87 protein-coding genes, 1 tRNA gene and 1 pseudogene (1 of these 89 running past the window's edge) are annotated in these 115,343 nt (G+C 67.8%); 60 read left to right on the top strand and 29 right to left on the bottom strand.

Features of this window, described 5'->3' with window-relative positions; genetic code table 11:
* Together V6B97_RS00445 and V6B97_RS00440 are read left to right on the top strand one after the other, a co-directional pair.
* On the top strand, positions 1-29 hold the 3' portion of the coding sequence (locus V6B97_RS00445; protein WP_333504524.1) for a tRNA1(Val) (adenine(37)-N6)-methyltransferase. 952 nt of this gene lie to the left of the window's left edge; only the last 29 of its 981 coding nucleotides appear in the window; the start codon falls outside the window, past its left edge; the stop codon is at positions 27-29.
* A gap of 93 nt (positions 30-122) precedes the next feature.
* Complete coding sequence (locus V6B97_RS00440; protein WP_333504523.1) at positions 123-3,785, top strand: DEAD/DEAH box helicase; 3,663 nt, start codon at positions 123-125, stop codon at positions 3,783-3,785.
* An 11-nt stretch (positions 3,786-3,796) separates the two neighbouring features.
* Here V6B97_RS00440 and V6B97_RS00435 read toward each other — a convergent pair whose 3' ends face one another.
* Both V6B97_RS00435 and V6B97_RS00430 read right to left on the bottom strand, forming a co-directional pair.
* Positions 3,797-5,614, bottom strand: coding sequence for a chloride channel protein (locus tag V6B97_RS00435; protein WP_333504521.1), 1,818 nt, complete (start codon positions 5,612-5,614; stop codon positions 3,797-3,799).
* Positions 5,615-5,750: 136 nt separating this feature from the next.
* On the bottom strand, positions 5,751-6,695 hold the full coding sequence (locus tag V6B97_RS00430) for a bifunctional riboflavin kinase/FAD synthetase (RefSeq protein ID WP_333504520.1): 945 nt from the start codon (positions 6,693-6,695) through the stop codon (positions 5,751-5,753).
* A 293-nt stretch (positions 6,696-6,988) separates the two neighbouring features.
* On the opposite strand from V6B97_RS00430, the gene V6B97_RS00425 reads away from it, so the two are divergent.
* Positions 6,989-7,075 (top strand) — tRNA-Leu (locus tag V6B97_RS00425).
* A 74-nt stretch (positions 7,076-7,149) separates the two neighbouring features.
* On the opposite strand, the gene V6B97_RS00420 is transcribed toward V6B97_RS00425, so the two are convergent.
* Positions 7,150-8,319: a sigma-54 interaction domain-containing protein gene (locus V6B97_RS00420; RefSeq protein WP_333504519.1), complete on the bottom strand. Its 1,170-nt coding sequence runs from the start codon at positions 8,317-8,319 to the stop codon at positions 7,150-7,152.
* A 249-nt stretch (positions 8,320-8,568) separates the two neighbouring features.
* Here V6B97_RS00420 and V6B97_RS00415 point away from each other — a divergent pair, with 249 nt between their 5' ends.
* The 10 genes from V6B97_RS00415 (at position 8,569) to V6B97_RS00370 (ending at position 17,358) form a co-directional block, all read left to right on the top strand.
* The gene (locus V6B97_RS00415) at positions 8,569-9,546 is read left to right on the top strand and encodes a sulfite exporter TauE/SafE family protein (RefSeq protein ID WP_333504518.1); all 978 of its coding nucleotides are present in this window, start codon (positions 8,569-8,571) and stop codon (positions 9,544-9,546) included.
* A 25-nt stretch (positions 9,547-9,571) separates the two neighbouring features.
* Positions 9,572-9,991 carry a DUF1634 domain-containing protein gene (locus V6B97_RS00410; RefSeq protein WP_333504516.1) on the top strand — a complete coding sequence of 140 codons (420 nt, stop codon included), beginning with the start codon at positions 9,572-9,574 and terminating at the stop codon, positions 9,989-9,991.
* A 174-nt stretch (positions 9,992-10,165) separates the two neighbouring features.
* Positions 10,166-11,752, top strand: a complete 1,587-nt coding sequence (locus V6B97_RS00405; protein WP_333504515.1) for a sigma-54 interaction domain-containing protein — start codon at positions 10,166-10,168, stop codon at positions 11,750-11,752.
* 1 nt (position 11,753) lies between these two features.
* Entirely contained in the window at positions 11,754-12,101 is a 348-nt protein-coding gene (locus V6B97_RS00400) for a NifB/NifX family molybdenum-iron cluster-binding protein (protein ID WP_333504514.1), read from the top strand.
* Complete coding sequence (locus V6B97_RS00395; protein WP_333504513.1) at positions 12,098-13,828, top strand: sensor histidine kinase; 1,731 nt, start codon at positions 12,098-12,100, stop codon at positions 13,826-13,828. Before V6B97_RS00400 ends, V6B97_RS00395 begins: the two co-directional genes overlap by 4 nt.
* A gap of 2 nt (positions 13,829-13,830) precedes the next feature.
* Positions 13,831-14,238: a response regulator gene (locus tag V6B97_RS00390; protein ID WP_333504512.1), complete on the top strand. Its 408-nt coding sequence runs from the start codon at positions 13,831-13,833 to the stop codon at positions 14,236-14,238.
* Positions 14,239-14,292: 54 nt separating this feature from the next.
* Positions 14,293-15,087, top strand: coding sequence for a sensor histidine kinase (locus V6B97_RS00385; RefSeq protein WP_333504511.1), 795 nt, complete (start codon positions 14,293-14,295; stop codon positions 15,085-15,087).
* A gap of 125 nt (positions 15,088-15,212) precedes the next feature.
* Positions 15,213-15,503, top strand: coding sequence for a hypothetical protein (locus tag V6B97_RS00380; protein WP_333504510.1), 291 nt, complete (start codon positions 15,213-15,215; stop codon positions 15,501-15,503).
* 89 nt (positions 15,504-15,592) lie between these two features.
* Positions 15,593-16,048: a response regulator gene (locus V6B97_RS00375; protein WP_333504509.1), complete on the top strand. Its 456-nt coding sequence runs from the start codon at positions 15,593-15,595 to the stop codon at positions 16,046-16,048.
* Between the two features lie 74 nt (positions 16,049-16,122).
* The gene (locus tag V6B97_RS00370) at positions 16,123-17,358 is read left to right on the top strand and encodes a sensor histidine kinase (RefSeq protein ID WP_333504508.1); all 1,236 of its coding nucleotides are present in this window, start codon (positions 16,123-16,125) and stop codon (positions 17,356-17,358) included.
* Between the two features lie 107 nt (positions 17,359-17,465).
* Here V6B97_RS00370 and V6B97_RS00365 read toward each other — a convergent pair whose 3' ends face one another.
* Positions 17,466-18,197, bottom strand: coding sequence for a DUF3313 domain-containing protein (locus V6B97_RS00365; RefSeq protein WP_333504507.1), 732 nt, complete (start codon positions 18,195-18,197; stop codon positions 17,466-17,468).
* A gap of 496 nt (positions 18,198-18,693) precedes the next feature.
* Between V6B97_RS00365 and V6B97_RS00360 the strand changes: the two genes are divergently transcribed.
* Positions 18,694-20,358, top strand: coding sequence for a hypothetical protein (locus tag V6B97_RS00360; protein WP_333504506.1), 1,665 nt, complete (start codon positions 18,694-18,696; stop codon positions 20,356-20,358).
* 531 nt (positions 20,359-20,889) lie between these two features.
* On the opposite strand, the gene acs is transcribed toward V6B97_RS00360, so the two are convergent.
* Positions 20,890-22,893 carry an acetate--CoA ligase gene (acs, locus tag V6B97_RS00355; protein ID WP_333504505.1) on the bottom strand — a complete coding sequence of 668 codons (2,004 nt, stop codon included), beginning with the start codon at positions 22,891-22,893 and terminating at the stop codon, positions 20,890-20,892.
* A gap of 474 nt (positions 22,894-23,367) precedes the next feature.
* Between acs and V6B97_RS00350 the strand changes: the two genes are divergently transcribed.
* Both V6B97_RS00350 and V6B97_RS00345 read left to right on the top strand, forming a co-directional pair.
* Positions 23,368-26,067 (top strand): bifunctional acetate--CoA ligase family protein/GNAT family N-acetyltransferase, encoded by a 2,700-nt coding sequence (locus tag V6B97_RS00350; protein ID WP_442935449.1) that lies wholly within the window; start codon positions 23,368-23,370, stop codon positions 26,065-26,067.
* Positions 26,068-26,099: 32 nt separating this feature from the next.
* Positions 26,100-27,026, top strand: coding sequence for a hypothetical protein (locus V6B97_RS00345; RefSeq protein ID WP_333504504.1), 927 nt, complete (start codon positions 26,100-26,102; stop codon positions 27,024-27,026).
* 495 nt (positions 27,027-27,521) lie between these two features.
* Here the strand turns inward: V6B97_RS00345 and V6B97_RS00340 are convergent, their stop codons facing one another.
* The 5 genes from V6B97_RS00340 to V6B97_RS00320 form a co-directional block, all read right to left on the bottom strand.
* The gene (locus V6B97_RS00340; protein ID WP_333504503.1) at positions 27,522-29,186 is read right to left on the bottom strand and encodes an NADP-dependent glyceraldehyde-3-phosphate dehydrogenase; all 1,665 of its coding nucleotides are present in this window, start codon (positions 29,184-29,186) and stop codon (positions 27,522-27,524) included.
* A gap of 235 nt (positions 29,187-29,421) precedes the next feature.
* Positions 29,422-30,285 carry a glycosyltransferase gene (locus tag V6B97_RS00335; RefSeq protein WP_333504502.1) on the bottom strand — a complete coding sequence of 288 codons (864 nt, stop codon included), beginning with the start codon at positions 30,283-30,285 and terminating at the stop codon, positions 29,422-29,424.
* A gap of 150 nt (positions 30,286-30,435) precedes the next feature.
* Positions 30,436-31,200 (bottom strand): chemotaxis protein CheD, encoded by a 765-nt coding sequence (locus tag V6B97_RS00330; RefSeq protein WP_333504501.1) that lies wholly within the window; start codon positions 31,198-31,200, stop codon positions 30,436-30,438.
* A 178-nt stretch (positions 31,201-31,378) separates the two neighbouring features.
* Positions 31,379-31,654, bottom strand: coding sequence for an HU family DNA-binding protein (locus tag V6B97_RS00325; protein WP_333504500.1), 276 nt, complete (start codon positions 31,652-31,654; stop codon positions 31,379-31,381).
* A 311-nt stretch (positions 31,655-31,965) separates the two neighbouring features.
* Entirely contained in the window at positions 31,966-33,048 is a 1,083-nt protein-coding gene (locus tag V6B97_RS00320) for a metal-dependent hydrolase (protein ID WP_333504499.1), read from the bottom strand.
* 429 nt (positions 33,049-33,477) lie between these two features.
* Between V6B97_RS00320 and V6B97_RS00315 the strand changes: the two genes are divergently transcribed.
* The 13 genes from V6B97_RS00315 (at position 33,478) to V6B97_RS00255 (ending at position 47,035) form a co-directional block, all read left to right on the top strand.
* Positions 33,478-34,134 (top strand): HAD family hydrolase, encoded by a 657-nt coding sequence (locus V6B97_RS00315; RefSeq protein ID WP_333504498.1) that lies wholly within the window; start codon positions 33,478-33,480, stop codon positions 34,132-34,134.
* A gap of 132 nt (positions 34,135-34,266) precedes the next feature.
* The gene (locus V6B97_RS00310; RefSeq protein WP_333504497.1) at positions 34,267-35,091 is read left to right on the top strand and encodes a TVP38/TMEM64 family protein; all 825 of its coding nucleotides are present in this window, start codon (positions 34,267-34,269) and stop codon (positions 35,089-35,091) included.
* A 206-nt stretch (positions 35,092-35,297) separates the two neighbouring features.
* Positions 35,298-35,942 carry a phosphatidylserine decarboxylase family protein gene (locus V6B97_RS00305; protein WP_333504496.1) on the top strand — a complete coding sequence of 215 codons (645 nt, stop codon included), beginning with the start codon at positions 35,298-35,300 and terminating at the stop codon, positions 35,940-35,942.
* Positions 35,943-36,000: 58 nt separating this feature from the next.
* Positions 36,001-36,750, top strand: coding sequence for a CDP-diacylglycerol--serine O-phosphatidyltransferase (pssA, locus tag V6B97_RS00300; protein WP_333504495.1), 750 nt, complete (start codon positions 36,001-36,003; stop codon positions 36,748-36,750).
* A gap of 229 nt (positions 36,751-36,979) precedes the next feature.
* Positions 36,980-38,524, top strand: a complete 1,545-nt coding sequence (locus V6B97_RS00295; RefSeq protein WP_333504494.1) for a 2-isopropylmalate synthase — start codon at positions 36,980-36,982, stop codon at positions 38,522-38,524.
* A complete protein-coding gene (gene leuC / locus V6B97_RS00290) occupies positions 38,525-39,781 on the top strand; it encodes a 3-isopropylmalate dehydratase large subunit (protein ID WP_333504493.1) in 1,257 nt (418 codons plus the stop codon).
* 43 nt (positions 39,782-39,824) lie between these two features.
* Entirely contained in the window at positions 39,825-40,316 is a 492-nt protein-coding gene (locus tag V6B97_RS00285) for a 3-isopropylmalate dehydratase small subunit (protein WP_333504492.1), read from the top strand.
* A gap of 76 nt (positions 40,317-40,392) precedes the next feature.
* Positions 40,393-41,469, top strand: coding sequence for a 3-isopropylmalate dehydrogenase (gene leuB / locus V6B97_RS00280; RefSeq protein WP_333504491.1), 1,077 nt, complete (start codon positions 40,393-40,395; stop codon positions 41,467-41,469).
* 475 nt (positions 41,470-41,944) lie between these two features.
* Positions 41,945-42,073, top strand: coding sequence for a hypothetical protein (locus V6B97_RS00275; protein WP_333504490.1), 129 nt, complete (start codon positions 41,945-41,947; stop codon positions 42,071-42,073).
* Between the two features lie 82 nt (positions 42,074-42,155).
* Complete coding sequence (locus tag V6B97_RS00270) at positions 42,156-44,615, top strand: LuxR C-terminal-related transcriptional regulator (RefSeq protein ID WP_333504489.1); 2,460 nt, start codon at positions 42,156-42,158, stop codon at positions 44,613-44,615.
* A 250-nt stretch (positions 44,616-44,865) separates the two neighbouring features.
* On the top strand, positions 44,866-45,372 hold the full coding sequence (locus V6B97_RS00265; RefSeq protein ID WP_333504488.1) for a hypothetical protein: 507 nt from the start codon (positions 44,866-44,868) through the stop codon (positions 45,370-45,372).
* A gap of 10 nt (positions 45,373-45,382) precedes the next feature.
* Positions 45,383-46,171: an acetoacetate decarboxylase family protein gene (locus tag V6B97_RS00260; RefSeq protein WP_333504487.1), complete on the top strand. Its 789-nt coding sequence runs from the start codon at positions 45,383-45,385 to the stop codon at positions 46,169-46,171.
* A 66-nt stretch (positions 46,172-46,237) separates the two neighbouring features.
* Positions 46,238-47,035: an SDR family NAD(P)-dependent oxidoreductase gene (locus V6B97_RS00255; protein WP_333504486.1), complete on the top strand. Its 798-nt coding sequence runs from the start codon at positions 46,238-46,240 to the stop codon at positions 47,033-47,035.
* 107 nt (positions 47,036-47,142) lie between these two features.
* Here the strand turns inward: V6B97_RS00255 and V6B97_RS00250 are convergent, their stop codons facing one another.
* Both V6B97_RS00250 and pspF read right to left on the bottom strand, forming a co-directional pair.
* Positions 47,143-49,110, bottom strand: a complete 1,968-nt coding sequence (locus V6B97_RS00250) for a molybdopterin biosynthesis protein (RefSeq protein ID WP_333504485.1) — start codon at positions 49,108-49,110, stop codon at positions 47,143-47,145.
* Between the two features lie 53 nt (positions 49,111-49,163).
* Positions 49,164-50,306 (bottom strand): phage shock protein operon transcriptional activator, encoded by a 1,143-nt coding sequence (gene pspF, locus V6B97_RS00245; RefSeq protein ID WP_333504484.1) that lies wholly within the window; start codon positions 50,304-50,306, stop codon positions 49,164-49,166.
* Positions 50,307-50,494: 188 nt separating this feature from the next.
* On the opposite strand from pspF, the gene pspA reads away from it, so the two are divergent.
* The 3 genes from pspA to pspC all read left to right on the top strand — a co-directional run bounded on the left by pspA (position 50,495) and on the right by pspC (position 52,342).
* On the top strand, positions 50,495-51,220 hold the full coding sequence (gene pspA / locus V6B97_RS00240; protein ID WP_333504483.1) for a phage shock protein PspA: 726 nt from the start codon (positions 50,495-50,497) through the stop codon (positions 51,218-51,220).
* A gap of 154 nt (positions 51,221-51,374) precedes the next feature.
* Positions 51,375-51,749 carry an envelope stress response membrane protein PspB gene (pspB, locus tag V6B97_RS00235; protein ID WP_333504482.1) on the top strand — a complete coding sequence of 125 codons (375 nt, stop codon included), beginning with the start codon at positions 51,375-51,377 and terminating at the stop codon, positions 51,747-51,749.
* Positions 51,750-51,751: 2 nt separating this feature from the next.
* Positions 51,752-52,342 carry an envelope stress response membrane protein PspC gene (pspC, locus tag V6B97_RS00230; RefSeq protein ID WP_333504481.1) on the top strand — a complete coding sequence of 197 codons (591 nt, stop codon included), beginning with the start codon at positions 51,752-51,754 and terminating at the stop codon, positions 52,340-52,342.
* 158 nt (positions 52,343-52,500) lie between these two features.
* On the opposite strand, the gene V6B97_RS00225 is transcribed toward pspC, so the two are convergent.
* The gene (locus V6B97_RS00225) at positions 52,501-53,514 is read right to left on the bottom strand and encodes a DMT family transporter (RefSeq protein ID WP_333504480.1); all 1,014 of its coding nucleotides are present in this window, start codon (positions 53,512-53,514) and stop codon (positions 52,501-52,503) included.
* A gap of 185 nt (positions 53,515-53,699) precedes the next feature.
* On the opposite strand from V6B97_RS00225, the gene V6B97_RS00220 reads away from it, so the two are divergent.
* The 5 genes from V6B97_RS00220 to V6B97_RS00200 all read left to right on the top strand — a co-directional run bounded on the left by V6B97_RS00220 (position 53,700) and on the right by V6B97_RS00200 (position 57,976).
* Positions 53,700-54,395, top strand: coding sequence for a TlpA disulfide reductase family protein (locus V6B97_RS00220; protein WP_333504479.1), 696 nt, complete (start codon positions 53,700-53,702; stop codon positions 54,393-54,395).
* An 85-nt stretch (positions 54,396-54,480) separates the two neighbouring features.
* Complete coding sequence (locus tag V6B97_RS00215; RefSeq protein ID WP_333504478.1) at positions 54,481-55,257, top strand: redoxin domain-containing protein; 777 nt, start codon at positions 54,481-54,483, stop codon at positions 55,255-55,257.
* Between the two features lie 28 nt (positions 55,258-55,285).
* Positions 55,286-55,900 (top strand): VOC family protein, encoded by a 615-nt coding sequence (locus tag V6B97_RS00210; protein WP_333504477.1) that lies wholly within the window; start codon positions 55,286-55,288, stop codon positions 55,898-55,900.
* Between the two features lie 408 nt (positions 55,901-56,308).
* Positions 56,309-56,710 (top strand): MucR family transcriptional regulator, encoded by a 402-nt coding sequence (locus tag V6B97_RS00205; RefSeq protein ID WP_333504476.1) that lies wholly within the window; start codon positions 56,309-56,311, stop codon positions 56,708-56,710.
* A 288-nt stretch (positions 56,711-56,998) separates the two neighbouring features.
* Positions 56,999-57,976, top strand: coding sequence for a DMT family transporter (locus tag V6B97_RS00200; protein WP_333504475.1), 978 nt, complete (start codon positions 56,999-57,001; stop codon positions 57,974-57,976).
* A gap of 80 nt (positions 57,977-58,056) precedes the next feature.
* On the opposite strand, the gene V6B97_RS00195 is transcribed toward V6B97_RS00200, so the two are convergent.
* The 4 genes from V6B97_RS00195 to V6B97_RS00180 form a co-directional block, all read right to left on the bottom strand.
* The gene (locus V6B97_RS00195) at positions 58,057-59,562 is read right to left on the bottom strand and encodes a flagellar hook protein FlgE (RefSeq protein ID WP_333504474.1); all 1,506 of its coding nucleotides are present in this window, start codon (positions 59,560-59,562) and stop codon (positions 58,057-58,059) included.
* A 358-nt stretch (positions 59,563-59,920) separates the two neighbouring features.
* A complete protein-coding gene (folD, locus tag V6B97_RS00190) occupies positions 59,921-60,787 on the bottom strand; it encodes a bifunctional methylenetetrahydrofolate dehydrogenase/methenyltetrahydrofolate cyclohydrolase FolD (protein WP_333504473.1) in 867 nt (288 codons plus the stop codon).
* Positions 60,788-61,104: 317 nt separating this feature from the next.
* Complete coding sequence (eno, locus tag V6B97_RS00185) at positions 61,105-62,409, bottom strand: phosphopyruvate hydratase (protein ID WP_333504472.1); 1,305 nt, start codon at positions 62,407-62,409, stop codon at positions 61,105-61,107.
* A gap of 102 nt (positions 62,410-62,511) precedes the next feature.
* Positions 62,512-63,300, bottom strand: coding sequence for a type III pantothenate kinase (locus tag V6B97_RS00180; protein WP_333504471.1), 789 nt, complete (start codon positions 63,298-63,300; stop codon positions 62,512-62,514).
* A 317-nt stretch (positions 63,301-63,617) separates the two neighbouring features.
* On the opposite strand from V6B97_RS00180, the gene V6B97_RS00175 reads away from it, so the two are divergent.
* Positions 63,618-63,899, top strand: a complete 282-nt coding sequence (locus V6B97_RS00175) for a hypothetical protein (RefSeq protein WP_333504470.1) — start codon at positions 63,618-63,620, stop codon at positions 63,897-63,899.
* Between the two features lie 185 nt (positions 63,900-64,084).
* On the opposite strand, the gene V6B97_RS00170 is transcribed toward V6B97_RS00175, so the two are convergent.
* Complete coding sequence (locus V6B97_RS00170) at positions 64,085-64,717, bottom strand: hypothetical protein (protein ID WP_333504469.1); 633 nt, start codon at positions 64,715-64,717, stop codon at positions 64,085-64,087.
* A gap of 99 nt (positions 64,718-64,816) precedes the next feature.
* Here V6B97_RS00170 and V6B97_RS00165 point away from each other — a divergent pair, with 99 nt between their 5' ends.
* From V6B97_RS00165 to V6B97_RS00135, 7 genes are all read left to right on the top strand, one after another.
* On the top strand, positions 64,817-65,011 hold the full coding sequence (locus tag V6B97_RS00165) for a ferredoxin (protein WP_333504468.1): 195 nt from the start codon (positions 64,817-64,819) through the stop codon (positions 65,009-65,011).
* A 384-nt stretch (positions 65,012-65,395) separates the two neighbouring features.
* Positions 65,396-65,674 carry a DUF2325 domain-containing protein gene (locus V6B97_RS00160; protein ID WP_333504467.1) on the top strand — a complete coding sequence of 93 codons (279 nt, stop codon included), beginning with the start codon at positions 65,396-65,398 and terminating at the stop codon, positions 65,672-65,674.
* A gap of 258 nt (positions 65,675-65,932) precedes the next feature.
* Positions 65,933-66,259 (top strand): tetratricopeptide repeat protein, encoded by a 327-nt coding sequence (locus V6B97_RS00155; protein WP_333504466.1) that lies wholly within the window; start codon positions 65,933-65,935, stop codon positions 66,257-66,259.
* A gap of 332 nt (positions 66,260-66,591) precedes the next feature.
* Positions 66,592-67,056 (top strand): chemotaxis protein CheX, encoded by a 465-nt coding sequence (locus V6B97_RS00150; RefSeq protein ID WP_035067211.1) that lies wholly within the window; start codon positions 66,592-66,594, stop codon positions 67,054-67,056.
* A 597-nt stretch (positions 67,057-67,653) separates the two neighbouring features.
* Positions 67,654-68,370 carry an anaerobic ribonucleoside-triphosphate reductase activating protein gene (locus V6B97_RS00145; protein WP_333504465.1) on the top strand — a complete coding sequence of 239 codons (717 nt, stop codon included), beginning with the start codon at positions 67,654-67,656 and terminating at the stop codon, positions 68,368-68,370.
* Entirely contained in the window at positions 68,270-70,315 is a 2,046-nt protein-coding gene (locus V6B97_RS00140; RefSeq protein ID WP_333504464.1) for a ribonucleoside triphosphate reductase, read from the top strand. The genes V6B97_RS00145 and V6B97_RS00140 overlap by 101 nt, the downstream gene beginning before the upstream one ends.
* A 224-nt stretch (positions 70,316-70,539) precedes the next feature.
* Positions 70,540-71,757 (top strand): MalY/PatB family protein, encoded by a 1,218-nt coding sequence (locus V6B97_RS00135; RefSeq protein ID WP_333504463.1) that lies wholly within the window; start codon positions 70,540-70,542, stop codon positions 71,755-71,757.
* A gap of 116 nt (positions 71,758-71,873) precedes the next feature.
* Here V6B97_RS00135 and V6B97_RS00130 read toward each other — a convergent pair whose 3' ends face one another.
* The 8 genes from V6B97_RS00130 to V6B97_RS00095 form a co-directional block, all read right to left on the bottom strand.
* Positions 71,874-72,401 carry a hypothetical protein gene (locus tag V6B97_RS00130; RefSeq protein WP_333504462.1) on the bottom strand — a complete coding sequence of 176 codons (528 nt, stop codon included), beginning with the start codon at positions 72,399-72,401 and terminating at the stop codon, positions 71,874-71,876.
* Between the two features lie 12 nt (positions 72,402-72,413).
* On the bottom strand, positions 72,414-73,724 hold the full coding sequence (locus V6B97_RS00125) for an HD domain-containing protein (RefSeq protein WP_333504461.1): 1,311 nt from the start codon (positions 73,722-73,724) through the stop codon (positions 72,414-72,416).
* 70 nt (positions 73,725-73,794) lie between these two features.
* The gene (locus tag V6B97_RS00120; protein WP_333504460.1) at positions 73,795-74,814 is read right to left on the bottom strand and encodes an ABC transporter ATP-binding protein; all 1,020 of its coding nucleotides are present in this window, start codon (positions 74,812-74,814) and stop codon (positions 73,795-73,797) included.
* Positions 74,815-74,974: 160 nt separating this feature from the next.
* Positions 74,975-75,976 (bottom strand): ABC transporter ATP-binding protein, encoded by a 1,002-nt coding sequence (locus V6B97_RS00115; protein ID WP_333504459.1) that lies wholly within the window; start codon positions 75,974-75,976, stop codon positions 74,975-74,977.
* Between the two features lie 3 nt (positions 75,977-75,979).
* The gene (locus tag V6B97_RS00110) at positions 75,980-76,900 is read right to left on the bottom strand and encodes an ABC transporter permease (protein WP_333504458.1); all 921 of its coding nucleotides are present in this window, start codon (positions 76,898-76,900) and stop codon (positions 75,980-75,982) included.
* Between the two features lies 1 nt (position 76,901).
* Positions 76,902-77,879, bottom strand: a complete 978-nt coding sequence (locus V6B97_RS00105) for an ABC transporter permease (protein ID WP_333504457.1) — start codon at positions 77,877-77,879, stop codon at positions 76,902-76,904.
* Between the two features lie 551 nt (positions 77,880-78,430).
* Positions 78,431-79,993 carry an ABC transporter substrate-binding protein gene (locus tag V6B97_RS00100; RefSeq protein WP_333504456.1) on the bottom strand — a complete coding sequence of 521 codons (1,563 nt, stop codon included), beginning with the start codon at positions 79,991-79,993 and terminating at the stop codon, positions 78,431-78,433.
* 340 nt (positions 79,994-80,333) lie between these two features.
* A complete protein-coding gene (locus tag V6B97_RS00095) occupies positions 80,334-81,326 on the bottom strand; it encodes a hypothetical protein (RefSeq protein ID WP_333504455.1) in 993 nt (330 codons plus the stop codon).
* A gap of 354 nt (positions 81,327-81,680) precedes the next feature.
* Here V6B97_RS00095 and V6B97_RS00090 point away from each other — a divergent pair, with 354 nt between their 5' ends.
* The 11 genes from V6B97_RS00090 to galE all read left to right on the top strand — a co-directional run bounded on the left by V6B97_RS00090 (position 81,681) and on the right by galE (position 100,413).
* The gene (locus V6B97_RS00090) at positions 81,681-82,373 is read left to right on the top strand and encodes a winged helix-turn-helix transcriptional regulator (RefSeq protein ID WP_333504454.1); all 693 of its coding nucleotides are present in this window, start codon (positions 81,681-81,683) and stop codon (positions 82,371-82,373) included.
* Positions 82,370-83,515: an N-acetylneuraminate synthase family protein gene (locus V6B97_RS00085; RefSeq protein WP_333504453.1), complete on the top strand. Its 1,146-nt coding sequence runs from the start codon at positions 82,370-82,372 to the stop codon at positions 83,513-83,515. The genes V6B97_RS00090 and V6B97_RS00085 overlap by 4 nt, the downstream gene beginning before the upstream one ends.
* Complete coding sequence (locus V6B97_RS00080) at positions 83,515-84,786, top strand: glycosyltransferase (RefSeq protein ID WP_333504452.1); 1,272 nt, start codon at positions 83,515-83,517, stop codon at positions 84,784-84,786. Before V6B97_RS00085 ends, V6B97_RS00080 begins: the two co-directional genes overlap by 1 nt.
* Positions 84,783-86,831: a cytidylyltransferase domain-containing protein gene (locus tag V6B97_RS00075; RefSeq protein ID WP_333504451.1), complete on the top strand. Its 2,049-nt coding sequence runs from the start codon at positions 84,783-84,785 to the stop codon at positions 86,829-86,831. The genes V6B97_RS00080 and V6B97_RS00075 overlap by 4 nt, the downstream gene beginning before the upstream one ends.
* Positions 86,828-87,550, top strand: a complete 723-nt coding sequence (locus V6B97_RS00070) for a TylF/MycF/NovP-related O-methyltransferase (protein WP_333504450.1) — start codon at positions 86,828-86,830, stop codon at positions 87,548-87,550. Before V6B97_RS00075 ends, V6B97_RS00070 begins: the two co-directional genes overlap by 4 nt.
* A gap of 75 nt (positions 87,551-87,625) precedes the next feature.
* The gene (locus V6B97_RS00065) at positions 87,626-92,680 is read left to right on the top strand and encodes an FkbM family methyltransferase (RefSeq protein ID WP_333504449.1); all 5,055 of its coding nucleotides are present in this window, start codon (positions 87,626-87,628) and stop codon (positions 92,678-92,680) included.
* Entirely contained in the window at positions 92,677-93,762 is a 1,086-nt protein-coding gene (locus tag V6B97_RS00060; protein WP_333504448.1) for a glycosyltransferase family 2 protein, read from the top strand. The genes V6B97_RS00065 and V6B97_RS00060 overlap by 4 nt, the downstream gene beginning before the upstream one ends.
* On the top strand, positions 93,755-95,230 hold the full coding sequence (locus V6B97_RS00055; RefSeq protein ID WP_333504447.1) for a radical SAM protein: 1,476 nt from the start codon (positions 93,755-93,757) through the stop codon (positions 95,228-95,230). Before V6B97_RS00060 ends, V6B97_RS00055 begins: the two co-directional genes overlap by 8 nt.
* Positions 95,231-95,288: 58 nt before the next feature.
* Positions 95,289-96,395: a class I SAM-dependent methyltransferase gene (locus V6B97_RS00050; RefSeq protein ID WP_333504446.1), complete on the top strand. Its 1,107-nt coding sequence runs from the start codon at positions 95,289-95,291 to the stop codon at positions 96,393-96,395.
* 183 nt (positions 96,396-96,578) lie between these two features.
* Positions 96,579-99,347: a glycosyltransferase gene (locus V6B97_RS00045; protein ID WP_333504445.1), complete on the top strand. Its 2,769-nt coding sequence runs from the start codon at positions 96,579-96,581 to the stop codon at positions 99,345-99,347.
* A gap of 64 nt (positions 99,348-99,411) precedes the next feature.
* A complete protein-coding gene (gene galE / locus V6B97_RS00040) occupies positions 99,412-100,413 on the top strand; it encodes a UDP-glucose 4-epimerase GalE (RefSeq protein ID WP_333504444.1) in 1,002 nt (333 codons plus the stop codon).
* Positions 100,414-100,450: 37 nt separating this feature from the next.
* Here the strand turns inward: galE and V6B97_RS00035 are convergent, their stop codons facing one another.
* Positions 100,451-103,237, bottom strand: coding sequence for a glycosyltransferase family protein (locus V6B97_RS00035; protein ID WP_333504443.1), 2,787 nt, complete (start codon positions 103,235-103,237; stop codon positions 100,451-100,453).
* Between the two features lie 46 nt (positions 103,238-103,283).
* Positions 103,284-107,768 carry a TylF/MycF/NovP-related O-methyltransferase gene (locus tag V6B97_RS00030; RefSeq protein WP_333504442.1) on the bottom strand — a complete coding sequence of 1,495 codons (4,485 nt, stop codon included), beginning with the start codon at positions 107,766-107,768 and terminating at the stop codon, positions 103,284-103,286.
* Positions 107,769-107,795: 27 nt separating this feature from the next.
* On the opposite strand from V6B97_RS00030, the gene V6B97_RS00025 reads away from it, so the two are divergent.
* Positions 107,796-108,329 carry a hypothetical protein gene (locus V6B97_RS00025; RefSeq protein ID WP_333504441.1) on the top strand — a complete coding sequence of 178 codons (534 nt, stop codon included), beginning with the start codon at positions 107,796-107,798 and terminating at the stop codon, positions 108,327-108,329.
* Between the two features lie 780 nt (positions 108,330-109,109).
* Here the strand turns inward: V6B97_RS00025 and V6B97_RS00020 are convergent.
* Entirely contained in the window at positions 109,110-109,487 is a 378-nt protein-coding gene (locus V6B97_RS00020; protein WP_333504440.1) for a hypothetical protein, read from the bottom strand.
* 521 nt (positions 109,488-110,008) lie between these two features.
* Between V6B97_RS00020 and V6B97_RS00015 the strand changes: the two genes are divergently transcribed.
* The 3 genes and pseudogenes from V6B97_RS00015 to V6B97_RS00005 all read left to right on the top strand — a co-directional run.
* Positions 110,009-113,728: a hybrid sensor histidine kinase/response regulator gene (locus V6B97_RS00015; protein WP_333504439.1), complete on the top strand. Its 3,720-nt coding sequence runs from the start codon at positions 110,009-110,011 to the stop codon at positions 113,726-113,728.
* Positions 113,729-113,730: 2 nt separating this feature from the next.
* Positions 113,731-115,227, top strand: coding sequence for a sigma-54-dependent transcriptional regulator (locus V6B97_RS00010; protein WP_333504438.1), 1,497 nt, complete (start codon positions 113,731-113,733; stop codon positions 115,225-115,227).
* Positions 115,228-115,259: 32 nt separating this feature from the next.
* Positions 115,260-115,343 (top strand): annotated as a pseudogene (locus V6B97_RS00005) (IS1595 family transposase); the annotation flags it as partial.

Raw genomic sequence — 115,343 nt, 5'->3', positions numbered from 1 at the left:
CCCCCTTCTCCGCTCTGGCACGTACTTGACATCTTATGCTGAAGCGCGATTTTTTGGCGCTTTCGCTACCTAGCGCATGCACGCGCAGAGCATCATCAGTCTGCGCAAACTCAGGGGGGAGCATGCCCAAGAAGCCCAACCGACCGTATTTCTCAGCCAGCATAGAGCATCTTGAAAATCTATACGCCACGCGGGGGGCTGAGCTTTCCGTACTGCGGGCCATTGCCCAGGAATTATCTCATCGGCAAACAGCCCGCGCGGCCGTTCTCAACGCAAAGGTCGCGCAGAATCTGGCGGACGCCTCGACATCCAAGCCTGACGCCAAACCCTCTGCCCGCAGCGGCACACCGGCCACGTCCTTTTCGTTGACCTCCCAGGTTGGCACTCCCGCAACGCCCACGCATAACACCGCCCGTGGCAGTGCGGCAGCCATCCCTCATGCGGACGAGAACCCCACGCCCCCCACAACGCCATCCGCCCCCTCCGCACCCGCCCCCAGCCCGGAAACGCCGCCACTTCCTTCGCCGGACCAAATGCCGCTCCCCTCGCGCATTCTTGCCGCATGGACCGCGCTGGAAGCCTTGTCGCCACAAGCGTTCAAAAAGCCCGAAGACCTAGCCAATGGGGACCGGAGTTGCATCGCCTCGCTTGACCGCAGCGTGCCGTGGGAACTGCCGGGAGAAAAGGGACGCCCGAAAACGCAACTGTACTATCAAATCGTTCTTGGGGCCATCTCCATGACCAAGGCGACCGACGCCATGGTCGCCGCATTTGGTGAAAGCGATGAGCAGCCGTCCTGTCAGGGCGGTCACGCCGCCATTGCCACGCTGCTCGTTGACAGACACGGCATCCTGCTGGCCGAAAACTGCATCGGACTCAGCAGTTTTGCCTGGGCGTTGCCTTTGGCCCTGCAACAACGTCTTGAAATTTTGGGTGGATGGGCGTGCGTGGAGCGGCAGACCACCAAGGCCTTGGAGGAAATGCTGAGCAAAACCGATGAGGACGGCGCGCCGCTGCCCCTGACGCAGGACGACATTATGACGGCGTTCGGCTGGCTCACCCAGCACTTCGCCATTCCGGGCGACATGGCAGCACCGCCGACCTTTGCCGTACGCGTCTACCATTACTACAAGGCCCTGAATCCTCCGGAACCGTTGCTGCTCAACTCCTTCTTCCTGCATGACCTTGGCCGATGCCTTGGACAACCCCAGCAGGGCGATCTGCCCAAGGGCCTCCGCCGCTATCTTGGCGTCGAAACACCGCAGTCACCGCCTGACCTGCTGACCGATACGGCCGCGCTGGAGCAAGCCATCTCTCCAGCCATGATGCCCCCTGCCCGTTGGCCCAGTCCGGGCGGGCACCCGCTGGTGACGCTGCAACAGGCCGCCGTGAATCTTGCCACGCAAGAACTTGACCGCAACGGCGGCATCCTTGCCGTCAACGGCCCGCCCGGCACAGGCAAGACCACGTTGCTGCGGGACGTGGTCGCCGCGTGTGTGTTCGGCCGGGCAGTGGCCATGGCGAATTTCGACAATCCCGCGTCTGCCTTTACGCCATCCGGACAGAAGATAGCTTTCGGCGGTGGGGCATTTTACCACCTCTACCACGTGGATTCCCGCTTGAAAGGCCACGAAATTCTCGTGGCATCAAGCAACAACAAGGCCGTGGAGAACATCAGCCGTGAACTTCCGGCGCTTTCCGCCATTGGTCGCGCCCCCGACGAACTGCGCTACTTCAAAACCACCAGTGACAGGCTGCAACAAGGTTCCACTGGCGGAAACCCGTGGGATGGTAACAGTGCCCCAGCCACCCCGGGCGTTACGGCCCCCGTCGAAACCTGGGGACTGATTGCCGCCGTGCTGGGGAACCGGACGAACTGCGCGGCGTTCCAAAAGGGATTCTGGTGGGACAAGGATTGCGGCTTGGCTGGCTACCTGAAAACCGCCGCCGGAAAACCGCAACAGATTCCGATCCAAGACCCCAAGACGGGTAACGTAATAGGACAGCGCTCGCCACGTGTCGTCGAGGAAGAACGCCCCCCGACTCCGCAACTGGCGCTTGCGCAATGGAAATCCTGCAAAGCACGCTTTCTGGCACTCAAAAAGGATGTCGAAAACGAACTGGCATCCCTGGAACAGGTACGCCTATGCTGCCTGCGCATCCCGGCTGCCCGAACCAATCTTGCGCAACTGCGGGAAACCCATGCGCAGCTTGCCGCAAGACACGGACAGGCGGCGGCATTCAGAGATGCCTGCATCGCCAACGCCGACGCCGCCCGGCAAGCGCACGAGCGGCAAGCCTCCGTGGCGCAGCACCACCGGCTTATACGTCCGGGTTTCTTCTCTCGCCTGTTCCGCACTGAACGGTGGAAGCAATGGGCAACCGACAACGACGCCGTACTGGATGCCGTGACTGAGGCGCTTGTGGCAGTGCGCGAGACCGAGCAGGAACGTTCACAGGCCGTGTCCGCCCTGAACTCCCTGGTCGAAGAACTTCGCGCCGGGGAGTTGACCTTTGATGCACTCGCACGAGAATTATCGGAACTTGAGCGGCAGGTTGCGTCATGGCGTTCCACATTGGGGGAACGCTTGGTTGACGAACATTTCTTCCGCGCAGGTCATGACGCCATCAACCTTGCCGCACCGTGGATCCCCGCCAGCCTGCACAAGAAACGGGAAGACCTGTTCATAGCAGCCCTAGATGTCCATCGCGCGTTCATCGACGTCTCCGCGCAAAAACTCCTGCACAATATCGGAGTGCTCACGGGCTTCATGTCCGGGCCGGTGCAAGACCCTGCCAAACGCGCCCTGCTGGGTGACCTGTGGTCGTCGTTGTTCATGGTGGTGCCCGTGGTGTCCTCCACCTTCGCCTCGGTAGAGCGCATGCTCTGCGACCTGCCGCCGGAAAGTTTCGGCTGGCTGCTCATTGACGAGGCAGGGCAGGCAACGCCGCAGGCCGCCGCAGGCGCGATCCTGCGCGCGCAACGCACCATCGTGGTGGGCGACCCCATGCAGGTGCCGCCTGTCGTCACCTTGCCGCAACGGCTTGTGGAGAATGTGTGTCGACACTTCCATGTCGATCCGCTGCAATGGGCCGCGCCCGAGGCCTCGGCCCAGATATTGGCCGACCGTGCATCGGATTTCCAGGCCGCTTTTGCGGCGGACCCGGAACCACGCCGTGTAGGTGTGCCGCTGCTTGTACATCGGCGCTGCCAGAACCCCATGTTCGAGATATCCAACCGCATTGCCTATGACGGGCAGATGGTGCACGCGCCTACCCCATGCCGTGCGTGCGCGGTAGCCGACGCGCTGGGTCCCTCGTGTTGGCTGGACATATCGAGCCCCTCCAGCGCCAAGTGGAGCCCGGCCGAAGGGGATATGGCTTACGGCCTGTTGCAACGGCTGGCCGACGCAGGCATCGCGGACCCCGACGCCTTCATCATCACCCCGTTCCGGAATGTCTCCAACGGACTACGTACCGCAGCGAGGGGAAGGAACGCCCTGTTCGCAGCGTTGCGCGCGAACCCCAAAGAATGGGCAGAGCGCCGCATCGGCACCATCCACACCTTTCAGGGTAGAGAGGCGGATACTGTCATCTTCGTGTTGGGGGCTCCCGGCGCGGCGGAGGTCGGCGCCAGGATGTGGGCGGGAAATGCACCGAACATACTCAACGTTGCGGTGTCACGGGCAAAACGCAACCTGTACGTCATCGGCTCGTACGATGGGTGGTCCCGAATAGGGCATTTCGCGGCACTGGCGGATGCCCTGCCCCGCGTGCGTACCTGACGGCCACAACGTTACTGCTCCTCGCGCAGGGCCTTCAACGACTCGCTGTACGCCCGGAACAGGTCGGACCGCTCCAGCAGGCCCAGCACGTGCTCCTCGTTGTCCCCGGAGACCACGGGCAGTTGCGAAAGGTCGGTCTCCACGAAGGCCAGCAGGGCGGTGTACAGGTCGTCGTCCTCGGCCAGGGCGGTCAGGGGGCGGGCCAGGTCGCCCGCCAGCACGAGGTCGAACAGGTCCGCCTCGTACAGGATGCCGCGCACGTCCTGCACGGCCAGCAGGCCGTTCAGCCGCCCGTTCATGCCCCGCACCGGAAAGGTGAACGCCCGGGTGCCCGCGATGATGTCGGTGAGGGCCTTCAGGGTCACGTTCTCCTCCACCACCGCCACCCGGCCGCGCGTGTAGCAGTCGCGCACGCGCATGGTGGCCAGCAGGTTCACCGTGGCGTCCTGAAGGTGGGCGGGCGATTCGAACTTGTTCTCCACCTGGTTCTCGTACAGCGCCGTGTGCCGCCCCAGCAGGATGCACACCGCCGACGAGAGCATCAGCGGGGCCAGCAGCCCGTAGCCCTGGGTGAGTTCGCAGACCATGACCAGCGGCCCGATGGGCGCATGGGCGATGCCCGCGAAGAACGCGGCCATGCCCACCAGCACGTAGCCGCCGGGCTGCGTGACCACCTCTGGCTGGATCTTCTGCGCGGCGAACCCCACCACCCCGCCGGTCATGCCGCCCACGAACAGCGCCGGGGCGAACATGCCCCCGCTCATGCCCGAGCCCAGGGTGAGGGCCGTGGCCAGCGTCTTGCCCAGCAGGATGGTCAGCATGGTGACCACGGGCAACTGGCCCAGGATGGCCTGCTCGATCCAGCCGTAGCCGTCGGAGAGCACCGGCGGGTACAGGATGCCGAACAGGCCCATGAGCACCCCGCCCAGCGCCGTGGTCCACATGATGCCCACCCGCGCCCGCAGCCTGCCGAACACCGAATACTTGAGCACCCGGAAGGTGCGCACGTAGGCCCAGCCGGTGGCCGCGCAGGCCAGCGACAGCAGCAGGTACCACGGCAGTTCCAGCACCGAGGCGAAGCTGAAGCGCGGAATGCCGAAGATGGGCGCGGTGCCGAACACGAAGGTGAACAGCGAATAGGACACCACCGACGAGAGCACGGCGGGCAGCAGGGCTTCCGACTCGAAGTCCTCGCGGTACAGCACTTCGATGGCGGTCAGCGCGCCGCCGAGGGGCGCGCGGAACACCGCCCCCAGGCCACCGGCCGCGCCCGCCAGCATCAGGATGCGCCGCTCGCGCGGGGAGAGCCCCAGGCGCATGGACAGCCACGAGCCGATGCCCGCCCCGATCTGCGACACCGGCCCCTCGCGCCCGGCGCTGCCGCCGGAAGCGATGGTGCAGATGGAGGTCAGCCCCTTGAGCAGCGGGGCGCGGCGGCGGATGACGCCCTTTTCCGAGTGGAAGGCGCGGATCATGGCGTCGGTGCCGTCGGTCATGCCGTCGATGCTGTTGGGCAGGAAGCGCTGCACCAGCCAGCCCGTGACCAGCCCGGTGACGCCCAGCGCCGCCACGATGACCCATGGCCGGTAGGCGCGCGCGGCGGACTCCGCATGGCCGAACAGGGTTTCCCCGGCCGGGGCGGGCAGGGAAAGCCCGGCCCAGACCACCTGGATGTAGTGTTTGCCCGCCTCTATGCCCAGAAAGAACAGGATGGCCGCGCAGCCGGAGAGCAGCCCCAGCCCCATGCCCAGCACGCCAAGGCGCACGTAGGCCACGGTGCGGTACAGGCGCAGGAATTCATGCACGGGTTTCTTGAGTACGCGCAGCATGATGCTTCCGGAGGCTGAGGTAACGCGTGCACGCCGTCAACGCACAGGGGCGCTGTGCGTTACGGCGGCATGCGGGGTGCGCGACACGGTACGTGACCGGGCGCACGAAGGCGGCGGGACGCATCCCGCCGGAAAGCTACAGGCGCGCGTCCGGCGCGGAAAGTATCTGCCGGGCCAGGTCCACGTCGCGGCGGATCTGGGTCACCAGTTCGTCCAGGCCGGAGAACTTGCGCTCGTCGCGCAGGCGGTGCACGAACGAGACGCGGATCTCCCAGCCGTAGATGTCGCGGTCGAAGTCGAGGATGTGCGTTTCCACGCTGAGCCGGGCGTTGTCGAAGGTGGGGTTGTAGCCCACGTTGGTCACGCCCTGGTACACCTGCCCGTCGATCTGCACCCAGGTGGCGTACACGCCGGGCTTGGGCATCAGTTCGTCGCGCGGCTCCATGTTGGCCGTGGGAAAGCCCAGCAGGCGACCGCCCCGGTCCATGCCGCGCACCACCGCACCCCGGACGGTGTAGAAGCGGTCCATGAGGGGGCGCACGTCCCACACGTCGCCCGCGCGGATCAGGTCGCGGATGCGGGTGGAACTGACCACCGCGCCGTTGATGATCACCGGGTCGAGCTGTTCAGTGGCGAAGCCGTACTGCGCGCCCAGACGCTGGAGCAGTTCGAAGTTGCCCTTGCGCCCCTTGCCCAGCGAAAAATCGTAGCCGATGACCAGTTCGCGCGCGTGCAGGGCGTCCACCAGCACGCGGCGCACGAATTCCTCGGGCTCCTGCGCGGCCATCTCGCGGGTGAAGCGCAGCATCAGGGTAAGGTCCACCCCCAACGCCTCGAACAGGTCCAGCTTCTTCTCGTAGTCGGTGATCAGCGGGGGGGTGTGCGGCCCCACCAGCACGCGCAACGGATGCGGGCAGAAGGTGACCACCACCGAGGGCACGCCCAGCGCGGCGGCCTTGGCCATGACCCGCCCGATGAGCTTGCGGTGGCCGTTGTGCACGCCGTCGAAGTTGCCGACGGTGACGCAACTGCCCCGCGAGAGGTCGAGGCCGATTTCCTGTAGTTCGCGTGCGATTTCCATGAATACTCGTGACGGCGGAATGTGCGCGGCGCAACGGCCGGGCGGCGAGGGGCATGCGGCGGAGGCCGCGTGAACGGCTGGCAGCGCGGGGCCGACGTTCCGGCACCGCGCCGTCTCGTGCTACCCCAAACGGCGCGCGGGTTCAAGGGCGGGAGACAGGGAACGGCCGGAGGGGGGCGGATGGCGGGGCCATGGCCGACCGCCCGCATCCATATATACCGGCATGTTTTTTTGCGCCGGCCCCAAAAACCGCTTGCCAACCCCACCGTCCTGTGGCTATACGACTCCTCCGCGCCGAAGTGGTGGAATTGGTAGACACGCTAGGTTCAGGGTCTAGTGGGGGTTCCCCCGTGGGAGTTCGACTCTCCCCTTCGGCACCATGAGAACAACGGGCCGCAACGCATGTTGCGGCCCGTTTTCTTTGTTTCGCGCGCCGGAACCGACTGCTTCCCCCTCAGAACCGCAACCCGTACTCGCTGAACTTGTAGCGCAGGGTGCGCGGGCTGACTCCCAGAAGGCGCGCAGCCTCGCCCTTGTTGCCGCCGCTGGCGCGCATGGCCTTCAGGATGACGCGCACCTCGGCCTCGCGCCGGGCCGCGTCCAGGCTGAGGTTCTCGCCCATGCCCGCCGGGTGCACGGCACGGATGGCCAGCACGTCGCCATTGCCGCCGGTTCCGTTTCCGCCCGGTGTTCCGCCCGGCATTCCACCTGACCCCGCCTCCCCGGCATATCCCCCGCCATTGCTTCCGCCACCCGTGCCCACGCCCGCCGCCCCCAGGGCCACGGCCGACCGCAGTTCCAGCGGCAGGTGCTCCGGCCCGATGTCCCCTTCCGGGGCCAGCAGGGCCAACCGTTCCACAAGGTTCTTCAGTTCGCGCACGTTGCCCGGCCACGGGTAGCCGCTCAGGCCCGCCTCGGTCTCGGGCCTGAAACGCAGCCCGTGCCGGTGGTACTTCTCGGCGTAGTGGGCAAGAAAATGCCGGGCCAGCGGCACGATCTCCTCGCGCCGCGCCCGCAGCGGCGGCAGCGACACGGGAATCACGTTCAGCCGGAAGAACAGGTCCGCCCGGAACCGCCCCTCGCGCACCATGTCCGGCAGTTCGCGGTTGGACGCGGCGATGATGCGCGCCTGGAACGGAATGTCCCGCTGCCCGCCGATGCGCCGGTACTTGCGCTCTTCCAGCACCCGCAGAAAGTCCGCCTGGTTGGCGGGCGGAATCTCGCCCACCTCGTCCAGAAACAGCGTGCCGTCCCCGGCCAGTTCGAAACAGCCCTGGCTGGTGCGGTGCGCGCCGGTGAAGGCCCCCTGCTCGTGCCCGAAGAACTTGTCCGCGAACAGTTCGCCCTCGTGCACGCCGCAGTTCACGGCCACGAAGGGCTTGCGCGACCGCACGCTCATGTCGTGGATGAGCCGCGCGAACAGTTCCTTGCCGGTGCCCGTTTCGCCGTGGATCAGGATGGGCGCGTCCGACGAGGCCACCTGCTGGGCCAGTTGTTTCAGGCGCAGCATGTCCCCGGACAGCAGGAGAAACCCTGTTCCGTTCTGCAACGTTTCGAAATGAGGACCATCCTGGCCATCGCCCGGCAATTCGTTGCCGGTATGCGGAAATTTTCTGCCGTCCATGTGCGTGGACTAGGCCATTTCCCTATGTTTGGCAAGCGCTCATTGATGGCACGAAACTTGTTAAAGCAATCACAAATTCAGGCGGCGGCCAGACCATCACCACGTTTTCCGGTGGGTTGCTGGCGCACAGGACGCAACGCGCTCCGCACCGCCGGGTGGGAAGGCCATACATTCCTCCGGATTGCGGATCGTGATGGCGAGTTGTTGTTTCATAAATGTTTCAATGTTTCAAAAGGGGACATTACCGACATGAACACCGCTACCAAAGTCAGGTTCTGGGGCCCGGCGGTCCTTGCGGTCCTGCTCGTGCTGTGCTGGGCCCTTCCCGTGCTGGCGTCGGGGGGCGACGTCGCCTCCGCGGCAGCCGCGGCCATGCCCGCCGACGGCCATCCGTGGTGGTTCTGGCCCACGGCCCTGCTGTTCTTCTGTTTCATTCTCGGCATCATCGCCGTGCTGGCGGGCGTGGGCGGCGGCGTGCTGTTCGTGCCGCTGGTCAGCGGGTTCTTTCCGTTCCACCTCGACTTCGTGCGCGGCGCGGGCCTGCTGGTGGCCCTGGCGGGCGCGCTGGCGGCCGGTCCCGGCCTGCTGAAGCGCAACCTGGCCAGCCTGCGCCTGGCCCTGCCCGTGGCGCTCATCGCCTCGGCCTGCTCCATCGTGGGCGCCATGGTCGGCCTGGCCCTGCCCACCGACGTGGTGCAGACCTGCCTTGGCGGCACCATCCTGTTCATCGCCGTGCTGCTGCTGGTGTCCAAGAACACCGTGCGGCCCGAGGTGAAGAAGCAGGACGCCATCAGCGTGGCGCTGGGCATGGACGGCGTGTTCATCGAGCCCTCCACCGGCGAGGTCATCGACTGGAAGACCCACCGCACCCTGCCGGGCCTGCTGCTGTTCATCGTCATCGGCCTCATGGCCGGCATGTTCGGCCTGGGCGCCGGGTGGGCCAACGTGCCGGTGCTCAACCTGCTGATGGGCGTGCCGCTGAAGGTGGCCGTGGGCACCTCCAAGTTCCTGTTGTCCATCACCGACACCTCGGCCGCGTGGGTGTACCTGAACCAGGGCTGCGTCATCCCGCTGATGGCCATCCCCTCCATCATCGGCCTGATGCTGGGCTCGTTCGTGGGCGTGCGCCTGCTGGCCGTGGCCAAGCCCAAGTTCATCCGCTACATGGTCATCGGCGTGCTGCTGTTCTCGGGCGGCAAGGCGCTGTTGAAGGGCCTGGGCTTCTAGCCGGGCACACACGGAGGAAACAGACATGTCCAACAAATCCGTCAAGGCGTCTCCGGAACAGGTGACCTACGCCAACCTGCTCTACTACGGTTGCTGGGGGTCGCTGGCCCTCATGGTGGTGACCTACCTCATCTACGTGCTGGGCATCCTGCCCCCGCACATCCCGCTGGACGTCATCACCCAGTTGTGGAGCCAGCGCGTGGGCGTGTACCTGAGCCAGGGCAACGTGCCCACCGGCTGGGGCTGGGCCGCGCTGATCGGCCAGGGCGACTTCCTGAACTTCCTGGGCATCGTCCTGCTCGCGGGCATGACCATCGTCTGCTACCTGACGCTGATCCCCGCCTTCCTCAAGAAGAAGGATCCGCTGATGGCCACCATCGCGGTGCTCGAAGTCATCGTGCTCACCGTGGCCGCGTCGGGCATCTTCGGTTCCGGCGGCCACTAGCCGGTCCTGAAACGCGGCCGGCACATCCGCTTGCAAAAATGTGCCGCCCATGGAACTGCCATGGGCAGCGGTCCGGGGCGCGACGCGGCGCCCCGGACCGGGAACCCTGAACGCCGGACGCCCCGTGCCTCACCCAGCGCCCGGTACAACGCGCAACGACGGAACAGGTGTTTCGTGTCCACACAGCACACAGGCCCAGCAGCCCCGCACACCACCCGGCCCCGCGCCGGGTCGCCCGCACCCCACGGCGCGCCGCCGCTGCCGCACGTGTCGGGCCTCTCGTCCCTGCCGGTGGACCTAGCCGCCATGCTGGACGCCCTGCCCGTGGGCGTGGCCCTGCTGGACGTCGACTGCACCATCCGCCTGATGAACCGCGCGCTGGAATCCCTCACCGGCTTCACCACGGCGGAAGTACGCGGCATACCCTGCCGCCACGCCCTGCGCGCCAGCATCTGCCTGCACCGCTGCCCGCTGCGCCGCCCGCTGACCACCGCCTCCGGCGTCACCGTGGCCACGGCCTCGGGCGCGCAGTACGACATGACCGAGGACGGCGAACTGCCCCCGGTTCCGCAAGCCCAGGAAGGCGACATCCTGAACCGCCACCGCCGCCGCATTCCGGTGCGCATGAGCATGTCCCCCCTGCGCGACGCCGACGGCCGCGTGGTGGGCTGGCTGCATGCCGTGGAAGACCTGACCCTGGTGCGCGAACTGGAGGAAAAGACCGCCAAGGGCGAGGCCTTCGGCCCGCTGGTGGGCCGCAGCGTGGCCATGGAACGGGTGTTCCAGGCCCTGCCCGCCGTGGCCCGGAACGACGGCCCCCTGCTGGTCACCGGCGAGACGGGCACCGGCAAGGACACCCTGGCCGAGGCCGTGCACAAGGCCTCGTCACGCGCCCGCGAGCCGTTCGTGAAGGCCAGCCTGTCGTCCCTGCCCGAATTTCTGGCCGAATCCGAACTGTTCGGCCACCGCAAGGGGGCCTTCCCCGGCGCGGAAGAGAACAAGCCCGGCCGGTTCCGCATGGCCCAAGGCGGCACGCTGTACCTCACCGAGATCGGCGACCTGCCCCTGTCCATCCAGGGCCGCCTGCTGGCCTTCCTGGACGAGGGGGTCATCTACCCCGTGGGCGCCACCGACCCCGTGCCGTGCGACGTGCGCCTGGTGGTGGCCACCAACCGCGACCCGGAACAACTGGTGGCCGAAGGCCGCCTGCGCGAAGACCTGTTCCGCCGCCTGTCCGCCGTGCGCCTGCACCTGCCCCCCCTGCGCGAACGGGGCGAGGACATCGAATTCCTGCTCAACCATTTCATGGGCCATTTCGCCGCGCGGCTGAAAAAGACCGTGCGCGGCTGCTCCGGCAAGGCCCTGCGCACCCTGCTGGACTACCCCTTCCCCGGCAACGTGCGCGAGTTGCGCAACATCGCCGAATACGCCGTCACCCTGTGCCACGGCGAAACGGTGATGCCCGCGCACCTGCCCGCGTATCTCTTCCAGGCCAAGGCCGAGGCCCGCCGCGCCGAGCGCGAGCGCAGGGCCGGGCGCGGCCTGCCCGGCTCGGGCGACGAGACGCAGTCCGCCACGGCGCAGCCCGCTTCGGGCGAGGCCGCCGAACCCCTGGCCCGCGCCAGCGTCAGCGACCTGGAGCGCCGCCTCATCGCGGACGCCCTGCACCGCACCGGCAACCGCCGGGGCGAGGCCGCCGAACTGCTGGGCTGGGGCCGTTCCACCCTGTGGCGCAAGATGAAACAGTACGGGATGTGCTGATATGCCCGCCACCCTGCTCATACCCCTGTACCGCGACGAGGTCGCGCCCCGCTTCGACCTGGCGGGCGAAGCCCTGCTGGTGCACCTGGACGCCGACGGCGCCGAGCTTTCCCGTTCCAGCGTGCTGCTGGCCCACGCCTCGTCCGAGGAGTTGTGCCGCATCGCGCTGGAAGAAAAGGTGCGCATGGTGATCTGCAACGGCATCGACGACGAGTTCTGGCAGTACCTGCGCTGGAAGCGCATCGAGGTCATCGACAACGTCATGGGGCCGGTGGACGAGGCCATCGCCCGGTTCCGCGCCGACGCGCTGCGCCCCGGCGACATCCTGTTCCGCAGGAGCGACGCATGAGCCGCCTGGAACGCTTCCGCAGCCTGTTCCGCACCGCGCTGGACGTGCCGGAAGAGATCGCGCCCGAGCGCTACCGGGCCCTGCGCCGCAAGATCACCCTGCTGCTGACCACCGCCGCCGTGGTGCCGCTGCTCATCCTGTCGGCCATCAACTACCACCAGTACCGCGCCACCCTGACCCGAGAAATCGTCACCCCGGTGCGCGGGCTGGTGAACAAGACCCGCCATTCCTTCGAACTGTTCCTGGCCGAGCGCGCCTCCACCGTCAGCCTCATCTCGCAGGTGTACAGCCCGGCGGAACTGGCCGACGAACGCAACCTGAACCGCATCTTCCGCGCGGTGAAGGGCGAGTTCCCCGGCTTCATCGACCTCGGCCTCATCGACGAGAACGGCGTGCACGCCAGCTACGTGGGCCCGTACAACCTCAAGGGCAAGGACTACTCCACGGCGGACTGGTACCAGCAGACGCGGGTCAAGGGCGTGTACGTCAGCGACGTGTTCATGGGCTTCCGGCGCTTTCCGCACATCGTCATCGCCGTGCAGCGCATGACCGACGACGGGCACTCCTGGGTGCTGCGCGCCACCATCGACACCGGGCAGTTCGACCGGCTCATCGCCTCCATGGGGCTGGAGCCGGAAAGCGACGCCTTCCTGGTGAACAACGCCGGGGTGCTCCAGACCGCCTCGCGCTTCTACGGCGCGGTGCTGGACCAGCTGCCCATGCCCATGCCGCCCATGACCTACGAGACGGCCACCCTGGAAACCACCGACCCGGCCGGGCGCGACGTGTTCATCACCTACACCTACTTCCAGCACGCCGACTTCGTGCTGATGGCGGTGAAGCCCCGCGCCGACATCTTCAAGCCGTGGACCACCCTGCGCAGCGACCTGATCCTGCTGTTCGTCACCAGCGTGGCGCTGATCCTGTCCGTGGCCTTCGGCCTCACCGACCTGATGGTGCGGCGCATGCGCGCCAGCGACGAGCGGCGCATCGCGGCCTTCGTGCAGATGGAGCACACCCAGAAGCTGTCCTCCATCGGGCGGCTTGCGGCCGGGGTGGCCCACGAGATCAACAACCCGCTGGCCATCATCAATGAAAAGGCGGGCCTGGCTGCCGACCTCATGGAACTGGCCAAGGACTTTCCGGAGCGCGACCGCTTCCGCGCGCTGGTGGACGCCATCCTGCGCTCGGTGGAGCGCTGCCGCTCCATCACCCACCGCCTGCTGGGCTTTTCGCGCCGCATGGACGTGAACATCGAGCAGCTCGACGTCAACGACGTGCTCAAGGAAACCATGAGCTTCCTGGAGCAGGAAGCCCTGCACCGGTCCATCACCACCTCGGTCAGCCTCGACCCGGCCATGCCGCGCATCGCGTCCGACCGGGGCCAGTTGCAGCAGGTGTTCCTGAACATCCTGAACAACGCCTTCGCCGCCGTGCCGGACGGCGGGTCCGTGACGCTGGCCACCTGGCTGCGCGACCCGGACACGGTGGGCGTGTCCATCAAGGACAACGGCAAGGGCATGTCCGACGAGGTGCTTCGCCACATCTTCGAACCGTTCTTCACCACCAAGAAGACCTCGGGCACCGGCCTTGGCATGTTCATAACCTACGGCATCATCAGGCGCCTTGGCGGCGACATCGCGGTGCAGAGCACGGAGGGCGCGGGCACCACCGTGACCGTGTTCCTGCCCGTGAAGGCCGCGCCAACGGCCACCCTCGGGAGCTAAGCATGCAGGAACTGAAGGTTCTGCTCGTGGACGACGAGGAGGAGTTCGTCACAACCCTGGCCGAACGGCTGTCGCTGCGCGGCATGGTCACGCGCATCGCCACCGACGGCGAACAGGCCCTGCGCGCCGTGGAGGCGGACCCGCCCCACGTGGTGGTGCTGGACCTGATGATGCCCGGCATCAAGGGCACGGAAGCCCTGCGCCGCATCAAGGCCGGGCACCCGGCCGTGCAGGTCATCCTGCTCACCGGGCACGGCAGCGCGCGCGACGGCATCGAAGGCATGAAGCTGGGCGCGTTCGACTACCTGATGAAGCCGCTGCGGCTGGAAGACCTGCTGGAAAAGCTGCACGAGGCGGGCCGGCTGGCGCAGGCCGCGCAAGCCGGCAAGGACAACGGCGGCAACGCCTAGCCCGCGCACGCGGCGTACAGCGCGCGGCACAACGTATCGCACAGGAACCACGGCATGGCACACGACGACACCATCCACATGGCCGCCCCCGCCGCAACGGGTGGGGATGACGCCGCCCACGAATGCGTGGGCCGCCTTGCCGCATCGGCCACGCACGAATTGCAGAACGCCCTGGCGGTGATCCGCGAATCGGCCGGGCTGATGCAGGACCTCGTGTCCCTGTGCGGCGAAGGGCTGCCCCACCGCGACCGGCTGTGCACCATGCTGGCGTTGATCCAGGAACAGGTGGCGCGCGGGGGCGATCTTGCCTGGAACCTGAACCGCCTGGCCCACGCCTGGGAAGAGGACGGCGAGGCCCCCCGCGACCTTGGCGCGGTGCTGGAGGAGTTCGTGGCCCTGGCCCGGCGCGGCTGCGCCATGCGCGGGGTGGAACTTGTCCTTGCGCAACAGGGGGGTGACGGCCCGGCGGTACGCGTGAGCGCCCCTGGCCTTGCCCTGCGCGCCAACCTGCTGCGCGCCGTGCGCTGCTGCCTGGGCGAAGGGCTGCCCGACGGACGGGTGGACGGACTGGCGGACAATGCGGCCCGGAACGCCCGGCCCGCCACCGGCGGGGCGCTGGTGCTGCGCGCGGCCCTGCGCCAGGAGGAGCCGGGGGGAAAGCCGGGGGGCGTGCCGGGGGTGGAACTGGACTTCACCCCGCCCGGAACGCGGGCCGGTTCCGGCGCCACGGAGCTTTCCACGGTCAGCGCCGACATAGCGCGCTGCATGCAGGCGTGCGGTGCGGAGGTGCGGCAGGCGGAGGGCGCGCAACTGCGCTTCTTTCTGCCATGCCCGGACTGCACCGCCTGATGCGTGAGCATATTTTCCGCTTTCGCGTTGCAACGGTTTCAGCTACGATAAAGCCAACTGCTCTCCTGAAACACTTGTCTCACGCGGCGGCAACATCCTGCCGCCACGGCACAACGGAGGAACGTATGGCAACACTTCGTGAAACGCTGGAACGCTGCTTCGCGGCCGTGGCCTTCGCCGATGCGGCGGACCACGGCGAGGCCATGCGCATGGCGGGCGTCACCCCCGCTCCCGCATGCGCCGGGCGGCTTGAAGACGTCTTCGCGGCCGTGGCCTTCGCAGAGGCCGACTGCCGCGACGCGGCCCTGGAGATGATGGGATGCGTGCGCCCCGCGCGCCGGGTCATCCGCAACAGTTTCCTGGCCGACGTGGGCCTTGGCGACGTGGCCGTGTGCTACGGCGTCGTACCCATCTAGAACACAGCTACGATGCACCGCGCGGCGGGCTTGCCACCGCCGCGCGGGTTTGCGGACCGTGTTTCACCCGAACCCGAAGGAGAGCAGTCATGAAGGGTATCAAGGTATTGCTGGTGGACGACGAGGAAAATTTCGTCCGCACGCTGGCCGAGCGCATGTCCATGCGCGACGCCGGGGCCACCGTCGCCCTGAACGGTGAGGAAGCCCTGCAGATGGTGTCCGCCGGCGAGGTGCCCGACGTCATGGTCCTTGACCTGCGCATGCCCGGCATCGACGGCATGGAAGTGCTGCGCCGGGTCAAGAAGGCCTACCCGCAGGTGCAGGTCATCGTGCTGACCGGCCACGGCACCGAGAAGGACGAGGAGGAAGCCCGCCGCCTGGGCGCCTTCGAGTACCACAAGAAGCCCGTGGACATCGACATCCTGGTGCGCGACATCCGCCGCGCCTTCCGCGAGAGGATCGAGGACGCCATGGTGGCCGCCACCTTCGCGCAGGCCGGCGACTTCGACAACGCCCGCGAAATCCTGGACGAAGACAAGAAATAGCGGGCGGGCCGCGCCCGACCGGGGGAGCCTGGGGGAAACCCGGGGAAAACCCGGAAGAGCCCAAGGGGAGCATGATGCGCGCCCTGCTCGTGGATGACGAGACGGCCTTCGCCGAACTGCTGGCCGAACGGCTGCGCGCGCGCGGCATTGCCGTGCGCACCGCCTACGACGCCGAATCCGCCCTGGCCCTGCTGGACGCCGGAGAGGATTTCGACGTGGCCGTGCTGGACGTGTGCCTGCCCGGCGCCAGCGGCATCGACCTGCTGCGGCGCATGAAGGCGCGCCTGCCGCTGGTGGAGGCGTTGATGCTCACCGGCTCGTCCGACGTGCGCAACGCGGTGGAGGGCATGCGCCACGGGGCGTTCAACTACCTGCTGAAGCCCGCCGACATCGACGACCTGGTCCGCGAGCTGCGCGCCGCCCACGAGCGCAAGCTGCGCCAGGAGGAAAACGCCCGCATGATCGAGGCGGGCAAGCTGGCCTCCATCGGGCGGCTGGCCGAGGGCGTGGCGCACGAGATCAACAACCCCGTGAACATCATGACCAACGCGGCGGGCTGGATCGAGGACCTGCTGGACGAGCCGGACCTCGCCTCCAGCCCGCACGCGGCGGAAATGCGCCGTTCCGTGGTCAGGATCAAGGCCCAGAGCCGCCGCGTGCGCGAGATAACCCGCAAGCTGCTGTTCTTCGGCAAGGGGCTGGACCCGCGCCCCGGCCCGGTGCGCGTGGCCGACCTGCTGGGCGAGGCCCTGCGCCTGCTGGCCGACCGGGCCGCCGACCTTGGCGTGGCGGTGCGGCTGGACGTGCCGCCCGAGGTTCCGCTGCTGGTGGCCCCGCCCGTGGAACTGCGCCAGGTGTTCGTGCACGTGGCGGAAAATGCGCTGGACGCGGTGGAATACGCCCAGCCCCCGGTGACGGAGCGCGAGCTTGCCGTCACCGTGCGGGTGGAGCGTCCTCTCGCCGGGGTCGACAGGACCGCCGGGGCCATCGGAACCACCGAGGGTGCCGGGGCCGCCCCGCCCTTCGGAGACGCCGCCGCCCCCGCTCCCGGCGGCGAACTGTGCATCGCCTTCCACGACACCGGGCACGGCATCGCGTCCGACGTGCTGCCCCACGTGTTCGAGCCCTTCTTTTCCACCCGGCCCGTGGGGCGCGGCATGGGCCTTGGCCTGTCCGTGGCCGTGGGCGTCGTCACCGCCCTTGGCGGGTTCATCGACATCGACAGCCAGCCCGGCGACACCACGGTCACCCTGCGCCTGCCCCTGCCGGAAGCACCGGCCGAGGCGCCCGCGCCCGCCTGCCAGGGGTAGGCCGCCCTCCCCGCCCGTCCCGCCTTCCGTCCTTGCCCCCGAAAAAGAACCAGCCACGAGGCGATGCCGCGTGGCTGGTGGTGGTGCGGACCAAAAATCAGGCGCAACTATTTCCCATGCAGGCGGTTCCAGCCGCGCACCAGCGTCGCCGCGTTGGCCTCCACGCCGCTGCGCGCGGCGTCCCAGCGGCCGAAGGCCCGCAGCGGGTCCAGCCCGGTGACGGAACAGCGCTCCACGAAGCCCAGCAGCCGCGCCCCGGTCTCGGAATCGGTCAGTTCGCCCCCCAGGGTGATGTTGCCCATCAGGGCCGCCCTGCCCGCGTCGTCCAGCCGCGAAAGGTCGATGCGCCCGAAGGGCGTGTCGTAGGCCGCGTCGCCGGGCACCACCTCGGTGGCCTGCATGCCGAAGATCATCAGCCGCAGCCGGGCCACGCCGGGGCCGGGCTTGTCGGTCACCTCCCAGCCGCCGCGCCGCAGGGCGTCCACGAAGATGTCGTGGGTCATGAAGGTCATGTCGGCCTTTTCCTCGATGGACGCCCCCTGGAAGGTCTCCGGCCGTTCCTCGCGCAACACCACGTGCTCCATCTGAAACTTCGTGTACCGCCGCAACAGTTCCGGCTCACGGGAGTACAGCATGCCGCCCGTGGCGGGGTGCTCCAGCAGCAGGGGCGCATCGGCGGCCGAGACCGCAGGCGCGGGTTCCGTGGCGGCGGCCTGCTGCCTGCACGCGCACCCCGCCAGAACCAGCGGGACCAGGAGGGTCAGCAGCAGGGCGGCCGGACGGATGCGGCCCACGGGACCGGACGGAGTGCGGAACGAACACGGGGGGAACACGCGCATGGAAACCTCCTGGGGTGTCGATGAACCGAGGTGGCACGGCCAAAGGGGCGCTGCACGGAACTGCCGGACCAATGGGGTTGGGCCAAATACGTTTGGGCCGGATACGTTTGGGTTGAACGCGTTCGGGCCGGTCGGCATGGACGGGGCAAGCCGGCCGCCGGACCGGGAAAGGGGCCGGAACCATACGTCAACGTAGCATCTTTTGGCGATGTGCGGCAACCGGGCTAGTTTTTCCGTCCAGCAGCCATCCGCATGCACAATTCCCTTCCCACCGGCGGCCGCCTGTGCGACCATCAATGCGGCCTCTTCCCCACGCCGCGCCGCCGCCACCTCGCCGCGCTCCTTCCGCCGGACCCCGCGCCCGGCATCCATCCCCCTCCGCGCGCCACCGCCACCGCCAGCCCCCACCTCCGTCGCCCCATTGCCGCGGCTGTCGGGTCATGCCTGCCGCACCGCGCCGGGTCGGTCACCCGGCCGTTCAACCACGGGGGCACCCATGGCAGAACCGTTCCGCATCGCGCTCGCGTCGGCAGGGGCAGTGTCCGGCGGTCCTTACTCCGCCGGGGTCATCGACTTCTTCATCGAGGCGCTGGACGCCTGGTACGCGGCCAGGGCCCTGGGCGATGGGGACGTGCCCGGCCATGACGTGCGCATCGAGGCCGTTTCCGGCGCCTCGGCCGGGGCCGTGGCCGCCGGGCTGTTCCCGGCGGCGGTGATCCGCAGCCGCAAACCGTCGGGCGGGCGCACCCCGCCGCTGCTCTGGGAGGTGTGGGTGAACAGCCTGGACCTGCTGCAAGGCAACGGCAATTCACAAGGCTTCCTCGGCACCTCGGACATGCAGGACAACGGCGATGCCATCCCCTCGCTGCTCAATGCGCAACGGCTGGACGCCATCGCGGAACACGCCTTCAGCATGCCGTGGGACGAGCAGTTCGTGTACCCGCCATGGCTGTCGGCCAAGCTGCGCATCCGGGTCTGCGTCACCAGCCTGCCCGGCGTGCCGTACCGTATTCCCATGCTCGGCACCGCCCGGCGGTACGGGCACGACATGTTCCTGCACGGCGATTACGGCGATTTCCTGTTCGCGGGCACGGACGCGCCGCCGCAGACCGGCGTGACGCCCGTGGACCCGCGCGGCCCCCTGGGCTGGCCGGTGTTGCAGAACTGGGTGCTGGCCAGTTCCGCCTTTCCCGTGGGGCTTGCCCCCCGCTGCCTGCACTCCGGCGAACCGGTGTACGCCGCGCGCGCATGGCCCGGATACGGCCCCAAAGGATGCGAAGCGTTCAAGCCCGAAACGGCGTTGCGGCCGGGCGAACAGTTGCAGTTCCCCGCCGTGGACGGCGGCATGGTCAACAATGAACCCTTCGAACTGGCCCGGCAGGCGCTGCTGGGCAGCGTCTGCGACAACCTTGACCGCAAGGGGGACAAAGCCTGGGGCACCGTGGTGCTCATCGACCCCTTTCCCTCGCCATACCGCGAGGAAACCCACCTGCCGCTGCGGCGCCTGCGCGCCGACATCCTCGACATGATCCCCCCGCTGCTGGTGGCCATGAAGCAGCAGTGCCGCTTCAAGCCCGCCGAACTGGAACTGGCCGGTGATGGCGAGACCTACTCGCGCTTTCTCGTGGCCCCCGCCGGTGGCGGCCCGAACGGCAAACGGGACGGGGACGACGCGCTGGCGGGCGCGGGGCTGGGCGCCTTTGCGGGCTTTCTTGCCCAAGCCTTCCGCGAACACGACTACCAGCTCGGCAGGCGCAACGCGCAGCAGTTCCTGCGCCGTCACTTCGCCCTGCCGCTGGCCAACCCCCTGTTCACGGGGGACCGGCCCCGCTACGCCCCCGGCGGCGACCTGCACGATCTGCGCGCCGAGTGTACCGAAGCGGGCGAGCCGGACCATGCCCCCATCATTCCACTGATGAAACCGCTGCGGCAGGAAATCACGCTGCCGCCGTGGCCGAAGATATCCGAGGGCAACATGGAGCACATCGTCGAGGCCATGGTCCCGCGCATGGACACCCTGGTGCGACGGCTGGGCCGCAAGACCTGCTGGGCCGCGCATGCCCTTCTGGCGACCGCGTGGACGGTGTACCTGCGCCGCAAGACACGAAAGAAGGTGCTGGAATACCTTGCCGGGGCAATGCGGCAACGCGAACAACTGTAGCGACGGGCCACCCGGCGGCGTCGCACCGGATGCACGTTGGCGGAAGGCGCTGAAGCCCCGCAACATCGGAGCCCTGAAACGCCGGGACCAAAAAAATCGGGAGCCAAAAATCGGGAGCCAAAAACGTCGGGAGGCGGACCGGCCATGCCGGTCCGCCTCCTTCAGCGGGAAGGGGGAGAGAACATTCAGGGGCGCGGCGGTTGCCGCACCGCCCCTGGTGGCCGGCCACCCGCGCCGGACATCGCCGCACGTCCGGCGCGGGTGTGGGTGCCGGCGGATGGAGCGCCCCGCCGCCAAACGGGCCGCCCCACCTTGCTATGATGCATGCTAACGCATTGGTCTCACCGTGTTCCGCGAGTGTGTTTTTTGTTCGCTGGCGAGGAAAACAAGCCTGCCATGAGGGAGTGCCTCAGCCGTTGGGTGAGCGAAGCGAACCTTACGGATGAGGACCGCAACGCGTACTCTTCTCGTATTCGACCGATATGGCGGGCGAAGTTTGACGACGCCAGCGGGCAAAAGGCACGCTCGCGATTAATGTCCGGTAAGTTGCACGCGCCCCTCGATCAGATCCTGCACCACCCCCGGGTCGGCCAGGGTCGAGGTGTCGCCGAAGTCGGAGCCCGCGCCCGACGCGATCTTGCGCAGGATGCGCCGCATGATCTTGCCGCTGCGGGTCTTGGGCAGCCCTTCGGCGAACTGGATGACCTCCGGCGTGGCGATGGGGCCGATCTCCTTGCGCACCCAGGTACGCAGGGCCGCGCGCAATTCCTCGGTCTCTTCGGTGCCCGCCGCCAGGGTGACGTAGGCGTAGATGGCCTCGCCCTTGATGGCGTGGGGCATGCCCACCACGGCGGCCTCGGCCACCGAGGGGTGCGCCACCAGGGCGGATTCCACCTCCGCCGTGCCCATGCGGTGCCCGGAGACGTTGATCACGTCGTCCAGACGCCCCATGACCCAGGTGTAGCCTTCCTCGTCGGTGCGGGCGCCGTCGCCCGATTCGTACATGCCGGGGAAGCGTTCGAAGTAGGTGGACTTGTACCGCTCGGGCGATCCGAACACCCCGCGCAGCATGCCGGGCCACGGCTTGCGGATGACTAGGTGCCCGCCCTCGTTGGGGCCGCAGGGGGCGCCGTCGGGCTTCACCACGGCCGCGTCCACGCCGGGCAGCGGGAAGGTGGCGGAACCGGGCTTGAGCGTGGTGGCGTAGGGCAGCGCGGAAATCATGATGCCGCCGGTCTCGGTCTGCCACCAGGTGTCCACGATGGGCAGGCGGCTTCCGCCGATGTGCTCGTGGTACCACATCCACGCTTCCGGGTTGATGGGCTCGCCCACCGACCCCAGAATGCGCAGCGAGGACAGGTCGTGCTTCTGCGTCCAGTGCGCGCCTTCGCGCATCAGCGCGCGGATGACCGTGGGCGCGGTGTAGAAGATGTTGACCCGGAACTTTTCCACGATGCGCCAGAACCTGTCCGGCCCCGGCCACGAGGGCACGCCCTCGAACATCAGCGTGGTGCCGCCAAGGGCCAGCGGGCCGTACACGATGTAGCTGTGCCCGGTGATCCAGCCAATATCGGCGGTGCACCAGTACACGTCGTCGTCATGCAGGTCGAACACCCACTGGGTGGTGTGCGCGACGTAGGTCAGGTAGCCGCCGGTGGTGTGCACCACGCCCTTGGGCTTGCCGGTGGAACCGCTGGTGTACAGGATGAACAGCATGTCCTCGCTGTCCATCTTCGCGCACGGGCAGGAGGTGTCGAGGGTGCGGTCGGCCATGACCTCGTGCCACCACAGGTCGCGGCCTTCGCGCATGGCGCAGTTGCTGTGGGCGCGATCGACCACCACCACCTTCTCCACGCTGGGGCAGTCCTTCAGGGCCTCGTCCACGTTGACCTTGAGCGGGATGGAACGCCCGGCGCGCAGCACGGCGTCGGCCGTGACCACGATCTTCGCCTCGCTGTCCTGAATGCGATTTTGCAGGCTGACCGCCGAGAACCCGGCGAACACTATGGAATGCACCGCCCCGATGCGCGCGCAGGCCAGCATGGCCACGGCCAGTTCGGGAATCATGGGCATGTACAGCGAAACGCGGTCGCCCTTCTGCACGCCAAGGTTGCGCAGCACGGACGCGAACCGGCACACCTCGTCGTACAGCATCTGGTAGGTCAGCACGCGCACGTCGTCTTCCGGCTCGCCCTGCCAGATGATGGCGGCCTTGTTGCGGCGGCCGTCGGTCAGGTGGCGGTCCAGGCAGTTGTACGCCACGTTCAGCGTGCCGCCCTTGAACCATTCGATGCGCGGCTCGCGCATGTCGGCGTCCAGCACCTTGTCCCACGGGGTGAACCAGTCCAGCAGCCGGTTCGCCCGGTCGCCCCAGAACCCCTCGGGGTCCTTGTCGGCGCGGTCGCGGTGGGCGAGGTATTCGTCCATGCCGTTCACGTGCGGGCGGCGGCGGTCACCGGAAGGCGCGGCGGGCGGCGCGAAGTGGCGCTTTTCGTCCATCATGCTTTCGATCTTGTCGGACTTGTTCTGGCTCATGCCGTTGCCTCCGTTCGTTTGGCGGTATGCCGGTCTTTCCGGTCTGTTCGGTCTTTCCGGTCTGTCCGGTCTTTTCGATCCGGCCGGGCTTGTGGCGGTGGCCCTGTGGCGGCCATGCCGTTCGTGCGGCGGGGCATGACCTACGCCCCTTGTCTAGCGAGGCGGCGACGACATGCGAAGACGTGCGCCACCCCCTTTTCGGTGAACGGTCGTCTTGCGCCGGTGAAATTGACTTTTTGCCGGTGGACGGAAAGAATGCCCGAAATGGTGCGCCCATGAACGGCGCCTGACGGCCCGTCACCGGACGGGAACGGCACGCCCCGGCGGTGGCATCCGCCCGGCAAGGCCGGTCCGCCACAACGTTGGCCGCCGTCCTGGCCGCAGCCACGGCCGCGCACCGCACGTCGCCGGGCATCCGCCCGGCGCGCCCGCACCTGCCCGCACGCGGCGGCACGACGGAAGGGGGTTCGCACGGTGGCCACGCAATCGTCCCTTGAGCAGATGTTCAAGCCCAACTCCGTGACCGTCATCGGCGCCACGGCCACGCCGAGCGAGCCGGGCTGCGTCATCATGGAAAACCTGATGTCCGGCACCTTCCTGGGGCCGGTGCTGCCGGTGAACGAAACGGGCGAGGCCGTGGCGGGCATGCCCGGCCACACGGCCATCGACACCCTGCCGCTGACGCCGGACCTCGCCGTCATCTGTTCCCCGCCCGAGACCATTCCCGGCTACATAGAAGAACTGGGCAAGCGCGGCACCCGCGCCGCCGTGATCATGAGCCGGGGGTTCTTCCGCTTCGACCGCGAACGGCGCGAGGTGCAGCGGGCCGCCCTGTTGCAGGCCGCCCGGCGCTGGGGCGTGCGGGTGCTGGGTCCCAACTGCCTGGGGTTCATCACGCCGTCGGTGGGGGTGAACGCCAGCCTTGCCCCGCGCCAGGCGCTGCCCGGCAAGGTGGCCTTCGTCTCGCAGTCGGACTCGCTGTTCACCTCGGTGCTGGACTGGGCCACGTCCAAGGGCATCGGCTTTTCGCACTTCATCGCCCTGGGCGACCGCTACGACGTGCACTTCAACGACGTGCTGGACTACCTGAACAGCGACGTGAACACCCGCGCCGTGCTGCTGTACATCGAGACCATCGACAGCGCCCGGCGGTTCATGTCCGCCGCGCGCGCCTTGGCCCGCAACAAGCCGGTGCTGGTGATCAAGGCGGGCCGGTCCGAGGCGGCGGCCACGGCGGCGGCCGCGCATTCCGGCATGCTGCTGGGCGCGGACGAGGTGTACGACGCCGCCTTCCGCCGCGCGGGCATGCTGCGCGTGGCCGACATCGACGCCATGTTCGACACGGTGGAAACCCTGGCCCTGGCCAGGCCGCTGAAGGGCGACCGGCTGGCCATCCTGACCAACGGCGGCAGCCCCGGCTTTCTCGCCACCGACGCCCTGTTGCAGGGGCGCGGCAAGCTGGCCGAACTTTCCGACGAGACCTGCCAGGCCCTGGACAACGAACTGGGGCGCGACTGGTCGTACTGGAACCCGCTGATCGTGCGCAGTTCCGCCGACGGGGCCATGTACGCGAAAGCGCTACAGATACTTCTGGACGACAAGGGCGTGGACGCCGTGCTGGTCATGCACGTGCCCACCTTTTCCGTGCCCAGCGACGAGGTGGCGGGCGCGGTCATCGAGGTGGCGCGGCGCAGCCGCAAGCCGGTGCTGACCAGCTGGCTGGGCATAGACGACGCCACGGAAGCCCGCCGCAAGTTCGCCGCCGCCGGGGTGCCCACGCACTTCACGCCGGACAACGCGGTGCGCGCCTTCCTGAACATGGTGGAGTACCGGCGCAACCAGGACACCCTGATGGAAACGCCGCCCTCACTGCCGGAAGCCTTCGACCCGGACGTGACGGCGGCCCGGCTGGTGGTGAACGACGCGCTGGAAGCCAAGCGCATGCTGCTGACCCCGGCCGAGGCCCACGCCGTGCTCACCGCCTACGGCATCCCCGTGGCCGAGACGCGCCACGTGAAGACCCCGCGCGAGGCCGTGGAGGCGGCGGCGGAGATCGGCTACCCCGTGGCGCTGAAGGTGGAATCGCCCGACGTGCCGCGCACCTCGCTGGCCGGGGGCGTGGCCCTGAATCTTTCCAGCGACGAAGAGGTAATGGACGCCGCCCTGTCCACCGCCAACAACGTGTGCGACCAGGTGCCCGGCGCGCGCATGGAAGGCTATGCCGTGCAGCGCATGTGCCGCCTGGCCGGGGCGCACGAACTGGCCGTGGAAACGGCCACCGACCCGGTGTTCGGCCCCATCATCCGCTTCGGCCAGGGGGGATCCATGGCGGAAGTGCTGGCCGACCGCCAGACCGCCCTGCCGCCGCTGAACATGGGCCTTGCGCAGGAACTGGTGTCGCGCACCCGGGTGTACCGCCTGCTGCGCGGCAGCGGCCACAAGGCCCACGTGAACCTGGAGGCCGTGCGCCTGCTGCTGTGCAAGGTGTCGCAACTGATCATCGACATTCCCGAAATCTTCGAGATGGAGATAGACCCGTTGTTCGTGGACGCCGACGGCGTGGTGGCGCTGGATGCGCACATGCGCATCGCCTGGTCCACCACCACCGGCACGGACCAGTTGGCCATCCGCCCCTACCCGCGCGAGCAGGAGGAATGCGTGAGCCTGCGCGACGGGCGGCACGTGGACCTGCGGCCCATCCGCCCGGAGGACGAGCCGGAGCACTGGGAATTCGTGGAGAGTCTGTCGGCGGAAGACAAGCGGTTCCGCTTCTTCGGCAACGTGGCCAAGCTGCCCCGCGCCGAAATGGTGAAGCTGACCCAGATCGACTACGACCGCGAAATGGCCTTCATCGCCAAGGGGCCGGACAACGACGGGGTGGTGCGCACCCTGGGCGTGGTCCGGGCCATGGCGTCGCCCGACAACAGCGAGGCGGAATTCGCCGTGGCGGTGCGGTCGGACCTGAAGCGGCAGGGCCTTGGCAAACTGCTGATGCAGAAGATCATCCGCTACTGCAAGGCGCGCGGCACCAAGCGCATCGTGGGCGCGGCCCTAGGCGACAACAAGTCCATGGCCGAGCTGGCGCGGTCGGTCGGCTTCATCGTCAGCAAGGACTACGACGAGGATATCTGGCAGTTGGATTTGCCGTTGGACGATGAGAATTCCAGCATGTAGTCCCACCAATTCATCATGGTAGTGAACGCCACATGAAGACTCTCGCAAAAACAATCTTCGTTTTCATTCTCTATATCACGCTTGCTTGTCTCATTCTCACACCTATTCGCATGGGGGCAGGCGTTAACGCAGCCATTCCCCTCGTCGGAGAGGCTGAACGCATTTCTGAAGAATATTGTTCAGCAACACTCGGAAAAGCGATGAAAGCGTATGCAATTGCAAAAATTGCAGACCGTATAATTTCAACAATACAAAGAACAGACATTTCCGTATCACCATTTGGAATAGGAATGACTGTGGCCCCAGGCGAAATTCTTTCCGCTATTAACGATGCTATAGAGCGCATTTCAGCTGCATATTTCATTGTAATAAGCATGATGCTCGTTGCAAAACTTCTTATCGGCATCACTCCGTTCGTGAGTTTTAAAATTCTTCTTCCAACATCGATAGCACTTGGCCTTTTATATTTGCACACCAGGAACAGATTTATTTGGGCAAAAAATCTTTCACTCATCATTGGCAAATCTGCACTATTAATATGGCTAATATTTCCTGCAACAGCACTTTCAAGCTCATACATAGAAAATTCATACCTTGAATCAGTATACCAAAAAAGCATATCAGGGGCCAATGAAAGCCAGAGCAAACTACCCACTGTTGAATCTGATGAACGAGCAGCACCTAAAGGAAATGCATTGCAAAAATCTGACGGGAACACATCTTGGTTTGCAAAAAAATGGAACGACATCAAGGAAACATTCAGCGATACATCAACACCAGAAAACGATGTTGAATCTGGGTTTATGGACAAGGCCAGCCGCGCCCTTCATTACGCAGACGCCATCGCCAATGACCTCATGAACGCATTGGCAACATTCATAATCACAACACTTATCGTTCCGATATTTATTCTTTTTTTATTTTTATCCATATTTCGGACAAAGGTGTTCACTGCTTGAACACACACGGCCTTTCATACAGCAAACACAACATGCATAATACAAAGAGTAATGCTACTTATAAAACGTACAATTCCATCCGCTGCGTTTCTATCTATTCATCAACCATAAATTGGGGCAATGACAAGCACGCTAAGACGCGCCGGTTCTTTGCATGGGTGTATGAGCACGCATCCCAGTAGGGGCTTGCGGAATTCATCCCCAACAGGCACCCCCAGTTATCCAGGTCAAGCTTCTATTTTTTCAGCAAACATTATAGAATAGCGCCTTGCGGCTCACAGCGCCAACGTCAAAAGGCCCACCGTTTCCGGCGGGCCTTTTGACGTTGCTTCTCTTTGTTCAACAGCACTCAACACGGATCGACATGCGTGCGCAGCTACACGTTGCGGCTTACGTACTGCCTCGCCATACCCTCGCCCTTCGCTCTTGTCTTTGCCGCGCTGCCCCGCCCTTACCTGCGCCCGCCACAGTTGGCCTCCGTCCTTGGTGGGCAGGCTACAATATGAAGTCGTTCGATAAAAAATTGGACCGCCTGTCCCGAATGATGCTCGTCAACAATTCCTTGTTGGCGTCCGTGCCCTTGGCCGCCACCAGCGTGCGGATGGAGAAGCAGCGCAGCGCGTCGCTGACCGACAGGGTGCCCTCGGCGGAATCCTTGCGGCCGGTGAAGGGAAAGGTGTCCGGCCCGCGCTGGCACTGGCTGTTGATGTTCACCCGGCACACCTGGTTGACCATGGGGTCGATCAGCCGGGCCACGTCGTCCGGGTCGTTGCCGAAGATGCTCAGCTGCTGCCCGTACTGCGAGCCCACCACGTAGCGCACCGGCGTTTCGATGTCCGTGAAGGGGATGACGGGTATCACCGGGCCGAACTGCTCCTCGTGGTGCACGCGCATCTGCGGCGTGGCCGGGCAGACCACCGTGGGGTGGTACAGGGTTTCGGCGTGGGTGCCGCCGCCGGTGTTGGCCACCCGGCCGCCGTGCGCGGCGGCGTCCTGCACCAGGCCGTCCAGGTATGCGGCCTTGCCGGGCACCGGCAGCGGCGTGATGCGCACCCCCTCGTCCCACGGCATGCCGATGCGCAGGTTGCGGATGCCCTCGTCCATGCGGGCCAAGAATTCCTCCAGCCTTTTTTCATGCACGAACAGCATCTTCAGCGCCGTGCAGCGCTGCCCGTTGAACGAGAACGCGCCCTGCAGCGCCTCGGCCACGGTCAGGTCCATGTCCGCGCAGTCCAGCACGATGCCCGCGTTCTTGGCGTCCAGTCCCAGCACGCAGCGCAGCCGGTGCGGGTGCGGGTGCGCCAGGCGCAGGGCATCCGCCGCCGTGCTGGACCCGATGAACGCCAGCACGTTGATGCGGCCGGAGGCCATGATGGGCTTCACGATGCGCCGGTCGCCGTGCAGGATGTTCACCACCCCGGCCGGGAAGGCGTCGCGGAAGGCTTCCATCAGCGGCGAATACAGCAGCCGCCCCAGGCGCGGCGTCTTCACGATGACCGGGTTGCCCATGATCAGCGCGGGCATCAGCGTGCAGAAGGTTTCGTTCAGCGGGTAGTTGTACGGCCCCATGCACAGCACCGGCCCCAGCGGCGCGCGGCGGATTTGCGCGTAGATGCCCTTCTCGATGACGAAGCGCGACGAGGCGCGGTCCAGGTCCTTCAGCGCGTCGATGGTGTCGCGCAGGTATTCCATGGTGCGGTCGAATTCGCCGCTGGCGTCCTGCCACGACTTGCAGATTTCCCACATCATGATGCGCACCACCTCGGTGCGCCGCGCCGCCATGCGCCGGGCGAAATCCTCCACGTGGCGGATGCGCTCGGCCACGCCCATGGTGGGCCATGCGCCCATGCCGTCGGCCCAGGCGCGGTCGGCGGCGTCCACGGCGCGCAGGGCGGCGGCCTCGTCCAGGATGGGGCAGCTGCCCAGCAGACGCGGGGTAAAGCCGCCAGCGCCCCCTGTCTCGCTGACCTCGCCGACCTCGCCGATGGGCGAGAACACCTGCTGCATCTCGCCGGACCATTCCTCCAGCCTGCCGTCGATGAGGCAGGTGCGCTGCTCTATGGGCGCGAAGGCGTGGGCGGCTTCCGGCAGGGGCTGCCCGGCCACGGGGAACAGCCCGCGCAGGCTTTCGGCGGTATGGACGGCGGAAGTGGACGACATGGAAAACTCCTTCATCCGGCAGTGGGCCGGGCTTGCGGATGCGGCGAACGGTACGGGAGGCCGTGGCGGCGTGACAGCGCGACTGCACGACGGGGGTGACGGGGCCAGCATAGCAGGCTTGCGGGCCGATGGCAGCAGGGAAGGCGGGGCGGGGATGATTATGACGGCGGCGCGACGGGATGGCGGGCAGGCGGCAGCGGTGCGGGCGGGTTCGGAAACGGCGGGCGGACGCGCCCTACCCCGCCGCCTCCCACGCTGCGGCCTGCTCGCGCTCTTCCGGCGTCAGCAGGTCCAGCCAGCGGCGGCGGAATTCCGCGTAGTGGTTGATGCGCAGATCCTTCCACAGGGCGGGTCTGGTGTCCCACGGCTTGGGGCCGTGAAAGTGCACGATGCGCGCCCGCGTCAGCGCGTCGGCCCGGTAGGGCGGGCAGTTCCACGAAGGGTCCAGCTTGGTCACCCGCTTGCCGAAGAAGTAGTTGAGCAGCGACTGGTCCAGGTTGCCGATGCGGTGCAGGTTCTGCACGCAGAAGGCCAGAAAGTTGTGGACGTGGTCGTGCCGCCGCAGCCGGGCCAGGTTGAACAGCACCACCCCGCTGCTGAAGGTCCAGATGGGGAACGGCAGGGGCACCACGTAGCGGCGGCCGCGCCATTCGTAGTCCAGTTGTTCGTGGGCGTGGTGGAAGGGGGCCGTGGCCTCGCGGGCCATGGCCATGTACGGCGGGCGAATGCGCTCCGCGCCGCCGGATGCCGCCTCCCCCCCCGCATCTCCCAGAATCGGCTGGTGGAAGTACACGTCGGCGTCGCAGTACAGCACGTACTCGTCGTCGGCCAGTTCCGGCAACAGGGCCAGTTCCAGCTTCAGGAACGCGCCGATGCAGCGGTGGAATTCGCGCGGGGCGTTGTGCACGCCGATGACCGGGGTGTGCCGGGCAAGCTGCACGCCCTCGGCGCGCACCGCGTCCATGACCGCCGCATCGCTGCCGCCGTACACGCACACGCAGGGGGCCGCATCGCCGTGCAGGCGCCGCAGCGAGCGCACGGCCGCGCGCATCATGAGCAGGTAGCGGGGATTGTCGTCGATGCAGAAGACGATCTTCATGCGGCAGGGATCCGGCGTGCGGGTGCGTGGGGAATGGAGGTCTGCCCCCGCTCGTAGCCCATTTCCGGTGGCAAGGCCAGCGTGCGCGGGCGCTCCGGGACACCGGACCGGCAAGGCCCGGCCCGGGACATTGCGCCGGGAGGCGTCGCGTCAGGAGGCGTCGCGTCCGCCGCCGGACCCGCCGGATCCGCCAGACCCGCCGGGGCCGGGGCCATCCTGCCCGCCCTCCGGGTACCCGTCGGTCCACGGCGCGGTGCGGGAATCATAGGACCACGCGGGCGGCTCCTGCCTGCCGCCCCGGCCACCGCCACCCTGGCCGTTACGGCCCGCGCCGCGCCCCTGTTCGGCCAGGCTGCGGCGCAGCAGCTTCACCCACACCTCGCCGGTGCCGGCATGGAACAGCAGCTTGCGGCCGCGTTCGCCCAGCACGTGCTCGCCGGACACCACAAGTCCCCTGTCGCGCAGCAGATCGCGGGCCACCTGCACGTTGCGGCCGCCCACGTCCACCAGCGTGCGCACCAGCGACTTTTCTTCGGTGTTCATGCTGAACGCGCCGCCGAACAGCTTGGTTTCGATTTCGATGACCGGCACGCCCTTGCGGATGAAATGGGCCAGCACCGCCTCCACGGCGGTGTCCACGTACTTACAGGGGTTGCAGTCGAAGTCGCGGCTGCCCTCGGCCAAGGGCAGCATGGCGTGGAAGATGCCCGCAAGCCCCGTGGGCCGATGGAAGAACGTGGCGGACACGCACGAGCCGAGCACCGTGGCGATGATGGCCGGACGCCGCGCCACGATGCCCTCGCCGATGCGCAGGTGCAGGTGGCGCAGCCGTTCTTCCGCCAGTTCGCGCGGCATGACCGCCGGGACAGGACATGACCTGTGCCCGTACAGCGTATCGCCCGTGCCGTCGCCCATCGTTCCCCCCTGTGCCGCCCATGGACGGCACGCATCCCCTGTCTTCACGCGCCCCCTAACCGAACGCGAGCGCTCGCGCAGCCGGCCTCCCGACCGGCGGCGCAACCGCCCGCCTGGCGGCGCATGCCGCGCCGCCCCACCATCCACGAAAACGTGAAGCCCCCGGAAGCCCGGCCCGCTACGGATTCAGGAGATCCTTCAGTTCCTTCCCGGCACGGAACACGGGCAGCCGCTTGGGCGGCACGGCCACGGAATCGCCGGTCTTGGGGTTGCGGCCCTTGTAGCCCCGGTACCCCTTGATCTTGAACGAACCGAAACCGCGAATCTCCACGCGGTCCCCTTCCAGCAGCGCATCGCGCACGCAGTCGAAGAAGGTGTTCACCACCATGGTGGCGTCCTCTACAGGCAGCTCATGCTCTTCGGCAAGCGCTCGTACCAGTTCGCTCTTGTTCACGTGGACCTCCAGTCGGACCTGTCCGTGCGGGGCATGGGCGTTTGGTGCAGGGCCGCCGCGCGCGCCCCGGAACCCCGATGCGGCGACACCATGTGCGAAGCATTATTCCTGACGGCATGTTACGCGCGCGTCCGGCACTGTGCCGACATGTTCCGCGCTCCGCCGGATGGGAGTTGCGGGTGCGCCTCCGGCTGTCGCCGCATGGCGTCACCACGCCCTTCTCCCCAATATTCCATCAATATCGCGTCCCCCACCACGTGACAAGGGGGGGGGACGCATTTCATCGGCCCGTGCGCAACGCCATGCCGCCGTCAGCGCGTCGCGGGCACCCAGCCGCCCCCGTCACCCCCGTCGCTTCCGTCGCTTCCCCCGGCGCTGCGCCCCTGCACGAAGCGGAACCCCTCCAGCCGCCCGTCGGCCGAAAGGCGCGCCCACAACTGGAAGGGCACGCCCTCGCCGCGCAGCATGCGCATGAACGGCACCGTGGAGGCAAAGCGCAGGTCGCGGTACGTGATCACGGGCGCGCCGTTCTCCTGCCGGGTTTCCTGGGTCATGAACATGGCGAAGCGGCCATACACCCGGAACAATTCCTCGGCCTCGGACAGGCGGCGGTACAGCACCGGATCCGGCTTGTCGAACAGTTCGAAGGCCAGCGGCGCGTCGGGGTTCAGCAACTGGTAGCGGGCCATGCCGTAGCGGCGGCCGTCGTCCACCACGGCCTTCCAGTTGAACGGGGCCAGGGCCTCGGGGATCACCGCCACCGACACGGGCGGGACGGGCTGGGCCGCCAGCTTCGCCACCAGGCCGGACTGCACATGCCGCTGCACGGCCAGCGAGGCGCCGGGCCACAGCAGCGTCCAGGCCAGACCCAGCGCGGCAAAGGCGCGCCGGTGCGTCCGGCCCATGGCCGCCACGATGCACGCCAGCATGACCAGGGTCATGACCGGGTCGATGATGAACACGGCAGGCAGGGCCACCCGGTAGTCCGAGAAGGGCAGGAACACCTGCGTGCCGTAGGTGGTGATGCAGTCCAGAAAGATGTGCAGCAGGATCAGCGCATAGGCGGTCAGGGCGTAGCGGGCATAGCCCCAGGTATGCACGCCGCCGCGCGGGCCGCCTGCGGATGCGGCGTCGGGCGGTCCCGATGGCGCACGCCGCAACAGCGGCAGGAACAGCAACGCCATCAGCAGGGCCATGACCGCGCCGCCCGCGAAGGAGTGGGTGATGCCCCGGTGCAGGGTCAGGTAGGCCAGCGGCGTGGAGCCGAAAAAGACGTCCGCGTCGGGCAGCACCGCGCAGATCAGGGCAAAGGGCATGAACCAGCGGCTGCGCCGGGTTCCGGGCAGGCTCATGGCGACAAGCGCGCCGCTGGCGAGATGGGTTACCGGGTCCATGGGGCGACCTCCGTGGGAAGCATGGGGAGTGGCGGCGCGGGCAAGCGGGGGGAGCGGGAGCCGCCCGGCCGGGAGCGATAGGGGAGGGAGGAGAAACACGGCGCGCGACGGGACGCCGTACGGGGCGTCGCACGGGGTTCCGCATCGTGCGGCCGGACGGACCGGCGGGCGCGGACTGCGCCGTACGGGCCGTGCCCCGGATATATCGTCATCGGCGCGGCGGATGGCAAGATGAGGGGTGGCGGAACCACCCGCCGCGGCTCCGGCCCGAAGGCAGCCGCGCGGCTCCGGTTGCGCTTTGCCTCCGCGTGGTTATCCTGAACGGGTTGCCGCCCGCTCCCGCATCCATTCCGTGGAGCCCGGCTCCATTCCGGAAACGGAGGCCGCGCCGCATGCGCCGCGAGGCCCCGCAGCCCCCAAGGATAGCCCATGACACACTCGCGCGGCAACGCCGCCCCCACCATCGACGTCATCTTCTTCGACTTCAGCGGCGTGCTGGCCGAGGAAGGCTTCATCGAGGGCCTGCGCGCCATCGGCCGGGCCCAAGGCCTGGACCCCGAGGCCACCATGCGCACGGCCACCGACCTGTGCTACGCCACCGGCTACGTCAACGGCCGCACCGACGAGGCCGCATGGTGGAACGCCGTGCGCGCGGCCACGGGCATGACCGGCACCGACGCCGCCCTGCGCGCCGAGATCATGAACCGCTTCACCGTGCGGCCGGACATGCTGCGCGCCGCCGACGCGGTGCGCGCGGCCGGTCTGCGCGCGGCCATCCTCAGCGACCACACCAACTGGCTGGAGGAAATCGACGCGGCCCACGGCGTGTACCGCCACTTCGACTGGGTGTTCAATTCGTTCCGCGAGGGGTTGAACAAGCGCGACCCCGGCTTCTTCACCCACGCCACGGGCGTCATGGGCGTGGACCCGGCGCGCGCGGCTTTTTTCGACGACAACGCCGGGCACATCGGCCGGGCTGCGGCGCTGGGCATCCATGCCCGGCTGTTCACCGGACGCGAAGCCTTCCGCGCCGACCTGGCCGCGCTGGCCCCGCAGGTGGCGCTGCCGGAAGGCTGGCCGGGGTAGCGGCACCAACCGCGTCCGACCGCGTTCCGTCACGTGGACATCATCATTCCGCCACACGCAGCCCCCATGCTGCGCGTGGCGGCTTTTTTCTCCCCGTGAAGGGCCGCCCACACCCGGCAGGCAGGCCCGTCCGTGCGCATTCCCCGCCCCACCGCACCCTCACCCCCGGCCCATGCCCCCCGCAACCCGGCGCGCGGCGCGCTGGCCGTGCTGGCGCTGACCGCCACCCTGCTGGCACTCCTGGCACTGACCGGACACTTCCCGGCCGTGGGACCGGACCAGGCCCTGGCCCTGCGCGACCGGCTGCTGGACCTGCACGCCCGCCACCCCGTGGCCAGCGTGGCCGCCTTCGTGGCTGGCTATGTGGCCATGACCTCGTGCTCCATTCCCGGCGCGGTGTTCCTGACCCTGACCGGCGGGGCGGTGTTCGGCTTCTGGGTGGCCCTGGCCGCCGTCAGCCTGGCCAGCACCGCCGGGGCCTGCCTGGCCTTCCTGAGCGCCCGGCACCTGCTGCGCGGCATGGTGCGCCGCCTGTGGCCCCGCCAGTCGGCGCGCATCGACGCGGCCATGGCGGAAGGGCAGCCATGCAGCGCGCCATGCGGCCCCGCCCTGTCCTCCCTGGCCTCCCCCGGCGCGCTGTGCCTGCTGGGCCTGCGCTGCGTGGCCGTGATGCCCTACTGGCTGGTGAACCTGCTGTTCGGGGTCACCGCCATGCGCCTTTCCACCTTCGCCACGGTCTCGCTGGTCGGCATGGTGCCGCTGAACGCCATCTACGTGCATGCCGGGGCGGAACTGGCCCGCATCCGCCACCTTGGCGACATCATCTCCCTGCGCACCGGCCTCGCCCTGTGCCTGCTGGCCGTGGTTCCCCTTGTGCTGCGCCGGGCGTTATGCGCGTTGAAGGCCCGGCGGTGGGCGGACAACCGCTGCACGTCCGCCCCAAAGCAACCTAGATAGCCGTATCCGGATTCAGGGGCCGGATACCCGCAACCCCTTCCCGCCCCTCCCCCCGCGTCCTCCCCTGCCTTCCCCGGTCGCCAGCCGGTCGCCAACCGGTTGCCAGCGCGGCGGGATTTGCCTACACTCCCGCCCTGTCGCCCGCGCACGGCCCGCGCCGCGCGCACCGGCACCCTCGCACACCACCGCAACCAATGGCACCCCACATGCGCAAAGCCTCCATCGGCATCACCCCGGAAGGCGTCCCGGCCATCGGCCTGTGCGCCCTGGTCACTCTTTCGCTGGCCATGCTCGGCTGCGCCACCGGCAGCTTCGTGTTCATGCTGCTGACCTGGTTCTGCTGCCACTTCTTTCGCGATCCGGAACGGGTCGTCCCCACTGCGCCCGGCCTTGGGGTCAGCCCCGCCGACGGAAAGGTGGTGCGCGTGCAGACCATGCCCGATCCGTTCACCGGCCAGCCGCGCACCACGGTGTGCATCTTCATGAACGTGTTCAGCGTGCACGTGAACCGCGCCCCGGTGGCAGGCACAGTGACCGGCATCGCCTATCATCCCGGCAAGTTCCTGAACGCGGCATGGGACAAGGCGTCCACCGACAACGAGCGCTGCGCCTACCAGGTGACCGGGGAAGACGGCGCCACCTGGACCTTCGTGCAGATCGCGGGGCTCATCGCCCGGCGCATCGTGTGCCGGACCGACGAGGGCGACACGCTGGCCCGTGGCGAACGCTTCGGCATGATCCGCTTCGGTTCGCGGGTTGACCTTTACCTGCCGGACGACTATTCTCCGTCGGTGAACGTGGGTGAGCAGGTGTTCGCCGGGCAGACCGTCGTGGCGCGCCGCAACGCCTGATCCCTCTCCAACCCCGCAGATTCCTTACCGCAAGAAGGCACAGGACAGCCGCAAGGCCATGGAACAGCCCGCCCGCCCGATCCACAAGGGAGTGTACATCCTCCCGAACCTCTTCACCACGGCAAGCCTCTTCGCGGGCTTCCTGGCGATGTTGTGGGCCGTTTCCGGGCGGTACGAGGACTGCGCCATGGCCATCCTGTTCAGCGCCCTCATGGACGGCCTGGACGGCAAGGTGGCCCGCCTCACCAACACCGCCAGCGAGTTCGGCGTGCAGTACGATTCGCTGTGCGACCTGGTGGCCTTCGGCGTGGCCCCGGCCTTCATGATGTACCAGTGGCAGCTCAACCAGTACGGCCGCCTCGGCATCGCCGCCGCGTTCCTGTTCGCGGTGTGCGGCGCGTTGCGCCTTGCCCGGTTCAACATCTCCACCGCCACCACTTCCAAGAAGTTCTTCATCGGCCTGCCCATTCCGGCTGCCGGCTGCGCCGTGGCCACGCTGGTGCTGTTCAGCCCCTACGTGCCCGAGCAGCTCGCGGGCGTCTTCCCGCGCTTCTGCCTGGCGCTCGCCTTCGTGCTCGCCTTCCTCATGGTGAGCCGCGTGCGCTACGCCTCCTTCAAGGAATACGGGCTCATCAAGGCCCATCCGTTCAGCTCGATGGTTACCGCCATCCTGCTGTTCGTACTCGTCTCCTCCGAACCCAAGCTCTTGGGTTTCCTGGTGTTCGCGGGCTACCTCATCTCCGGTCCCGTGTACACCTTCGTCATCATTCCCCGCCGCAATCACAAGCTACTACGCAGCCTATCCTAGGGTTGTCGTAGCAGCGCCCCGTACCTCCGTGTCAGGAACGCACGCCGTTCCCGGGCGGACGCGTACCCTCCTCTCAGCCAGAGTCCCGTCTCCCGGGCCGGCGCGCAGCTAACGAACAGATGCAGCATTCCGTCAGGCGCACACGCCGCCCGCGACGGCCGCGCATCGGCGCCATGGGCCCCGCCCCCAACCATCACGGGCGCGGACCGCAGCAAGAGGAGCACGAACCATGACCATCGAATCCGGTCGCATCCGCATTTTCGACACCACCCTGCGCGACGGCGAACAGTCCCCCGGCGCCACCATGAACCTCCAGGAAAAGATCCGCCTGGCCCGCCAGTTGGAAACCCTTGGCGTGGACATCATGGAAGCCGGGTTCCCCGCCTCCAGCCAGGGCGATTTCGAGGCCGTGCAGGCCATCGCCCGCGCCGTCAGGGGCGTGGAAGTGGCGGGCCTGTGCCGCGCCATGCCCGCCGACATCGACCGCGCCTGGGAAGCGGTGAAGGTGGCGGAGAACCCGCGCATCCACACCTTTCTCGCCACCTCGCCGGTGCACATGCAGTACAAGCTGCGCAAGGAACCGGACCAGGTGGTGGAAATGGCCGTGGCCGCCGTGCGCCACGCGGCGAAGTACACCAGCAACGTGGAGTTCTCTGCCGAGGACGCCTCCCGCTCCAACCCCGACTTCCTGGTGCGGGTGTTCGAGGCGGTCATCGACGCCGGGGCCACCACCATCAACGTGCCGGACACCGTGGGCTACGCCCAGCCCGAGGAATTCGGGCGGCTCATCCGGTACGTCATCGAGCACACCCCCAACAGCCACAAGGCCGTGTTCAGCGTGCACTGCCACAACGACCTCGGGATGGGCGTGGCCAACACCCTGGCCGCGCTGAAGGCGGGCGCCCGCCAGGCCGAGGTGACCGTGAGCGGCATCGGCGAGCGGGCGGGCAACGCCTCGCTCGAAGAGATCGTCATGGCCCTGCACACCCGGCGCGACTTCTACCAGCTGGACTGCGGCGTGGTCACCGAGCAGCTGTTCCCCACCTGCCGCCTGCTGTCCATGATCATCGGCCAGCCCATTCCGCCCAACAAGGCCATCGTGGGCGCCAACGCCTTCGCGCACGAATCGGGCATCCACCAGGACGGCATGCTCAAGAACCGCGAGACGTACGAGATCATGACGCCGGAATCCATCGGCAAGACCAAGACCGACCTCGTCATCGGCAAGCATTCCGGCCGCAACGCCGTGAAGAACAAGCTGGACGAACTCGGCTACCGGCTGGAGGAAGACCAGCTGGTCACCGTGTTCGAGGCGGTGAAGAAGCTGGCGGACAAGAAGAAGCAGATTTATGACGAGGACATCGAAGCCCTGGTGCTCGAAGAGGTCTACCGCCTGCCCGACCAGTACCGGCTGGTGAACCTTTCCGTGCAGTGCAGCGACACCGGCATGCCGCCCACGGCCGCCGTGGTCATGGACGTCATGGGCGAGACCAGGCGCGCCGCCGGGTTCGGCGTGGGTCCCATCGACGCGGTGTTCAACGTCATCGGCGACATCGTGGGCCGCGCGCCCGTCCTCGAGCGGTATTCGGTCACCGCCATCACCGGCGGCACCGACGCCCAGGGCGAGGTTACCGTGCGCCTGCGGCAGAACGGCGGCAGCGCGGTCGGACGCGGGTCCGACCCCGACATCATACTGGCCAGCGCCCGCGCGTACGTGAACGCGCTGAACCGCCTGGCAAAGAAAGAAGAAGAGCAAGAGAAGGAGGGCATCTAGATGGCACACACGCTTGCGCAGAAGATCCTGCAGGCGCACACCGACGAGGCGATCACCGCCGCGGGGCAGATCGTCCGCTGTCGCGTCTCGCTGGCTCTGGCAAACGACATCACCGCTCCGCTCGCCATCAAGTCCTTCCGGGCCATGGGGGCGAAAAAGGTGTTCGACCGCGACAAGGTGGCGCTGGTCATGGACCACTTCACCCCGCAGAAGGACATCGCCTCGGCGCAGCAGGTGAAGCTGTCCCGCGAATTCGCGAAGGAAATGGACATCACCCACTACTACGAGGGCGGCGATTGCGGCGTGGAGCACGCCCTGCTGCCGGAACTGGGCCTGGTGGGCCCCGGTGACGTGGTGGTGGGGGCCGACAGCCACACCTGCACGTACGGAGGGCTGGGCGCCTTTGCGACCGGATTCGGGTCCACCGACGTGGCCGGGGCCATGGCCCTTGGCGAAACGTGGTTCAAGGTGCCGCCCACCATCCGCGCCACCTTCAACGGCACGCTGCCCAGATGGGTGGGGGCCAAGGACCTGATCCTGCGCCTCATCGGCGAGATCGGCGTGGACGGCGCCCTGTACCGCGCCCTGGAATTCGACGGCGCGGCCATCGAGGCCCTTTCCGTCGAGGGCCGCATGACCATCGCCAACATGGCCATCGAGGCGGGCGGCAAGGCGGGTCTGTTCGCCGCCGACGCCAAGACCCTGGCCTACACCGCCGCGCGCGGCCGCAAGGACGTGGCGCTGGCCGCCGACCCCGGCGCAACCTACGAGCGCGAACTGGTCTTCGACGTGTCCGGCATGGAGCCGGTGGTGGCCTGCCCGCACCTGCCCGAAAACGTGAAGCCGGTGGGCGAGGTGCAGGGCGTGACCCTGGACCAGGTGGTCATCGGCTCGTGCACCAACGGCCGCATCAGCGACATGCGCGAGGCCGCCGACGTGCTGCGCGGCCGCAAGGTGGCCAGGGGCGTGCGCTGCATCGTGCTGCCCGCCACCCCCGGCGTGTGGAAGGAAGCCCTGAAGGAAGGGCTGATCGAGACCTTCATGGACTCGGGCTGCATCGTGGGCCCGGCCACCTGCGGGCCGTGTCTTGGCGGGCACATGGGCATCCTGGCCGACGGCGAGCGCGCCATCGCCACCACCAACCGCAACTTCCGCGGGCGCATGGGCAGCCTGGAGTCTGAGGTGTACCTGGCAAGCCCGGCCGTGGCCGCCGCCTCGGCCGTGGCGGGCGTCATCGCCCACCCCGGCAGCCTGTAGGGCCAGGACCGTACCACACGCCATTTACGGAGGTTTACGCACCATGAGCTACACCGGCACCGCCCACAAGGTGGGCGAGCATATCGATACCGACGCCATCATCCCCGCGCGCTTCCTGGTCACCACCGACACGAAGGAGTTGGGCGAAAACTGCATGGCCGGCCTTGAGGAAGGCTGGGTGAAACGGGTGAAGCCCGGCGACGTGATGGTGGCGGGGCGCAACTTCGGTTGCGGCTCGTCGCGCGAGCACGCGCCCATCGCCATCCTGGGCGCGGGCATGCCCGTGGTCATCGCGCACAGCTTCGCGCGCATCTTCTACCGCAACGCCTTCAACATGGGCCTGTTGCTGCTGGAAGTGGGCGACGAGGTGGACAAGATCGCCGACGGCGACACCGTGGAAGTGGACGCGGCCAAGGGGCTGATCACCAACCGCACCACCGGGGCCACCATCACCTGCCCGCCGCTGCCCGCGTCCATGCGGGAGTTGTTGGACAAGGGGGGGCTTGTCCCCTACGTCAAGGAACGCCTAGCCTAGCATTGGGGCGGCGGGCCATACAATCCGCCGCCGCATCACCCATAGCGCGCATCGGTCATCGAGAAGGGATATCCAGATGGACATGAAGATCTGCCTGATGCCGGGCGACGGCATCGGCCCGGAAATCGTGGAACAGGCCGTGAAGGTATTGGACAAGGTGGCGAAAAAGTTCGGCCATACCGTCAGCTACACCAACGCGCTCATCGGCGGCGCGGCCATCGACGCCACGGGCGGCCCCCTGCCGGACGAAACCGTGGCCGCGTGCAAGGCGGCCGACGCCGTGCTGCTGGGCGCCGTGGGCGGCCCCAAGTGGGATACGCTGCCCACCGCCATCCGCCCGGAAAAGGGCCTGCTGGGCATCCGCAAGGCGCTGGGGCTGTTCGCCAACCTGCGCCCGGCCACCCTGCTGCCCGAACTGGCCGGGGCCTGCCTGCTGCGCGCCGACATCGCCGCGCAGGGTCTGGACGTGATGGTGGTGCGCGAGCTGACCGGCGGCGTCTACTTCGGCGAGCCGGTGTGCGAGGAAGAACTGCGCGGCGGCCTGCGCACCAGCTACAACACCATGATCTACAATGAAGAGGAAGTGCGCCGCATCGCCCGCGTGGCCTTCGAGGCGGCCCGCAAGCGCAACAGGAAGGTCTGCTCGGTGGACAAGGCCAACGTGCTGGCCGTGTCGCGCCTGTGGCGCGCCGTGGTCATCGAGGTGGCCAGGGACTACCCCGACGTGGAACTGACCCACATGTACGTGGACAACGCGGCCATGCAACTGGTGCGCTGGCCCGCCCAGTTCGACGTCATCGTCACCGAAAACCTGTTCGGCGACATCCTGTCCGACGAGGCGGCGGTGATCACCGGGTCCATCGGCATGCTGCCCTCGGCGTCGCTGGGCGCCAGCGGCCCCGGCATCTTCGAGCCCATCCACGGTTCCGCCCCGGACATCGCCGGGCAGAACAAGGCCAACCCCGTGGCCACCATCCTGTCCATCGCCATGATGCTGCGCCACGCCTTCGCCCTGGAAAAGGAGGCTGTCGCCATCGAGCAGGCCGTCAGCGGCGTGCTGCGCGAAGGCTACCGCACCGGCGACATCATGGAGGAAGGGAAGACCCTGGTCGGCACCGTAAGCATGGGGAACCTGGTGGCGGAGCGCGTCTAGCGCGGAATGCGCCCATACCCCGGCTTGAGCAAGGAGGGGCGTGCCGTCGTTGCGGGTGTTGCAACGGCGGCGCGCCTGCTTTTTTTGGGGGGGATGAAGCGTACTCCCCCCGGAGTTCGAGTCCCTCCCCCTTCCGCAGGTTCTGTATGAAACCGGAAACGCCGTTCCCTTTCCTTGGCGGCCACCAACGCTCTCGACAGGGCGCCCTCCGTGCCCACGGTGCACAAAAAAGCTGTACGTACCTACAGCGTGTTTATTGGCATTCCGCCCGGAGGAGGATACCTCTGGAGCCGGAATACAGCGAAGTGAACAGGGCTCCTGCCCGATATCCGCACAATCCAAACCGGGCATCCACCAAGCGCTTATCGTGGAAAACCTGCTTGCCGCCACGGTAGGCTGCCTGCCAGCCTGTTCACCACCACAGGCGGCCCGGCGGCGATCATCGTCATGGTTGGCTACATGAAGGAGTTGGGCCTTGCTGTCCGAGGACGAACTGATTCTCTACACGACCGATGACGGGGCGACGGATGAAGAAGATATCGCCCAGTTGGAGGCAATGGAGAAAGCCGCCAAGGGACGGAAGAAGGAGGGCGGGAATGCTTGACGTGAGGTAGTCCCGGCCTGATCAATATATTGATCAATACGTTAAAGCTGCTCACCTGATAAAAAGATGCTATCAAAGCCATATGCCGCGAAAAAAAAGCGCAACAGCCGATCTCCACTATTATTCCGAGCGTCTCAAACGCAAGCTGCTTCAGTTGCGCTCTTTTTCCGCCGCTCTTGTGGAGGCTCCGTCCGGCCACGGCAAAACCACGGCTGTGCGCGGCTGGCTGGAAAGCAGCATTCCCCGGAACGCGGACGTGTACTGGTTCACCGCCGAGGATGAAGCGCCGGAAGCGGGCTACCGGCGACTCTGCCGTGAAATTGGAAAAATTGACTCCCGCGCGGGCGAACGCCTGCTCAAGGCCGATTTCCCCAACGCCTTCACGCTGGGGGAAGCCTGCGACGCTTTGCGGTCCATCGAATGCGGCCGCGAAACCTGGCTGGTGATCGACAATTTCCAATGCCTGCTCTCCGGCCTGCCGCCCGCCGTTTTGGCCGCGCTCGTGGAGCACGGCGGCAAAGAACTGCATGTGGTCATCATCACGCAGCCGCTGGATCGTGAGCACCACAACGCCCTCGCAGGCCGGAACTTTTTGCGTCTCACAGCCACTGATCTGCGGTTGGAGGACGGGGACGTCCGCCGCTACTACGCCCAGGCCGGGCTGAAGGTTACGGAGGATGAGGCGCGGCGGGTGCAGAGCCGTACCGGGGGCTGGATGTTTGCCGTGTCGTTGCAACTCCGCGCCTTTCGGGAAAACGGGACGTTCTCCGATGCCGCCGTCCAGGAGCTCATGGAGCGCCTGATCTGGGACAGGCTGAGCGATGAACAGCAAACCTTTCTTCTGCGCCTCTCTCTCTTTGAAACAGCCACGGTGCGGCAGATGTGCGATCTGCTCGGCTGTGACGCGCTGCCCGACTATGCCGAGCGGGCGCTGTCCGGCCCCCTGATCCGCCATGACGCCGCGCGGCGGCTCTATGAGCCGCATACCGTCCTGCTGGCGCTGCTCGCGCGCAAACGCGCCGAACGCGGCACGGCCTTTGAGCGGGCCTGCCTGCTGGGCGCGGGCGACCTGTGCCGGAGCGAAGGCCGGATAGCGGAGGCGCTGGGTTTTTATCACACGGCGCGCGACTATGCCCGGATGCTTTCCCTTGACCTCTCGCGGGTGATTTTCGCGGAAGCCGGTGGCGCGACCTTCTTTGAAATCGCCCAGGACATTGTACGGAACTGCCCGGCGGCAATCCGGCGGGAGCATCCGCTTGCCCTGCTGCAAGCGGCCTGGGCGCTCAAGGCGGCGGGGAGAGAAAACGGGTTCGGCGCGCTGCTGGACGAATTGGACAGGCAACTGGACCAGGACGGTCCCCTGCGCGCGGAATGGCTTTTGCTGTCCGCCTACCGGCACTTCCCCCAAACGAAAAAAATGTTGCCGCTTGTGCGCAAGGCCGCGCCGCTGTTCGGCGGGAGCTTTTCGCGGGTGATATTGCCCGACGCTCCCTGGGCCTTCGGGCAATATTTTCAGCTTTCCGCCTTCCACCTGCGGCCGGGCGAAGCCGACCGGGAAGCGGACGCGCTGGAAGCCTTCATCAACGTGTATTCCCAACTGACGGGCGGCCACGGCAGCGGCGCGGATTCGCTGTTCCGGGCCGAAGCCGCCTATTTTCGCGGCGACTTCGCCCAGGCGGAAGTTCTGGCCTACAAGACGCTTTTTCTGGCGGAAAGCGCCCGGCAAAGCACCATCCGGTTGGGCGCGGCCAGACTGCTGGCCGACCTTGCCCTGCTCAAGGCGGATACGGCGGGCTGGCAGCGCGCCGTGGGCGCTCTGGAGCGCGCCGCCTCTGCCTGCCCGGACTCGCCCTTTGTCCGGCCGGTGCTGGACATCATCAAGGGCGCAATTCTGAGCGAACTCCAGGCGCAGACACGCATCGCCGACTGGCTCAAAAATGGAGACTTCCCCCGGCGCGTCCTGCTTGCCCCCATGCTCGGCAACGCCTTGTACGTGCATGTGATGTGTCTGCTGCAACAAGGGGAATACGCGCGCTTCATCGGCACGCAGGAGGCCCTTCCCAAAGAATGTATCGCCGGAAACGCTTTTTCGGAGTTTCTGTTCGCGTTTCTCATGGCGCTTGGGCACAGCGCGCTGGAACACCGCGACCAGGCCGCCGCCTTTCTGGAACAGGCCGCTGAAAAAGCGCTGCCCGACGGCTTTGTTCTTCCCTTCGCGGCCTCTTCCTCCCTGCTTCAGGGCTTGGCCGAAGAACTTGTCCGGGAGAACTATCCCGCTTTCATCGACTTCTTTACGAGTATAAAGGGGCAATTCGAAACCGGCTGGGTGGCGCTGCACGATGCCGTGCTCGCGGGCGATCTGCCCTCCGGACTGAGCGCGCGGGAGCGGGAGATCGCGGAACTGGCGGCCCAGGGGCTGCGCAACCATGAAATCGCGGCAAGGCTTGGCGTGGCGGACAACACGGTGCGGGCGCACCTGCGCGCCGTCTTCCAGAAGCTGGACATCGACCGGCGCGCCAGGCTGGCCGAAAAGCTACAGTAAATGAACGCCTCTTCAGCGTGTATATGGCGTTGAAGACCACCTCCTGCGCCCTCCCAGGCGACACGTCGCCATGGCCTGTCCGCGCGCGGGCATGGCAACGTCGAATACCATCCGGAATTTCTTCTCAGAATAGTCCATTCGGACGATGCGCATAGTAACGTATCCGGGTAGCATGTTTCGATATCGCCACATCCCGGCGTCGGCTACGGGCGAGGTGCCCTATATCATACAGCATGCAGGAGGGGCGACCATGGCGCAGCCGGTGGAGAACTTCATCCGCAAGACCGGTGTGACAGCCGGAATTTTCAACCTTGTGCTCAATCCCTTTTTCGCCTGGCTCGGCAACATGGAGATGGCAGACGTGCCGCTGGTCGGCGCTGCCGCCGTGGATACGGCCATCACCTGCATGGTCATGTCGCTGCTGGTGAGCCTTTTCATTTCCGCCGACACCCGGCGCGCCATCAGGGCCGGGGGCCTCGAAACGGCAGGGATGCCCCTCAGGGGGGAACGCCTGCTATGCCGCCTGCCCGTCCGCCCATGGAAGCTCGGACTTCTTCTCGGCCTCGCCGTCGCCGTCGTTGTCACACCCTGGCTGGTGGGGCTCTTTGGAATTTTCGGCGTGGCCTCGTTTTCGTTTTTTGCCTTTGCCGCGCTCAAGGCCGTGTACACACCGATCGTGGCCCATGCCGTGGCCCGCTGGGTGATTTTGCGGCAACTGGAGGCCGCCACGCGGGTCTGCGACTCGCCCAACGCATAAGGGGAACGCCATGTTCACGTTCGAAAACGACAAGTGCTACCGGATGCCCGCCCACTTCGGGGGGTGGCTCTACCAACCGGTGGAGACCTGCTACCATGACGTGGTCAACATGGCCTTCACCTATGCAACCGACGGCAACCGTCTGGCCGGCTATATACCGGAGCGCTTCGAACTGCTGCGGCCCGAACTGTCCATCGGGTACAGCCAGTGCCGGGAAGTCGATTGGATGGGCGGCTCCGCCTACAACCTGATCGACGTATCCGCCCCGGTGCGTTTCACCGGCCGGCGCGACCGGGTGGAAGGCGCTTTTTCCCTGGTGGTCTGGGAGAACAAGACAACGCCGATCCTTACCGGCCGCGAGGAGACCGGAGTCCCCAAAATTTACGCGGACATAGAGGATCTGCACATCTTGGGCGACAAACGATCCACCACCGCCAGCTTTGAAGGAAACACCTTTTTGCGGCTGGAAATGACCGTGGCCGGCCCCATGGACGAAGCCGGGCTGGCGCGGCGGCGCAACCTGCCGGTGAACTGCCTGAACTGGCGATATATCCCCAAGGTCGGCGCTCCGGGAGCCGACTTGAGCCAGCCGGTTCTGTTCCCCCAGCGCCTTGAGGCGCGCAGCGCATGGCTGGGTGAAGGAACCGTCCAATGGATCGGCCTGAAGCACGAACAGTGTCCCATGCAAGCCCATATCATCAAGGCTCTGGCTGAATTGCCCATGCTCGAAATGTCCCCGGCCGTGATGACGCATGGCTCCATCTACCTGATGTCCCCGTTGGCCCGCGTTCTGGAGTAACGGCTTTACGGCGGCTCCGACATGCGGTTCCCTCCGGGACGCGCCTGCAATAACCAAGGAGGAACCATGGACAACTATTTTCAGGATAAAGTATGCGTCGTGACCGGTGCGGCTTCCGGCATAGGCCTGCAACTGGCAAAGGATTTGCTGGCCGCGCGGGCGGTCGTGTTCATGGCCGACGTCAACGCCGACAATCTGGCCCGCGCGCGGGACGGACTGGGCCGGGACAATGCGTACGCCGTGGTCACGGACGTGACCAAAGAGGAACAGGTACACGCGCTGATAGAGCGCGCGGCCGGGCATAACGGGCGGCTGGACATCCTCTTCAATAACGCCGGCATCGGCGGAACCATGCCCTGGGAAGACGTCACCCTGGACTTCTGGCGCAGGGTTCTGGACATCAACCTGTGGGGCGTCATCCACGGGCTGCATTACGCCGTGCCCCTCATGCGCAAGCAGGGGGGCGGGCACATCGTCAATACGTCCTCGATGGCCGGGTTGGTCAACATTCCGTACCAGACGGTCTATTGCGCCAGCAAAACGGCGGTTGCCGCCATAGGCGAATGCCTGCGCTTTGAACTGGCGGATGAAAACATCCACGTCACCACCGTGTATCCCGCCAATGTGACCACCCCTATTTTTGCCGAGGCGGGCGCAGTACCCGATGACGCCATCCCGGTGGAGGAGGCGGTGAACATCATCTTGGACGCCGTCAGCCGTCAGGAAAGCGCGGTGATATTTCCCGAAGGTTCTCGCCTGTGGGCGAAATCGGTGCAGGCGGTTCCCGAATTCCGGGAAAAGGTCATGCTGGAACTGGCCAGGGAACGACGCCGCAATTACCAGACCAAAGGACGCTATTTTTAAGGAACCGCATTACCCAGCAATGTTATACTCAATCTGTTTTCATGTGAAATTCACCTGCGGTGCGCGGTATGGAGGACGGTTTCCTGTAATGCCCCCCTCTCCTCCTCCTACCCCTCCAACCCCATCCCCGGCTCCATCACCCTGCCCGACAACGTCGTCTCGTACCCGCCCATCCCTTCTATCCGCTTCAAGAACCGCGCATCCCGCAGCAGCGCCAGCATGGCCTGCACCCGTGCATCGTGCATGTGCGCGGCGGGGATCACCACGTCGTACCGCTCGCGCGCCAGCGGCACGAAATCCAGCCCCAGCGCCCGCGCGGCGGCGTGGATGCCGAGGCCGCAGTCCGCCGCGCCGGTCAGCACGTTCACGGCCACGGCCATGTGGGTGAATTCCTCCTTGTCGTAGCCCTGCACCAGCGAAGGCGCGATGCCCGCCTGCCCCAGGTGCCAGTCGAGCAGGATGCGCGTGCCCGCGCCGCGCTGGCGGTTGATGAACCGCACGTCGGAGCGGGCAAGGTCCTCCACCCCCCGGATATTCTTCGGGTTGCCCGCCGCCACGATGAGCCCCTGGTGCCGGATGGCCAGGTTCACCACCCGCACCTCCATGTCGGGCAGGTACTTGTCCAGGAAGGGAAAGTTGAAGTCGCCCGTTTCCGGGTCGAACAGGTGCGCCCCCGCGAAATGGCACGAGCCGCCGCGCAGCGCGGTGATGCCGCCCATGCTGCCCACGTGGGTGGAGATGAGCCGGAACGGCCGCTCGCCGCCCATCAGTTCGTCGGCCAGCAGATCCAGGGTGTTGTCGTGGCTGCCCACGCAGACCAGGATGGAGTCCAGCACCGCCTCGGGCACGGTCAGCCGGGCGCGCAGCACCTCGTGCTCGGTGGCGCCCTCGGACAGGGCGGGCACGCGGGCCACGGCCTGGGCGCGCGACAGGGTGGTGATGTTGCCCGCGCCGCGCCCCAGCGGCGTGCCCACCAGGCGGTCGCCCACGCGGCCCACGGCCAGGCGCACGAATTCCTCCACCCCCAGCTTCGAGGGCACCTTGCGCGTCAGGTGCACCTCGGCGGCGGGGCGGTCCGCCGGTACGGTGCGGCCCATCCACGCCACCAACGGGGCCACCAGTTCGTCGAAGCAGACCACCGCGCTCACCGGGTAGCCGGGCGCGCCCACCACCAGCCGCCCGCGGCATTCCCCCAGCAGCGAGGGCTTGCCGGGCATGGCCTGGATGCCGTGCACCAGCACCCGCCCCTCCGCCGCGATGACCTGCCGGGTGAAGTCCTTGCTGCCCGCCGACGACCCCGCGCACAGCACGGTGACGTGCACGCCCTCGTCCAGGCTGCGGACCAGGGCCGCGCGCAGGGCGTCGGGGCTGTCCGGCACCGGGGGGATGCGCTCCACCACGCAGCCCATGTCGCGCGCCATGGCCGCCAGCACCTGCGAGTTGGATTCCACCACCTGCCCCGCGCCCGGCTCCGGCCGGGTGGTGAAGTCCAGCACCTCGTCGCCGGTGGGGATGATGCGCATGCGCACCCGCTCCCACACCTTGACCTCCCAGATGCCGCCGGACAGCAGCGCGCCCACGTCGCAGGCGGCCAGCCGGTGGTTGCGCGGGAACAGCAGTTCGGTGGCCACGATGTCCTCGCCGATGCGCCGCACGTGCCGCCACGGAAAGGCCGGGGCCTCGATCTCCACGGTGTCCGCGTCCAGTTGGGCCACGTGCTCGATCATCACCACCGCGTCGCACCCTTCGGGCATGGGATGCCCGGTGTTCACCGGGTGGTAGGTTTCGCCCCGGCGCAGGGCCACGGGGTGCCCTTCGCGCGCGGCAAAGGTGTCGGCGGCGCGCACGGCGATGCCGTCCATGGCCGCGCTGTGCATGGTGGGCGAGGAATAGCGCGCGTACACCGCCTCGGACAGCACCCGCCCGGCGGCCTCGTGCGAGCCCACGGTTTCCGCGTGAACCAGGGCGGCGCGGTCCAGCGCGGCGCGGGCGCGGTCCACGGCCTCGGGTATGGGCAGGGTTTCCAGGTAGATGTTGCGGGTGGTGACGCTGGCGGACGTATCGGGATGGGACATGGCGTGCCTCTTGGTGCTGACGGTGTGCGCGCGATGCGGCGGGCAATGGCTGGTCACGATTCCATATCCTGCCGGTGACGACGATACAACCCGCGCAACTGGTCGTACGAGATGCCCAGCAGTTCCGCGGCCACCCGGCGGTTGTGCCGGGCGCGGGCCAGGGCGGCGCGCAGGGCGGCAAGCTCCAGCTGGCGCACGGCCTCGGGCAGGGGGACGCCGGGCGCCACGTCGTGGTCCGTGTCATCGGGCGGTACGGTGCCGGGTCCGCGCCGTGGCCCGGCACCGTCCGCCATGGCCCCCGTGGAGGGTGGGGGCGGCGTGGCCGGGGCGGGACGGGAGACTGCCGGTCCCTGCCGCCACGGCGACGCGAAAGGATCAAGGTCGAAATGCTCGATGCGCGGGGCGCGGCCGGTGGACCGGCCATCGTCCGGCCACACGGCTCCGTCATCCAGACGGGCCACGGCGCGCTCCACCGCGTTGCGCAACTCGCGCACGTTGCCCGGCCAAGGGTGGGCCAGCAACTGGGCCAGGGCGGCGGGGGCAAGGTCCGGCGTATCCGGCAGGTCCAGTTCCGCCGCCATGCTGGCCGCGAAGTGGCGGGCCAGCAGCACCACGTCGTCGCCGCGCTCGCGCAGGGGCGGCACGGACACCACCTCGAAGCTCAGGCGGTCCAGCAGGTCGGCGCGAAAGCGCCCCTGCGCCACCATGGCGGGCAGGTCGGCGTTGGTGGCGGCCACCACCCGCACGTCCACCCGCACCGGCTGCGCGCCGCCCACCCGTTCCAGCATGCCGTATTCCACCACCCGCAGCAGCTTGTCCTGCACCCCGGCGGGGATGTTGCCCACCTCGTCCAGGAACAGCGTGCCGCCGTCGGCCCGCTCGAAGCGCCCGGCCCGGCGCGCCCCGGCCCCGGTGAAGGCCCCGGCCTCGTGGCCGAACAGTTCGGCCTCGGCCAGGGTGGGGGCCAGCGCCGCGCAGTCCAGCACCACCAGCGGCCCCTGCCAGCGCGGGGAAAGATAGTGCAGCCGCGCCGCGGCCAGTTCCTTGCCGGTACCCCGCTCGCCCGCCAGCAGCACGGGCCGGTCCACGCGCGCCACGCGCGAAAGCGCCTCCTGAAAGGCGAGGAAGGCGTCCGACTGGCCGATGGCCTCGGCCAGCGCGGGCGACGCGGCGGCAGCGCGCGTGCGATCGTGCATGGGCAGTTCAACCATATTTTGATGATTTTCGCCAGTAATTGGTATAAACGCATTTTACGGGCGATGCGCATCGCCCGGCATGTTGAGGCCATTCCCAGTGATTGCCCGTGGTTGCCTCCTGCGGACCGGCTGGCACGGTTGCTGCTTTTCCCGCCGCACCAACGCACAGCGCACCGCAGGAGGCGATCATGGGTATCTTTTCACGATTCAAGGACATCGTCGGTTCCAATATCAGCGCCATGCTGGACAAGGCCGAAGACCCGGAAAAGCTGGTCCGGCTGATGATCCGCGAGATGGAGGAAACGCTGGTGGAACTGAAGGCCGGGTGCGCCGCCAGCATGGCCGAGGCGCGCCGGGTGCGCCGCGAACTGGACGGCGTGCAGGACCAGGTGGACCGCTGGGACCGCCGGGCCGAACTGGCCGTGACGGCCGGGCGCGAAGACCTGGCGCGCGAGGCGCTGCTGGAGCGCCGCCGCGAGAACGAGCGCGCCGACGCGCTGCGCCGCGAACTGGACGAGATCGACGCGCTGGTGGCCCGCACCCAGGGCGACATGGACGTACTGGACGAAAAGCTGGCGGCCGCGCGAGAGAAGCAGCGCATGCTGGTGCAGCGCCACGTGCACGCCCGGGTGCGCCGTCAGGCCCGCGAGGACGTGCGCCGCGCCGCCTCGCTGGAGGTGATGCACCGGTTCGAGGAATTGGAGCGCCGCGTGGAGCACATGGAGGCAGAGGCGGACGCCGTGCGCGTGCCCTCCGGCAGCCGTGGCGGTCCCAACGGACTGGACGCGGCCTTCGCGGACCTGGAAACGCGCGACGAACTGGAGCGCGAACTGGCCGCCCTGCGCGCCCGCGTGGGCGAGCGCAAGGCCCATGCCGCCCCGCGCGACGGTGAAGTTTCCGGCGCATCGGAGTAACCGTCTTGCGCCCGCAGGTTGCAGAGGCTAGGCTGGACGCCCGTGCGGCATCGCCCTTTCCGGAACCGGGCGCGCGCCGTCCCGCATGCCACCCCGCCGCCCGCGCCACGGGTCACGTCCCGGCGCGCGGCGGCCCTACAGTTCGAGGCCACGCATGCATGAGCCGTACATGTTCGAGGAACTATTCGCCGTCATGGCGCAACTGGGGCCGGTCATGATGTTCTGGTTCATGGTGCTGCCCGCGCTGGTGGCCGTGCTGCTGCTGGCCATCCTGTACCGCCTGCTGCGCACCCGCGAGGGCGCCACCCCGGCGCACGACGACGAGGCCCGGATGATCCAGGAGATGTACCGGGCGCTGGGCCGCATGGAGGAACGGGTGGAAGCGCTGGAAACGCTGCTGCTCGATCCCGACGGTTCGGCGGGGCGCGGCGGGACTGCCGGATCTGGCGGATCTGGCGGACCTGGCGGGGCGGGCGCGACTGGTGGGCATGACGGCCATGACCCCGCGCGCGGCCAGGGGAGGGAATGACCATGGACGGCCATGAAGACAGGTTCGACAGGCGTTCCGGACGGGGGCGGGGCGGGCGGCATTGCTCCACCGGCCATGACCGCGACGGCGCATGCCGGGACGGATGGCAGGGCGACGGTTTCCGCCGTTCCGACACGTATCGGGCAGGCACGCATCGGGAAGACGCGCATCGGGAAGACGCATGGGACGGACTGCGCGGCGGGCGGGATGCCCGGCACGGCCAAGGGCCGCGCACCCTGTACCGCGCCCGCGACGGCAAGCTGATGGGTGTTTGCAAGGGGCTTGCGCAACATTTCGGAATGTCGGTATTCTGGGTGCGCGTGCTGTTCGTGGCCGCGGCCCTGTTCACCGGGTTCTGGCCCGTGGTGGGGCTGTACGTGCTGGCCGGGCTGGTCATGAAGCCCCGTCCGGTGCTGCAACCGGCCGACGCGGGCGAACGCGACTTCTACGGCAGCTACGTGTCCTCGCGCGGCGAGGCGTTGCGCAGGCTGAAGGAAAAATTCGACCGGCTGGAGGGCCGCATCCGCCGCATGGAGGATGTGGTCACGCGACGGGATTTCGACTGGGACCGCAGGTTCGGCGCACAGCGCTGACCGGCCGGGGGCCGGGCGGTTCCGGACACCATAGTCCTTCGGGATGGAGAGGCGTCTCCGGACGGGGGCGAGGGCGAAGGCTCTCGTCCCCGTCGTGGTTTTTTGGGAGGAAAAGTGGGCCGCTGGCGAGGCGCCCCCGCCTTTCCCGTCCCCCGGCGCTACCCCCGGCGTTGCAACAGGTTGCCCGCCACGATGAGCACCAGCCCCGCCAGCGTGGTGGGCAGTATCCGTTCGCCCAGCAGCAGCGCGATGAACACCAGCGACAGGAACGGCGAAAAGAAGATCAGGTTGCCGATGCGCGCCGCCGACTCCGTCAGCTTCATGGCCTTCAGCCAGAACACGAAGGCGATGCCCATCTCGAACGCGCCCACGTATGCGGCGGCGGCAAGGCCCGGCAGCAGGTCCGCCCGGAACGGCAGCGATGAAAACATGCACGTGGCCGCCAGCACCAGCGGCAGCCCGGCGGCGAAGTTGCAGAACAGCCCCAGCACCGGCTCCAGCGGGCTGCGCGCGTTGCCGATCCAGTACAGCGCCCAGATCACCGTGCTTGCCAGCGCCAGCGCCACGCCCCCCACGCTGCCTCCGGCCAGCGCGGCCACGTCGCCCCGCGTGGCGATGACCACCACCCCGGCATAGCTCACGGCCACGGCCAGCAGTTCGCGCCGGGTCACCCGGTGCCCCAGCAGCGGCACGGAAAGCAGGGTCAGGGTGATGGCCCAGGTGTAGTTCACCGGCTGGGCCACCTGCGCGGGCAGCAGGGCGTACGCCTTGAACAGCACGATGTAGTAGACGAAGGGATTCAGCACGCCCAGCAGCGCGGCCCGCAGCAGATCGCGCCGGGGCGCTTCCGCCAGTTCGCGGACGAGGCCCCCGGCGCCGTGGCGGTACAGCAGGATGGCGGCCAGCACCGTCAGCGACACTCCGGTGGACACCAGCAGCAACTGCAACGGGTCCAGGTGGCGCAGGGCCAGCTTGAAGGCCGTGGCCACCGTGGACCAGATGGCCACCGTGGCGATGCCGTACAGGTAGGCCCTGCGCTGGTCGGTGCGCGGCCCGGCGGGCAGGGGAGCACCGGCGGAGGAACCTCCGGAGGGCTCGTCGGCCGGGCCGTCCTTCGGGATGGCCGGGATGTCGGCCGGGCCGTCGGACGAACTGGCGTGGGGGGTGGTCATGTGCGCCTCCTGCCGGGTGTATGCCGGGTGTATGCCGGGTGTACTAGCACCCCGGGGCGGCAACGCCAATGGCGGCGGCATGCCGCACCCGGTGCGGTATCGAGGGCAAGGGGCCGCACCTTTGCGCGAACCGGATTCCTGCTGTATGTAGTCGGCACCACGCACCACACGCACCGGAGACCGCCATGCCCGCGAACCACATCCCGTGCGCCCTCCGCACGCCCGTCGCCTTTGCCCCGCCCGGCCAGCCCTTTCCGCCGGGCACGGGCCGCATCCCCATGCCGCTGCTGCCCACCCTGCTGCGCGCCCTGCTGTTTGTCGCCCTGCTGGCGCTGCTGTCCGCCTGCGCCACGCCCACGCTGGCGGAGCCGGTTCCGGCCAGCGCGCCCTTCCCGGACATTCCCCTGGAAAACGCCGCCACGCCCGCCCAACTGGCCGCGCTGGGCCTTTCCGGCCAAGGGCCGTGGAAGCTCTCGGACATCCGCCCGGCCACCGGGAACAAGGCCCCGCTGGTGCTCATCGAGATCTTCAGCATGTACTGCCCGCACTGCCAGCGCGAGGCACCGCACATGAACCGCCTGGCCGAACTGCTGGCCGCCTCGCCCCTGAAGGACCGCATCACCGTCATCGGGGTGGGCGTGGGCAATACCCGCATGGAGGTGGACCTGTACCGCGAGCGCTACGGGGTCACCATCCCCCTGTTCGCCGACCCGGACCTGGCCGCGCACGAGCAGGTGGGCGAGCCCGGCACCCCGCATTTCTTCCTGGTTTCGCTGAAGGACCGCGCGGCCCCGGCCACGCTGTTCTCGCGCACCGGCCGCATGGCCTCGCCGCAAGCCTTCCTGGACGAGCTTTCCGCCATCGCCCGGCGCAACGACTGATGCCATCGGGCGGCCCCGCGTCGCCCCCCCACACCCACCGGATCCGCGCGAGGTAGCCGCCATGTTCCCCAAGACAGGACATCCCATGGCCAAGGCAACTTCAGGCAGGCGGCCCCCGGAAACGGGGCGGCCCGGCCCGCTCCCCGGCACCCTGCACCGTCGGCCCGCCCGCCTGCTGGCGGCGGCCCTGCTGGCGGTGGCCCTCCTTGTCTCCGCGCCCGGCCCGGCCCCGGCCGCCGTGCCCCAGGACCTGATCTACCCGGAAGCCCCCCGCAAGCCGGTGGACAGCGTGCTGAAGGTGGCCGTGGGCGATCCCGCCCCGGACTTCGCCCTGCCTGCCCTGCCCGGCCCCTACACGCCCAAGGACGGCCCCGGCGCCGGCTTGGTCCGCCTGTCCGATTTCCGGGGCAGGTACGCCGTGGTTATCTCCTTCGTGCCCGCCGCGTTCTCCCCGGTGTGTTCCGGACAGTGGCCGGGCTACAACATCGCCCGCGATGAATTCGAGCGGCGCGGCGCGGTGCTGCTGGGCATCACCACCGACAACCTGCCCTCGCTGTACGCCTGGACCCGCGAGATGGGCGAACGCGCCCCCGGTCCCGGCAGCGGTGAGGGTGGGAGGCATGGCGGGGAAGACGACGCCTCCGGCGGCACCGGCGTATGGTTCCCGGTGCTGTCCGACTTCTGGCCGCACGGCGCCGCGGCCGCGGCCTACGGCGTGCTGCGCGGCGACGGCAGGACGGAACGCGCCCTGTTCGTCATCGACAGGCAGGGCGTCATCCGGCACATTCACGTCGCGGACATCAACAAACGCCCCCCGCTGGACATCATACTGCGCGCGCTGGACGCCCTGCCCGCTCCCTAGCGCCTCCCAAGCCCCCCCAGGAGCACCAATGCCCCGCTACACCGGCTTCAACCACCTGGCCATGGTCACCGGCGACATGGAAACCACCGTGCGCTTCTGGCGCGACCTGCTCGGCATGCGCATCGTGGCCGGGCTCGGCCATCCCGGCTACCGCCAGTATTTCTTCGAGGTGTCCCCGGTGGACATGATCGCCTTCTTCGAATGGGACGGCGTGACCCCGGTGGAGGAAAAGGACCACGGCGCGCCCGTGCGCGGGGCCGTGGTGTTCGACCACGTCTCCGTGGGCGTGGCCTCGGACGACGACCTGTGGGAACTCAAGGACAGGCTGGAGGCCGCCGGGTTCTGGTGCTCGGAACTGGTGGACCACGGTTTCATCCACTCGCTGTACAGCTTCGACCCCAACGGGCTGGCCATCGAGTTTTCCGCACCGGTGCCCGGCGTGGATGTGCGCGCCGCCCCCCGCATGACCGACACCCATCCCGTCCCTGCCGCCCAGGAAGGGCCGGACCCCGTACCCGGCCACTGGCCCCCGGTGACAGCGCCCACGCCGCCAACGGACCGCCGGGTGTACCCCGGCGAAGGTGACGACTTCCTGCGGGGCAAGCGCAACGCCTGGGACACCCCGAAACGCGGCCCGGCGTGACGCCCGGCCGGGGCGCGCAACGGTTCCCCGGCACGGTGTCGCATGCCTTCGGCCTTCTCCGCCCGCGGGTATCGCATGCGCGCACTCTCCATTCCGGGAGCGCCGCAGCCCATTCGCCGCTTTCCTGCCGCGCCGGGGAGCGGCGTTGCGTTTTTACCTGCTTCCATATGGGCCCAGGTGCATCCCGTTACATGCAAAAAAATAATGGAATTGCACATCGCATGGTGGTAATGCAGTGAGTGTGCGCGTTGCGGAATGCTGTGGAACATGATGCTCACTTATGCTCACCTGTTCAACGGCGGATCATGCAACACCAGCAACCGCTTCCCGCATACGGAGTGCGACGATGCCGGCCGACGTGGCCCCATCGACGACGTTGCACCTCCGCCACCGCAAAGGAGAACCGAAATGGAAGAATATCTCAAGCAGGCCCTCGACATCGTGAAGGCTCAGGCCGGCGTCCGCATCATGACCGAGGAAGAGATCAGTTCCATGGTGCAGAAGATCGCGCAGGCCGTCCGCCAGATCAGCGAAGGCGTGCCCGCGGCGGAACAGGCCGCTCCCGAAGCGCCGCTGCCTGACGCCGCAAAGGCGTTGAAGGAAAAGTCCATCACCTGCCTGGAATGTGGCAAGACCTTCAAGATCCTGACCCGCAAGCACCTTGCCTCGCACGACCACACGCCCGACAGCTACCGGGACAAGTACGGTTACCGCAAGGACATGCCCCTGGTCTGCAAGTCGCTGCAACGTGAGCGCCGCAAGAAGATGAAGGACATGAAGCTGTGGGAAAAGCGCCGCAAGCAGGCGTAGGCCACGGCATCCCGCCCGCACGCCGCCTTTTCGGCCTCGCATGACGGATCCCGGACGCCCCGGTGGCACCTGCCGCCGGGGCGTCGTCGTTGCGCCGCGCCCGCGCCCGTCCCGCCCGTCCCGCCAGCGTCCGCCCGGAGGGAGCGCCACTCCTTCCCGCGCCAGTGGACACCCGGACACCGCGCGGATAGTGTCCGCTCACCGGCCATTCCTCCGCCTTGGCGGCGCGCCGCCGCCCGGCATTTCCGGCGCGGCGTCCCTCATGCACCCCTTTCGCCAGACACCGTCATGCCCGCACTCCGCACCGCGCCCGTCTCTTCCGCCACGCTGGCCCTGCTGCTGGCCATGCTGCTGTGGAGCAGTTCGTTCATCGCCATGAAGGTGGCCCTGGAAGGCTTCGACCCCATGGTGGTGGTGTTCGGGCGCATGGGCATTTCCTCGGCGGTGTTCCTGGCCCTGTGGCGCAACTTCCGCCACGTGCGCTACCGCAAGGGCGACTGGAAGCGCCTGGGGGCCATGGCCCTGTGCGAGCCATGCCTGTACTTCGTGTTCGAGGCGTACGCCCTGCGCTACACCTCGGCCTCGCAGGCGGGCATGATCGTTTCGGTGATGCCGCTGTGCGTGGCCGTGGCCGCCTGGATCGTGCTGGGCGAACGGCTGGCCCGCCGGGTGTGGTACGGCTTCGGCCTGGCCATCGTGGGGGTGGTCTGGCTGAGCCTGGGCGGGACCAGTTCCGAGAACGCGCCCAACCCGCTGCTGGGCAACCTGCTGGAACTGTGCGCCATGGTCAGCGCCACCGGGTACGTCATCAACGCCAAGAAGCTGTCCGCCACCTACCCGCCGCTGTTCATCACCGCCGTGCAGTCGCTGGCGGGCAGCGCGTTCTTTCTGCCGCTGCTGTTCCTGCCCACCACCCAACTGCCGGACGCCTTCCCGCTGCTGCCCGCCCTGTCCGTGGTCTATCTGGGCACGTGCATCTCGCTGGGCGCATACGGGCTGTACAACTTCGGCGTCAGCCGCCTGCCCGCCGGACAGGCCTCGGCGTTCATCAACCTGATCCCGGTGCTCACCCTGCTCATGGGCCGGGTGCTGCTGGGCGATGAACTGGCCCCGCAGCAGTACGCGGCATCCGGCCTGGTGCTGGTGGGCGTGCTGCTTTCGCAGGGCCGTGGCGCCACCGCGCCCGAAAAGGCCGCGCCCGAAAAGGCCGCGCCCGAAAAGACCACACCGGACGAGGCCGCGCCGCAGCCAGGCGCGGGACGGTAGCCCCTCCTCCTTCACCGGACGCAAAAAGGCCGCCCCCCACTCCGGGAGGCGGCCTTCTGCATGCCGGTGCTTTCTGATGGCTACGAGCGCTTCAGTTCCAGCGCCTTCTGGATCATGGTGTCCGCCGTCATGATCGACTTGGAGTTGGTCTGGAAGCCGCGCTGATAGATGATCATGTTCACGAATTCCCGCTCCATGGACACGTTGGACTGCTCCAGCGTCTTGGCGGCCACGGTGCCGTAGTTCTCGGTGTCGGGCAGGCCCTCTTCCGCCGCGCCGGACTCCCGCGTGGCCGAAAAGTGGTTCATGCCCTCGCGGCGCAGGCCGTCCTCGCTGGTGAAGCGGTACAGGGTGATGCGGTACAGATCTTCCTTCTGGCCGTTGCTGTAGCGCCCGGTGATGATGCCCTCGGAATTGATGTCGATGCCCGCCAGAAAGCCCTGCGCATAGCCGTTCTGGCTCGAACGCAACTCCGACGAACTGCCGCCGTAGGCAGTGGTGCTTGTGGCGGCCAACGTGACCCCGGCCATGCCCGCCAAGCTGGAGGCGTTGCTGCCCACCGCCGCCGGACTGCCCGCGCCCGCCGTCCACGCCCCGGAGGACGAGGACAGGCCAAGGTCCAAGCCGACCCTCTGCGTTCCCCCGCCGCCCGCGAAGGTGGCGGCGAACTGCGGCAACCCGTCCGCGCCGAACGAGGCCGGTGCCCAGTTGCCGAGGTTGGTGGCGTCGGCGCCCGTGGGCGTGTAGGCCGACATGTTCACCAACTGACCGGACGAATTGAAGGTCAGCGTGCCGGCCATCAGCAGCCCCGCCCCGGATGTCCCGGCCAGGGCCGAACCGTCGTGCGCCGGGTCCATGCCCACCACGAACTCGAAATACTTGTTGCCGCCGCTTTCTCCGGCCCCGTCGAAATAGATGGTCACGTCGTGGGCGTTGCCCGAGGCGTCGTAGACCTTGATGGACTGCTTGTACGAGTAGGCCGAGTCGCCAAGGGGGCTGTCCGCCGCGCCGTTCCACTTGGACAGCAGCGAAAAGAACGGATTGGCCGCGTCGGACGACTTGTCGCCCGAGCCCAGGTTGTTGATGGCCGTGATGGACGTGGTGGCCTTGGCGGGCATGATGTTGCGCCCGTTCTCGCCCGGCGGCAGGCTGATGCCGGTGGTGGCCCCCTCCACGCCGTCGAGGATGGGCCGCCCGTTGAGCACGAACCCGTTGGGGTCCACCAGGTTGCCGTCCTTGTCGAACCGGAAGTTGCCCGCGCGGGTGTAGTGGATCTTGTCGCCGGAGGTGACCTGGAAGAATCCCTTGCCGTTGATGGACAGGTCGGTGATGTCCGTGCCCGACTCGTATGGCCCCTGTCCGTACATGGTCCGGATGTCCGTAAGGCGCGACCCCAGACCCACCTGGCTGATGGAGGTGGATGCCGAGTTGCCCGTGCCCGCGTACTGGCTCATGAGGTCCTCGAACAGCGCCTGCTGCTGCTTGAACCCCACGGTATTGACGTTGGCCAGGTTGTTGCTGACCGCCTGCATGCCCTGCGACAGGGTCTTCATGCCGGAGGCACCGGAATAGAGGGCGCGTAACATGCGTGTCTCCTCGGGCGCGGAGTGCCCCGGCGCGTCCGCGTGCCGCCGCTCCTGCCGGAGCGCGGGCGCGCGGGGCCGGGGAAGATTCTTCCCTGAGGGGTCGCAAAGCACGAGCCGTGCCAGTGCAAAGCGGGGCGAAGCAACCTTGCGGAATGTAAAGACAGACGATCCGCCAATGCACCCGCCGGGCGGCAGAACCTGCCCCCTATCCGGCCCTGTCACCCATCCGGCCCTGTCTCCGGTTCGGCGGCACCCGGCACAACGCGGCAGGGCCGCGCGGCATATCGTCGCGCGGCCCTGAAATCCGTCATGCATGGGGAACCGGCCGGAAGCCCCGTTCCCGTTCCGCCGGTACCCGCTACCCGGCGATGCCGGTGCGGGCCTTCCACGAGATCACGGTGTTGACGAGCAGTTGGGCGATGGTCATGGGACCCACGCCGCCGGGCACCGGGGTCATGGCCGAGGCGATGCAACTGATGTCGTCGTACTTGCAGTCGCCCACCAGCCCTTCGTCGGTGCGGTGAATGCCCACGTCCACCACCACCGCGCCGGGCTTGACCATGTCCGAGGTGACCAGGCACGGCCGCCCCGCCGCCACGAACAGGAAGTCCGCCCGGCGGCATTCCTCAGCAAGGTCCGGCGTGCCGGAATGGCACACCGTCACCGTGGCGTTGGCGTGCTTGCCGGGCGCGCCCAGCATCAGCGCCAGCGGCTTGCCCACGATGTTGCTGCGCCCCACCACCACGGCCTTCTTGCCCGAGGGCGAAAGGCCGTAGCGCTCCAGCAGGGTCATCACCCCGGCCGGGGTGCACGGCCGGAAGCCCGGCAGCCCCAGCGCCAGACGCCCCATGTTCTCGGGATGGAAGCCGTCCACGTCCTTTTTCGGGCTGATGCGCTCCAGGCAGCGCTGGCTGTTCAACCCCCTGGGCAGCGGCAGTTGCAGCAGGATGCCGTCGATGTCCGCCCGCCCGTTCAGTTCGTCGATGAGCGCTTCCAGCGCTTCCTGCGTGGTGTCCGCAGGCAGGCGAAACGCCTCGGACCGGATGCCCGCCTCGTCGCAGCCGCGCTCCTTGTTGCGCACGTACACCTGCGAGGCCGGGTCGTCGCCCACCAGGATGACCGCCAGCCCCGGCGCGCGGCCCGCCGCCGCAAGCCCCGCCGCCACCTCTTCCTTCAGCTCCGCGCGAATGGCCGCAGCCGTCGCCTTGCCGTCGAGCAGCATCATGTGTCCAACCTCCCGAAATCCGGCGCGCGTGCGCGCCGCCTGTCCGATTCCGCTGCCCGGCGCCGTCACCGTCATCCGGCAGTCCGTCCCGGTCGCATCCGCCATGTAGCGCCGCCATGTACCTTTGCAGGAGAGCGGGCGGCGTTTCGAGATCGGGGCTCCGCCCCGTGCCCCGCCGGGGGAGCATGCTCCCCCGGACCCCCTGTTCAGGGGTGGGGAAAAACTTCCTGCGCGGTCGCCGGAACCCCAGGCCACCCCGCCCGAAAGCAAAAGGGAGGGAGCCCACGGCCCCCTCCCTGTCATCGCGCAACCGCGCGCTAGTCCTCGCCTTCTTCCTCGAAGCCGAAATGCGCGCTCATCATGGGCCCGAAGTAGATACCCGTGTCGTCCAGATCTTCCTCGATGCGCAGCAGCTGGTTGTACTTGGCCAGCCGGTCGCTGCGGCACAGCGAGCCGGTCTTGATCTGCCCGGCGTTCAGGCCCACGGCCAGGTCCGAAATGAAGTGGTCCTCGGTCTCGCCCGAACGGTGCGAGATCACCGTGGTGTACGCGGCCTGCTTGGCCATCTCGATGGTGTCCAGGGTCTCGGTCAGCGTACCGATCTGGTTCAGCTTGATGAGGATGGAGTTGGCCACGCCCTCGTCGATGCCCTCGGCCAGGATGTCCGGGTTGGTCACGAAGATGTCGTCGCCCACCAGCTGGATGGTGTCGCCCAGCTTGTAGGTCAGTTCGCGCCAGCCGTCCCAGTCGGCCTCGGCCAGGCCGTCCTCGATGGAGATCAGCGGGTAGCGCGCGGTGAACTCGCCCAGCCATTCCACCATCTCGGAATTGGACAGGCTCTTGTTCTCGCCCGTCAGCACGTACTTGCCGTCCTTGTAGAATTCGGACGCGGCGGCGTCGATGGCCAGCGCGATCTCGGAACCGGGAATGTAGCCCGCCTCCTCGATGGCTTTCATGATGTAGCGGAAGGCCTCGTCGTGGTTCTTCAGGTTGGGGGCGAAGCCGCCCTCGTCGCCCACGCTGGTCACGTGGCCGTCGGCGGCCAGCAGCGCCTTCAGGGTATGGAAGGTCTCGGCGCCCATGCGCAGCGCGTCGCGGAAGGTGGCCGCGCCGATGGGCATGATCATGAATTCCTGGATATCCAGATTGTTGGGCGCATGCGCGCCGCCGTTGATGATGTTCATCAGCGGCACGGGCAGCACCTTGGCGTTCACGCCGCCCAGGTACTGGTACAGCGGCAGGCCCAGAAAGCTGGACGCGGCGCGCGCGGTGGCCAGCGATACGCCCAGCATGGCGTTGGCGCCCAGGCGCGACTTGTTGTCGGTGCCGTCCAGGTCCAGAAGGGTGTTGTCCACCTGGACCTGGCGCAGGGAATCCAGCCCCACCACGGCTTCGGCGATTTCGCCCATTACGTGGTCCACGGCCTTTTCCACGCCCTTGCCCTTGTAGCGGCCCTTGTCGCCGTCGCGCATTTCCAGCGCTTCGCGGGTGCCGGTGGAGGCGCCGGAAGGCACGGCGGCGCGGCCGGTATGGCCCGATTCCAGGGAGACCTCCACCTCGACGGTGGGGTTCCCGCGGGAGTCAAGGATTTCCCTCGCCCAGACGGATACGATGGTGCTCATCTGCATCTCCTTGGTCCTTTCATGTTCGTCGGGTTTCGGTCGGAATGTCTGCAAATATCCATGCGCGATACGGCGCGCCGGAAGCCCTGGGGCCTGTCGCCGCTACCGCTCTTCACGTTCCAGATACAGCAACCGCAAGCCCTCCAGCAGAAGGTCGGGCCTGACGTGGTCGAAACAACGGCTCACCCGCGCGATGTCCCGGGCGAACCCGCCCGTGGCCACCACCTCGACGGGGCCGGGCAGCACGCCGCCAAGGCGGGCCAGCACGCCCTCGGTCATGGCGGCGAAGCCGAAAATGAAGCCGTGATTCAGGCTGGTGGCGGTGGACCGGCCGATGACCGGCGAATCCTCTTCCACCTCCAGGCTGATGCGCGGCAGCTTGGCCGTGCGCGACGACAACGCCCCGGCGGACGACAGCACGCCGGGACAGATCAAACCACCAAGATACGCCCCGCCCTCCACGCAGTCAAACGTGGTGGCCGTGCCAAAATCCACGGATACCAGCGACCTGGGGCCGGGGTACAGCCGCCGGGCTGCCCAGGCGGCCACCAGCCGGTCTGCCCCCACTTCCGCCGGGCGCTCGTAGCGGTTTTCCAGCGGGATGGCGATATCGCCGGGGGCGAACAGCAGCCTGCGGTACAGGTAGCGTTCGCAGGCGCGGCGGGCCAGCGGATCGAAGCTCGGCACCACCGAACTGGCCACGCAGGCCGCCACGTCGGCCGGGTCCAGCCCGGCGTGGCGCAGCACCTCCAGCAGGCGCAGGCCGATGGAGTCGGCCGTCTGGCCGGGGTCGGTGGGCAGCACGTACGAGGTCAGCACGGCGGTTTCCACCGCGATGCCGATCTTGACGTTGGTGTTGCCGATGTCGAACAGCAGGAAATGCTGGGTCATGCCGCTTCCGGTGTGTGGGGATGGCGCCTCTGGCGTACGGCGGCCCGAAGCGTCCGGGACAGCCTGGGACCGCCCACGGGAACGCTCGGGCCCGCCCGGCCCCTGCCGGGCACGGGCACGCCATACATGGGCGCAAGTGTAGCCTGTTCGGGCGGAAACGCAACCGTGGCGCGCCGCTTCGCCTACCTCAAAGCGGCCCGGATCGCAACGGTCGGCCGGGCCCGCCGGTGCCGACAGGGGGCGGACACGATCAGGCCCGTTTGCACGGCCCTTGCAGTACGAGGCGGACATACGGAAAAAACTTCCAGGAGGCCGCCATGACCACGGGCATCACCACCATTTCGCAGGATTCCTTCTCGCGCATCGACGCGCTGCTGGCCCGCGCCCGCGAGGCCACCGAGGCCAAGCGCTCCACGCTGGACGCCCCCGATGGTCAAGTCGGCCAAGCCGCCCAGTCCGCCGCCCAAGGAGGCCGGGTCGCCGACGCAGCCGAGGCCGATCGGGCGTACAGCGCGGTGATGGACATGCTGTCCGCTCCGTCCGGCGACGCGCACCGCTCGCTGGATCCGGAACGGGTGGCCCGCCTGCTGGACCTGTAGGCCGGGCACCCGTCCCCACGCCGCAGACGCGGGGCTTCCTTTTCCGGAACCATGACGGCACGACGCCCTCAGGCACGCGGGTCATCCTGCGTGCCTGAGGGCGTCGTGCCGTCGTGCCTGACGGGTTCCCGTCCCGTGCCCGGCTCTCCCCGTTTCGCGTCCAGTTCGGTCCAGTCCGGTCCGGTTCAGGCCGGGTCGGGCTCGCCCTTGCTGCGGGCCAGCGCCGTGTCGTGCGCCTGTCTGGCCTGTTCCTTGTCCGGGTCCACTTCCATGGCCTTGCGCAGGTGGCGCAGGGCACGCTTGGGTTCGCCCGCGTCCAGCATGGCCCTGCCCATGAGCAGGAACAGCCGGTGCTCGTTGCGGTAGAAGCCCGTGGCCTCGGTGAACGCCTCGTCGGCCTCGGCCACCTTCCTGTGTTCCAGCAGCCGCCTGCCGTGCAGCAGCAGCCTGTCCAGCTGCTGCTTGCGGGCGATGGCTTGGTCGTAGGTTTCCTGCTCCTGCTCGTCGCGCATGGACCGCAGGATGCGGACCAGCATGGCCAGCAGCTGCTTCTCGGCCCCCTTCTCGAAGACCAGGCCACGCGGCGAGATGGCCGTGGCCCGCGCCTTCACGTCCTCGTCGCGCGAGAGCATCTGCACCATCTCGCGCAGCGCGCCGTGCAGTTCGGTCAGGTCGCGCCCGACGATGCCCCCGTCCGCCAGGGGCTGCACGCCCGCGGCCGTGGCCGCCAGGGCGCGGGGCACGTCGTGCCTGTGAAAGTATGCCTTGGCTCGCGCCAGGTATTCGCGCGCCTGGCGCGCGTCGCCTTTGGGTGACACCGGGTTGCCTCCGCTGCGAGGGACGCCGCGCGCCCCGCCCGTTGTGCTCGACGCTGCGGCCATGCTATACCATGGGGCAAACAGCCCAAGGAGGCCACCATGGCGAAATATCTCTACCTCGACCAGGACGAATGCATGGCGTGCGAATCGTGCGTCGAACTCTGCCCCGAGGCGTTCAGAATGTCCAGCGCGGGCGAATATGCGGAAGTCATCGACCCGCAGACCACCGCAGAATGCGTGGAGGACGCCATTACCACCTGCCCGGTGGAATGTATCGAGTGGCGCGAGGAATAGCCCCGCGTCCGCTTCCGTCCCGTGGCGCCGCCCGCCGCATGCATTCCGGCGGCCGCCTCCCCTTTCGACCAGGTCCGGCACATTCCGTGCGGGCCGCGCTTCCTTGCCGGGAGGGCGGCCCGCAGACGCCTTGACCGTGGCCGGTCCCCCTCCGGCGCTGTTCCTGCCCGCCCTCCCTGGCCGGGCAGCCATCCCGCAAGCTCATCCGTGCGCCAGCGCACGGCGTGCCGCACCAGCGGCCCATGCCGCATCACGCTGAAACCGCATGGAAACGCATTCCGGCCCCCGGAAGAAGGCGGAAAAATCGTGTCCCGTCATTGACAATGAAAATCGTTTTCATTAAACAGGACAAAACGACGCGAGACTCGTCGGAAGGAGCCTCCCATGTGCGCAGCACTCATTGGCGGAATGGACAGACTGAAGCGCGACTACATCAATGCCGCCCTTGCCAACGGCGTGGACCTGAAGGTGTTCACGGGCAAGGAGAACCGCATCGCCGACAAGCTCGGCCAAGCGGACCTGGTCATCGTGTTCACCAACAAGATCTCGCACGCTGCCAAGCGCGAGGTGGTGCAGCACGCCAAGGCCAACAGCATTCCCGTGCAGATGCTGCACAGCTGCGGCGTTTCCACGCTGCGCCAGGCCCTGGAGACCACCAACTGATTTTCGAGCACGACGACGCCACCGCCGCGGAGCCCCGGCACTCACCCGCGAAGCACGCGGATGCGACCGCCCGGCGCATCCCGGCCGGGGCCCTGCGGCGGCGTCAGCCGTGACGACCGGATGCGCACGGATGCGCCCAGATGCACCCTGATGCGCTTGGACGCGCACGGATGTGTACTGACACGCCCGGATGCGACTGACACGTACCGGCACGCACGCCACGCACCGCTTCACACTCCCACGACAAGGACACCACCCATGTGCGCAGCAAGCCGGATCGGCGCCTTGAACAGGCAGGGCATGCAGGCCCTTTCGGAAGGCAACCTCGCCAACGCGGACTTCCTGCTCTCGCAGGCCCTGCGCCAGGCCATGGCCTTGGGGCTCACCGGTTTCGAGGCCAAGATCCGCAACAACCTGGGGCTGGTCTGCCGCCTGCGCGGGCGCATCGACGACGCCGTGGCCCATTTCTCGGCCGCCCTGGCCCACCTGGAAACCAAGGTGGGCACCCGGCACCGCGTCTACGCAGCCATTGCCGGCAATCTGGACGCCGCCCGCGCCGAGGCCGAGGCCCGCGTCCTGCAGTAGGGGCCACGGCCCCGTTCCCCCCTCCGCCGCCCATCCGCCACCGCCCATTCAGCATCGCCCATTCAGCATCGCCATGACGCATGGCCCGCGCATGCGCCACGTTTGCCGCGTACAGCGTCACGCCGCGACGCAACAGTCATCGTCTCCTCCCCGCACAGCCACCCTCTCCTCCCCGCGACGGGAGCGGCGTTTCCCGGCCTCATGCGTGAAACGCGCGCCTTGGCACTGGACGGCCCCCGGCCGTTTCCAGTAGGTTGTGCAATGCGCCGCCACCGCCCCGCCCCATCCCTCCAGATCGCGGCGCGCGCGCCCTACCGTCAAGGAGCCATACCATGAGCAGCGGCATCGAAGTCGCAAAGCCCTTCGTCGCGGCCACCATCAACGTGCTGTCCACCATGGCGGGCATCACCCCCACGGCCGGCGCGCCCTACGTGAAGAAGAACAACGTGGCCAAGGGCGACGTGTCGGCCGTCATCGGCATCACCGGGTACAAGAACGGCACCATCTCGGTGACCTTTACCAAGAAGTGCGCCATCGCCCTGGTCAAGGCCATGCTGGGCGACGACATCCAGGACATCGTGCAGGACATCAAGGACGCCGTGGGCGAGGTGACCAACATGATCTCCGGCCAGGCCCGCGCCGGTCTTGCCGAGATGGGCATGACCTTCCAGGGGGCCACCCCCTCGGTGATCATGGGCGACGGGCACACCATCAGCCACATCACCAAGGCGCCCATCATCGCCATTCCCTTCGGCACGCCCCACGGCGACTTCACCGTGGAGTTCTGCTTCGAGTAGCGCCGCCCATCGTGCCCGGATCACGCCCGACCGTCCCGGACCGCGCCGGGCTGCCCCAGGCTCTCACGGACCGCGTGACCCGCGTGCGGGAACGCACGAGGGTTTTCCACCGTCCCTGCGTCCACACTCCCCTGCCCCGCTGTGCACGGCGCCGCCGCATCCCCGGCGGCGCATGTTTTTCCACAGCATGGCCTCCACAGCCCATCACGCCGGAATCAGGGGCAATCGCCACCACGGATGGCGCCGCTCCGGGGGACTGCCCGCCAACCCCGCGCCCCGTGCGGATTGCCCGGTGCGGGGCCTGTGAAAAGACGAAAACCCAGGCCCGCGCGGGGCGGGGCCAAGGCCGGAAAACCGGAAAAAATAGCCCGGTATTCCACCCCCTAACAGGTTAAGGACTGGCTTTTCCAAAACACCCCACTATACAAAAAAATGGGGGTGCAGTAGGCTTCGGTTCGAACTAACCCGCCGGGTTAAAAATTTACTAGACACTTTCTTGACGGCGCGGAGCACCGCAACGCCCCCGCGAACGCGCCGTCAGGAGGGCCAGTCATGTTTCCGGGCACTCGCCGCCCCGGACTAAGGATACTTCCCGTCATGTCCTCCGCATGGAACCACGTGCATGGCTTCGAACGCCTGAGCCTCTGCGACTGGCCCGGCTACAGCAGCTGCGTCATCTTTCTGGGCGGCTGCAACATGCGCTGCCCCACCTGCCACAACTGGCAACTGGCCTGGCATGCCGACACCCTGCCCGTGCTTTCGCGCGTCGCCATGGAATCCTACATCGAAGCCCGCCGCCATTGGCTGGACGGCGTGGTCGTGACCGGGGGGGAAGCGACCATGGTCGAGGGCTTCGCAGACCTGCTCCGCGACCTGCGCCGTTTCGGCCTGCCCGTGAAGGTGGACAGCAACGGCCTGCGCCCCGACGTGGTGGAACTGCTGCTGCGCGACGGCCTGGCCGACGCCTTCTCCATCGACGTCAAGGGACCCTTCGCCCTCTACCCGCGCCTGTCCGGCTCCACCACCAGCCCGGACGAGGCCCGCGCCGCGCTTTCGCGCGTCTTCGCGCTGGCAAAGGCGCAGCCCGACGCGTTCATGTTCCGCCTCACCCGCGTTCCCGTGCTTTCCGATGCCGACGTGGAAGCGGCCCGCCGCCAGCTTCCCGCCGGTTTCGAACTGAAGATACAGGAGTACGTGCCCCCCCGGAGGAAGCATGCCGAAGCAGATTCTGAAACGCGACGGACGGCTGGAGACGTGGTCCACGGACCGCATCGCGGAAGCCATCCTGAAGGCCCTGAAAGCAAACGGCATTAAGGACCCGCTGCTCTCCAGGCGCATCGCCCACAGGGTGGAGCAAAAGCTCGCGGACTGCGAGATTCCCGAGCAGGAACAGGTGCAGGACACCGTGGAACAGGTGCTGATGGAATCGCGCCTGTACGCGGTGGCCAAGCGGTACATCATTTACCGCGAAACCCGCCGCACCCTGCGCGAGCAGAAGGCCGCCTTCCTCGACATCTCCGAGACCATCGACAACTACCTCACCAAGGCCGACTGGCGCGTGAACGAGAACGCCAACATGACGCACTCGTTCCAGGGCCTGATGCTGCACCTTTCCGGTACGTTGCAGGCCAAGTACGCGCTGGAGAAGTACCCCGAGGAAGTGCGCCAGGCTCACGACCACGGCTACTTCCACATCCACGACCTGTCCTTCGGCCTTGCGGGGTACTGCGCGGGCTGGAGCCTGCGCGACCTGTTGCTGGAAGGGTTCAACCTCGAAAACCGGTCCAGCGCCGGTCCCGCAAGACATCTGGACACCGCCATGGGCCAGATGATCAATTTCCTCGGCACGTTGCAGAACGAGTGGGCGGGGGCGCAGGCGTTCAACAACGTGGACACCTACCTCGCCCCCTTCGTGCGCAACGACGGCCTGACCTACAAGCAGGTGCGCCAGGCCATGCAGAAGTTCGTGTTCAACCTGAACACGACGTCGCGCTGGGGCGGCCAGAGCCCGTTCACCAACCTGACCTTCGACCTGGTGCCGCCCAAGCACATCGCCACCGAGCCCATCATCATCGGCGGCGAATACAAGGATTCGGTCTACGGCGACTACGCGCCGGAAATGGAAATGCTGAACCGCGCCTTCCTGGAAGTGATGCTGGACGGCGACTTCCACGGCCGCATCTTCTCCTTCCCCATTCCCACGTACAACGTCACCAAGGACTTTCCGTGGGATTCGGAGATCGGCGACCTGCTGCTGAAGCTCACCGCCAAGTACGGCGCGCCCTACTTCCAGAACTTCATCAATTCCAACCTCAACCCCGAGGACGTGCGCTCCATGTGCTGCCGGTTGCAGATGGACCTGCGGCAGTTGCGCAACAAGGTGGGGGGGCTGTTCGGCGCGGGCGACCTGACCGGGTCCATCGGCGTGGTCACCCTGAACCTGCCCAAGCTGGCCTACCTTGCCCAGGGGGAAGAGGACTTCCTGGACATGGTGACCGAATACGCGGAACTGGCCCGCGATTCGCTGGAGTTCAAGCGCAAGCTGGTCACCGCCAACCTGGAGCGCGGCATGTTCCCGTGGTCGCGCCGGTACCTCAAGAACGGCTTTGCCGGGCACTTCGCCACCATCGGCCTGGTGGGCGGTCATGAAGCCTGCCTGAACCTGCTGGGCAAGGGCATCGAGACCGAGGCGGGCGTACGGCTGATGCAGCGCACCCTGAACCACCTGCGCAACCTCACCGCGCGCTTTCAGGAAGAGACGGGCAACCTCTACAACCTCGAAGCGACCCCGGCCGAAGGCACCAGCTACCGCCTGGCCAAGATCGACAAGGCGCTGTACTCGGAAATCCGCGCCTCGGGCAACGGCACCCCGTACTACACCAACTCCACCGCCCTGCCCGTGGGCATGACCGAGGACGTGTTCGCCGCGCTGGACCACCAGAACAAGCTGCAACCGCTGTACACCGGCGGTTCGGTGTTCCACACCTACCTGGGCGAATCCGTGGCCGACACCGAGGCCCTCAAGAAGTTCATCATCAAGGCCTTCTCCCAGACGCGCCTGCCGTACCTTTCCGTCACCCCCACCTTCTCGGTGTGCAAGGACCACGGCTACCTGCAGGGCGAACAGCACCAGTGCCCCGACTGCGGCCAGGACACGGAAGTGTACACCCGCATCGTGGGCTACTACCGCCCCGTGTCCCAGTGGAACAAGGGCAAGCAGGTCGAATACGACGACCGGGTCTGCTACAACGGGTTCTAGAGACTGGAAAATCCGCGGGGGAAGGGACCCTTTGAAAAGGGTCTCCTTCCCCCGTACCCCCATCCCCCCAAACTTTTCAATGGGGGGTGTTTTGTTTCTGGTATCCGCCGATACCGCGCACCACGCTGGCAACTACTCCATCACCGTACCAGGCAGCACGACAGATACACACACCACCTATCCGGGCCAGTCCCGCCAAACCCGACGCACCGTCACCCACCGCCATGCCCGACCATACCTTCGACTTCGACCATGCCCCCGACCGGCGCAACACCGGCAGCCTGAAATGGGACGACATGGGGCGCATGTTCAACCTTTCCCCGGCTGAAGCCGCCACCGCCATCCCCCTGTGGGTGGCGGACATGGACTTTCCCTCGCCCCCGGCGGTGCGCGAGGCCGTGGCCCGGCTCGCCGACCTCGGCGTGTTCGGCTACCCGGCGGAGGGTATCGCCTGCCGCGAGGCCGTGGCCGCGTGGCTCTCCGCCCGGCACGGCTGGACCGTGAACCCGCGCCACCTGCTGCCCGTGCCCACGGTGGTGGCCGCGCTGTGCCTGGCGGTGCGCCTGTTCGCCCGGCCCGGCGACGGCGTGGTCGTCCAGACGCCCGTGTACCCGCCCTTCTACGCGGCGGTGCGCGACGCGGGCTGCCGGGTGCTGGCCAACCCGCTGGCCCTCGCCACGGACGCCGACGGCAATCCCTTGTACGAAATGGATTTCGACGCGCTGGATACGGCCCTTGCCGACGGCGGGCGCGGGGCCAGGGTGCTGCTGCTGTGCAGCCCGCACAACCCCGGCGGCCGGGTGTGGACCCGCGCGGAACTCACCCGGGTGGCCGAACTGTGCCTGAAGCACGGCACGCTCATGGTCAGCGACGAAATCCACCACGACCTGCTGCTGCCCGGCCACGCGCACACCGTGCTGGCCAGCCTGTCGCCGGAAGTGGCCGGGCGCACCATCACCGCCGTCTCCGCCGCCAAGACCTTCAACGTGCCCGGCGCGGGCCTGGGCCACGTGATCATCGAGGACGACACCCTGCGCCGCGCCTTCCGCGCGGAACTCACCGGCCTCGGCATCCGCCACCCCAACATGTTCGGGCTGGCCACCACCGAGGCCGCCTGCCGCCACGGCGGCCCCTGGCTGGACGCGCTGATGGACTACGTCGCGGGCAACGCCGCGCTGGTGCGCGACGTACTGGGACAACACCTGTCCGCAGTCCGCGTCATGCAGCCGCAGGGTACCTACCTGTCGTGGGTGGACTTTCGCCCACTCGGCCTTGCGGAGGCCGACCTGCTGCATCGCGTGCGCCACGAGGCGGGCGTGGTGCCCAGCCCCGGCTCCAGCTTCGGCCCGAACGGCGACGGCTGGCTGCGCCTGAACCTGGGCTGCCCGCGCTCCCTGCTGCGCACTGCGCTTGAGCGCATGGTGGATGTGTTGGTGAAGTAGCTGACAGTTCCCGGCTCCTGCCCCCCCACACGCCCCCCAAAAAACAGCAAAATCCTCCGGAACTATCCGGAGGATTTTGCTGTTTCTCTCACCGCCCCAACGGGCGCAGTGGCGACTTACGCCGGCAGATGCCGCTCAAGGTTCCGAATGGCGGCGCGCACCTTCGCATCGGGATAGGTATCGCCTTTCCATGCCTTGAACTGCTTCAGGATGGCGTCCTCGGTGACGTCCTCGGCCGCGGCCTTGAGCGCGTTCCGGCAGTACAGCGCAGTGCCGTAGATTTCCATCTCGTCGAAGCCCGGCGCGTTCTTGCCAAGTATGGCGTCGTACAGGGCTGTCACGCACGTGCGAATGCGCGTCTTGTCGTCCGCCCGCAGGTTCGGGCGCTCGGGGAGTTCGCGCACCTCGTACGTCTTGTCGTCCTTCTTCGCCAGGTTGTCCCAGAAGGCGAGGTCTTCAAGGCAACGCGACAGCTCGCCCGAATACGGACCGTAGGTATAGGGGTGGAACCGCAATCCCAGCGACACGCCCCACGCCGTCAGGAAATACGCGGTCTTCTGGATGTTGATCTTGGTCAACTCCACGCCGTGTTCCTGCATGACGTCCAGCAGTTCGCAGACTATCTGCCGATTCAGGTCAGCCATGTCCTGCTCCTTCTAGCACGCTTTGCCGCAGGTCTTCCTGACCAGTTCTTCTGCCATGGTCCTGTGCGATTCGGTAGTATAAATCCGGTAGATTGTCACCGGGCGAAGGGCGGAGAGAATAGGTGAATAGGACATGATGTCAACGAGGCCGGCGTCCTTTGTCCGGACATAGATCGTTTCCTGGCTTGGCCGGGATTCGTTTCCCTCGTCGTCGGAGACCGCCAGCTTGGACACCTGTTCCGTTTTCATCCAGTGGAAAAAGTCCTCGTCCGCGCGCAACCCCGCCGCCTTCAGCTGATCGAGAATGGCCTTGTAGGCTTCTTCGGCCCCGGTCACGGTGCTGGTCGTATCGTACACGGGGCAAAGATGCCCGCCGCGCAGCAGCATCTTCGCCCAGGGGTTGCCTGCGCGCGCTTCCCGCTTGATATGGCCGAAGATCGTGTAGTCGTCGAACCACTCGAATTTTTCCAGGTCGACGCGGGTGAACACACCGTTCGCCCAGTCGAGATCAAGCTGCGCGTCTTCCCACGCAGGCAGGAATTCCCTGAAAAAACGTTTCAGGACAAGGTCATATCCCGTACGGGTACGGTGATACGGAACCTGCATGTTGTAATGATACCGCGCCATCAGGAACGCTTCGACAACGAACACGTCACGCTCGTTGACGAACAGCTTGAGCAGGCCGTCCTGCCGCGTGGCCCCGAACGCCTGCATGTAGCGCGCCACGTCGTATTCGCCGTACTTCACCCCGCACGCGTGGGAATCGCGCATCAGGTAATCGGCACGGTCCGCATCCAGATGTCCGGAAATGATCTGGTGCAGCAACTGATATTTCGCAAGGAACTGGTCCGACAGAATGCCGATGACCGGGGTGGCGTGCTCGTCCAGCACGTCCCCTATGGGGGCGTGGTTCTCTATGATGTACCGCCCCAAATGCTCGTGCTTGAGCGGGGTGAGGATCATGTCCTCCGCTGCATGGGAGAAAGCCACGTGCCCTATGTCATGCAACAGGGCGGCAAACCGCAGCCTTTTCAGGTTGTTGATCTGGTCACCCTGATCAAGTCCCATATCGGCGGCCGAGTTGCCGACGATCCCGGTGAATATCTGCGTCGCGCAGTGCATGGCCCCCAGCGAATGGACGAAGCGCGAATGCTCGGCGGCCGGGTACACGTACTTGGTCAGCGCAAGCTGCCCCACCCGGCGCAAGCGCTGGAAGATCGGCGTATCGACGATCTTTCGCTCTTCTTCCGTAAGATACACATACCCGTACAACGGGTCGCGTATCTTGCGCCTGGCGCCGAGGGCTTGTTGCCAATCCCGCATGATTCTCCTCCGGCGGCGGAACGCGCCGCCGCCCGTAATCCCATGCCATCCCTGGTGGCCGCTCCGGAGCCTACACCCGCCCTTCCTCCACGCCGTGGCAGGCCACCAGCGAACCGTTTTCAAGCTGGCGGGCTTTCGGCACTTCCCGTGTACACCGTTCGTTGGCGTGCGGACACCGGCCGTGGAACACGCAGCCCGAGGGCAGGTTGATGGGGGTGGGCACGTCGCCGGAGAGCTTGATGTGCGCGGCGGCCTTGCCGCCGATGCGCGGGATGGCCGACAGCAGGGCCTGGGTGTACGGGTGGCGCGGGGCGCCGAACAGGTCGGCGGCGCTGGCCAGTTCGCACAGGCTGCCCAGGTACATGACGGCCACGCGGGTGGAGATGTGCTCCACCACGGACAGGTCGTGGCTGATGAACAGGTAGGTCAGGTTGCGTTGCTCCTGCATGTCCATCATCAGGTTCAGCACCTGCGCCTGGATGGACACGTCCAGCGCCGAGATGGGCTCGTCGGCCACGATGAACTCGGGGTCCACCACCAGGGCGCGGGCGATGGAGATGCGCTGGCGCTGCCCGCCGGAGAATTCGTGCGGGTAGCGCACGCCCCACAGCGGGTTCACGCCCACCTGCTCCATGACGGCGGCCACGCGGGCGCGCACGTCGGCGTCGGAAATGCCGGGGTTGTGGAAGCGCACCGGCTCTTCCAGTATCTCGCGCACCTTCATGCGCGGGTTCAGCGAGGCGTAGGGGTCCTGAAAGACCATCTGCATGCGGGTGCGGTAGGGCAGCATGCCCGCGTCGCTCAGGTTGTCGATGCGCTCGCCCCGGTACAGGATCTCGCCGCCGGTGGCCCGGTACAGGCCGATGACCGTGCGCGCCAGGGTGGACTTGCCGCAACCCGACTCGCCCACCACGCTCAGGGTTTCGCCGGGCAGGATGTCGAAGCTCACGTCGTTGACGGCGTGCACCACGGTGCGCTTGCGGGTGATGCGCCCGCCCGACAGGCGCAGCTGGTCCAGCAGCCCGCCGGAGATGTCGAAGTGCTTGACGACGTTGCGCAGCGAAAGCAGTGCGGTGTTCTGATTGGTCATTCCGACGTTCCCCATAGGGGTTGTTTCCAAATTAGGATTTTCGTTCGTTGGCAAGGAAAACGAGCCTGCCATGAGGGAGCATACTCTTATCGTATTCGACCGATATGGCAGGCGAAGTTTGACGCAGCCAACGGGCGAAAAGACAATTTCGAAACAATCCCTACGCTACCATGTGGCAAGCGGCCAACCGCCCGTCACTCTTCTTTTCCAGCAGCGGCCGGGTGGTGGTGCACACGGTTTCGCACAACTCGCAACGGTTGTTGAACGGACAGCCGCGCGGCACGTCGGAAAGGCTCGGCATGCTGCCCGGAATCTGGTTCAGGCGGCGGCGCGCGCGGGGCGCGGCCACGGTCTCGAGGCCGCAGTCGGCCTTGTCCGCACACTGGGGCAGCGCGCCCAAGAGGCCGCGCGTGTAGGGGTGCAGCGGCGCGCCCACCACGTTGGCGGTGTCGCCCATCTCCACGATGCCGCCCGCGTACATCACCGCGATCTTCTGGGTGACCTGCGAGACCACGCCAAGGTCGTGGGTGATCAGGATGAGGCCCATGTCCTCCGACTGGCACAGCTCCAGCAGCAGGTCCATGATCTCGGCCTGGATGGTCACGTCGAGGGCCGTGGTGGGCTCGTCGGCGATGATCAGCGACGGCGAGGTCAAGAGCGCGATGGCGATGACGATGCGCTGGCGCATGCCGCCCGAGAACTCGTGCGGGTACTGGGTCAGGCGGCGTTCCGGCGAGGGAATGTACACCTTGCGCAGCTTGTCCAGGGCGATGGCCTCGGCTTCCTTGCGGGTCACCTTCTTGTGGGCGCGGATGGTCTCGATCATCTGCGTGCCCACGGTCAGCACCGGGTTCAGGGTCATCATGGGGTCCTGGAAGATCATGCTGATGCGGTTGCCGCGGATGTCGCGCAGGGTTTCCGCGTCGGCCCTGGTCAGGTCCCTGCCCTCGAACAGCACGGAGCCGCCCGCGATGAAGCCGGGCTTGGACACCAGGTTCAGGATGGAGAAGCCGGTGACGGACTTGCCCGCGCCCGATTCACCCACGAGGCCCAGGCGTTCGCCCTTGGCCAGGGTGAACGAGACATCGTTGACGGCGGTGAGCGCGGTGTCGCGCAGCGCGAACTTGACGGTGAGGTTGGATACGTCGAGCAGCGGTTGCATGGGCTAGTCCTTGTACAGCTTGGGATTCAGGAAGTCCCGCAGCCAGTCGCCAAGCAGGTTGATGGACAGCACCAGCAGGATCAGCACCACGCCCGGAAACAGCGTAATCCACCAGCTGCCGCTGAAGAAGTACTGGAAGCCCGACTTGATCAGCGAGCCCAGCGACGGCTTGGTCACCGGCATGCCCAGGCCCAGGAACGACAGCGCCGCCTCGCTCATGATGGCGTTGGCCACCTGCACGGTGGAGATGACCAGCACCGGGGTCAGCGTGTTGGGCAGGATGTGCCGCCACATGATGCGGAACGGCTTCAGCCCGATGACCCGCGCCGCCTCCACGTATTCCTTCTTCTTCTCGGCCAGCACCGATGCGCGCACGGTGCGCGCGTACTGCGGCCATTCGGCCAGTCCGATGACCAGCACCAGAAAGGGCACGGCCACCTGCTCGTAGCGGCCCACGCCGAAGGTCATCTGCACGATGGCCCCCAGGAAGATGGCCACCATGTACGACGAGAACGACAGCTGCACGTCGGCGATGCGCATCAGGATGTTGTCCAGCCTGCGGCTGCCGTAGCCGGACAGCAGGCCCACCATGATGCCGATGCACGCCTGCATGGCCACGGCGCCCACCCCGATCAGCAGGGACACGCGCATGCCGTACAGGATGGCCGAGAACAGGTCGCGCCCCTGGTTGTCGGTACCCAGCAGGAAGGCGGGGTTGCCGCCGTCCTTCCACAGGGGGGGCGTTTCCGCGTCCATGATGTCGATGTTGGCCCCGTCGTAGGGGTTGTGCGGGGCGAAGACCGGGGCCAGCAGGGCCGAGGAGGCCAGGATCACGAACAGGGCGAAGCTGGTCACCGCCACCGGGTCGCGCAGGAAGGAATACAGGAAGTACGACTGGCGGAACCGCCGCAGAAGACCGGCCATGCTACTTCCTCCCCGCGATGCGGACCATGGGATTCACGAAACCGTAGATCAGGTCCACCACCGTGTTCACGGCGACGAAGATGGCCCCGACGAAGATCAGATAGGCCACCAGCAGCGCGGTGTCGGCGCGCTCCACGGCCTCCACGAACATGAAGCCCATGCCCTGCCACTGGAACACCGTCTCAGTCAGGATGGTGAAGGCGATCATGATGCCAAGCTGCACGCCCCCCACGGTGATGACCGGCAAGAGGGTGTTCTTGAAGGCGTGCACCATCACCACGCGCCATTCGGGCAGGCCCTTGGCCCGCGCGAATTTCACGTATTCCGTCTCCAGCGCTTCCTTCATCTCGGCGCGGATCAGCCGGATGAACAGCGGCAGCATGATGGACGACAGGGCGATGGACGGCAGGATGATGTGCTTGAAGTTGGACCAGGTGGTCAGCACCGATGTCCACCCCGGAAATATCTCCACCGGGTTGCCGCGCCCGAACGAGGGCAGCCAGCCGAGGTGCACCGAGAAGATGTAGATCATGAAGATGGCCGTCAGGAACACCGGCACCGAAACCCCCACGATGCTGATGCCCATGAACAGGCGCGAGAGCACCGAGCGCGGGCGGCACGCGGAATACACGCCCACCGGCACGGAGACGAGCACGATGATGCACTGGGCCACGAAGACCAGTTCCAGCGTGGCCGGGGCCTTGGCCAGAATCACGTCCAGCGCGGGCTTGCGGTAGAAGTACGAGGTGCCGAGGTCGCCCTGCACGGCGTTCTTGGTGAAGCGCGCCCACTGGACCAGGTACGGGTCGTTCAGGCCCAGCTTTTCGCGCAGGGCCTCGCGCTCCTTGACGGATACGGACACGCCCACCATCTCGCGCGTGGGGTCGCCCACGGACTGCTTGATGGCGAACCCGATGAAGCTGATGATGAACATGACCAGCAGGGCTTGCGCCACCCTGCGGACGATGAATGCGAACATGTGCGTCTCGTTGCCGGTAACGGCGTTGCTGGTTGCCGCGGCGCCGCGGGCCGCGCGTCCCCCCACACACACTATGCGGGCCCCGCACCGTACGGGAACGGGGCGGGGTGACGGGGGACGACGGGGCAGCGCCCGCGCGCGACAGTGGCCGCATGCGTGAACCCTGCCCATGGATTGGTCCATGTTCCCCCTGCGCGGGCAGGGGCGGCGGGAACGCGTGCGGCGGCCACGAAAGCGCGAAGGCGCGAAACGGCGTGCGCGGCGTTGTCCGCAACCCGGCCACGACGGCGCACCGTGTTCCGGTGGGCCTGCTGGGAACGCCCGCGCGTGTCCGGCAACGCCAAAAGGAGCCCGGAAGGGCCTGGGCATGGCCCGTGGCGCGTGCGGAATGCGGGGGCGGCGGAATGCCGCGCGTCGGTAACGGGGTGATCCCCGCCCGGTGGGCTACAAAATTTCGGCGGGGCAGGCAAGGGGTGTTCCCCTGCCCGCCCGCCTTCACGAAACCGTCGAAACGGCGCGGGAGGCTTGCAACCTCCCGCGCCCGTTCATCGTTACGGCATCACCACGTCGCCGAAGTAGGGGAAGTCCTGGACGTTGATGATCGCCTTGGCGTTCTTCACCGTCTTGCGGGCCGCCCACGACAGCGGTTCCATGTGCAGCGGCACGAAGGCTGCCTCGTCGTAGGCCAGCTTTTCCGATTCCTGCAGCACGGCATCGCGCTTCTTGGGATCGGTGGTGCGGTTGGCTTCCTCGATCAGCGCGTCGTACTTCTGGTTGCAGTAGTTGCCGCTGTTGTACTGGCCCATGCCGGTGTCCTTGTTGGCGCACATCAGCAGGTATTCGCCGTAGTTGGCGGTGTCCTCGGTATCCGGGTGCCAGCCGATCATCTGGATGTCGGCCACCTGGGCGTCGAACTCGTCCCAGAACTGGGCCTTGGGCATGGTCTTCAGGTTCACCTTGATGCCGATCTTGGCCATCATGGAAACGAAGGCCTGGGCCACCTTCTCGTCGTTCACGTAGCGGTTGTTGGGCGCGATCATGGTCAGTTCCAGACCCTTCTCGTAGCCCGCTTCCTTCATCAGCTTCCGGGCCTTCTCCACGTCGAAGCGCGGCTTCAGGTCGGCGATGTAGCCGGGGTAGCCCTTGGGCGCCTGCTGCTGGGTGACCACGGTGTAGCCCTTCATGATCTTGGCCACGATGCCCGCATGGTCGGTGGCGGCGATGATGGCCTCGCGCACCTTGGGGTTGGCCAGGGCGGGGCTGCGCTTCTGGTTCAGCTGGAAGGTGATGATGCGGGTGCTGGCCATGGTGATCAGCTCGACGTCGGGGTTCTTGGCAAGCTGGTCGTAGTCCTGCACGGGCACGGGGGTGATGAAGTCCACGTCGCCCTTCAGGATGGCGGCCACGCGGGTGGCTTCGTTCTTGATGGGGGTGAGTTCGATGGTGTCGACGTTGCCGCGCGTGGTCCAGTAGTTGGGGTTGGCCTTCAGCACCAGCTTCACGCCGTGCTCACGCTGGGCCACCATGAACGGACCGGTGCCCGAGGCGTTGTCGTTGGCGAACGAGGGGCCGTTCTTCACCACCGCGCCCTTGGGCTGGCCCGCGGCGTCGGTGCCGGTGTAGAACTTGGAGTCCATGGGGAAGATGTAGGTGGCCAGGTTCATCACCAGGCCGTAGGGCTCGGTGGTGACGATGTCGATGGTGTGGTCGTCCACCACCTTGGGCTCGGCGAACTTGACGTACAGGCCCTTGAAATCGGGGGATTCCTTCAGGCGCTTGACGGTCCAGGCCACGTCGGCGGCGGTGAAGGGGTTGCCGCTGTGGAACTTCACGCCCTTGCGCAGGAAGAAGCGCACGGTGGTGGGGTTGACCTGTTCCCACTTCTCGGCCAGGCGCGGTTCGAACTTCATGTCCTGGGTCCAGCGCACCAGGGGGTCGAACACCCAGTGCGAGTAGGCCAGCATGGGCCCGGAAAGCTGCATGTGCGGGTCGAGCGATTCGGGGTCGGACGCGATGCCGACGCGGAAGGTCTTGCCTTCGGCGGCCTCGGCCCTGGGGCCGAACGCCAGCACGGCGGCCAGCATCATCAGAAGCAGTACGATGGTCCGTTTCATCCAGTACCTCCAGCGGTTGTTGCTACAATGACGTCCCACGGGTCCGGCAAGGCCGGGCGGACGGCTCGTCCCGCAGCCGTCCGGCCAGCACCAGCGATGCCCGCGGTGCGTTGTCCGATGCAGTGAGACCGACAGTCCTGTAGACCATCCGGCGGCAGGTGCGTCAAGCAGTGGGCCGTGCGAATATTGTCAAATCGCACTACGCAAATGTACCGTGAAATCAGCGTGTAGGCGGAACGCACAACGGCCGCCGCACCTGCACGGGCGCGGCGGCCGTTGGGGACAGGGCGCGGGCAGCGGGAACGTGCGCGCCGCCCCCAGGGGCTGTTTCCAAATAGCCCTACTGGGCGCGCACCTTGCGCATATACTCCATGTACACGGCGTTCACCCACTGGGCGATGCGGTACACCCCGTCGCGCACGGGCACCCAGGTCACCGTGCCGTCGGCGTCGAGCTTGCCGTCGAACACGAACTCCAGCCCCACGTCCACCCCGCCGGGCAGGCTGCCCGTGTGCATGCGGGTGGAGACCTCGGCCTTCAGCAGCACGTCCAGGGGCTGGTGCGTGCCGCCGGGCCAGTGCAGGATGGCGCGCAGCACCACCCGGTCGCCGCGCGTGAGCGGCCCCTTTTCGCCCCCTTCGCCCGCACGGGGGGCGACGCAGGCGCGCAGGCCGCCGGCGGAAATGTCCGCCAGCCAGGGCTGCGAGTCGCTGGCCGGGCTGGACGCGGGCTGGGCCGGGGGCTGCCCCGATGTGACAGATGCGGCAGATGCGGCAGACGCGGGGGCCTGCGCTGGGGCCGTGGCCTCGCCCTCCAGCGGATTCTGGGCGGCCACGCCGGTGATGCGCTGGTAGCCGTCCAGCGCCGCCAGGGGCAGCGGGCCGTCGTCGGGCGACTGGTCGCGCCGCACCTCCAGCAGGCCCACCAGTTCCGGCACCGGGCGCACCCGCACGCTGCGGCGGCGCTGGCCCGACTCGATGGCGGCGGGCTTTTCCAGTTCCACGATGAGCCCGGTGGACAGGGCGCGGATGTCGAGGATGCGCGAGGCGAACATGAAATGCTGTTCCGTGCGCTGGGGGGCCATGGCCACGATGCGGAAGTAGCACTCCACCACCTGCCCCTTCCACGTCGAGGAAAGCCGCACCCCGCTGGACATGTCGATGAGCAGGGTGGGACCTTCGTACGATTCGATGAGCCCCGGCAGCGAATGCTGCTTGCCGTCGCGGGTGCGCACCACCACGTAGAACCGCGCCCGGCGGTCCGCAGCCAGGCGCAACTGCTGATACACCAGATCCGGCGCGTGTTCCTCGTCCTTCTTTCCGAACAATGCCATTGATGCTCCTGCGGCATGCCTCTGGCGCGGCATGCCCCCGAATGATCGTGCGTCCGTGGTGTCGCGCGCGGCGGCCTGAACTCCCCCGAGCGGGCCCGTGGCCCGTGCGCCGCGCGTTCATGAGCACTGCCCCGGAAGCCGCCATGCGTCAAGGATAACCGCTGTGGGTGAAGCACGGGGCAGGCGACGAGGATACCGCCGCAACGGGCACGCGGCAGAATCCGCAGCCGCCCAGGCATGGCCCATTCCCCGTCAGCCCGCGCCAGCCGCGAAGTTTCCGCACCCTGCTTGACACATCCCCCCTGGCCTGCCAGAATCGATCATAAACATACTGAATGATTTTTCGGGGGCTCCATGTTCTTCCAGGGCAAGGACTACATCCGGCCATCCAAGAAGCTGCGCCTGCTGTCCGTGGTGCAGGCGCTGACCGAGAACGAGCGGCTCAGCCAGACCCAGCTGGCCCGGTTCAGCCACACCAGCAGCGCCATGGTCAACCAGTACCTGGCGGAACTGCACCGCGAGGGCATGGTCCAGTTCGCCCCGGTGAACCGCAAGAGCTTCGCCTACAAACTCACCGACAAGGGGCAGGAAGCGCGGCGCAGCATGCTGGAACAGTACTGCGCCGAGATGGTGCGCGGGTTCGCCTCCATCAAGGAACTGGTGCGGCGGCGGCTGGAACCGCTGGCCGCCCGGCACGCGGAAGGCGCGTCCATCCACAGCGCCCCGTTGCGCCTTGCTCCGTTGCGTCTTGCCCCGCTACGTCTCGCCTTGTTCGGCGCGGCCGAAACAGGCGAGGTGGTGCTGGCCGCGCTGGAAGGCACCCCCTTCGACGTGACCCTGGTGGTGGACAACGACGAGGCCAAGCACGGCGCCCCCTTCCACGGGCATGCCGTGCAGCCCCCGGCGGCCCTGCTGGCCGAACCCGGCCTGCTGGCCGTGGACGCGGTGGTGGTGGCCTCGTTCGCGCACCAGCGCGCCATCCAGCAACAGTTGCTGGCCATGCCCGGCATGCCCGAATCGGCGCGGGAGGTCGTCGTGCTGCTATGAACGCTTTCCCCGCCACCCCCCTCGCCGCAGGCCCTGCCGCGCCCGTCATCACCCTGGCCTCGGGCCGCCGCATCGGCCCCGGCTGCCCGTGCCTGGTGGTGGCCGAGGTGGGCAACAACCACCAGGGCGACATGGACACCGCCCGGCGCATGGTGCGCGAGGCCGCCCGCGCCGGGGCCGACGCCGTGAAGTTCCAGAAGCGCGACACCTCGGCCCTGCTCACCACGGAGGGCGCGCGCGCCGCGTATGGCGGCCCCAACAGCTTCGGGGCCACCTACGGCGAACACCGCGACGCGCTGGAGCTTTCCGCCGCCCGGTTCGCGGAACTGAAGCAACTGGCCGAATCGCTGGGCATGGCCTTCTTCGCCTCGGCCTGGGACGCTCCCAGCCTGGACGTGCTGGCCGGCCTGAACGTGGAACTGCTCAAGGTCTGCTCGGCGGACGTGGTCAACGTGCCCATGCTGCGCCGGGTGGCCGCGCTGGGCCTGCCGGTGGTGCTGTCCACGGGCATGAGCACCCTGGAACAGGTGGACCGGGCCGTGGCCGAGCTTTGCGCCCGCCACCGCGAGGTGGTGCTGCTGCACTGCAATTCCAGCTACCCCTGCGACGAGGCGGACATCGCCCTGCCGGTGATGGACGAACTGGCCCGGCGGTACGGCCTGCCCGTAGGCTATTCCGGCCACGAGCGGGGCATGGGGCCCAGCGTGGCCGCCGTGGCGCGCGGGGCGTGCCTGGTGGAGCGCCACTTCACCCTGGACCGCACCCAGCGCGGCACCGACCACCGGGCCTCGCTGGAGCCGGACGACCTGGCCCTGCTGGTCCGGATGATCCGCGAGGTGGAGCGGGCCATGGGCGTGACCGAAAAGCGCGTCACCCCCACCGAGGCGGCCATGGCCGTGAAGCTGCGCAAAAGCCTGGTGGCCGCGCGCGACCTGGCGGCGGGCACGGTGCTGGCCCCGGACGACCTGGCCGTGAAGAGCCCCGGCGACGGCCTGTCGCCGGAACTGTGGGATGCGGTGGTCGGCAATTCCCTGACCGTGGACCTGCCGCGCGACGGGCAGCTTCTGCCCGCCATGCTGGCCATGCCGGTGCAAACGGGAGACGGGGCGGAAGCCCCGGATTCCGGGACCGGGGCCGCGTGATGCGCGTCGTCCATTTCGCCGTCACCCCGCTGGCGGGCGCGCCGTTGCGCCTGGTCCGGGCGCTGAACGCCCACCTGCCCGGCTGCACGGCCCGGCTGGTGGACCTGACGCGCTACGGCAGCGAGGACTTCGGGCAGGACGTGGTGTTCGACGAAACGCCGGACCTGGCCCGCGAACTGGCGGAACAGGCCGACATCCTGCACTTCCACAACTACCTGGACCTGGATTCGCGCCACTTCGCGCCCATCGACTTCCGGGCGCTGGCGGAAAGGGGCGCGCCGCCGAAAAAGAACGTCCTGGCAGTCCGCCAGTTCCACAGCGAACCGGGGCTGGTGGCGGCCCGCATGGGCATTACCCCGGCCGCCCTGCTGGCCCAGCCCATCCCGGCGCTGGTGGTGGGCCAGTTTCAGGAGCGCTGCTACCCCCGCGCGCGGGTAGTGCCCAACCCCCTGCCCATCGACGACGCGGACTACCTGCCGCACGACCCGGCCGTACACAGCCCGCTACGCCACGACGTGTTCCTGTCGCCCACCCGGCTGCACTCGGCCTGGGCCGACCGCTGGAACACCAAGGCCCGGCCCGAGGCCGAGGCCGTCGTGCGCGCCGCGTGCCTGCCGCGCGGGGCCAGCTGGCATCTGGTGCACAGGACGCCGCTGGCCCAGACCCTGGCCGCCAAGCGTCTGGCGCGCATCGTGGTGGACGACCTGGTCACCGGCAGTTGCCACCTGACCGGGCTGGAGGGCCTTGCCCAGGGCAAGCCGGTGCTGGCCCACCTGGATGGCCGCTGCCGCCGGGTGCTGGCGCACATGGCGGACACGGACGCCTATCCCACGGACACCTATCCCACCGACGCCTGCCCTTTCGTGGACGTGCGGCTGGAAGACGCGGCCCACGTGCTGGGCTACCTGCTGGACCACCCCGACGAGGCGCAAGAGGTGGGTCGGGCCGCCCGTGGCTGGATGGAAGCCCACTGGCGGCCGGAACGCATCGCCGCCGTGTACGGCGCGGCTTACGCATCCCTGGCCCGCGACCCCGTGGCCGCCGCCCGGAACTGGCGGCAGCCGGACCTTGCGCTGGATGGCCCGGCGGAACGCTTCTTCGCCGTGACCCTGCCGGACCTTGTCCACACAGCACGACGCGGGGCAGCGCGACGCGAGGCGGCACAACGCGGGGCGGCGCAAGGGACCGACGTTGCGCCGCATGACGCGGCGTCCCCCTCGCCCGGCGCCCCCGCTGCCGCCATCGCCACCATTCCGGGAGACCGGGCATGAGCGCGCCGCACCCTCTTTCGCCCCCGCCGCCGGACCTGCCCGGCTGCCGCGCCATCCTGCCCGACCCGGCGGTCATGCCCTCCGAACTGTGCGTGCTGGCCGTGACGGAATCATGGCTGGGCCGCACGGAGGCCGCCGTGCGCCGGGTGCTGGACCACGGCCTGCCCTCCTCGGCCCTGTACGACTGGATCATGGACTGCGGGCGGGTGCGTCATCAGCGCCTGTCCGACCCGGCCCGGCGCGACGTGCGCATGCCCCGCGCGGACTGGGACGTGGTGGCCGTGATTCCGGCGCGCGGCGGCTCGCGCGGGGTGCCCCGCAAGGCACTGCGCACGGTGGGCGGCATCCCGCTCGTGGCGCGGGCCATCGGGGCCTGCCGGTCGGTGGGGTCCATCACGCGGGTCATGGTCAACACCGACTGCCCGGACATCGCGGCGGCGGCCCGCGCCGCCGGGGCGGACGTGCCCTTCCTGCGCCCGGCGGAACTGGCCACGGACGACGCCTCTCCCCTTGACGCATGGGTCTTCGCACAGGTGTGGATGCTGCTGGTGGAACGCCGTGTGCCCGATTTCCTGCTGTCCGTGTCGGCCACCCACCCCTGCCTGCTCCCGGATGAAATGCGCCGCGCCGTGGACCGGCTGGCGGCGGCCAACCGCCCCTCGCTCCAGACCGTGGCCCGGCTGCCCGCCGTGTCGCGGGAATTCCTGACCCCGGATTTCCACCCGCTGGGCGGCAGGCAGGCTACGGCGGAAGGAGACGGCCCGGAACATGACCGCCCGGATGGCGAACGGTTCCTGCAATGCGGGGCCTTCTCCATCACCTGCAACCGGCCCTATTACCATGTGCAGCCGTGGTTCCGGCAGTACATGGCCGACGTGCCCGCGCCCCCGGCGGAACCCATGGCCCACGTGCTGTCCGCCCGGCAGGGCGTGGACATCGACGAGCCGTGGGACCTCGCCACCTGCCGCCTGCTGCTGGACGGGGACGACCCGTTCCCGGCGTGCACCCCGGCCGACGTGGCCGCGCACCGTATCGCGCACCCGGCCGCCGGAGACGACGAGGCGGACGCCCGGACCCGTGCGTCCGCTGCGCCCATCACCATCGGCATGGGGAACATGGCGGAACCCGCAAACCTCGCCTGCGTGGTGGTGCTGCCGCCCGAAGTGCAGGGTGCCCCAGACGGGCCAGACGGGCCGGAACGTACCGGTGAACCGGACGGGCCATACCTGCACATCGCCGGAACGCCCACGCCGTGCCGGGTGCTGGACGCGGTGCTTGCCGCGCTGCCCGAAGCGCCGCTGGCCCTGTGCGGCGAAGGGGCCATGGCCCGCGCCGTGGCCCGCCGCTACGGGCTGCCCCTGCTGCCCCTGCCGGAATTTCTCGCGGATCGCCGCGCCGCATGGCCGGTGCCGCTGCTGGGCCAGAACGACATCGCCACCAGGAACGCCGCGGCCGCATGGCCGGGCACCCCCGGCCCGGTCGTTCACCTTCTTCTTGCCGGGCGGGACATCCTGTGCATCGACGGACGGGCCGCCCTGCTGGACGCGGCCACCCTGCGCGACTTCGTCACCGCCGCCCTTGCTCCCGCCACCGCCGAATGCGGGCTGCCCGTATGCTCCGTGTCGCCCGCGCCGGTGCATCCCGCGCACCTCAAGCGGGTGGACGGGGCGGGCTCGGTCATCTCCGTGCCGGACGTGCCCGCCCGGCGGCAGGACCTGCCCGAGGTATGGTGCCGCGACGGCGCGCTGACCCTGCTGCGCGCCCGGCCCGCCATCAGGGATGGCGCACCCGGCGCGCCCTGTCCCGATAGTTCCGGCCCGTGCAATTCCGGCCCCGGCGAATCCACCGGCCTGGCCTACCATCCCATTCCCATCGGCCGCGCCCAGGCCACGCTGACCGCCTCGCGCCTGGACGCCGCACGGGGCGTGGCCCTGGCCGCCCACGACGGACATCCGGACATACCGGCCGCCGCACCCGGCGCACCCGGCCCTCACGGGCCTCACGGGCCTCACGGCCACCAGCCCGACCCCACGGAACCCGCATGACCGACGCCGCCTCCATCAACGCCGAACGGGACGACCCGCGACCCCGCTACCCCGACATCACCGACGTGCTGTTCTGGGACGCCTATTTCGCGTGGCGCGACGCCTCGTTGCTGTCGGTGGAGCGGTTCCACGCCCTGTACCTGGTCCTGCGCCACATCACCGAGGCGGGCGTCCCCGGCGCGCTGCTCGAATGCGGAGTGTACCGGGGCGGCTCGGCCTGCTTCTGCGCCGCCGTGCTGGCCCAATTGAATCAGTCGGGCAGCACCGGCCGCGACCTTTACTGGTGCGACACCTTCCAGGGGTTCCCCGACGGCGTGGAGGAAGCCTCCATCACCGGCGAAACCCTGCAATCCTTCCCCAGGGACGACGTGCTGCCCGTGGCCATGGCCAACTTCGCCCGCACCGGCTACCCGGCGCACCGTCTGCACGTGCTGCGCGGCCCGGTGCAGGCGACCATTCCCAACGCCGGGCTGCCCGAGGCCATCGCCCTGCTGCATCTGGACACCGACGACGCGGCCTCGGTGCTGCACGAACTGACCCATCTCTACCCGCGCCTGTCGCCGGGCGGGGTGCTGTGCATCGACGACTACGGCCACTTTCCCGGCGTGGGCCGCGCCGTGGACGCCTATTTCGCGGACCTTGCCCGCGCCGGGGCCACCCCGCCGCTGCTGGCCCGCACCGACTACACCGGCCGCATGGGCGTGAAGCCCCGCGCCTGAACCGGCCCTGAACCGGCGCCCGAACCGGCCACCGCCGCCACGCACCGCCCGCAACCCCAGGACACCGCCCTTACCATGACCAGCCCGACCCATATTACAGGCATGACAGGCATGACCGGCCATACTTCCCGCCCTGCCACCCCGGCCACCTTGTCCGAGGTTTCCGGCCCCGCCCTTCCCGATCTGGCCGGCCTTCCCGACATGGCTGGTTTATCCCGCTGCAACCCCCGCCTGGCCGCGTGGTTCGCCTGGTCGCACGACGACTGGCAGGGCGCGGACGCCGCCGGGGCGTACGTGCATCTGGGCTGCGGCGACGCGGTGCTGGACGGCTTCGTGAATCTGGACTTCCTGCCCCACGACGCCCGGGTGCGCGAATGCCGCCTGCTGGACGTGTGGCCGCGCCGCCTTGCGGGCAGCGTGGCCGCCTTCTACGCGGAAGACGTCATCGAGCACTTCTTCCTCACCGAACAGCTGTACATCCTGTGCTCCATGAACGTGCTGCTGCGGCCCGGCGGCGTGGCCCGGCTGCTCACCCCGGACATCGGCCAGTTGTGGACCTACGGCCAGCGCTTCGACGCCTCCACGCTGGTGGGCAGCGGCGACTATTTCGCCGACGTGATGCGCTGCCGCAACGGCATGGACGCCGTGAACACCGGGCTGCGCATGGGCGGCCACCGCTGGCTGCACGACTTCACCAGCCTGCGCCGGGCGGCGGCGGACTGCGGCTTCGAGGCGCGGCGCACCCCCTGCGCCGCGTCGGACGACCCCAAACTGTGCAACATCAACCTGCGCGACGAGTCGGGCATCTCCTTCGCGGCGGAACTGCGCAAGACGCGCCCCCTGCGCCACCTGCTGGTGTGGCCGGAACGCATCGCCAACGCCGTGCCCGTGGCGGGCGGCGACCCGGACGGCACCTCAAACGGCACCCCGGACGGCGAGCTGCCCACGGGGCTTGATAGCGGAGCGGACGCCATCCAGCCGGTGTTCCGCGCCGTCACCGGCGACCCCGGCATCACCTACCGCCTGCCCGACGTGGCCGTGGACCGCATCGCCATGGTCAACGTGCGCTCGGCCAACCTGTGCGAATTCCGCGAGCACAACTTCGCCAAGGCCTACTTCCGGCTGGAGGAGAGCGGCGCGGTGTACGCCGACCGCACCCTGCACTCCGTGCCGCACATGAACGGCTTCACCCGCGCCGACGTGGAAACGGCCATGCGCGGCGAGGCAACGCTACGCTCGATCCGCTTCGACCCGTCCGAGCGGGAGGGCGACCTGTTCACCGTGGGGCCGCTGGAACTGTTCCTGTACGACGACGCGGAGGAGGACGGAGACGGCGAACATGCGGGGGATGCGGACGAACGGCCCAAAGGCCGAAGCATGACGACGGTTGCCGCCGACGTGCCCCCCGGTGCCGTTTCTTCCGATAGCGCCACGCCCGGTAACACCTCGCCCGATAACATCCCGGCGGACGACCTGCCCGCGCACCTCGAAGACCACGTCATGGCCACCCCGTGCCGCCAGGGGGTCATCCACCACTTCGACTTCGACGGCCCGGTGGGCATGGCGCTGGCCATCTACGGCGAATGGGCCCAGGCTGAACTGGACGCGCTGGCCCCCTACGTGCCGCACGGCGGCCGCGTGCTGGACGTGGGTGCCAACGTGGGCACCCACGCCGTGGCCTTTGCCCGCATGGCCGGGCCGCAGGGGCGGGTGACCGCGCTGGAGCCGCAGGCAGAGGTGTTCGCCCTGCTGCGCCGCACCGTGGCCGTGAACGGCCTTGCGGACGTGGTCGCCCCGGTGCGGGCCGGGGCGGCGGGGCGCGCGGGCACGGCCCGGGTGCCCCGCATCGCCGCGCCCGAGGGGCAGAACCTTGGCGCGGTGCGCCTGCTGGATATAGGCGCGGTGCGGTTGCTGGATGCGGCCGACGCCCCGGCACAGGGCACGGGTCAGGATACGGTTCAGGACACGAATCAGGGCACGGACCGGGCCACCGACGAAATCCCCCTGCTGACCATCGACGGCCTGGGCCTGCATCTGCCCGCCCCGGAAACACCCGTAACCGGCGCACGGCTGGACCTGATCAAGCCAGAAGCCGGAATGGCGGGCACCGGCAGACGGCTGGACCTGATCAAGGTGGACGCCGAAGGGGACGAGGCCGCCATCCTGCGTGGGGCGGCGGCCACCGTCCGGGCCTGCCGCCCGGTACTGCACCTGGAATGCCCCGGCTTTGCGCGGGCCTGGCCCTGCGCGCGGCAGGCGCTGGCCTGGGGCTACGCGGTGTTTCACCTGCGCCTGCCCGCCTTCAACCCCGCCAATTTCCGGGGGGCCAGTCGCAACGTGTTCGGCGCGGCGGAAGAGGGCGCGCTGCTGTGCATCCCGCGCGAACGGCTGGAGGACGGCAGCCTGCCCGCGCCCTGCGGAACGGAAATCCGCGACGCCGCCGACCTTGCCCGCGCCCTGCTGGAAACCCGAGCCTACGGCCAGCCCGAGGAACGCGTACCCGCCGCCGTGCGGCTGGACCTAGCCCTGTCCGACCTGCGCCGCAAGCGGGCCGAGGAACACTGCGTGGCGGCCAACGCCCGCTCCGGCCGCCAGCACGGGCGCATCACCACCCTGCGCGCCACCGTCCGCGCGGCCGGGGAACTGCTGGCGGGGACGGAAGATGCAACGACGCCCCCCGGCGTTGCGGATGACGCCCGCGCCCGCCTGCTGCACGCCCTGGACGCCACCGCGCCGGAACGCCCGGCCATCGACGAGCCGGACACCCGTGAACCGTGGCCCGCGCCACCGGACGACACGGCATGGGCGGAACTGGCCGCGCGACGGGCGGCACTGCCTGGTGCACGAAACGACATGCCGCAGCGCCCGGTCATCGACGTCATCGTACCGGTATACACGGGGGCGGCCCAGACCCTGGCCTGCCTGCATTCGGTGCTGGCCGCCGATCTCGCCGCCGATGCCGGAAACGCGGCCATCACCCCCCGCGCCCACGTGGTGGTGATCGACGACGCCAGCCCGGAACCGGAACTGACGCAGGCCATGCGCCGCCTGGCCGGGCTGGGGCTGGTGGAACTGGTGGAAAATCCCGCCAACCGGGGCTTCGTGGCCTCGGTCAACGCGGGCATGGCCCTGCACCCGGACCGCGACGTGGTGCTGCTGAATTCCGACACCCTCGTCTTTCCCGGCTGGCTGGGCCGCCTGTCCGCGCACCTCTCCGCCCGGCCCGACGCGGGCAGCGTCACCCCGCTGTCCAACAACGCCACCATTTGCAGCTACCCGGTCACCGAGCGCGACAACCGCGCCGGGCTGGAACTGGACTCCGCCGCGCTGGACGCGCTGGCCGCCACGGTCAACGCCGGAACGGCCGTGGACATTCCCACGGCGGTGGGCTTCTGCATGCTGATCCGCCGGGCCTGCCTGGCGGCCACCGGCCCGTTCGACGAAGCCACCTTCGGCCGGGGTTACGGCGAGGAAAACGACTTCTGCATGCGCGCCGCCGGGCTGGGCTGGCGCCACCTGCTGGCCGCCGACGTGTTCGTGCGCCACGCGGGCGAGATGTCCTTCGGTGATGCTGCCGCCCCGCTCAAGGAGGCGGCCTTCGAGACGATACAGCGGCTGCACCCGGACTACCTGCGCACCGTGGCGGCCCACTGCGCGGCGGACCCGGCCCGCCCGGCCCGCCGGGCGCTGGATCTGGCCCGGCTGCGGGGCGCGCTGGCGCAGCGGTTCCCCGCGCCCGGCAACGACGCGGCCCGCCCGGTGCTGATGGTCACCCACAACTGGGGCGGCGGCACCGAACGCCACGTGCAGGACCTGTGCGACCGGCTGGCGGCGGAAGGCGCGCCCGCGCTGGTGCTGCGCCCGCGCGGGAACGACGCCGGGTGCGTGTGGGCGGTGAACCTGCCCGCCTCTTCACACGGACCGGGACCGCTGCACCTGCCCAACCTGGCCTTCGACCTGCCGCCAGACTTCGGCGCGCTGCTGGCAGTGCTGGCGGACCTGGACATCGGCCACATCCACGTGCACAACCTGGCCGGGTACCCGCACGCCGCGCCGGAACTGCTGCCCCTGGTGGCCCGGCTGCTGGAAATCCCCTGCGATGTCACCGCGCACGACCTTTCCGCGCTGTGCCCGCGCATCACCTGCGTCGGGCCGGACGGCTATCCCTGCCCCACGGCGCTGGACGGGGATGGACAGATGGAGGGCGGCGCGCCGTGGCGCTGCGTCGCGTGCATCGCGGCGGAAACGCCGCAACTCGGCAACACGGACATCGTGCGCTGGCGCGCGGCGTGGGGGACGCTGCTGGAAGGCACACGCGCCATCTTCACCCCCAGCCGGGACACCGCCCGGCGGCTGGCCGCCCACTTTCCCGGCTGCGCCGCGCGCATCGTCGTGCGGCCCCACCCGGAAACGCCGCCCCCAACGTCCCCTCCGGCGTCCCCCCCAGCATCCCCCCTGACCCGGTCCACGGCGGACCGTCACGCAGGCGACGCACCCGCCGCCGCACCCCCCGCGTCCCCCGCACCTGGCGACCCCCTGCGGGTGGCGGTCATCGGGGCCATCGGACCGCACAAGGGATCGCACGTGCTGGAGAACTGCGCCCGTCACGCCCGCGAGGCCGGGCTGCCCCTCGCCTTCACCGTGGTGGGCTACACCGACCGCGACGACGCATTGCGCGAGCTTGGGGTGACCATCACCGGCCGCTACCACGGGGACGAACTGCCCGGCCTGCTGGCCGCGAACGGAGGTGAACCGTACCATCTGGCCTTCCTGCCCGCCGTGTGGCCGGAAACGTATTCCTATACCCTGTCCGAGGCGGTGCTGGCCGGGCTGTACCCGGTCACCTTCGACCTGGGCGCGCCCGCGGAACGCATGGCCGCGTGGGGGTACGGCCTGCGTCTGTCCACGGGCCTGATGCGCGACCCGGCGGCCATCAACGCCGCCCTGCTGGCCTGCGCGACCACCCGACAGGCGCGACCGGCACCACCGCCGCCGGGGCTGGCGCGGGCCGTCCTGAACGCCGGGGACTCGGGGGACTACCCCGCGCCGTTCCGGGTCAGCTACTACGGATTTCCCGACGGGGGGGAAACCGGGGGGAGCGGGGCAACGCCCGCCAAGGAGCGACCATGAACACGGACGAAAGCCACCGTACCGCACACTCCGGCCACCCGCTGATCTCGGTGGTGGTGCCCAGCTACAACCACGGCCGGTACATCGGGTCGTGCCTCGACTCGCTGATGTTCCAGGACTACCCCAACCTGGAAATCGTCATCACCGACGACGCCTCCACCGACGATTCCCTGGCGGTGATCCGGCGCTTCCTGCGCGACGTGGCCGGGGCCACCGCCTCGTACGCCTGCCGCTACGACGCCGCGGCCGACGTCATCGAGCGCGCCGTGCACCCCCGCTACGCCCGCACGGGCCGCCGCATCGTGTTCCTGCGGGCGGAAGCCAACGCGGGCTCCACGGCCAACTACAACCTGGGCCTCGCGCAGTGCACGGGCGACTACTGCACCTTCGTCCCGGCCGACGACATCTGCCACCCGCAGCTGTTCTCCACCCTGGCCCGGCCGCTGATGGACGACACGGCGGACTTCGCCTACGCCGACATGTTCGTGGTGGACGACGACATGCGCATCCTGCGCGAGTTCCGCCTGCCGGAGCATTCCTTCGACGCCTCGTTCCGCAGTTGGTACCTGTGCGGCGTGGCCAAGCTGTACCGCCGCGCCCTGCACGACCGCTTCGGCCCCTTCGACGAGACCGCCGACGCCGACGACCACGAATGCTTCCTGCGCTTCGCCCTGGGCGGGGCGCGCTTCGTCCACGTGCCGCACACCCTGTACTCCGCGCGCAGCCACGAAGGGCGCGAAAACGGGCTGCACGCGCCGGGGCGCTTCGCCCGGCTGCTGGAGCATTCCAAGCGGCTCGTGCTGATGGCGCGCGAGCGGGAACCCGCGCAGCCCGGCGTCTGGCGCGAGGAAATGGTGAGGACAGACGCGGCGGGCGCGGACGAAATGCCGGAACCCCGCACGGCCCATCCTTCCGGCGCGTATCCCCCCAGCGTAGCGTATCCCCCCAGCGCAACGTATCCCATAATCGAGCGCGTCGTGCTCACCGACGAGGAACGCTCGTTCCTGACCGAAGGGGACTGCGCGCCGGACACGGACCCGAACGCGGACACTGGCATGGACACGGAGGCCCGCCGTGGGTGACCTGGCCCTGCCGCACATCCTGCCCCGCGTGCGCGATCCCCGGCGAGAGGTGCGCAAGTACGCCAACTTCCTGCTGGCCCTGCGCGCCCGCCGCGCAGGGGCCGCGCGGGTGGCGCACCACCCCTTCGACCTCACCGTGGACTGCGCCACCCTGTGCCAGTTGCACTGCCCCTACTGCGCCGTGGGCAACTCCACCATCCGCCGGGGCCGCGCCCTGATGGACGCCGCCCTGCACGAACGGCTGGCGGCGGACGTGGCCCCGGACCTGTTCCTGGCCTGGTACTTCAGCGCCGGGGAACCGCTGCTGCACCCGCGCCTGCACGAACACCTCGCCCGCACCGCCGGGGAGGAGGCCTTCACCGTGGTCTCCACCAACCTCAGCGTGCCCCTGCCCCCGGCCCGGCAGGAGGCATTGCTGCGCTCGGGCCTGGGCATGCTCAGCGCATCCGTGGACGGGGCCGGCGCGGCCACCTACGGGCAGTACAGGCGCGGGGGCGACTTTGCCCTGGTCATGGACAACCTGGCCGGGCTGGCCCGGCGCAAGCGGCAGATGGGGCTGCGCTTCCCCCTGCTGGAATGGCGCTTTCTGCTGTTCGCCCACAACCAGCACGAGGTGGACGCGGCCCGCGCCATGGCCACGGACATGGGGCTGGACCTGCTGGAATTCTTTCCCGGCTACGCCCTGCCGCCCGGCACGCCCGGCGAGCAGGGGGTGCACCCCATGACCGCCCCCATGCCGGAACGGCCCGTCTCCGGCCCGGCCTACGATGCGGGCCTGGCCCGGCGCGAAACGCTGATCCAGCGGCTGACCGCCGGGCAGGTGGCCCCCACGCCCGGCCCCGCCAACGGTCCCGGAGATCCGCGCCGCTGCGACTGGCTGTACGCCAGCGGCATGATCTACCCGGACGGCGCGTTCGGCCCGTGCTGCGTGGCCACCGACGCCGACGACGACTTCACCCGGCTGGACGCGCACCCCGATTTCGGCGCGGCCTGGAACGCCCCGGCATTTACCCGCACCCGCGCGGCCTTCGCGGCGGGCGATGGATCGGACCGCCCTGAAGGTGCGGACGGCATGGACGGTATAAACGGCATGGGCGCCAGCCATTCCGGCACCGGCGGCGCGGCAGGCACGGTGTGCGACCGCTGCCCCCTGCCCGTGGCGCAGGAACTGCAATTCGTGCAGAAGCTGCGGGCCATCCTGCGCAACGCGCCGGACTGGGTGGTGCGCATCCTGGCCGCCGCGCCGGAGGACTTCTTCCTGCCCGCCGACCACCGCCGGTTGCCCGTGGAACTGAGCGCCCTGTACCGTCCGGAGGCTCGCGCCCTGCCCCAGCATCCGGACGTGGACCCGGATGTGGACCCCAACGTGGTTCCGGACGCGCTGGTCCTGCTGCGCGCGCTGGCCGCATCCCATCCCGACCCGGAACTGGCCCGCTGCGCCGACATTCTGGAACGCGGCCACGCCTGATGCCCCCGCGTCCCGGACTTCACACCCCCCGCACACCCCGCGCGCAGGAGACGCCCGCATGACACAAGGCCACAGCACCCGGAACGACACCATCGGGGACGGCACCAACGGGGACGCCCCCCGGAACGGTGCAGCCCCCGCCGCCGCACGCCCCTTCCTTGAATGGCTCTCCGCCCAGCGCGCCCAGGACGGCGTGCTGCTGCTGGGCGACGCCCGGCCGTTCTTCCACGACGAGGCAGCCTACACCGCCCACCACGGCGAAGCCCCCGCCCCCCTGGACACGGGCCAAGGACTGGTGGCCCTGCTGCGGGCCACGGGCGCGGACCTGTCCGCCCCGGCGCTGGAGATAGGCTGCGGCTTCGGCTACCTCAGCCTCGGCCTGGCGGTGGACAACCCGTTCCCCCTGCTGCTGCTCACCGACACCTCGCCGGGCTTCCTGCGCATTCTGGGCCAGCGGCTGGATGCCCACGGCGTGGGGTGGAAGACGGACGGCAACGGCCACGCCTCCTCCCGTAAGCCCGCTTCGGGCGCTGTCCGCCTGGGCATCCTTTCCGGCGACGCCATGCAGGAAATCCCCGACGCCAGCCTGTCGTGCATCGCCATGCGCGCCACCCTGCACCACGTGGCCGACGTGGACGCCTTCCTGGCCCAGGCGGCGCGGGTGCTGCGTCCGGAAGGACACCTGGTGTTCGAGGAGCCCTGCCGCGAAGCCCTGCTGCTGATGGGCGTGCTGGTAGCCCAAATGCCCGAGCTGGCCGCCGCGCGCGGGGTGGAGGTGACCCCGCGCCAACTGGAACTGGTGGACCTGTTCCGACGCATGGTGGAATTCTACTGCCGCCAGGACATCGACAAGAGCACGGCCGAAGACAAGCACCTGTTCCACCCCGTGGAAATCGCCGCGCGCTGCCGGGCGCACGGCTTCGACACCACGGTCCACGCCAACACCAGCCTGGCCTCGCTGAAATACCTGCACGGCGAATCGCCCCTGCCGCCCACCTTCTTCCACGACACCACCCGCGCCTACATCGCCGACGTGTGCCGCATGCCGGAACTGGCGCCCCTGTTCGACGCCACCATCGCCGACTCCTGCGCCTACATCGACGCCTGCTCGCGCGGCGGGCGGGGGCCGCACTACATCGGGGTGTTCGACGCGCGAAGGGGGTAAGGCGGCTGATACCGCATCGGCACTTTTGTCAGGAATGCATCTTGCAGTCATAATCACGGCGAGCCACGCCACCGTCTCATCGCTGACGGTGAAGCCGCCCGAGTTCCGTGCCATGCAAGCCGCGCCACGCGCCCTTTGCCACCATCCGCGCGTTGAAAACACCTTTCGAGAGTGACCACCAAAATGACCCGCGATCCCCGGCAGCAGGAAACCGTTGCCCAACAGACAGCCAAGCTGGAAGAAGCAGTCCGCGCCGCCATCGAACGGGGCGACCGCTCCCCGCGGCTTTACGACGCCGTTCTGGATGCCTTGTGCGCCGGTGTGGATTCGCCGGTCTTCTCGCAATGGGTAATGGATTTCCTGATGGCCGGAGCCGCCATCCAGCCCCCCAGCGGTTTGCCCCCGGTGGCAACGATCATCGTCCCGTGCCACAACTATGGGGAATATCTTGAGGAATGCATCAACAGCGTACTGATGCAGACCTTCACGGCGTGGGAACTGATCATCATCAACGACGGCAGCACGGACAATACCCACGAAGTGGCGCAGGAACTGTTGCGCCGACATCCAGACTACGCCATCCGCTATTTCCGGCAGGAACGCCGAGGCATCGTGCAACCCCGCAACCGGGGAGCTACCCTGGCCCGTGGTGAATTCATCCTGGCGCTGGATGCCGACGATCTTATCGCGCCGCAGTTCCTGGAAAAGACCGTAGCCGCCCTGCGCGTCCGGCCGGACCTGGGCTACATGAGCACCAAGGCACTGTTCTTCGGCAGCGTCAACGCCATTTGGCCCACGACACCCTTCAACTGGGTGAATCTGCTGGTCACCAACCAGCAGACCAACACCACGTTGTACCGCAAGCGTATGTGGCGAGAGATCGGCGGGTACGAAGAACGCATGGTCCACGGTTACATGGACTGGGAGTTCTGGATCAGGGCCACCCGGCACGGATGGGCGGGCGCACAGTTGGACGAACCGCTGTTCTTCTACCGCCGCAAGGCCAACTCCGTGGTCATGCGCGCCAAGGAGCGCGACGTGGCCATCAAGGAACAGATCGTGCGGCTGCACCCGGACGTGTACGACGTGTCCAAGCTCGACGCGGTGCGCGCCGAAATGCACAACCAGAACTGGATTCCCGTCACGCTGGTGCGCCAGGACCTGGTGATCCGCCCGCGCGGCCCGGTGGACATGGAGGACACAGCAGCCACCCAGGAGCGGGCCAAGGCGCTGCTGGAAATGCTGCGCAACGCCCTGCCTTCCCTGGCCTACGCCTTCGAGGGCGAGCACGCCGGCAGGGGCGACCCTGCCGTGTATCCCGCGCTGCAAGCCAGGCTGACACAGAAGGCCAGGCACCTCGCGGACAGGGGCGAACGCGACAAGGCCGTGGAAACGGCTCTGCAACTGCTGGCCGCCTTCCCGGCGCAGCCCGGCGCTGCGCTGCTGGCCATGCAGGTGCTGATGCGCTGCGCGCGCATCCACGAAGCCCACACCCTTGCCCGGCAGTACATGGCGCTCTTTCCCCGCGATAGGGCCGTGCGCGGCTTCACGGCCGACCTGCTGGGCATGATCGGCAGTTGCACCGAGGACCCTTACCGGGCCATGGCCCTGCTCGACTGCGCCCACATGCTGGCCCCGGACCACGAACAGCATGTCGGCGAACTGGCCGCGCGCCTCGCGGCACTGGGACAGGACCGCACCGAGGAGCGCCTGCGCAAAGGCGCTCGGACTGCGGACGCACGACGCCGCGTGTGGTACGTCACCGACACCTTCGGCTTCGGCGCGGGGGGGGTCAACGGCGTCACCCAGGCCAAATTCATGACACTGTCTTCCATCCTGCGCGGCCATGACGAGCCGGACGGATCAGGCGGGCCGGACGTCACGGTGGTCACCGCATGGCACCCCGGACTGCCCGAGGCCATGGCGGAATTCGCCCGCATGACGGCCGACGTCTGCGGGGACAACGGATTCCGCTGGCCATTGTGGATAGCCGTACATCCTGAACGGAACCCCGGCGAGGACCCGCGCTGGAAGGCCGCCGGCGAGCCGGAACTGATCATCGAGGAAGGGGTGCTGCTGGAAGGCCACCGTTTCCTGCGCACCCTGCCCCTGCCAGAGGACTGCCCGCGCACCTTCGTCCACCATACCTCGCCCGACCAGTACACCGGCAAGTTCGAATACCGAAACCTGTACGACGAGGCCATCCACGCCTTCACCCGGTATGAAAACCACGTCTGCGTTTCGGAGAACGTCATCGCGGAATGGAAGGCCATCGAACCCCTGTCCGGTAAACGCTGGACGTACATTCCCAACTGCGCCGCCGAAGAAGAGGCCGCCGCGCTCCTGCGGCGGGACACGGGCGAGGTGCGCGACGCGCTGGAACTGCCGCGCGACGCCATGATCTACCTGTGCCTGGCCAGCGTGCAGACCCGCAAGGGGCACGATATCCTGCTGGAACAGATGGCCGAGGTATTCCACAAGGTACCAAGGGCCGTGCTGGTCTGCGTGGGGCCGGTGCACGGCGAATGGAGCGGCTGGGACATCGTGGCCGAGGCGCGCCGCCGCTACGGCACGGAGCGCGTGCGCTTCACCGGCATCCGCCGCAACGCCCTGGACTACGTGCGCGCCTGCGACTGCATGGTGCTGCCCTCGCGCGAGGAAGCCCTGCCGCTGGTGCTGCTGGAAGGCATGGCACTGGAGAAGCCGTGCGTGGCATCCAACGTCAACGGCATTCCGGAACTGGTCGTGCACGGCGAAACCGGGCTGCTGTTCCCGCTGGAGTCCCCGCGCGACCTCGCCCGGTACATGACCGCCCTGGGCACGGACCCGGAGCTTGCCCGCACCATGGGCCAGCGGGCCGGGGAACGCTACCGCGAACACTTTTCTCGCAAACGCCACACCACCCGCTGGACACGGGCCATACAGGACATGCTGGCGGGAGCGCAGCCCTGACCGCCCCGGCAGCCAAGCCAGAAAACAGCCGTTCCCGCCCTGCGGGCGACGGCGGGAGAGACCCGTGAGCGGAACCATCCTCGTCACCGGCGGCGCCGGGTACATCGGATCGCACGTCAACCTGATGTTGGCGGAACGCGGCGAATCCACCGTGGTACTGGACAACCTGGTCTACGGTCACCGCGAATTCGTGCAGGCCGGGCATTTCGTTCACGCGGATCTGGCCGACATCGACAGGCTGCGCGAGGTGTTCCGACAGCACGACATCACTGGAGTGATGCATTTCGCGGCCTATGCCTACGTGGGCGAATCGGTGACGGACCCGGAGAAGTACTACGCCAACAACGTCGGCGCCACTCTCAACCTGCTGCGGGCCATGCGCGAGCACGGCGTGCGCGACATCATCTTCTCCTCCACCTGCGCGACCTACGGCAACCCGGTAGCCCTGCCCATCGCGGAGAACCACCCACAGCTGCCCATCAACCCGTACGGCCGGTCCAAGCTCACCGTGGAGCACATCCTGGAGGACTACGGCCGCGCCTACGGCCTGCGCCACGTCTCGCTGCGCTACTTCAACGCGGCCGGGGCCGACCCGCAGGGCCGCGTGGGCGAATGGCACGAGCCGGAGACGCACCTCATCCCGCTGGTGCTGCAGGCCGTCCTGGATCCGTCCAAGCCACTGCGCATCTTCGGCGACGATTACGACACCCCGGACGGCTCGTGCATCCGCGACTACATCCACGTCACCGACCTTGCGCAGGCGCACCTGCTGGCGCTGGACCATCTGCGCGCGGGCGGCTCCGCCACGGTGTTCAACCTGGGCAACGGCACGGGATATTCGGTGAAGGAAGTGGTGGCCGCCGCCCGGGAAGTGACGGGACGGGATGTGCCCTTCCTGCTCGGCGCCCGGCGGCCGGGCGATCCGGCACGCCTGGTGGGCAGCGCGGAACGCATCCGCGTTGAATTGGGCTGGGCTCCCCGCCACGGCGACCTGCACGACATTCTCGCCACCGCGTGGCGCTGGACGCAGGTTCTGGAAGAGCGCCGGGCCGCCGCCCGCTCCTGACGGCGCTGTCGTCCCGCCCCGCACCGCGTCGTGCGGGCTACACCAGGTCCAGAATGGTGGCTGCCCGCCTGTCGAAGGTCTCTCCCGCGCAACGCTCGCGGGCCAGCGCGGCCATCTCGTTGCGGGCCGCCTCGTTGGCGAGATAATATTCCACCTTGTGGCGCAGGTCGGTGGCGTTGGCGTAGGTGACCACGCCAAGCTCCTCGATGCCGGGCACCGCGTTACTGATCTGAAACTGCCCCAGCAGGCCAAGGTCGTAGGTACGGTTGTTGATGAACCCGTCCCGCACCATGGCCGGATGGTGGTCGTTCAGGTTGATGCGGGCCATGCCGTAGAGGCGCGGCAGCATCTCCTGCGGAATGTTCCGTTCCAGCAGCATCTCTTCCGGCAGGTAGCCGTCCCAGTCGCGGCCCACCACTCGCAGCGCTCCGCCGTACCCGGCATCCAGCACGTCCTGGACGATCCGGCGGCGGCTGTTTTCCTTGTAGGCGTAATTGTTGCCCACGAACAGCATGTCCAACCGCCTGGGCACGTCCACGGCGTTGCGCACCACCAGCGGACTCGCGGCCTGCGGCAGATAGTGGCACGGCGTGGAAGTGGTCTGCCCGATCTGGCGCAGGAAGGTGGCCGACGCGCACAGCACGAGGTCGTAGCTGTCCAGTTCGTCGCGGGTGACCAGCTCCGGGTGGCTGATGATCCACAGCACGTTCCGGGACCCCGGCCGGGGATAATAACGGTAGACGCCCCGGATGTGGATGGCCACGTCATGCCCGGACCGGGCGTGCCATTCATCCTTGAACAACACCTCCACGTCGTTGTCCTGCCGCGCCAGGGCCTCCGCAAGGTCACGGCCGAAGGCCGTGTCGCCCCACCCCTGGTCATGCCGCGACGGCGTGCAGATGCGCACCGCGAAGCGCCTGCGCGAAGGGGCGGGCCGCTGTGGCAGGTGGTGCGCCCGGTAGCGATGCCACCAGGCGGTCAGCGCCTCGCCATGGGCAGCGTCCGGCGCAAGTTCGTCCCCGGCCCGGATGCGGCGAGCCAGCCCCTCCCCGACCGAGACCACGCCTTCCCCATCGATGATATCCGGAGCCACCAACCCTTCCCAGCGGGCGCGCAGTCGGGCGTTGTTGGTGTTGATGGCCACGGTGCGTTCGTGCCCGCTCTTGCCCTCGTGGTGCACCACCACGCTGGCGGGCTCGTAGACCACCTTGCGGCCCAACTGGCCCAGCTTGAAGCACAGGTCCACATCCTCGGAACCATTCCAGTATCCGGTATCGAACCCGCCCACGTCGGCGAAGGACGCCGCGTCCACCAGCAGGCACGCGGCGGTGGCCGCCTGCATGGCCGTGGCCTGTTCCGGCGCGGCCAAGGACGGCGACTCGCCGATGAACGCATGCCGGGGCAGCAGCGAAGTGATGCCGCGACGCTCCACGATGACCACGCCCGCATGCTGCACCGTGCCGTCGGGGAACAGCAGGCGGCTGCCCACCGCGCCCACGCCCGGCCGCGCGGCCATGGCCAGCAGGGGCGGCAGCCAACCGGGCTGCACCTCCGTATCGTTGTTCAGGAACAACAGGTACGGCGCGGTGGCGGCGGCGGCCCCGGCGTTGCAGGCCCGCGCGAACCCCTCGTTGCGCTCGTTGCGGATCACCCGAATCCGTCCGGCGTACCCTTCGAGCAGCCGGGGAGTCTCGTCGGTGGAGCCGTTGTCCACCACGATGATCTCGCACGGTTCTGGGGTATTGCGAAACAGCACGTCGAGGCATGTGACCGTGAAATGCATCTGGTTGAAAACAGGGATGATGATGGACGCCACCGGCGGCCGCCCCGGCGCAACGCCGGGGTTTGCCGCCCCGGCCGGGGCGCGCGCCACCCGCGCGGCCTCCCTGGCCTGCGCATCGCGCAGGTGCCCGTGGATGATGGCGGCCAGTTCCCTGGCCCGGATATCGTAGGTGTGCCCGGCAAGCACGCGCCCGCGCAGGTCCTCCACGGTGCTCCGGTACAGTTCCGGATCGTCGAGGTAGCGCGCCAGTTCGCCGCGCAGCCCTTCCGGCGAAGTGTAGACCGGCAGCCGGTTGTCGAACAGTTCCCCGGAGCCGGTGGCGCTGTTGGTGATCACCAGGATGCCCGACGCCAGCGCGTCGAAGACCCGGCTGTTCACCGAGCCCCATTCCTTGGTGACGCTGTTGGCGTCGTCCACCAACAGGCGCGACTGGTTGTATATCCGGGGCATGGCGCGGTACGGCGCGAACCCCTTGCAGTACGGTCTGAACCGGGGATGGTCCTCCCAGTTCTTGCCGTACAGGGCAAAGCGCAGTCCGATGGCGTCGGGGTCGATCAGTTCGATGTCGCGCGGAGCACCCCAGTAGCTGCCGGTGAACACATAGTCGTACAGCTTTTCCTCGTTGCGGGGGCGGAACCGGGCGTGGTTGGTGGCTATGCGCAGCAGCGCACACTCGTATCCGTAGGCGGCCCTGATGTGCGCGGCCGCCTTCAGCGACGAGCACAGCCGGATATCCCACATGCCGAAATGCGACTTGCCCGCCCACCGGTCGAACCAGTTGCGCATCCAGCATATCTTGATCAGGCTCGCCGCCCTGGCCCCCAGCCGCGTGGGGTCGTAGTGGTCGGTCATGGCGATGACCGCGTTGGCGTCGCCCACATCGTACCACTGCGGGGCGGGCAGCCAAGCGACCTCCCAGCGCAGCAGCCTGCGCAGGGCGCTGCCCAGTTCGAGCGCGGTGAAATAGTCGCCGGCGGCAACGTCGGGACCGACCTCGGTGACGGCAAAGGCCACCTTGAAGGCACGGGAAGGCTGGTTCATCTGTGCGGCCGCTCCGTGATGGTTCGGGCGTTGCGCCAAGGCGGGCTCAGGCCGCCTGCCTGACGGCGAAGGCGCAGGCGTACAGCGTCTGTCCCGTTTCCGCCAGCCGCACGTCAAGGTCCAGCAGGTCGCGCAGCAATTCGGCGTCACCGGTATCGTCGAAGTTGGCGATGGCGTCCTTGAGGGCCAGGCTGTACACCACGCCGCCCGTGGGGATGATCTGCACGTCCGGAAATACGGCCCGCAGGGCGGGGATGATGCTGTCGCTGTCCGCCGCCTCCGAGGGGTCCGTGGCGAGCATTTCCGCCATGTCCGGCCGAGTTATGCGGTCGGGCAGCAACCGGTCGGGGCGGGACGGATCGCGCCGCAGCCTTTCCGGCAGAGCCCGCCGCACGCGGCTGGCGACGTCCAGTTGCGCGTCCGGCCACTGAAAGCGCGTTGCTCCCACGTAATCATCCACCACCAGCAGTCCGCCGGGGCGCAGCCGGTTCCGGCTCCACTCCAGCGCCTGCCGCACATCGAACATATGGTGCAGGGCATTGTTCCAGTAGACCAGGTCGCAGCGGCCCGCCGATTCACCGGGCTCATGGGCGAAGGCATCCCGCACGTGAAAGCGTGCCCGGTCCGCCACTCCGCGCCGCCTCGCGGCGTCGCGGCCCACCGCCACACGCTCGGCGCTGACCTCGTACAGGTCGAAGCTGCCCACCAGCCCCCGCTCCAGCAGATTCAGTTCCTTGGAGGCGCTGCCGCACCCCACGGACACCCCACGCGCGAACGTCCCGCCGGGGGCCAGTTGGCGCATGCGCTCCTCCAGCCCGGCCCAGGGGCCGTCCACCGGATGGCCGCAGACAAGACCGTTGCAATGGCGCAGGATGGCCGGGTGCATCCACCAGCGGGTACGCGCCCCGCCCTGGGGGGTGGACCAGTGGCAGGCAGTGGCGCGCAGGGCCTGTCCCCGCCGTCCAGCAGTCGTGCCGCCGTCGGGTGCGCCCGACTGGCCCGATTGGCCCGATTCGCCGGACTGGCCGGGCTGGGCCACCGCATCCGTGCTGCATCCCGCATCGGCCGTCGCTGCATCCCGCGGTTTGCGGCACAGGAACAACTGCACGCCGCCCAGCCGCATCCGTGCACTTTCCGCGCGGCTGAACAGAGAGCCCGTGTCCACGTGGGACACCTCGAACCCCGCCTCGCGCAGGCGGTCCATGATGTCCATGCCGTAGTAGCGCACGTGGTCGGATTGACCGTAGCGCCGGGCGCGCTCCTCCCGGTCGGTGACCGACAGGTCTTCGTCGGTGGCATCCCCGCGCAGCGGCACCATGACGATGGCTACGCCGTCCCCGGTCAGCACGCGGTACAGTTCACGCATGGCCTTGCGGTCGTCGGGCACGTGTTCGAGCACGTGCGAACAGAGCACCACGTCGAAGCTGGCGTCGGCAAACCGCAGGGCCGTGATGTCGGCCTGCACGTCGGCACGGGGGTCCAGCAGATCAGCGGTGACGTAGCCGTCACCCAGCAGCTTCCGGAAATGACGTTCCAGGCATACCTCCGGGGCGAAATGGAGCATCCGCAGACCCGGCGAGGCGAAGAAACTCGTGTACCGTTCCAGAAACAACCACAACGACCGGTGGCGCTCCAGCGACGTGCACTCCGGGCACAGGGCCTCCAGCCGGAGCGGCGTGCCGAAGGCGCGGAACGCGGTATTCCCCCCGCAGATGGGACAGCGGACCGTTGCGCCAGGTTCCGGCTCGGGGTTGGGTTCTTCGACAGCGCCCGCCTGCGCAGCTTTTGATGGTTCGGCAGTCCGCCCGTCGCCGCCGCGCGCCGGAACCCGGCCCCGCAGATATCCCGCCAGCGCATCGTTGAGCGCGACGATGTCGAATTCGCGCAGCACCCTGTTGCGGGCGTTGACGGCAAAGCTCTTGCGGATTGCCGGGTTTTTCAGCAGCACCCGCAGGTAGCCGCATATCTCGTCCACGTTCCGCTCCTCGGCCAGGAAACCGGTTTCGCCGTGCGCCACCAGTTCCGGAATGCCCGCATGCCACGAACTGACCACGGGCAGGCCCAGCGCCTGGGCCTCGATGAGGCTGACGGGCACGCCTTCCTTGTCGCCGTTGGCCGCCGTAACACTGGTCAGCGCAAAGATGTCGGCCTCGGCCATCTCGCGACGCACCTCTTCGTTGGGCAACTGCCCGAGGAAGACCACCCTGTCGGCCACGCCCAGCGACGCAACCAGGGTGCGCAGTTCCGGCTCCAGCGGGCCGTAGCCCACGATGCGGTATTCGGCGTCCAGCCCGGCCTGGGCCTTGGCGAAGGCCGCCAGGGAGTATTCCAGCCCCTTCTTTTCCACGAACCGGGCCACGCTGAGCACGCGCACCGTCCGACGCCCGCCGTCGCGCGGGGCGGGTGCGAACTCCACCGTATCCTTTCCGTAGTGATGCACCACCACCTTGCCCGGCGGGCAGCCGTACCGCACCAGCGTATCCTTCATGAACCGGCTGGGGGTAGTGATCACGTCGGCCCGGGCGAACAGCCCGGCGTACACGTCGGCCCCCTTGACCCGGAACGTGGCCGAGCCGTCGTACCCGTGGAACGACACCACCACGCGCAGGCCAGGGTATACGCTGAACAGCGGTTCGAGCCTGCGGAAGTTGGGGCCGAAATGGATCTGGATGGAAGCCGCGTCGTCCGGAGAGGAAATGCCGTTGTCCCGCAGGAAGCGTTCTGCCCATTCGTGCGGGTCGCCGCGCAACGAATCCGGCGGCAGAGTGATATAGCGGGTCCTGTCCAGCAGGCCGTAACGCCGCACGTTCTCGTGCACCACCGGCTCGTCCATGCGTTGCAGCGACCAGTGTTCCACGCCCAGCCCCCGGTCCATGAGGCCGGTGATCTGGTCGAGAATGAAGGTCTGGGACAGCACCGGAAACTGGTCGGTGACGATGATCACGCGCGGGGCGGGCGCGGCGCTTCCGGCGGTGACCGCAAGCTCCCCAGCCGCGCCGGATGGGGCCGCCGCGCGCACACGAGGCGCCATGGCCGTCCCGGAAAGCCCGGTGATCATGGGATTGCGCTGGAAATCATCGGGCACCACGTCGGTACGCGCCAGTTCCTCATAGAAGGGAAATAGGTCGCTGGTCAGTTGCCGCCGGGTTTCATCCGGCATGGGCGCGCGGCGCAGCCACAGCCCGATCATCTGGGCCAGCGCGGCGTTCCAGCCTCCCATCGCCTCGACGCGCACCTCTTCGAACCCGGCCTCCACCAGCAGCCGCTGCATTGCGAAGGGCGTAAGGCGATGGTGGTCGTGCGGTGCGTCGTGGATGGGCCAAAGGAACGGCGTGGTGAAGAACAGACTACCGCCGGGAACGAGCACGCGCCGAATTTCCCGCAGCACCGCCAGCGGTTCGGGGCAGTGTTCCAGCACCTCGGTGGTCATGGCGCAGTCCACGCTGGCGTCGGGCAGGGGAATGACTGTGCCGTCCCAGGTCAAGTCGGGCTGCCTGCGGTCGGCATACTTGCCGGTGGCGAAATCCAGCCCCACGTAGCGGGTGACGGCGGGCTTCCGGGATAGGATATGCTCGCGGTAGGGCATCTGGCCGCACCCCACGTCGAGCAGCGTGCCCGAGAAGGACAGTATGGCTTGGTCGAGCCGGTTCAGAATGGCCGTCCGCACGAGGTAGATATCCATGAAGCCGGGTTCGAGGCGGGGATCCAGAAAGGCGTTGGGATCGGGAAAGGCAGGGCCGGGACCGGAACGGGTGGGTGAAGGCGGGCTGGCCGGGACGGGACCGGCGGCACCGGCCCGCGCCTTTCCAACGGGCTTCTTCCCCGTCTGGGCGGGCTTGGCGCACCATACCCCCGTGCCGTCGATGTCATGGATGTCGAAAAACAGGTCGTGCCGGGCCGAATAGTCGAGGATGGCCTTCTTGCAACCGTCCCAGGCCCCGTAGTCGTCGATCTGCAGCAGGGCATCGTCGCCGAGTTGGTCGAACAGGTTGTCCAGGATCGCCATGGTGGAGGAATACCAGTCCGCATCCAGGTGCAGCAGGGCGATCTCGCCGATCTCATGCCGATGTGCGGGCAGCGAGGCGTCGAAAAGCCCCTTGCGGGTCTGCACGATGTCGCCGACGCCCAGACGGCGGCACTGTTCGCGGACGAAATCCTCCGGCGCGGCGCAGGTTCCGGTGCCCCAACCGGTATCGTCGGCGGGAACGCCATTGGCGGTGTCCACATCCTCCGGGTCGGGCATGCCGGTGAAGGTATCGAAAGCGAACACCTTGCGCGGAAAGCGGCTGTGCTTCTGCACCACCAACGCCAACAGCATGCTGGAGCCGCCCGCCGCCACGCCGCATTCCACGATGTTGCCGGGGATGTCCTCGCGGCACACGCGCACGGCAAGGTCGTACAGGGATCGGGCGCGCCGGATGTTCAGCCGCGTGAAGGGGCGAACCCGGTTGTAGAAATCGATGAACTCTCTTTCCCCTTCGCTGGCGGCGACATGCGGCGGCAGCACCTCGCCTCCGAGCGGAGCCAGCATGGCCCGGGCCGTGGCGTTGTCCGGAAAATGGCGCAACTCCTCCTTCAACGCCTCGCGTGCGCCATGGGTGTTGCCTACATTCAAAAAATACCGAGCGCGGATAATTTCCACGTCGCGCATCCGCACGTGGCGGCGCTTGAGCACGTTGGTAAGCTTGAAAGCCTCATCGTGGCGACCCACAGTGGAGCGCGCCACAGCCTTGGCGAACAGTTCCTCGTTGGACAGCGCGTCCAGCGGGTTAATGGGCGCCCAGCGGCCGGACGGCAGCCGATGCAGTTTCCACTCGAACAGTTCGGCGATTTCCTCGGGGGCTTTTCTGTTCTCCTCGCCAAGAACCTGACGCGCCCATACCTCATGAGCTACAGCGAGGCGCGGCTCAGTGAACAAAAACGGAAACTTACTACGGAAATTCGCCACAAAATCCCGCGATTTCAATTCGTTGGCAATGCCCGGATAACGCCGGAAGTGCGGATGTGTATCAAATTCCAACTTTTGCAACATGCATTCCGGACCACTGAACGACACTTTGCAACCGCAATATGCTGCATAAGCAAAATGTGACCCCGGCGTATTACTATTCACATACTCGAACTGACGCAACAGGGCATGCATACGCTGCAATGCATTTTTATCGTAGCTCCAAGCTCCCGCTACCCATGGGATACCCGCATCTTCCAATTCATTAATCCAATTACCCTTACGAACATCTTCATATCCTACAGAAACAACAACTAAAGAAAAATCATCTTGAAGGCATCTAATATAATCTATATATGATCTTGACTCATCACCTACTGCATATTTTGCAAACTGAGTACTGTGTTTTGGAAAAACAAGAATACTATCTTTGATTCTTACTTGTTTGACAGGTTGCGCATATATGAATGGGACACCAACAGCCACCGCCTTTGCATAGCCGTTTCTCTTTAAATACTCCTCATGCTCCCTGGATATCACAAGGTTATTGATATTTCGACTTTCCGGATCGATAAGCATCATCGGAGTCGATATGTCATACCATCTCCATCCATGAGTCCAAGTAGCACGGCCAAACATGGGCTCGAGCCCCAACGACTGCGCAATACAATTGCTCGCCCCGTAAAAATCCATTTCCCCATTTTTCCGTAACTGATACTCAATAGAGGGCAAATTTTCTATTACGGGCTGAATCTTTTCCCGCAGACCTGTCGTTTCAACGGCCTGTCTGAACGCAGCAGGATATCTAGTCATACGAACATCCTATTCTACAAGCATCCCGAACGGAATGCCCAAGACAGCCGACACGAATCGGCTTCGCGCACTCTACGCAGGGCACTCCTCACGCACAGCATCACTGGCACCCTACGCCTGCAACCGCAACGGCCCGCTGCCGTTGCCGCCGTCCTTTTCGTCGCGGCAGAACTGCACGGCGGTGCCGTAGCAGGAGAAGTACTTGGATCCGTCGGGATGGAAGGCCACGTTCTCCTGGTAGCCCACGATGGCCTGGGCCCCCTTGTTCACGGCGCGGGCCGCCATGCCGAAGAACGTTTCGTCGGAATCGTAGCCCCGGCAGGCCACCAGGCCCAGCACGCGGCCGATCCTGCGGTCCTCGACGCCGTCGGTGGTGACCACGGGGAATCGCCCGGAAAGAAACAGCTCACGCACCCGTTCGAGGTTTTCGGTCTGCGCGGCCTCGGCCTTGCGCGCCTTTTTGTCGTTGCCGCCAAGCAGAAACAGCATGGGGATGCCTCCTTGCGTTGAATCCGGCGGAATGCCGCCACGCCGCCGTGTGATGCAAGAGCCTTGCCGGGCGCATACCATCCTGTATTTGCAGGTTTTCCACAAAAAAATTCCGGACCATGTCGAGAATACGACACTGCCCGGCGCCATCCGAAGCCGCCATTCCGGCGCACCGTCCGTTGCGTCCATGCGGGCCTTGGCCCGGCGTTCCCGCCGCATCTTTCACCCGCCCGATCCGGCTGCACCTGCGCCCCTGCAACGCGCGCCCCGCTCCTGCGGGGGCGCGGCCCTTGACCTTGGCGGGGAAGTCCAGCATTAGTTGCACTCACGGTGGCAACACTATAAACTGTGCGGTCAAACACACTCCGGCGGGGCCACCCGCAAGGCCGTCGCCCTGCTGGCACGTTCCGATCCGGCCCACCCCGGCCCGATCCGGTTAGACCCGGCCTGATCCGTTAGACCCGGTCAGACCCGACGCTCCCGCCCTTCCGCGCACCACAGCCTTTCGGCGGTCCCCCCGCATGCATGACAGCCTGTTCCCGCCGGCCCGGCCCCCGCGCCGGTCCGCCCTGCCGCTCCGGCCCCGGCCGGCCCCGCGCCGCGCCCCGGTCCGTGTCCCGCGCCGCACCCGGTTCCGCCGCCTGCCGTTCCTGCTGGCGGCGCTGATCCTGCTGCTGTGCCTGGCGTCGGCACCGGCGCCGTTCACCCGGCCGGGCGCGGCCCTGCCGTCCGGCCCCGCGCCCGCCTGGGCCACCCCGGCCGAAGTGCCGGGCACGTCGCGCTCCACCACCGGCGCGGCCGGTTCGCTCGGCGCCCCGGAGGGCTCGCGCAAGAGCGTGCTGTACCTGAACTCGTACCACAACGGGTACGCCTGGTCCGACCACATCCAGGAGGGCATCCGCCAGACCCTGGCCGAAAGCCCGTACAGCATCGTGTTCCAGGTGGAGTACATGGACTCCAAGAAATTCCACTACCAGGACACGGTCTCCACCCTGTACGCCCTGTACCGCGACAAGTTCCGCAACAAAAAGTTCGACATCATCATCGCCTCGGACAACGTGGCGGTGGATTTCCTGCTCCAGTTCGGCGAAGAGCTGTTCCCCGGCGTGCCCATCGTGTTCTGCGGGCTCAACGACGTGCAGTCCGCCAGCCTGCGCGCCACCGGGCGCGAGATCACCGGCGTGCTGGAAAACTACGACGTGGCCTACAACCTGGAACTGGCCCTGCGCCTGAACCCGCAGTTGCGGCGCATGGTGGTCATCGGCGACGACTCGGTCACCGGCGCGGCCATCCGCAACCAGGTGCTGGCCCAGCTCGGCCCGTTCAGGGACCGCCTGGTGGTGGAGGAGTGGAGCGACTACAGCCTGGAGCAGATGCTGGACTGGGTGCGCGAGCAGGGGCCGGACACCTTCTTCTATTTCGTGCCCATCTACCGCGACATCGACGGCCAGTTCTACTCGGCGGAAGAACTGCTGGAAAAGGTGCACGCCGCCTCGCGCGCGCCGCTGTACAGCAACTGGGCCTTCCTGCTGGGCCACGGCATCGTGGGCGGCAAGCTGATTTCCGGGGTGCGCCACGGCGAAATGGCCGCGCGCATGGCCTTGCAGGTGCTGAGCGGCATCCGCGCCTCGTCCATCCCCATCGTGGAGCAGGCCGACGAGGCCTTCATGTTCGACAACAACGAACTGAAACGGCTGTTCATCGGCCCCTCGCAACTGCCGCCGGACAGCATCATCATCAACGAGCCCAGCCGGTTCTACGAACTGAACAAGCAGGTCTTCTGGACCATCATGGTCAGCATGGTCATCCTGTCGGTGACCCTGGTGCTGCTGGTCATGAACATCCTGGAAAAACGGCGGGTGGAAGGCAAGATCAAGGACCAGCTGTCGTTCCTGCGCTCGCTGATGGACACCATCCCCATCCCCATCTACAGCAAGGACGCCGACGGCCGGGTGCGCGAATGCAACGTGGCCTTCGAGCGCTTCTTCGGGGTGGACCGCGAGGCGCTGCTGGGCCGCTACGAATGGCAGGCCGGGCCGGAAGGCGTGGCCATGCTGCGCGACGTGTCCGACACCAGCCTGATGCACGAGCCGGGCGTGGCCAGCTACGAAACCACCCTGCCCGGCCCCGAGGGCTCGCCCCATTCCATCATCATGCACAAGGCCACCTACCGCAATTCCAGGGGCGCGGTGGCGGGCCTGGTGGGCGTGGTCTTCGACTACACCGACCGCAAGAAGGCCGAGGACCGGCTGCGCGCCGCCGAGGAAAAGTACCGCTCGCTGTTCGAAAGCTCTCCGCTGGGCATCTTCCGCGTCACCCCGGGGGGCGACTACCTGGACGCCAACCCGGCCATGGCGCGCATGTCGGGGTACGCCTCGCCCGCCCTGCTGCTGGCGTCGGGCGCGGGCACCTTCGCCCGGCTGCACGGCGCGCCGGACATGACAGCCGCCGGGACAGGCGCGGGGCCGGGCAGCGGACAGGACACGGTGGTGTCGTTCGAGTCCAGCGTGGACAGGCCCGGCGGCGACACGGTGACCATGCACCTGACCATGCGCCCCCAGCGCGACGAGCAGGGCAACGTGCGCCACATCGAGGGCTACGCGGAGGACATCACCCAGCGCAAGGCGGCGGAGCGGGCCCTTTCCGCGTCGCAGCGCATGCTGCAGCTGGTGCTCGATAACATCCCGCAGTTCGTCTACTGGAAGGACCGCGACCTGAAGTACATGGGCGCCAACAAGTCCTTCCTGGGCTTCGTGGGGCTGGACAGCGCCGACGCCCTGCTGGGCCGCACCGACGGCGAAGTGCTGCCCTCGGCCGAGGACGCCGCCCGCGTGCACGGCGACGACGAGGCCGTGGTGCGTTCCGGCCAGCCGCGCTACCAGACCAAGATCACCATCACCTCGCCGGGCGGCGAGGCGGTGTGGCTGGAAACCAACCGCGTGCCCCTCCTGAGCGACAGGACGGGGGACCGGACCGGACAGACCGGCCAGACTGGACAGGCTGGGCAGACCGGGCAGCCGGACGACGACGGCGGGGCCGACGTGGTGGGCCTGCTGACCACCGCCGAGGACGTCACCCAGCGCATCCGGCTGGAACGGCAACTGCTCCAGTCGCAGAAGATGGAGGCCATCGGCACCCTGGCGGGCGGCATCTCGCACGACTTCAACAACATCCTGACGTCCATCATCAACTCCACCGAACTGGCCATCAGTGACATCCCGGCCGACTCGCTGACCTGCAACGACCTGATGCGCGCCCTCAAGGCCGCCCAGCGCGGCAGCCGCCTGGTCAAGCAGATCCTGACCTTCAGCCGCCCCTCGGTGGAAGGCTTCGTCATCACCGACATCAACGAGGTGCTCAACGAAGCCCTGGTGCTCATCAAGGCATCGCTGCCCCGCAACATCGAGATCCGCAAGGCCATTCCGCCGCGCCCGTCCATCACCAGGGCGGACCCCACCCAGATCCACCAGGTGCTGATGAACCTGTGCACCAACTCGTTCCAGGCCCTGCGCGAGACGGGCGGCGTGCTGGAGGTGAACCTGGAGCAGGAGATATTGTCCGACGAGCGCGCCCTGGAACTGGGCATGGAGGCGGGCTGCGCCCTGCGCCTGACCGTGGCCGACGACGGCCCCGGCATCCCGCCGGAGATCGTGGACAAGATCTTCGACCCGTTCTTCACCACCAAGGGCAAGACCGAGGGCACCGGCCTCGGCCTTGCCGTGGTGCACGGCATCATCAAGGGCCACCGGGGCTCGGTGCGCGTTTCCAGCGTGCCGTGGCGGCGCACCGAATTCGAGATATACCTGCCCATGCACGCCCAGGACGCCTGCCTCATCGACCCGGCCCTGCTGGCCCCGGAAACGGGCAGCGAGCGCATCCTGTTCGTGGAGGACGACGACGACCAGCTGCACACCATCCCGCGCGTGCTGGAAAGCCTGGGCTACACGGTGCGGGCCTTCAAGAACCCGCTGCTGGCGCTGGCCGCCGTGCGCGAGCACCCGGCCTCGTTCGACCTGGTGATCACCGACTTCGACATGCCGGAGGCCAACGGCCTTGAGCTTGCCCGCAAAATGGGCGATATTGCTCCGAAGATGCCGATAATCCTCGTTTCGGGCCGCGAGGTGGCGGCCGAAGGGGCGGCCGTCGCCGGAAACATCAAGGCCATGGTCCACAAGCCGTACAACCGGAACATCCTGGCGGACGCCATCCGCCGCGTGTTCGCCCGGCTGGGGAGCGAGTGAGCGTGCCCACCATCCTCGTCATCGACGACGACGTCCAGGTCTGCGAGACCATCGCCAGCCTGCTGGCCCGGCTGCGCTACGGCTGCGAGACGGCCCACACGCTGGAGGAAGGGCTGCGCAAGCTCGAAACCACCGACGTGGACGTGGTGTTCCTGGACGTGCGCCTGCCCGACGGCAACGGGCTGGACGCGCTGCCGCGCATCCGGCTTTCCCCGTCGCGGCCCGAGGTGATCATCCTGACCGGCGAGGGCGACCCCGACGGCGCGGAACTGGCCATCCAGGGCGGCGTGTGGGACTATCTGGTCAAGCCCTCGCCCATCAAGCAGACCACCCTGACCCTGCACCGGGCCCTGCAATACCGCGAGGAAAAGCTGTCGCGCGGGGACGCCCCGGCCGTGGCGCTCGACCTGGACGGCGTGGTGGGCACCAGCCCTTCCATGCGCCAGTGTTTCGACCTGGTGGCGCACGCCGCCTCGTCCGACGCCAACGTGCTGGTCACCGGCGAGACAGGCACCGGCAAGGAACTGTTCGCCCGCACCATCCACCGCAACAGCACCCGCCGCGCGGGCAACTTCGTGGTGGTGGACTGTGCCGCGCTGACCGAAAGCCTGGTGGAATCCACCCTGTTCGGGCACCGCAAGGGGGCCTTCACCAGCGCGCTCACCGACCGCGACGGGCTGGTCAAGCTGGCCGACGGCGGCACCCTGTTCCTGGACGAGGTGGGCGAGATGCCCCTGTCCATCCAGCGCTCGTTCCTGCGCTTCCTGCAGGAACGCACCTTCCGCCCGGTGGGCGGCACGCAGGAGATCAAGAGCGACTTCCGGCTCATCTCCGCCACCAACCGCGACCTGGACGCCATGGTGGAACGCGGCGAATTCCGCAAGGACCTGCTGTTCCGCCTGAAGACCGTGCACGTGGAACTGCCCCCCCTGCGCAGCCGCCCCGAAGACCTCAAGCCCCTGGCCATCTACCACGTGAACCGGCTGTGCGAGCAGTACGGGGTGCCCCACAAGGGCTTTTCGCCCGACTTCTTCCAGCAGCTGGCCCAGTACGACTGGCCGGGCAACGTGCGCGAGCTGTACAACGTGCTGGAGCGCTCGTTCGTCATCTCCGGCCTTGAAAGCGTGCTCTACGCGCTGCACCTGCCCCAGGACGTCCGCATCAAGATCACCCGCGCCGCCATTGCCCGCCCCGCCACGGGCGAAGGCGGCATCGGAAGCGAATCCGCCTCCCACCCCTCCGCCGCCGACGGCAACGGCGACGGTTCCGGCGGCGCACAGGACATGGTGCCGCCGGGCAAGCCCGCCGACGGCGCCCACGGCCCGGACGCCGCCTTCACCAGCCCCTTGCCGCCGCTCAAGGGCTTCAAGCGACTCATGGAGCGCAAGTACCTTGAAATCCTCATCGGACAGACCCAGGGCAACCTGCAGGAGATGCTGGACATCTCCGGCCTGTCCCGCTCGCATTTCTATGCCCTGCTGAAAAAGAATAGGCTCTAGACCATCAGGCCAAGCCCTGATAGGCTAGAATCATGTTTAAAAACAGCAAATTAAGCCGCTACAAAATCGGAAAAATTGCTGAATGCTTTTGCATCGATATTGATGCCACCAAAACT

The organism is Nitratidesulfovibrio sp. 1201_IL3209 (genome assembly GCF_036763125.1).
Lineage (GTDB): Bacteria > Desulfobacterota > Desulfovibrionia > Desulfovibrionales > Desulfovibrionaceae > Cupidesulfovibrio.
This window is presented reverse-complemented; position numbering and strand designations above follow the sequence as displayed.

Excerpts from the sequence above, each read along its gene's own strand:
- folD (WP_333504473.1), bottom strand. The coding sequence starts at position 60,787 with ATGATGCTGCTCGACGGCAAGGCGACGGCTGCGGCCATTCGCGCGGAG.
- V6B97_RS00385 (WP_333504511.1), top strand. The coding sequence starts at position 14,293 with ATGGCACACGACGACACCATCCACATGGCCGCCCCCGCCGCAACGGGT.
- V6B97_RS00045 (WP_333504445.1), top strand. The coding sequence starts at position 96,579 with ATGACCCGCGATCCCCGGCAGCAGGAAACCGTTGCCCAACAGACAGCC.
- V6B97_RS00380 (WP_333504510.1), top strand. The coding sequence starts at position 15,213 with ATGGCAACACTTCGTGAAACGCTGGAACGCTGCTTCGCGGCCGTGGCC.
- V6B97_RS00155 (WP_333504466.1), top strand. The coding sequence starts at position 65,933 with ATGTGCGCAGCAAGCCGGATCGGCGCCTTGAACAGGCAGGGCATGCAG.
- leuC (WP_333504493.1), top strand. The coding sequence starts at position 38,525 with ATGGCACACACGCTTGCGCAGAAGATCCTGCAGGCGCACACCGACGAG.
- pspA (WP_333504483.1), top strand. The coding sequence starts at position 50,495 with ATGGGTATCTTTTCACGATTCAAGGACATCGTCGGTTCCAATATCAGC.
- V6B97_RS00050 (WP_333504446.1), top strand. The coding sequence starts at position 95,289 with ATGACACAAGGCCACAGCACCCGGAACGACACCATCGGGGACGGCACC.
- V6B97_RS00345 (WP_333504504.1), top strand. The coding sequence starts at position 26,100 with ATGAAGACTCTCGCAAAAACAATCTTCGTTTTCATTCTCTATATCACG.
- V6B97_RS00255 (WP_333504486.1), top strand. The coding sequence starts at position 46,238 with ATGGACAACTATTTTCAGGATAAAGTATGCGTCGTGACCGGTGCGGCT.
- V6B97_RS00160 (WP_333504467.1), top strand. The coding sequence starts at position 65,396 with ATGTGCGCAGCACTCATTGGCGGAATGGACAGACTGAAGCGCGACTAC.
- V6B97_RS00025 (WP_333504441.1), top strand. The coding sequence starts at position 107,796 with ATGGCGCAACTCCTCCTTCAACGCCTCGCGTGCGCCATGGGTGTTGCC.
- V6B97_RS00180 (WP_333504471.1), bottom strand. The coding sequence starts at position 63,300 with ATGACCCAGCATTTCCTGCTGTTCGACATCGGCAACACCAACGTCAAG.
- V6B97_RS00150 (WP_035067211.1), top strand. The coding sequence starts at position 66,592 with ATGAGCAGCGGCATCGAAGTCGCAAAGCCCTTCGTCGCGGCCACCATC.
- V6B97_RS00265 (WP_333504488.1), top strand. The coding sequence starts at position 44,866 with ATGGCGCAGCCGGTGGAGAACTTCATCCGCAAGACCGGTGTGACAGCC.
- V6B97_RS00395 (WP_333504513.1), top strand. The coding sequence starts at position 12,098 with ATGAGCCGCCTGGAACGCTTCCGCAGCCTGTTCCGCACCGCGCTGGAC.
- V6B97_RS00420 (WP_333504519.1), bottom strand. The coding sequence starts at position 8,319 with ATGGACGGCAGAAAATTTCCGCATACCGGCAACGAATTGCCGGGCGAT.
- V6B97_RS00060 (WP_333504448.1), top strand. The coding sequence starts at position 92,677 with ATGAACACGGACGAAAGCCACCGTACCGCACACTCCGGCCACCCGCTG.
- pspC (WP_333504481.1), top strand. The coding sequence starts at position 51,752 with ATGGACGGCCATGAAGACAGGTTCGACAGGCGTTCCGGACGGGGGCGG.
- V6B97_RS00085 (WP_333504453.1), top strand. The coding sequence starts at position 82,370 with ATGAACGCTTTCCCCGCCACCCCCCTCGCCGCAGGCCCTGCCGCGCCC.
- leuB (WP_333504491.1), top strand. The coding sequence starts at position 40,393 with ATGGACATGAAGATCTGCCTGATGCCGGGCGACGGCATCGGCCCGGAA.
- pspB (WP_333504482.1), top strand. The coding sequence starts at position 51,375 with ATGCATGAGCCGTACATGTTCGAGGAACTATTCGCCGTCATGGCGCAA.
- V6B97_RS00080 (WP_333504452.1), top strand. The coding sequence starts at position 83,515 with ATGCGCGTCGTCCATTTCGCCGTCACCCCGCTGGCGGGCGCGCCGTTG.
- V6B97_RS00110 (WP_333504458.1), bottom strand. The coding sequence starts at position 76,900 with ATGGCCGGTCTTCTGCGGCGGTTCCGCCAGTCGTACTTCCTGTATTCC.
- V6B97_RS00295 (WP_333504494.1), top strand. The coding sequence starts at position 36,980 with ATGACCATCGAATCCGGTCGCATCCGCATTTTCGACACCACCCTGCGC.
- V6B97_RS00175 (WP_333504470.1), top strand. The coding sequence starts at position 63,618 with ATGACCACGGGCATCACCACCATTTCGCAGGATTCCTTCTCGCGCATC.
- V6B97_RS00070 (WP_333504450.1), top strand. The coding sequence starts at position 86,828 with ATGACCGACGCCGCCTCCATCAACGCCGAACGGGACGACCCGCGACCC.
- V6B97_RS00130 (WP_333504462.1), bottom strand. The coding sequence starts at position 72,401 with ATGGCTGACCTGAATCGGCAGATAGTCTGCGAACTGCTGGACGTCATG.
- V6B97_RS00140 (WP_333504464.1), top strand. The coding sequence starts at position 68,270 with ATGCCGAAGCAGATTCTGAAACGCGACGGACGGCTGGAGACGTGGTCC.
- V6B97_RS00435 (WP_333504521.1), bottom strand. The coding sequence starts at position 5,614 with ATGCTGCGCGTACTCAAGAAACCCGTGCATGAATTCCTGCGCCTGTAC.
- eno (WP_333504472.1), bottom strand. The coding sequence starts at position 62,409 with ATGAGCACCATCGTATCCGTCTGGGCGAGGGAAATCCTTGACTCCCGC.
- V6B97_RS00390 (WP_333504512.1), top strand. The coding sequence starts at position 13,831 with ATGCAGGAACTGAAGGTTCTGCTCGTGGACGACGAGGAGGAGTTCGTC.
- V6B97_RS00250 (WP_333504485.1), bottom strand. The coding sequence starts at position 49,110 with ATGTCCCATCCCGATACGTCCGCCAGCGTCACCACCCGCAACATCTAC.
- V6B97_RS00410 (WP_333504516.1), top strand. The coding sequence starts at position 9,572 with ATGTCCAACAAATCCGTCAAGGCGTCTCCGGAACAGGTGACCTACGCC.
- V6B97_RS00115 (WP_333504459.1), bottom strand. The coding sequence starts at position 75,976 with ATGCAACCGCTGCTCGACGTATCCAACCTCACCGTCAAGTTCGCGCTG.
- V6B97_RS00215 (WP_333504478.1), top strand. The coding sequence starts at position 54,481 with ATGGCCAAGGCAACTTCAGGCAGGCGGCCCCCGGAAACGGGGCGGCCC.
- acs (WP_333504505.1), bottom strand. The coding sequence starts at position 22,893 with ATGAGCCAGAACAAGTCCGACAAGATCGAAAGCATGATGGACGAAAAG.
- V6B97_RS00030 (WP_333504442.1), bottom strand. The coding sequence starts at position 107,768 with ATGCTGGCTCCGCTCGGAGGCGAGGTGCTGCCGCCGCATGTCGCCGCC.
- V6B97_RS00330 (WP_333504501.1), bottom strand. The coding sequence starts at position 31,200 with ATGGGCGACGGCACGGGCGATACGCTGTACGGGCACAGGTCATGTCCT.
- V6B97_RS00205 (WP_333504476.1), top strand. The coding sequence starts at position 56,309 with ATGGAAGAATATCTCAAGCAGGCCCTCGACATCGTGAAGGCTCAGGCC.
- V6B97_RS00120 (WP_333504460.1), bottom strand. The coding sequence starts at position 74,814 with ATGACCAATCAGAACACCGCACTGCTTTCGCTGCGCAACGTCGTCAAG.
- V6B97_RS00065 (WP_333504449.1), top strand. The coding sequence starts at position 87,626 with ATGACCAGCCCGACCCATATTACAGGCATGACAGGCATGACCGGCCAT.
- V6B97_RS00220 (WP_333504479.1), top strand. The coding sequence starts at position 53,700 with ATGCCCGCGAACCACATCCCGTGCGCCCTCCGCACGCCCGTCGCCTTT.
- V6B97_RS00100 (WP_333504456.1), bottom strand. The coding sequence starts at position 79,993 with ATGAAACGGACCATCGTACTGCTTCTGATGATGCTGGCCGCCGTGCTG.
- V6B97_RS00090 (WP_333504454.1), top strand. The coding sequence starts at position 81,681 with ATGTTCTTCCAGGGCAAGGACTACATCCGGCCATCCAAGAAGCTGCGC.
- V6B97_RS00370 (WP_333504508.1), top strand. The coding sequence starts at position 16,123 with ATGCGCGCCCTGCTCGTGGATGACGAGACGGCCTTCGCCGAACTGCTG.
- pspF (WP_333504484.1), bottom strand. The coding sequence starts at position 50,306 with ATGCACGATCGCACGCGCGCTGCCGCCGCGTCGCCCGCGCTGGCCGAG.
- V6B97_RS00440 (WP_333504523.1), top strand. The coding sequence starts at position 123 with ATGCCCAAGAAGCCCAACCGACCGTATTTCTCAGCCAGCATAGAGCAT.
- V6B97_RS00095 (WP_333504455.1), bottom strand. The coding sequence starts at position 81,326 with ATGGCATTGTTCGGAAAGAAGGACGAGGAACACGCGCCGGATCTGGTG.
- V6B97_RS00145 (WP_333504465.1), top strand. The coding sequence starts at position 67,654 with ATGTCCTCCGCATGGAACCACGTGCATGGCTTCGAACGCCTGAGCCTC.
- pssA (WP_333504495.1), top strand. The coding sequence starts at position 36,001 with ATGGAACAGCCCGCCCGCCCGATCCACAAGGGAGTGTACATCCTCCCG.
- V6B97_RS00020 (WP_333504440.1), bottom strand. The coding sequence starts at position 109,487 with ATGCTGTTTCTGCTTGGCGGCAACGACAAAAAGGCGCGCAAGGCCGAG.
- V6B97_RS00365 (WP_333504507.1), bottom strand. The coding sequence starts at position 18,197 with ATGCGCGTGTTCCCCCCGTGTTCGTTCCGCACTCCGTCCGGTCCCGTG.
- V6B97_RS00375 (WP_333504509.1), top strand. The coding sequence starts at position 15,593 with ATGAAGGGTATCAAGGTATTGCTGGTGGACGACGAGGAAAATTTCGTC.
- V6B97_RS00270 (WP_333504489.1), top strand. The coding sequence starts at position 42,156 with ATGCCGCGAAAAAAAAGCGCAACAGCCGATCTCCACTATTATTCCGAG.
- V6B97_RS00305 (WP_333504496.1), top strand. The coding sequence starts at position 35,298 with ATGCGCAAAGCCTCCATCGGCATCACCCCGGAAGGCGTCCCGGCCATC.
- V6B97_RS00335 (WP_333504502.1), bottom strand. The coding sequence starts at position 30,285 with ATGAAGATCGTCTTCTGCATCGACGACAATCCCCGCTACCTGCTCATG.
- V6B97_RS00415 (WP_333504518.1), top strand. The coding sequence starts at position 8,569 with ATGAACACCGCTACCAAAGTCAGGTTCTGGGGCCCGGCGGTCCTTGCG.
- V6B97_RS00210 (WP_333504477.1), top strand. The coding sequence starts at position 55,286 with ATGCCCCGCTACACCGGCTTCAACCACCTGGCCATGGTCACCGGCGAC.
- V6B97_RS00260 (WP_333504487.1), top strand. The coding sequence starts at position 45,383 with ATGTTCACGTTCGAAAACGACAAGTGCTACCGGATGCCCGCCCACTTC.
- V6B97_RS00200 (WP_333504475.1), top strand. The coding sequence starts at position 56,999 with ATGCCCGCACTCCGCACCGCGCCCGTCTCTTCCGCCACGCTGGCCCTG.
- V6B97_RS00430 (WP_333504520.1), bottom strand. The coding sequence starts at position 6,695 with ATGGAAATCGCACGCGAACTACAGGAAATCGGCCTCGACCTCTCGCGG.
- V6B97_RS00315 (WP_333504498.1), top strand. The coding sequence starts at position 33,478 with ATGACACACTCGCGCGGCAACGCCGCCCCCACCATCGACGTCATCTTC.
- V6B97_RS00075 (WP_333504451.1), top strand. The coding sequence starts at position 84,783 with ATGAGCGCGCCGCACCCTCTTTCGCCCCCGCCGCCGGACCTGCCCGGC.
- V6B97_RS00195 (WP_333504474.1), bottom strand. The coding sequence starts at position 59,562 with ATGTTACGCGCCCTCTATTCCGGTGCCTCCGGCATGAAGACCCTGTCG.
- V6B97_RS00165 (WP_333504468.1), top strand. The coding sequence starts at position 64,817 with ATGGCGAAATATCTCTACCTCGACCAGGACGAATGCATGGCGTGCGAA.
- V6B97_RS00400 (WP_333504514.1), top strand. The coding sequence starts at position 11,754 with ATGCCCGCCACCCTGCTCATACCCCTGTACCGCGACGAGGTCGCGCCC.
- V6B97_RS00015 (WP_333504439.1), top strand. The coding sequence starts at position 110,009 with ATGCATGACAGCCTGTTCCCGCCGGCCCGGCCCCCGCGCCGGTCCGCC.
- V6B97_RS00125 (WP_333504461.1), bottom strand. The coding sequence starts at position 73,724 with ATGCGGGATTGGCAACAAGCCCTCGGCGCCAGGCGCAAGATACGCGAC.
- V6B97_RS00225 (WP_333504480.1), bottom strand. The coding sequence starts at position 53,514 with ATGACCACCCCCCACGCCAGTTCGTCCGACGGCCCGGCCGACATCCCG.
- V6B97_RS00320 (WP_333504499.1), bottom strand. The coding sequence starts at position 33,048 with ATGGACCCGGTAACCCATCTCGCCAGCGGCGCGCTTGTCGCCATGAGC.
- V6B97_RS00285 (WP_333504492.1), top strand. The coding sequence starts at position 39,825 with ATGAGCTACACCGGCACCGCCCACAAGGTGGGCGAGCATATCGATACC.
- V6B97_RS00105 (WP_333504457.1), bottom strand. The coding sequence starts at position 77,879 with ATGTTCGCATTCATCGTCCGCAGGGTGGCGCAAGCCCTGCTGGTCATG.
- V6B97_RS00340 (WP_333504503.1), bottom strand. The coding sequence starts at position 29,186 with ATGTCGTCCACTTCCGCCGTCCATACCGCCGAAAGCCTGCGCGGGCTG.
- V6B97_RS00135 (WP_333504463.1), top strand. The coding sequence starts at position 70,540 with ATGCCCGACCATACCTTCGACTTCGACCATGCCCCCGACCGGCGCAAC.
- V6B97_RS00360 (WP_333504506.1), top strand. The coding sequence starts at position 18,694 with ATGGCAGAACCGTTCCGCATCGCGCTCGCGTCGGCAGGGGCAGTGTCC.
- V6B97_RS00035 (WP_333504443.1), bottom strand. The coding sequence starts at position 103,237 with ATGAACCAGCCTTCCCGTGCCTTCAAGGTGGCCTTTGCCGTCACCGAG.